Origin of the sequence: Gryllotalpicola ginsengisoli DSM 22003, assembly GCF_000419445.1 — a bacterium.
GTDB lineage: Bacteria > Actinomycetota > Actinomycetes > Actinomycetales > Microbacteriaceae > Gryllotalpicola > Gryllotalpicola ginsengisoli.
In genome coordinates this window covers 1-113,765 of sequence record NZ_AULK01000004.1, presented here as the reverse complement: position 1 = coordinate 113,765, position 113,765 = coordinate 1, and the positions used below count along the sequence as shown (strand labels likewise).

105 protein-coding genes, 4 tRNA genes and 2 rRNA genes (1 of these 111 running past the window's edge) are annotated in these 113,765 nt (G+C 70.5%); 67 read left to right on the top strand and 44 right to left on the bottom strand.

Annotated elements, in window-relative coordinates; genetic code table 11:
* Positions 1–590 carry the 5' portion of a potassium channel family protein gene (locus tag H563_RS0109070; RefSeq protein WP_033210297.1) on the bottom strand. 82 nt of this gene lie to the left of the window's left edge, so only the first 590 of its 672 coding nucleotides appear in the window; its start codon is at positions 588–590; the stop codon falls past the left edge of the window.
* Entirely contained in the window at positions 583–2,028 is a 1,446-nt protein-coding gene (locus H563_RS0109065) for a TrkH family potassium uptake protein (protein WP_022882288.1), read from the bottom strand. Before H563_RS0109065 ends, H563_RS0109070 begins: the two co-directional genes overlap by 8 nt.
* A 100-nt stretch (positions 2,029–2,128) precedes the next feature.
* On the opposite strand from H563_RS0109065, the gene H563_RS0109060 reads away from it, so the two are divergent.
* From H563_RS0109060 to H563_RS0109040, 5 genes are all read left to right on the top strand, one after another.
* Positions 2,129–2,569 carry an ArsR/SmtB family transcription factor gene (locus H563_RS0109060; RefSeq protein WP_027479271.1) on the top strand — a complete coding sequence of 147 codons (441 nt, stop codon included), beginning with the start codon at positions 2,129–2,131 and terminating at the stop codon, positions 2,567–2,569.
* 32 nt (positions 2,570–2,601) lie between these two features.
* On the top strand, positions 2,602–2,964 hold the full coding sequence (locus tag H563_RS0109055) for a hypothetical protein (RefSeq protein ID WP_155865131.1): 363 nt from the start codon (positions 2,602–2,604) through the stop codon (positions 2,962–2,964).
* Between the two features lie 98 nt (positions 2,965–3,062).
* Positions 3,063–3,161: a 30S ribosomal protein bS22 gene (locus H563_RS17680; RefSeq protein WP_003792170.1), complete on the top strand. Its 99-nt coding sequence runs from the start codon at positions 3,063–3,065 to the stop codon at positions 3,159–3,161.
* A gap of 156 nt (positions 3,162–3,317) precedes the next feature.
* Positions 3,318–3,569 carry a glutaredoxin family protein gene (locus H563_RS0109045; protein ID WP_245556836.1) on the top strand — a complete coding sequence of 84 codons (252 nt, stop codon included), beginning with the start codon at positions 3,318–3,320 and terminating at the stop codon, positions 3,567–3,569.
* The gene (locus H563_RS0109040) at positions 3,566–3,868 is read left to right on the top strand and encodes a Dabb family protein (protein ID WP_022882284.1); all 303 of its coding nucleotides are present in this window, start codon (positions 3,566–3,568) and stop codon (positions 3,866–3,868) included. The genes H563_RS0109045 and H563_RS0109040 overlap by 4 nt, the downstream gene beginning before the upstream one ends.
* 4 nt (positions 3,869–3,872) lie before the next feature.
* Here the strand turns inward: H563_RS0109040 and aspS are convergent, their stop codons facing one another.
* Positions 3,873–5,225, bottom strand: a complete 1,353-nt coding sequence (gene aspS, locus H563_RS0109035; RefSeq protein WP_022882283.1) for an aspartate--tRNA(Asn) ligase — start codon at positions 5,223–5,225, stop codon at positions 3,873–3,875.
* A 211-nt stretch (positions 5,226–5,436) separates the two neighbouring features.
* Between aspS and H563_RS0109030 the strand changes: the two genes are divergently transcribed.
* The 5 genes from H563_RS0109030 to ccsB all read left to right on the top strand — a co-directional run bounded on the left by H563_RS0109030 (position 5,437) and on the right by ccsB (position 10,223).
* Positions 5,437–6,087 carry a histidine phosphatase family protein gene (locus H563_RS0109030; protein ID WP_022882282.1) on the top strand — a complete coding sequence of 217 codons (651 nt, stop codon included), beginning with the start codon at positions 5,437–5,439 and terminating at the stop codon, positions 6,085–6,087.
* A 2-nt stretch (positions 6,088–6,089) separates the two neighbouring features.
* Positions 6,090–6,698 (top strand): TlpA family protein disulfide reductase, encoded by a 609-nt coding sequence (locus tag H563_RS0109025; RefSeq protein ID WP_033210291.1) that lies wholly within the window; start codon positions 6,090–6,092, stop codon positions 6,696–6,698.
* On the top strand, positions 6,698–7,459 hold the full coding sequence (locus H563_RS0109020) for a cytochrome c biogenesis CcdA family protein (RefSeq protein ID WP_022882280.1): 762 nt from the start codon (positions 6,698–6,700) through the stop codon (positions 7,457–7,459). The genes H563_RS0109025 and H563_RS0109020 overlap by 1 nt, the downstream gene beginning before the upstream one ends.
* A gap of 184 nt (positions 7,460–7,643) precedes the next feature.
* A complete protein-coding gene (gene resB / locus H563_RS0109015) occupies positions 7,644–9,152 on the top strand; it encodes a cytochrome c biogenesis protein ResB (RefSeq protein ID WP_022882279.1) in 1,509 nt (502 codons plus the stop codon).
* A gap of 9 nt (positions 9,153–9,161) precedes the next feature.
* The gene (gene ccsB / locus H563_RS0109010) at positions 9,162–10,223 is read left to right on the top strand and encodes a c-type cytochrome biogenesis protein CcsB (RefSeq protein ID WP_022882278.1); all 1,062 of its coding nucleotides are present in this window, start codon (positions 9,162–9,164) and stop codon (positions 10,221–10,223) included.
* A 99-nt stretch (positions 10,224–10,322) separates the two neighbouring features.
* Here ccsB and H563_RS0109005 read toward each other — a convergent pair whose 3' ends face one another.
* The 5 genes from H563_RS0109005 to H563_RS0108985 form a co-directional block, all read right to left on the bottom strand.
* On the bottom strand, positions 10,323–11,054 hold the full coding sequence (locus tag H563_RS0109005; protein WP_022882277.1) for a FadR/GntR family transcriptional regulator: 732 nt from the start codon (positions 11,052–11,054) through the stop codon (positions 10,323–10,325).
* A 10-nt stretch (positions 11,055–11,064) separates the two neighbouring features.
* Positions 11,065–11,853 carry a 3-oxoacyl-ACP reductase gene (locus H563_RS0109000; protein ID WP_022882276.1) on the bottom strand — a complete coding sequence of 263 codons (789 nt, stop codon included), beginning with the start codon at positions 11,851–11,853 and terminating at the stop codon, positions 11,065–11,067.
* Positions 11,854–13,221 carry an aldehyde dehydrogenase family protein gene (locus H563_RS0108995; protein WP_022882275.1) on the bottom strand — a complete coding sequence of 456 codons (1,368 nt, stop codon included), beginning with the start codon at positions 13,219–13,221 and terminating at the stop codon, positions 11,854–11,856.
* A complete protein-coding gene (locus H563_RS0108990; protein WP_022882274.1) occupies positions 13,218–13,988 on the bottom strand; it encodes a gamma-glutamyl-gamma-aminobutyrate hydrolase family protein in 771 nt (256 codons plus the stop codon). Before H563_RS0108990 ends, H563_RS0108995 begins: the two co-directional genes overlap by 4 nt.
* Before the next feature lie 67 nt (positions 13,989–14,055).
* Positions 14,056–15,429, bottom strand: a complete 1,374-nt coding sequence (locus H563_RS0108985) for a glutamine synthetase family protein (RefSeq protein ID WP_022882273.1) — start codon at positions 15,427–15,429, stop codon at positions 14,056–14,058.
* Positions 15,430–15,604: 175 nt separating this feature from the next.
* On the opposite strand from H563_RS0108985, the gene H563_RS0108980 reads away from it, so the two are divergent.
* Both H563_RS0108980 and H563_RS0108975 read left to right on the top strand, forming a co-directional pair.
* Complete coding sequence (locus tag H563_RS0108980; protein WP_022882272.1) at positions 15,605–17,146, top strand: amino acid permease; 1,542 nt, start codon at positions 15,605–15,607, stop codon at positions 17,144–17,146.
* A 29-nt stretch (positions 17,147–17,175) separates the two neighbouring features.
* Positions 17,176–17,793, top strand: coding sequence for a class I SAM-dependent methyltransferase (locus tag H563_RS0108975; RefSeq protein WP_022882271.1), 618 nt, complete (start codon positions 17,176–17,178; stop codon positions 17,791–17,793).
* A 13-nt stretch (positions 17,794–17,806) separates the two neighbouring features.
* Here the strand turns inward: H563_RS0108975 and H563_RS0108970 are convergent, their stop codons facing one another.
* On the bottom strand, positions 17,807–18,817 hold the full coding sequence (locus H563_RS0108970) for an o-succinylbenzoate synthase (RefSeq protein WP_022882270.1): 1,011 nt from the start codon (positions 18,815–18,817) through the stop codon (positions 17,807–17,809).
* Position 18,818: 1 nt separating this feature from the next.
* The gene (locus H563_RS17410; RefSeq protein WP_162138941.1) at positions 18,819–20,333 is read right to left on the bottom strand and encodes an LCP family protein; all 1,515 of its coding nucleotides are present in this window, start codon (positions 20,331–20,333) and stop codon (positions 18,819–18,821) included.
* A gap of 83 nt (positions 20,334–20,416) precedes the next feature.
* On the opposite strand from H563_RS17410, the gene H563_RS0108960 reads away from it, so the two are divergent.
* Entirely contained in the window at positions 20,417–21,325 is a 909-nt protein-coding gene (locus tag H563_RS0108960; RefSeq protein ID WP_022882268.1) for a 1,4-dihydroxy-2-naphthoyl-CoA synthase, read from the top strand.
* Positions 21,326–21,364: 39 nt separating this feature from the next.
* Complete coding sequence (locus tag H563_RS0108955; RefSeq protein WP_022882267.1) at positions 21,365–22,684, top strand: AMP-binding protein; 1,320 nt, start codon at positions 21,365–21,367, stop codon at positions 22,682–22,684.
* A gap of 36 nt (positions 22,685–22,720) precedes the next feature.
* Here H563_RS0108955 and H563_RS0108950 read toward each other — a convergent pair whose 3' ends face one another.
* Positions 22,721–23,518: a helix-turn-helix transcriptional regulator gene (locus H563_RS0108950; protein ID WP_022882266.1), complete on the bottom strand. Its 798-nt coding sequence runs from the start codon at positions 23,516–23,518 to the stop codon at positions 22,721–22,723.
* A gap of 203 nt (positions 23,519–23,721) precedes the next feature.
* On the opposite strand from H563_RS0108950, the gene H563_RS0108945 reads away from it, so the two are divergent.
* Entirely contained in the window at positions 23,722–24,660 is a 939-nt protein-coding gene (locus tag H563_RS0108945) for a 1,4-dihydroxy-2-naphthoate polyprenyltransferase (RefSeq protein WP_022882265.1), read from the top strand.
* Here H563_RS0108945 and H563_RS0108940 read toward each other — a convergent pair.
* A complete protein-coding gene (locus tag H563_RS0108940; RefSeq protein ID WP_022882264.1) occupies positions 24,657–24,977 on the bottom strand; it encodes a DUF4229 domain-containing protein in 321 nt (106 codons plus the stop codon). The genes H563_RS0108945 and H563_RS0108940 overlap by 4 nt on opposite strands.
* Before the next feature lie 81 nt (positions 24,978–25,058).
* Between H563_RS0108940 and H563_RS15915 the strand changes: the two genes are divergently transcribed.
* Genes H563_RS15915 through H563_RS0108925 form a run of 3 tightly spaced genes read left to right on the top strand, consistent with a single transcriptional unit; the run spans position 25,059 to position 28,069 of the window.
* The gene (locus H563_RS15915; protein ID WP_022882263.1) at positions 25,059–25,340 is read left to right on the top strand and encodes a PLD nuclease N-terminal domain-containing protein; all 282 of its coding nucleotides are present in this window, start codon (positions 25,059–25,061) and stop codon (positions 25,338–25,340) included.
* The gene (gene menD, locus H563_RS0108930) at positions 25,333–27,255 is read left to right on the top strand and encodes a 2-succinyl-5-enolpyruvyl-6-hydroxy-3-cyclohexene-1-carboxylic-acid synthase (RefSeq protein ID WP_022882262.1); all 1,923 of its coding nucleotides are present in this window, start codon (positions 25,333–25,335) and stop codon (positions 27,253–27,255) included. Before H563_RS15915 ends, menD begins: the two co-directional genes overlap by 8 nt.
* 49 nt (positions 27,256–27,304) lie before the next feature.
* Positions 27,305–28,069, top strand: coding sequence for a DUF899 family protein (locus H563_RS0108925; protein ID WP_022882261.1), 765 nt, complete (start codon positions 27,305–27,307; stop codon positions 28,067–28,069).
* Between the two features lie 46 nt (positions 28,070–28,115).
* Here H563_RS0108925 and H563_RS0108920 read toward each other — a convergent pair whose 3' ends face one another.
* Positions 28,116–29,375 carry an isochorismate synthase gene (locus H563_RS0108920; protein ID WP_022882260.1) on the bottom strand — a complete coding sequence of 420 codons (1,260 nt, stop codon included), beginning with the start codon at positions 29,373–29,375 and terminating at the stop codon, positions 28,116–28,118.
* Positions 29,376–29,438: 63 nt separating this feature from the next.
* Between H563_RS0108920 and H563_RS15910 the strand changes: the two genes are divergently transcribed.
* From H563_RS15910 to H563_RS15905, 4 genes are all read left to right on the top strand, one after another.
* A complete protein-coding gene (locus H563_RS15910) occupies positions 29,439–30,197 on the top strand; it encodes a class I SAM-dependent methyltransferase (RefSeq protein ID WP_022882259.1) in 759 nt (252 codons plus the stop codon).
* The gene (locus H563_RS0108910) at positions 30,194–31,234 is read left to right on the top strand and encodes a polyprenyl synthetase family protein (protein WP_022882258.1); all 1,041 of its coding nucleotides are present in this window, start codon (positions 30,194–30,196) and stop codon (positions 31,232–31,234) included. Before H563_RS15910 ends, H563_RS0108910 begins: the two co-directional genes overlap by 4 nt.
* Positions 31,235–31,314: 80 nt before the next feature.
* A complete protein-coding gene (locus tag H563_RS0108905) occupies positions 31,315–32,688 on the top strand; it encodes an FAD-dependent oxidoreductase (RefSeq protein ID WP_022882257.1) in 1,374 nt (457 codons plus the stop codon).
* A 310-nt stretch (positions 32,689–32,998) separates the two neighbouring features.
* Positions 32,999–34,243, top strand: coding sequence for an excalibur calcium-binding domain-containing protein (locus tag H563_RS15905; protein WP_162138940.1), 1,245 nt, complete (start codon positions 32,999–33,001; stop codon positions 34,241–34,243).
* Positions 34,244–34,297: 54 nt separating this feature from the next.
* Here H563_RS15905 and H563_RS0108895 read toward each other — a convergent pair whose 3' ends face one another.
* Positions 34,298–34,786 (bottom strand): YajQ family cyclic di-GMP-binding protein, encoded by a 489-nt coding sequence (locus H563_RS0108895; protein WP_022882255.1) that lies wholly within the window; start codon positions 34,784–34,786, stop codon positions 34,298–34,300.
* A gap of 53 nt (positions 34,787–34,839) precedes the next feature.
* Here H563_RS0108895 and H563_RS15900 point away from each other — a divergent pair, with 53 nt between their 5' ends.
* Together H563_RS15900 and H563_RS0108885 are read left to right on the top strand one after the other, a co-directional pair.
* Positions 34,840–36,054 (top strand): mechanosensitive ion channel family protein, encoded by a 1,215-nt coding sequence (locus H563_RS15900; RefSeq protein ID WP_022882254.1) that lies wholly within the window; start codon positions 34,840–34,842, stop codon positions 36,052–36,054.
* A gap of 88 nt (positions 36,055–36,142) precedes the next feature.
* A tRNA-Tyr gene (locus tag H563_RS0108885) sits at positions 36,143–36,224 on the top strand.
* 399 nt (positions 36,225–36,623) lie between these two features.
* Here the strand turns inward: H563_RS0108885 and H563_RS0108880 are convergent.
* Positions 36,624–37,100 (bottom strand): DUF805 domain-containing protein, encoded by a 477-nt coding sequence (locus tag H563_RS0108880; protein ID WP_022882253.1) that lies wholly within the window; start codon positions 37,098–37,100, stop codon positions 36,624–36,626.
* A 357-nt stretch (positions 37,101–37,457) separates the two neighbouring features.
* Here H563_RS0108880 and H563_RS0108875 point away from each other — a divergent pair, with 357 nt between their 5' ends.
* The 6 genes from H563_RS0108875 to H563_RS0108850 all read left to right on the top strand — a co-directional run bounded on the left by H563_RS0108875 (position 37,458) and on the right by H563_RS0108850 (position 43,974).
* Complete coding sequence (locus H563_RS0108875) at positions 37,458–38,273, top strand: inositol monophosphatase family protein (RefSeq protein WP_022882252.1); 816 nt, start codon at positions 37,458–37,460, stop codon at positions 38,271–38,273.
* A 124-nt stretch (positions 38,274–38,397) separates the two neighbouring features.
* Positions 38,398–39,333, top strand: coding sequence for a M23 family metallopeptidase (locus H563_RS15895; RefSeq protein WP_155865127.1), 936 nt, complete (start codon positions 38,398–38,400; stop codon positions 39,331–39,333).
* Between the two features lie 165 nt (positions 39,334–39,498).
* Positions 39,499–40,446 carry a carbohydrate ABC transporter permease gene (locus H563_RS15890; RefSeq protein ID WP_022882250.1) on the top strand — a complete coding sequence of 316 codons (948 nt, stop codon included), beginning with the start codon at positions 39,499–39,501 and terminating at the stop codon, positions 40,444–40,446.
* Entirely contained in the window at positions 40,443–41,768 is a 1,326-nt protein-coding gene (locus tag H563_RS0108860; RefSeq protein WP_081416228.1) for an ABC transporter substrate-binding protein, read from the top strand. Before H563_RS15890 ends, H563_RS0108860 begins: the two co-directional genes overlap by 4 nt.
* Entirely contained in the window at positions 41,768–42,595 is an 828-nt protein-coding gene (locus H563_RS0108855; RefSeq protein ID WP_022882248.1) for a carbohydrate ABC transporter permease, read from the top strand. Before H563_RS0108860 ends, H563_RS0108855 begins: the two co-directional genes overlap by 1 nt.
* Positions 42,592–43,974, top strand: a complete 1,383-nt coding sequence (locus tag H563_RS0108850) for an MBL fold metallo-hydrolase (RefSeq protein WP_022882247.1) — start codon at positions 42,592–42,594, stop codon at positions 43,972–43,974. The genes H563_RS0108855 and H563_RS0108850 overlap by 4 nt, the downstream gene beginning before the upstream one ends.
* 79 nt (positions 43,975–44,053) lie before the next feature.
* Here the strand turns inward: H563_RS0108850 and H563_RS0108845 are convergent, their stop codons facing one another.
* Entirely contained in the window at positions 44,054–45,718 is a 1,665-nt protein-coding gene (locus H563_RS0108845; RefSeq protein ID WP_022882246.1) for a glycoside hydrolase family 13 protein, read from the bottom strand.
* A gap of 110 nt (positions 45,719–45,828) precedes the next feature.
* On the opposite strand from H563_RS0108845, the gene H563_RS0108840 reads away from it, so the two are divergent.
* Together H563_RS0108840 and H563_RS0108835 are read left to right on the top strand one after the other, a co-directional pair.
* A tRNA-Thr gene (locus tag H563_RS0108840) sits at positions 45,829–45,900 on the top strand.
* A gap of 37 nt (positions 45,901–45,937) precedes the next feature.
* Positions 45,938–46,011: transfer RNA gene (locus H563_RS0108835), tRNA-Met, on the top strand.
* A 50-nt stretch (positions 46,012–46,061) separates the two neighbouring features.
* On the opposite strand, the gene H563_RS0108830 is transcribed toward H563_RS0108835, so the two are convergent.
* Positions 46,062–47,222, bottom strand: coding sequence for a sugar ABC transporter substrate-binding protein (locus H563_RS0108830; RefSeq protein ID WP_027479262.1), 1,161 nt, complete (start codon positions 47,220–47,222; stop codon positions 46,062–46,064).
* 215 nt (positions 47,223–47,437) lie between these two features.
* Here H563_RS0108830 and H563_RS0108825 point away from each other — a divergent pair, with 215 nt between their 5' ends.
* Positions 47,438–48,580, top strand: a complete 1,143-nt coding sequence (locus H563_RS0108825) for an FAD-dependent oxidoreductase (RefSeq protein WP_022882244.1) — start codon at positions 47,438–47,440, stop codon at positions 48,578–48,580.
* A 27-nt stretch (positions 48,581–48,607) separates the two neighbouring features.
* Complete coding sequence (locus H563_RS15885) at positions 48,608–49,075, top strand: MarR family winged helix-turn-helix transcriptional regulator (protein ID WP_033210369.1); 468 nt, start codon at positions 48,608–48,610, stop codon at positions 49,073–49,075.
* On the opposite strand, the gene H563_RS0108815 is transcribed toward H563_RS15885, so the two are convergent.
* From H563_RS0108815 to H563_RS0108785, 7 genes are read right to left on the bottom strand one after another with little or no spacing between them, the layout of a single operon-like run.
* Positions 49,072–49,482: a RidA family protein gene (locus H563_RS0108815; protein WP_022882242.1), complete on the bottom strand. Its 411-nt coding sequence runs from the start codon at positions 49,480–49,482 to the stop codon at positions 49,072–49,074. The two genes, H563_RS15885 and H563_RS0108815, sit on opposite strands and share 4 nt — an antisense overlap.
* A complete protein-coding gene (locus tag H563_RS0108810) occupies positions 49,479–50,774 on the bottom strand; it encodes a DUF3500 domain-containing protein (RefSeq protein WP_022882241.1) in 1,296 nt (431 codons plus the stop codon). Before H563_RS0108810 ends, H563_RS0108815 begins: the two co-directional genes overlap by 4 nt.
* Positions 50,775–50,798: 24 nt before the next feature.
* Positions 50,799–51,848, bottom strand: a complete 1,050-nt coding sequence (locus H563_RS0108805; RefSeq protein WP_022882240.1) for an amidohydrolase family protein — start codon at positions 51,846–51,848, stop codon at positions 50,799–50,801.
* Positions 51,849–51,860: 12 nt separating this feature from the next.
* On the bottom strand, positions 51,861–52,721 hold the full coding sequence (locus H563_RS0108800; RefSeq protein ID WP_022882239.1) for a fumarylacetoacetate hydrolase family protein: 861 nt from the start codon (positions 52,719–52,721) through the stop codon (positions 51,861–51,863).
* Positions 52,718–53,161, bottom strand: coding sequence for a YybH family protein (locus H563_RS0108795; protein WP_022882238.1), 444 nt, complete (start codon positions 53,159–53,161; stop codon positions 52,718–52,720). The genes H563_RS0108800 and H563_RS0108795 overlap by 4 nt, the downstream gene beginning before the upstream one ends.
* A complete protein-coding gene (locus tag H563_RS15880; protein WP_022882237.1) occupies positions 53,158–54,435 on the bottom strand; it encodes an FAD-dependent monooxygenase in 1,278 nt (425 codons plus the stop codon). The genes H563_RS0108795 and H563_RS15880 overlap by 4 nt, the downstream gene beginning before the upstream one ends.
* 36 nt (positions 54,436–54,471) lie before the next feature.
* A complete protein-coding gene (locus tag H563_RS0108785; RefSeq protein WP_022882236.1) occupies positions 54,472–55,209 on the bottom strand; it encodes a dienelactone hydrolase family protein in 738 nt (245 codons plus the stop codon).
* A gap of 111 nt (positions 55,210–55,320) precedes the next feature.
* Between H563_RS0108785 and H563_RS0108780 the strand changes: the two genes are divergently transcribed.
* The 4 genes from H563_RS0108780 to H563_RS15875 all read left to right on the top strand — a co-directional run bounded on the left by H563_RS0108780 (position 55,321) and on the right by H563_RS15875 (position 60,057).
* Positions 55,321–56,013: a GntR family transcriptional regulator gene (locus H563_RS0108780; RefSeq protein WP_022882235.1), complete on the top strand. Its 693-nt coding sequence runs from the start codon at positions 55,321–55,323 to the stop codon at positions 56,011–56,013.
* 225 nt (positions 56,014–56,238) lie between these two features.
* Positions 56,239–57,252, top strand: a complete 1,014-nt coding sequence (locus H563_RS0108775) for an ABC transporter permease (protein WP_022882234.1) — start codon at positions 56,239–56,241, stop codon at positions 57,250–57,252.
* A gap of 49 nt (positions 57,253–57,301) precedes the next feature.
* Positions 57,302–58,474, top strand: a complete 1,173-nt coding sequence (locus H563_RS0108770; RefSeq protein ID WP_022882233.1) for a sugar ABC transporter substrate-binding protein — start codon at positions 57,302–57,304, stop codon at positions 58,472–58,474.
* Complete coding sequence (locus tag H563_RS15875; RefSeq protein WP_022882232.1) at positions 58,471–60,057, top strand: sugar ABC transporter ATP-binding protein; 1,587 nt, start codon at positions 58,471–58,473, stop codon at positions 60,055–60,057. The genes H563_RS0108770 and H563_RS15875 overlap by 4 nt, the downstream gene beginning before the upstream one ends.
* Here the strand turns inward: H563_RS15875 and H563_RS0108760 are convergent.
* Together H563_RS0108760 and H563_RS15870 are read right to left on the bottom strand one after the other, a co-directional pair.
* Entirely contained in the window at positions 60,054–61,970 is a 1,917-nt protein-coding gene (locus tag H563_RS0108760) for an FAD-dependent monooxygenase (RefSeq protein ID WP_022882231.1), read from the bottom strand. The two genes, H563_RS15875 and H563_RS0108760, sit on opposite strands and share 4 nt — an antisense overlap.
* 49 nt (positions 61,971–62,019) lie before the next feature.
* The gene (locus H563_RS15870) at positions 62,020–63,408 is read right to left on the bottom strand and encodes an MFS transporter (RefSeq protein WP_022882230.1); all 1,389 of its coding nucleotides are present in this window, start codon (positions 63,406–63,408) and stop codon (positions 62,020–62,022) included.
* Positions 63,409–63,519: 111 nt separating this feature from the next.
* Between H563_RS15870 and H563_RS0108750 the strand changes: the two genes are divergently transcribed.
* Entirely contained in the window at positions 63,520–64,185 is a 666-nt protein-coding gene (locus tag H563_RS0108750; RefSeq protein WP_027479261.1) for an IclR family transcriptional regulator, read from the top strand.
* Here the strand turns inward: H563_RS0108750 and H563_RS17405 are convergent.
* Both H563_RS17405 and hpaD read right to left on the bottom strand, forming a co-directional pair.
* Positions 64,174–65,091 (bottom strand): LysR family transcriptional regulator, encoded by a 918-nt coding sequence (locus H563_RS17405; RefSeq protein ID WP_022882228.1) that lies wholly within the window; start codon positions 65,089–65,091, stop codon positions 64,174–64,176. The genes H563_RS0108750 and H563_RS17405 overlap by 12 nt on opposite strands.
* A 28-nt stretch (positions 65,092–65,119) precedes the next feature.
* Positions 65,120–66,121: a 3,4-dihydroxyphenylacetate 2,3-dioxygenase gene (gene hpaD / locus H563_RS0108740; RefSeq protein WP_022882227.1), complete on the bottom strand. Its 1,002-nt coding sequence runs from the start codon at positions 66,119–66,121 to the stop codon at positions 65,120–65,122.
* Between the two features lie 141 nt (positions 66,122–66,262).
* Between hpaD and H563_RS0108735 the strand changes: the two genes are divergently transcribed.
* Positions 66,263–67,756: an NAD-dependent succinate-semialdehyde dehydrogenase gene (locus H563_RS0108735; RefSeq protein ID WP_155865125.1), complete on the top strand. Its 1,494-nt coding sequence runs from the start codon at positions 66,263–66,265 to the stop codon at positions 67,754–67,756.
* Positions 67,757–67,774: 18 nt separating this feature from the next.
* On the opposite strand, the gene H563_RS0108730 is transcribed toward H563_RS0108735, so the two are convergent.
* Positions 67,775–68,491, bottom strand: coding sequence for an SDR family oxidoreductase (locus H563_RS0108730; protein WP_022882225.1), 717 nt, complete (start codon positions 68,489–68,491; stop codon positions 67,775–67,777).
* Positions 68,492–68,584: 93 nt separating this feature from the next.
* On the opposite strand from H563_RS0108730, the gene H563_RS0108725 reads away from it, so the two are divergent.
* Genes H563_RS0108725 through H563_RS15860 form a run of 4 tightly spaced genes read left to right on the top strand, consistent with a single transcriptional unit; the run spans position 68,585 to position 72,502 of the window.
* Complete coding sequence (locus tag H563_RS0108725) at positions 68,585–69,592, top strand: FecCD family ABC transporter permease (protein ID WP_022882224.1); 1,008 nt, start codon at positions 68,585–68,587, stop codon at positions 69,590–69,592.
* The gene (locus H563_RS0108720; RefSeq protein WP_022882223.1) at positions 69,589–70,647 is read left to right on the top strand and encodes a FecCD family ABC transporter permease; all 1,059 of its coding nucleotides are present in this window, start codon (positions 69,589–69,591) and stop codon (positions 70,645–70,647) included. The genes H563_RS0108725 and H563_RS0108720 overlap by 4 nt, the downstream gene beginning before the upstream one ends.
* Positions 70,644–71,489, top strand: a complete 846-nt coding sequence (locus H563_RS0108715; RefSeq protein ID WP_022882222.1) for an ABC transporter ATP-binding protein — start codon at positions 70,644–70,646, stop codon at positions 71,487–71,489. Before H563_RS0108720 ends, H563_RS0108715 begins: the two co-directional genes overlap by 4 nt.
* Positions 71,486–72,502, top strand: a complete 1,017-nt coding sequence (locus H563_RS15860) for an ABC transporter substrate-binding protein (RefSeq protein ID WP_022882221.1) — start codon at positions 71,486–71,488, stop codon at positions 72,500–72,502. Before H563_RS0108715 ends, H563_RS15860 begins: the two co-directional genes overlap by 4 nt.
* 26 nt (positions 72,503–72,528) lie before the next feature.
* On the opposite strand, the gene H563_RS0108705 is transcribed toward H563_RS15860, so the two are convergent.
* Complete coding sequence (locus tag H563_RS0108705; protein WP_022882220.1) at positions 72,529–72,945, bottom strand: VOC family protein; 417 nt, start codon at positions 72,943–72,945, stop codon at positions 72,529–72,531.
* 90 nt (positions 72,946–73,035) lie between these two features.
* Here H563_RS0108705 and H563_RS0108700 point away from each other — a divergent pair, with 90 nt between their 5' ends.
* Positions 73,036–74,022, top strand: a complete 987-nt coding sequence (locus tag H563_RS0108700; protein ID WP_022882219.1) for a helix-turn-helix transcriptional regulator — start codon at positions 73,036–73,038, stop codon at positions 74,020–74,022.
* Here the strand turns inward: H563_RS0108700 and H563_RS17400 are convergent.
* From H563_RS17400 to H563_RS0108685, 3 genes are all read right to left on the bottom strand, one after another.
* Complete coding sequence (locus H563_RS17400; RefSeq protein WP_022882218.1) at positions 74,019–74,762, bottom strand: PRC-barrel domain-containing protein; 744 nt, start codon at positions 74,760–74,762, stop codon at positions 74,019–74,021. The genes H563_RS0108700 and H563_RS17400 overlap by 4 nt on opposite strands.
* 43 nt (positions 74,763–74,805) lie before the next feature.
* Positions 74,806–75,477, bottom strand: a complete 672-nt coding sequence (locus H563_RS0108690; RefSeq protein ID WP_033210285.1) for a hypothetical protein — start codon at positions 75,475–75,477, stop codon at positions 74,806–74,808.
* Positions 75,478–75,546: 69 nt separating this feature from the next.
* On the bottom strand, positions 75,547–76,209 hold the full coding sequence (locus tag H563_RS0108685) for a TetR/AcrR family transcriptional regulator (RefSeq protein WP_022882216.1): 663 nt from the start codon (positions 76,207–76,209) through the stop codon (positions 75,547–75,549).
* A gap of 100 nt (positions 76,210–76,309) precedes the next feature.
* On the opposite strand from H563_RS0108685, the gene H563_RS15850 reads away from it, so the two are divergent.
* Together H563_RS15850 and H563_RS0108675 are read left to right on the top strand one after the other, a co-directional pair.
* The gene (locus H563_RS15850; RefSeq protein ID WP_022882215.1) at positions 76,310–79,072 is read left to right on the top strand and encodes an MMPL family transporter; all 2,763 of its coding nucleotides are present in this window, start codon (positions 76,310–76,312) and stop codon (positions 79,070–79,072) included.
* Positions 79,069–81,252 carry a YhgE/Pip domain-containing protein gene (locus H563_RS0108675; RefSeq protein ID WP_022882214.1) on the top strand — a complete coding sequence of 728 codons (2,184 nt, stop codon included), beginning with the start codon at positions 79,069–79,071 and terminating at the stop codon, positions 81,250–81,252. Before H563_RS15850 ends, H563_RS0108675 begins: the two co-directional genes overlap by 4 nt.
* Before the next feature lie 28 nt (positions 81,253–81,280).
* On the opposite strand, the gene H563_RS0108670 is transcribed toward H563_RS0108675, so the two are convergent.
* On the bottom strand, positions 81,281–82,315 hold the full coding sequence (locus H563_RS0108670) for an LLM class flavin-dependent oxidoreductase (RefSeq protein ID WP_022882213.1): 1,035 nt from the start codon (positions 82,313–82,315) through the stop codon (positions 81,281–81,283).
* Positions 82,316–82,359: 44 nt separating this feature from the next.
* Between H563_RS0108670 and H563_RS0108665 the strand changes: the two genes are divergently transcribed.
* Positions 82,360–82,761, top strand: a complete 402-nt coding sequence (locus H563_RS0108665; RefSeq protein ID WP_022882212.1) for a hypothetical protein — start codon at positions 82,360–82,362, stop codon at positions 82,759–82,761.
* A 27-nt stretch (positions 82,762–82,788) separates the two neighbouring features.
* Positions 82,789–83,241: a Fe-S cluster assembly sulfur transfer protein SufU gene (gene sufU, locus H563_RS0108660; RefSeq protein WP_022882211.1), complete on the top strand. Its 453-nt coding sequence runs from the start codon at positions 82,789–82,791 to the stop codon at positions 83,239–83,241.
* A gap of 133 nt (positions 83,242–83,374) precedes the next feature.
* On the opposite strand, the gene H563_RS0108655 is transcribed toward sufU, so the two are convergent.
* The gene (locus H563_RS0108655) at positions 83,375–83,821 is read right to left on the bottom strand and encodes a molybdenum cofactor biosynthesis protein MoaE (RefSeq protein WP_407635317.1); all 447 of its coding nucleotides are present in this window, start codon (positions 83,819–83,821) and stop codon (positions 83,375–83,377) included.
* Positions 83,822–83,873: 52 nt separating this feature from the next.
* Between H563_RS0108655 and moaA the strand changes: the two genes are divergently transcribed.
* Together moaA and H563_RS0108645 are read left to right on the top strand one after the other, a co-directional pair.
* Positions 83,874–84,941, top strand: a complete 1,068-nt coding sequence (gene moaA, locus H563_RS0108650; RefSeq protein WP_027479256.1) for a GTP 3',8-cyclase MoaA — start codon at positions 83,874–83,876, stop codon at positions 84,939–84,941.
* Positions 84,934–85,182: a MoaD/ThiS family protein gene (locus tag H563_RS0108645; protein ID WP_022882208.1), complete on the top strand. Its 249-nt coding sequence runs from the start codon at positions 84,934–84,936 to the stop codon at positions 85,180–85,182. The genes moaA and H563_RS0108645 overlap by 8 nt, the downstream gene beginning before the upstream one ends.
* Before the next feature lie 18 nt (positions 85,183–85,200).
* Here H563_RS0108645 and H563_RS15845 read toward each other — a convergent pair whose 3' ends face one another.
* On the bottom strand, positions 85,201–86,340 hold the full coding sequence (locus H563_RS15845) for a ThiF family adenylyltransferase (RefSeq protein ID WP_022882207.1): 1,140 nt from the start codon (positions 86,338–86,340) through the stop codon (positions 85,201–85,203).
* Positions 86,341–86,521: 181 nt separating this feature from the next.
* Here H563_RS15845 and H563_RS0108635 point away from each other — a divergent pair, with 181 nt between their 5' ends.
* Positions 86,522–87,649, top strand: coding sequence for an XdhC family protein (locus tag H563_RS0108635; protein ID WP_022882206.1), 1,128 nt, complete (start codon positions 86,522–86,524; stop codon positions 87,647–87,649).
* On the opposite strand, the gene H563_RS0108630 is transcribed toward H563_RS0108635, so the two are convergent.
* Positions 87,646–90,144, bottom strand: a complete 2,499-nt coding sequence (locus H563_RS0108630; RefSeq protein ID WP_027479255.1) for an ATP-dependent DNA ligase — start codon at positions 90,142–90,144, stop codon at positions 87,646–87,648. The two genes, H563_RS0108635 and H563_RS0108630, sit on opposite strands and share 4 nt — an antisense overlap.
* Before the next feature lie 76 nt (positions 90,145–90,220).
* Here H563_RS0108630 and ku point away from each other — a divergent pair, with 76 nt between their 5' ends.
* Positions 90,221–91,099, top strand: a complete 879-nt coding sequence (gene ku, locus H563_RS15840; protein WP_022882204.1) for a non-homologous end joining protein Ku — start codon at positions 90,221–90,223, stop codon at positions 91,097–91,099.
* Between the two features lie 3 nt (positions 91,100–91,102).
* Here ku and H563_RS15835 read toward each other — a convergent pair whose 3' ends face one another.
* The 5 genes from H563_RS15835 to H563_RS15820 form a co-directional block, all read right to left on the bottom strand.
* Positions 91,103–91,981: a DNA topoisomerase IB gene (locus H563_RS15835; RefSeq protein ID WP_162138939.1), complete on the bottom strand. Its 879-nt coding sequence runs from the start codon at positions 91,979–91,981 to the stop codon at positions 91,103–91,105.
* 32 nt (positions 91,982–92,013) lie between these two features.
* On the bottom strand, positions 92,014–92,655 hold the full coding sequence (locus H563_RS0108615) for a hypothetical protein (RefSeq protein ID WP_022882202.1): 642 nt from the start codon (positions 92,653–92,655) through the stop codon (positions 92,014–92,016).
* 132 nt (positions 92,656–92,787) lie between these two features.
* Entirely contained in the window at positions 92,788–97,134 is a 4,347-nt protein-coding gene (locus H563_RS17395) for a beta strand repeat-containing protein (protein ID WP_022882201.1), read from the bottom strand.
* A 216-nt stretch (positions 97,135–97,350) separates the two neighbouring features.
* Complete coding sequence (locus tag H563_RS0108605; protein ID WP_022882200.1) at positions 97,351–98,661, bottom strand: hypothetical protein; 1,311 nt, start codon at positions 98,659–98,661, stop codon at positions 97,351–97,353.
* 517 nt (positions 98,662–99,178) lie between these two features.
* A complete protein-coding gene (locus H563_RS15820; RefSeq protein WP_155865123.1) occupies positions 99,179–100,219 on the bottom strand; it encodes a DNA glycosylase AlkZ-like family protein in 1,041 nt (346 codons plus the stop codon).
* A gap of 24 nt (positions 100,220–100,243) precedes the next feature.
* Here H563_RS15820 and H563_RS0108590 point away from each other — a divergent pair, with 24 nt between their 5' ends.
* The 5 genes from H563_RS0108590 (at position 100,244) to H563_RS0108570 (ending at position 104,031) form a co-directional block, all read left to right on the top strand.
* On the top strand, positions 100,244–100,690 hold the full coding sequence (locus H563_RS0108590; protein WP_022882197.1) for a MaoC family dehydratase N-terminal domain-containing protein: 447 nt from the start codon (positions 100,244–100,246) through the stop codon (positions 100,688–100,690).
* A complete protein-coding gene (locus tag H563_RS0108585) occupies positions 100,690–101,130 on the top strand; it encodes a MaoC/PaaZ C-terminal domain-containing protein (protein WP_022882196.1) in 441 nt (146 codons plus the stop codon). The genes H563_RS0108590 and H563_RS0108585 overlap by 1 nt, the downstream gene beginning before the upstream one ends.
* Entirely contained in the window at positions 101,127–102,200 is a 1,074-nt protein-coding gene (locus tag H563_RS0108580) for a UDP-N-acetylmuramate dehydrogenase (protein ID WP_022882195.1), read from the top strand. Before H563_RS0108585 ends, H563_RS0108580 begins: the two co-directional genes overlap by 4 nt.
* A 79-nt stretch (positions 102,201–102,279) precedes the next feature.
* Entirely contained in the window at positions 102,280–103,248 is a 969-nt protein-coding gene (locus H563_RS0108575) for an ATP-binding cassette domain-containing protein (protein WP_022882194.1), read from the top strand.
* Positions 103,249–103,269: 21 nt separating this feature from the next.
* Positions 103,270–104,031, top strand: coding sequence for an ABC transporter permease (locus H563_RS0108570; protein ID WP_022882193.1), 762 nt, complete (start codon positions 103,270–103,272; stop codon positions 104,029–104,031).
* A 13-nt stretch (positions 104,032–104,044) separates the two neighbouring features.
* Here H563_RS0108570 and H563_RS0108565 read toward each other — a convergent pair whose 3' ends face one another.
* Both H563_RS0108565 and H563_RS15815 read right to left on the bottom strand, forming a co-directional pair.
* A complete protein-coding gene (locus tag H563_RS0108565; RefSeq protein WP_033210279.1) occupies positions 104,045–104,446 on the bottom strand; it encodes a hypothetical protein in 402 nt (133 codons plus the stop codon).
* 2 nt (positions 104,447–104,448) lie between these two features.
* Complete coding sequence (locus tag H563_RS15815; RefSeq protein WP_162138938.1) at positions 104,449–106,026, bottom strand: PspC domain-containing protein; 1,578 nt, start codon at positions 106,024–106,026, stop codon at positions 104,449–104,451.
* 115 nt (positions 106,027–106,141) lie between these two features.
* Between H563_RS15815 and H563_RS0108555 the strand changes: the two genes are divergently transcribed.
* From H563_RS0108555 to H563_RS0108515, 9 genes are all read left to right on the top strand, one after another.
* Entirely contained in the window at positions 106,142–107,152 is a 1,011-nt protein-coding gene (locus tag H563_RS0108555; protein ID WP_022882190.1) for an ATP-binding protein, read from the top strand.
* On the top strand, positions 107,149–107,808 hold the full coding sequence (locus H563_RS0108550; RefSeq protein ID WP_022882189.1) for a LuxR C-terminal-related transcriptional regulator: 660 nt from the start codon (positions 107,149–107,151) through the stop codon (positions 107,806–107,808). Before H563_RS0108555 ends, H563_RS0108550 begins: the two co-directional genes overlap by 4 nt.
* A 171-nt stretch (positions 107,809–107,979) precedes the next feature.
* Positions 107,980–108,052 (top strand) — tRNA-Trp (locus H563_RS0108545).
* Positions 108,053–108,092: 40 nt separating this feature from the next.
* Positions 108,093–108,368, top strand: a complete 276-nt coding sequence (gene secE / locus H563_RS0108540) for a preprotein translocase subunit SecE (protein WP_022882188.1) — start codon at positions 108,093–108,095, stop codon at positions 108,366–108,368.
* Between the two features lie 62 nt (positions 108,369–108,430).
* A complete protein-coding gene (nusG, locus tag H563_RS0108535; protein WP_022882187.1) occupies positions 108,431–109,396 on the top strand; it encodes a transcription termination/antitermination protein NusG in 966 nt (321 codons plus the stop codon).
* Positions 109,397–109,494: 98 nt separating this feature from the next.
* A complete protein-coding gene (gene rplK / locus H563_RS0108530; protein WP_022882186.1) occupies positions 109,495–109,926 on the top strand; it encodes a 50S ribosomal protein L11 in 432 nt (143 codons plus the stop codon).
* A 140-nt stretch (positions 109,927–110,066) separates the two neighbouring features.
* A complete protein-coding gene (gene rplA, locus H563_RS0108525) occupies positions 110,067–110,756 on the top strand; it encodes a 50S ribosomal protein L1 (protein ID WP_022882185.1) in 690 nt (229 codons plus the stop codon).
* A gap of 559 nt (positions 110,757–111,315) precedes the next feature.
* Positions 111,316–112,839: ribosomal RNA gene (locus H563_RS0108520) — 16S ribosomal RNA — on the top strand.
* 408 nt (positions 112,840–113,247) lie between these two features.
* Positions 113,248–113,765, top strand: a 23S ribosomal RNA gene (locus H563_RS0108515); the annotation flags it as partial.

The following is a 113,765-nucleotide window of genomic DNA, read 5'->3' as shown; positions in this document are numbered from 1 at the left end:
TTCTCGGTGGCGTAGGTGAACGGCTGGCCGCGCTTCTTGATGCCGACCACGGTGACGCGGTGCACGCTGCGCACGCCCGACTCGCTCAGGTTCCTGCCGCGGATCGCCTTCGGCGCGAACATCTTCACCAGCACGAAGTCGTCGTCGAACTGGATGAAGTCGAGCATCCGCCCGCTGACCAGCCGGGCGATGCGGGCGCCCGCCTCCGCCTCGGGGTAGATCACGTGGTGCGCGCCGATGCGCTCGAGGATCTTGCCGTGCGACAGCGAGATCGCCTTCGCCCAGATCTGGGGGACGCCGAGCTCCACGAGGTTCGCCGTGATGAGCACGGATGCCTCGATCGAGGAGCCCACCGCGACGACGGCGATCTGGAACTCGTCGGCCCCGATCTGCCGCAGCGCCTCGATCTGGGTCGCGTCGGCCTGCACGGTGTGGGTGACCTGCTCGGCCCACTCCTGCACGAGCTCGTCGTCGTCGTCGACGGCGAGCACCTCGCGGCCGAGCAGGTCGAGCTCGGCGGCGGCCGAGGCGCCGAAGCGCCCGAGGCCGATCAGCAGCACCGGGGCGTCGTGGCGGATGCGGTTATCCAACGATGGGCCTCTCTTCCGGATGGGCGTAGAGCCGGCGGTGCTGACTCTGCGCGAGCGCGGCGGCGAGGGTGATGCTGCCGAGGCGCCCGACGAACATGGTCGCCGCCAGAACATACACGGCGGCGTGCGGCGCACCCTGCGTCAGGCCGGCGGACAGCCCGCAGGTCGCGAAGGCGCTGATCACGTCGAACAGCACGTGGTCGAGCGAGTCGCCCGTGATGGCGAGCACCGACACCGTTGCGGCGGCGACGACCGTCGCACCCCAGAGCACGACGCTGACGGCGACGCGCAGCACGTCGCCGGGGATGCGGCGGCGGAACGCCTCCATGCTCTCCACGCCCTTCGCCTCGGCGACGGCGGCGAGGAAGAGCACGGCCAGAGTGGTCACCTTGATGCCGCCGCCCGTGGAGGCCGAACCGCCGCCGATGAACATCAGCATGTCGGTGACCAGCCGGCTCGAGCCGTGCAGCTGCGCCGGGTCGATCGTCGCGAAGCCGCCCGAGCGGGCCATCGCCGAGAGGAAGAACGCCTGGAACACGGTGTCGCCCGCGCCGTCGTGCCCGAAGGTCTCGGGGTTGTCGTACTCCAGGGGCAGGTACAGCCCGGCGCCGAGCACGAAGAGCAGCAGGTAGGTGACCACGGTGAGCTTGACGTGCAGCGAGATCAGCCGCCGACGCTGGCCGGGGTGGCGGATGACCCGCGCCAGCGCATAGATGACGGGGAATCCGATCGCACCCAGCATCACGGTCACGGCGATCGTGGTGAGGAACAGGTAGTCGTGCGAGAAGGGCAGCAGGCCGTTGCCGTTCGGAGTGAACCCCGTGTTCGTGAAGGCCATCGCCGAGTAGTAGACCGAGTCGCGGGCGGCTTCGGCGACGGTGAATCCGTGCGCCAGCATGGTCGGGAACAGCACGATCGTGGCGAGCGCCTCGATCACCACGAGGCTGATCGCGATCGTCACCAGCAGCTCGCCGACGTCGCCGAGCCGTACCGCCTGCCCTTCGGCGACCGGCCCGCGGTGGGCGCGCAGCGGGTTGGTGTCGCCCGCGGCGATGAGCTTCGCGCGCAGGCCGAGGTGGCGGCTGATGATGAGGCCCAGGGTGCTCGCGAGCGTGAGCACGCCGATGCCGCCGATCTGCACGCCGATGTAGATGACGACCTCTCCGAAGCCGGACCAGTGGCTCGCCATGTCGACGGTGGCGAGCCCGGTCACGCACACGACCGAGACGGCGGTGAACAGCGCGTCGGCCAGCGGCGTGCGGGTGCCGTCGGCGGAGGAGACGGGGAGGGAGAGCAGGGTCGTCCACACCAGCACGAGCAGCGCGAAGACCAGGATCGCGAAGCGGCTCGGGCTAGCTGCGGCGAAGTCCGAGAAGGCTTCACGGATGCCTCGCGCCGCGGTGCGGTGCGGCAGGCCGATGGGGCTCACCGAGCTCATGCGCCGCCCTTCATGCGCTCCATCCTGCCGCGGCATGCAGCCCTGTGCGCAAGGGGGCGCGCGCGTGGTACTCGCGCGGGGCTATGGCTACGCTTGGCGCATGGCCGACATCTTTGACATCGTTGCTGATTCGACCCGGCGCGAGATCCTGCAGGTGCTGCTGGATGCGCAGACGAACGGCAGCGGCGAGGTCAGCGTGTCGCAGATCGTCCTGGCCCTCGAGCTCTCCCAGCCGACGGTGTCGAAGCACCTCAAGGTGCTGCGTGACGCGGGGCTCGTGCGGGTGCGCGAGGAGGGCCAGCACCGCTACTACCACCTCGACGCGGCGCCCCTCGAGGAGATCGACGACTGGCTGCTGCCCTACCTCGGCGCCTCAGAGGCGGTGACCTCGGCGGCCGTCGACGCGGCGACGTCGATCGGATTCGGCGCCACGGGGCTCTCGGAGGGGCAGAAGGACTTCGCCGCCTCGGTCGGCAAGGTCGCCGCCGGCGTCTCGGCCCGCGCCGCCGCGGTGGCGTCCAAGATCAAACCGAAGCAGTAGCGCCGCCACGGCGCATCCGTATGGGGGGATACATGCACAACCGATTCATCGCATCCGTCGTCGCGACCGTGGGGCTCGCTCTCGTGCTCGGCGGGTGCTCGGCGCACGCCTCGCTCACTGACGACCCCGACGACCTGGCTTCGCAGGTGGCCAAGACGCTCGGCGACAAGGTCGGGCAGGACGCGAGCGCCGACTGCGGCGACGAGGACATCCATCTCGTCGACGGCAACGTCGTGCACTGCAAGGTGTGGGCGTCGTCGGTCAAGAATCCGACCACGGTGGCCGACGCGAAGGTGACGCTGTCGGACGTGCACGGCACGAAGTTCCACTTCGACGTCGTCGTGGCGGACAAGGAAGTCGACGCCGACGCGGACCTGCCCAAGCAGACCAAGTAGGGGCTTGGGCGCTCCGATTCGGCGGCCCATCGGGCGGCTGGTAGGATTGCCCATTGTGCCGCGCGAGTCGCGGTATCCCCGATCTTTGTGAGGTTTCCGTGGGTTCTGTCATCAAGAAGCGCCGCAAGCGTATGGCGAAGAAGAAGCATCGCAAGCTGCTTCGCAAGACGCGCCACCAGCGTCGCAACAAGAAGTAGGTCTCGCAGCCTGCTGCACGTGAAGCGTCAGGGCATCCGCCCTGGCGCTTTTCTGCGTGCTTGGTCTCCATTCACGCCTGCGGCGTGAGTCGACCAGCGCAGCCGTCGGTCGACTCGCGCGCAGCGCGAATGGAGACCCGTCATAGGCTGAAGGACGTGCCCCACCGCGTCACGCTCTACTCCAAGCCCGGCTGCCACCTGTGCGACGACGCGAGGACGGCGATCGCCGACGTGATCGGCCGGCTCGGGGCATCCGTCGACGTCGACGAGATCGACATCCTGAGCGACCCGGTCCTGCAGGAGCGCTACGGCGAGGAGATCCCGGTCGTGCTCATCGACGGGAAGATGCACACCTACTGGCGCGTCGACCAGGCGCGCCTCGAGAAGGCACTCAAGGAGCCGAGATGACCCTGCGCCACATCGTCGCCTGGACGTTGAAAGCGGATGACCCGGACCGGCGCCGCGCGGACGCCGAGGGCGTGCGCGAGCGGCTGCTCGGCCTGAAGGGCGTCGTGCCGTCGATCCAGGCGATCGAGGTCATCGTCGACGAGGTCGACGAGCGGTCGACGAACACCGTCGCCGTTGTCGCCGACTTCGCCGACGCCGACGGGCTGCAGGAGTACGTCGTGCACCCGGCGCATCAGGAGGCGGCGGCGTGGATCCGCTCGGTCGTGTCGGACCGCACGGCGGTCGACGGGACCGTGTAGCGCGCTACGGGGCGAGGCGGGTCGGGCCGCGGAACAGCAGGGTGGTCTCGCGGATCGAGGACTCGCCGAGCAGCAGCATCAGCACCCGGGCCAGGCCCATGCCGAAGCCGCCGTGCGGCGGCATGCCGTACTTGAAGAATTCGAGGTACTCGCCGATGCCGGCGGGGTCGAGGCCCTTGTCCTCCGCGTTCGCCAGCAGCTGGTCGATGCGGTGCTCGCGCTGGGCGCCGGTGGTGATCTCGGTGCCGTTGTAGAGCAGGTCGTAGCTGCAGGTGAGCCCGGTCTCCGGGTCGCGCATGTGGTAGTACGGCCGGATGTTCGCCGGGTAGTCCGTCACGAACACGAAGTCGTGCCCGTACTTCTCCTTCACGTACGCGCTGATCTGCCGCTCGCCCTCGGGGTCGAGGTCGCCGTCCTCGCGCGGCACCACGTAGCCGCGCTCCTCGCGCAGGATGCGGTGCACCTCGGCCAGCGGGATGCGCGGGAACGGTGTGGTCGGCAGCTGCACCTCGACGCCGAACAGCTCGCGGATCTCCTCGCCGTGCTTCTCCGCGACGGCGGCGAGGCCGGCGGCCAGCAGCTGCTCCTGCATGTCCATCACGTCGGCGTACGAGTCGATCCAGCTCATCTCGGCGTCTACGGAGATGAACTCGGTCGCGTGCCTGGAGGTGAACGACGGGTCGGCGCGGAAGACGGGCGAGATCTCGAAGACCTTGCCGAAACCGGCCGCCTGCGCCATCTGCTTGAAGTGCTGCGGGCTCTGCGCGAGGTACGCGGTGCCGAGGTCGAAGTAGTCGAGCTGGAACAGCTCGGCGCGCGACTCGGAGGGCGACTCCATCAGCTTCGGGGTGTGGATCTCGACGAATCCGTTCTCGACCCACCAGGTGCGCCAGGCGTGCTCGAGCGTGGTCTGCACCTTGAAGATCAGCGCGTTCTTCGGCTGGCGCAGGTCGATCCAGCGATAGTCGAGGCGCTTGTCGAGGCTCGAGTCGGCGGCGATGGGCGACTCGGGCGCCGAGGTGCCCGCGACGTCGAGCGAGGCGATCTTCACCTCGAGGCCGCCGAGCTTGACCCGCTCGTCGTGCTTGAGTGTGCCGGTCACCGACACGAAGGAGCCGAGCGACAGGGCCGAGATCGACTCGGTGATGCCGAGGGCGACGGATGCCGCGTCGCGGTCCTCCACGTCGTCGCCGATCTCGCGCACCGCGGGGTTCACCAGCTGCACCGCTCCGGACTCGTCGCGCAGCACGACGAACTGCACCTTCTTCTGATCGCGCACCGTCTCGACCCAGCCGGCGACGGTCACGGGGCCGTCGGGAAGCGCGGCCAGGTCTTTGATCAGGGTGCGATGGGTCACGGTCGATCAGTCTACTGGGGGCGTTTGGTCTCCATTCGGCCGCGGTGCGGCCGAGTCGACCAGCGAGCCCGGTGATGTCGGCCGCGGTGGGGCCGAGTCGACCAGCGGGGCCCGGTGATCGACTCACGCGCAGCGTGAATGGAGATCGACCGGCGCGACGGCCGCCGCCTCGCAGGCTTTTCAAGGGATGCGGTTTCGTAGACTGGCCGACGTGGCGAATCGGCAGGTGCATCTCGTGCGCCATGGCGAGGTGTACAACCCCGACCATGTGCTCTACGGGCGACTGCCCGACTTCCACCTCTCGCCGCTGGGCCGCCAGATGGCGCAGGCCGCCGCCGACGACCTCGTCGCCCGCAACCGCCCGGTCGCGGCGCTGATCGCGAGCCCGCTGCTGCGGGCGCAGGAATCCGCGGCGCCGATCGGCGCGGCGTTCGGCCTCGCCGCGGTCACCGAACCGCGCATCATCGAGCCGGCCAACCACTTCGAGGGCAAGGTCATGGCCAAGGCCGTGCGCAACCCGCTCAACTGGCCCTGGCTGATCAACCCGGCCCGCCCGTCCTGGGGCGAGTCGTACCGCTCCATCGCCGACCGCATGCTGGCCGCGATGACGGATGCCTTCGAGCTTCCGCCGCTCGCCGACGACGAACCGGGCGACGTCGTCATGGTCAGCCACCAGCTGCCGATCTGGATCGCGCACCTCGCTGTCGCCGGTGAGCGCTTCATGCACGACCCCCGGCAGCGGCGCTGCGAGCTGTCGAGCATCACCACCTTCGAGCGCCACGGCGACCGCATCGTCGAGGTGGGCTACAGCGACCCGGCCGCTCCTCTGCAGCCCGCCGCCGTCGACGTCGGGGCGGTGTGACCATGGGGCGTGCCAGGCGCGGCCGGCTCGCGGCATCCGCTCTCACCGCCGTGCTCGCGGTCAGCGCGCTGACCGGGTGCACGCTCACCTCGCTGCAGCAGCAGTACCAGGACGGCGACAACAAGGGCTACATCGCCGGCAGCGGCGTGACCGAGATCAAGGCCGCCGACCGCGGCGACCCGGTGCGCTTCACGGGGACGCTCGAGGACGGCTCGAGCTTCGACTCGCGCGACGATCTCGGCGACGTGCTCGTCGTGAACTTCTGGTACGACCCGTGCGGGCCGTGCATCGTGGAGACCAAGGACCTCGAGTCGATCAGCAAGAAGTACGCGGATCAGGGCGTCGACTTCGTGGGTGTGAACACCCGCAACGACGCCGCCACCGTGCAGTCCTTCGACAAGAAGTACGGCGTGACGTATCCGTCGATCCTCGACGCCGACGACGGCAAGGCGCAGCTCGCGTTCAGCGGCCAGTACCGCCCCAACGCGACCCCGACCACGATCGTGCTCGACAAGAAGGGGCGCGTCGCGGCGCGCATCGAGGGGCCGATCAACTCGCAGCCGTCGACCCTCGAGACGCTGATCGAATCGGCGCTGGAAGAGGGTGACTAGTGGACAACCCCTTCGCCCAGCTGGTCTCGAGCGGGCAGTTGCTCGTCGCGGTGCCGATCGCGCTGCTGGCGGGTCTGGTGTCGTTCGCCTCGCCGTGCATCCTGCCGCTCGTGCCCGGCTACCTCGCCTACATCGGCGGGTTCACCGACGGGCGGTCGACGGCGGCCCGCGGCGACCGGCGCGGGCAGGCGCGGCTCGCGCTCGGGGTGCTGCTGTTCATCCTGGGCTTCGCGGCCGTGTTCGTCGTCGGCTCGTTCCTCTTCGGCGCGCTCGGGTTCTGGCTGAACGCGTACCGCGACCTGATCACCCGCATCGCGGGCATCGTCGTGATCCTGCTCGGGCTCGTGTTCATCGGGCAGTTCTCGTTCCTGCAGAACATCGTGAAGCCGAACTGGCGGGCCACCTCCGGCCTCGCCGGCGCCCCCCTGCTCGGCATCGCCTTCGCGATCGGCTGGAGCCCGTGCACCGGCCCGACCCTCGCGGCGATCTCGAGCCTCAGCCTGTCCAGCGGCTCGCCGTGGCAGGGCGCGTTCCTCGCGCTGTGCTACGCGCTCGGGCTCGGCATCCCGTTCCTGCTCATCGCGCTCGGCCTCGGCTGGGCGGCGCGGGCGATGTCCTTCCTCAAGCGCAACATCCGTCTCGTCAACATGATCGGCGGCGCCCTGCTCATCGTGATCGGGCTGCTCATGGTCACCGGCGTGTGGAATGCGTGGATGATCCAGCTGGAAGGGGTGATCCCGGATTTCAACACCTCGATCTGACCAGGCCGAGCGCGCCGCGCGCGGCTCCCGCGCGACCCAGTTCGACCGCACCGAAGGCGGCGACCTGCTGCCGTCCGACCACGTCGAGACGATCGACCGCTCCGAGGGCGAGGGGGCGCCGGTCGGCGGCATCCGTCTCGGGCCGATCGGATGGGCGCGCTGGTTCTGGCGCCAGCTGACCAGCATGCGCACGGCGCTGTTCCTGCTGCTGCTGCTCGCGCTCGCCGCGGTCCCCGGATCCCTCGTGCCGCAGCGCACCAGCGACCCCAACGGGGTCACCCAGTACAAGGTCGACCACCCCACCCTGTATCCGATCCTCGACAAGCTGCAGGTGTTCAGCACCTACTCGTCGGTGTGGTTCTCGGCGATCTACCTGCTGCTGTTCGTCTCGCTGATCGGATGCATCATCCCGCGCGTCAAGCACCACGTCGACGCGATGCTCGCTAAGCCGCCGAAGACGCCGTTCCGGCTCAGCCGCATGGCCGGCTACCGCGAGGCGGAGGCGCCCGCTGGGGTGACCGCCGCGGAGGCGATCGAGGCGGCGCGCGCGCAGCTGAAGTCCGCCCGCTACCGCACCGTGGTCTTCGACGACGGCCGCCAGACGAGCGTGTCGGCCGAGCGCGGCTACCTGCGCGAGACGGGCAACCTGGTCTTCCACATCGCGCTGCTCGGCATCCTCGTCGTGGTCGGCATCGGCGGCGGCTTCGGCTGGACCGCCCAGCGCGTGGTCGTCACCGGCCAGACCTTCGTGAACACGAGCGTCAACTTCGACTCGTTCAACCCCGGCCGGTTCGTCGACTCCGACAACCTGCCCGCGTACTCGGTCAAGGTCGACGACCTGAAGGTGACCTACGACAGCGCGAACGGCGACTCGCGCGGCCAGGCGCTGGACTACGACGCGACCGTCACGGCCACCCGCAAGGACGGCAGCTCGTATCGCACGCACATCAAGGTGAATCATCCGCTGCGCATCGACGGCACCAGCGTGTACCTGCTCGGCAACGGCTACGCGCCCGTGCTCACCTTCCGCGACGCGAACGGGAAGGTGATCAAGAGCGAGGCGACGCCGTTCCTGCCCGAGGACTCGAACCTCACCTCGCAGGGCGTCGTCAAGGTCGCCTCGGGCCTGTCCGAGCAGCTCGGCATCATCGGCATCTTCATGCCGACCGCGCCCACGGACACCGACGCCCAGAACCTCTCGAGCTACCCCGGGCTGAACAACCCGCGCGTCAGCCTCACCGTGTACGCCGGCGACCTCGGTGTCGACTCGGGGCAGCCGCAGTCGGTCTACGCCCTCGACACGAAGGGGCTGACGCAGATCGCAGGGCCGACGGCCAAGACGAAAGGGCTCAACCTCGGCCTCGGCGAGACCGTGAAGCTGCCGAACGGGCTCGGGTCGGTGACCTTCAGCGGGGTCAAGCGGTTCGCCTCCCTCGACATCCACCACGACCCGACGCAGGGCTGGGTGCTGGTGTTCGCGATCCTCGTGCTGGCCGGGCTGCTCACCTCGCTGTTCGTGCCGCGCCGTCGCATGTGGGTGAAGGCCACGACGGATGCCTCGGGCGCCGTGCGCCTCGAGTACGCCGGCCTCGCCCGCGGCGAGGATCCGCGCCTCGACGAGGCGGTGGCGTCCCTCGTGGCCGCGCACCAGAAGCGGCTGGCTCTGGGTGGATTCAAGAATGGAAAGGCGTAGCGTTCTCCCGTGACCGAGACCCTGTCGAGCATCTCCGAGTACGCGATCTTCGCGACCATGTTCCTGTACGTCGTGGCATTCGTCTGCTTCGTGCTCGACCTGGCTCAGCGCAGCGCCCGGGCGACCGCGCCGACGGCGGTGCGCAGCGCCGTGGAGCGCCGGGCCGCCGCCGCGGCATCCGTCTCGTCGGCCGCGTCGCCGGCGTCGCCGTCGAGCGGCGCCGCGACCGCCACCCTCGCGCCCCCGACGGCCGCGACCGGGGGCGGCGTGCCTGCCGATGGAGCTCGAACCGATGGGGCCCCGACCACCTCGCGGGCGCTCAAGCTCGCGATGACCGTCACGGTCGTCGCCTGGGCGATCCACCTGCTCGCCGACATCACCCGCGGCATCGCCGCCGGCCGGGTGCCGTGGGCCAACATGTGGGAGTTCTCGCTGACCGGCACCCTGGTGATCGTCGGCATCTTCCTGCTCGTGAACCTGCGCTTCGACCTGCGCTACGTCGGCACCTTCGTGCTCGGACTCGTGTGCGTGCTGCTGATGTGGGCGCAGGTCTTCTACTACGTGCCCGTCGCGCCGCTGCCGCCGGCACTGCAGTCGTACTGGCTCGTGATCCACATCCTGGTCGCGATCACGGGCACGGCGTTCTTCGCGCTGGGCTTCGCGCTCGCCGTCGCGCATCTGTTGCAGGCGTGGCGCGAGCGGCGGCAGGAGTTGTCGCTGCCGCCGGTGCTGCCGTTCCTGAAGAGCCTGCCCGGTTCGGTCGAGCTCGAGAACCTCACCTACCGGGTGAACATCATCGGCTTCATCTTCTGGACCTTCACGCTCATCGCGGGCGCCATCTGGGCCGAGAAGGCCTGGGGCCGCTACTGGGGCTGGGACACCAAAGAGGTCTGGACCTTCATCATCTGGGTGATCTACGCCGGCTACATCCACGCGCGGGCGACGCGCGGCTGGCGCGGCTCGCGCTCGGCGTGGCTGTCGATCATCGGATTCGCCGCCGTGATGTTCAACTTCGGCGTCGTGAACGTGTTCTTCCACGGCCTGCATTCGTACTCGGGCCTGACGAACTAGCCGGTCGCGTCGCCGCGCCCGCTGACCGGTCAGAAATCACCCTTCAGCCGACGCTTGGAGGGTGATTTCGCACCGCTCGCCGGCACCAGACCGGCGTCTTCAGGTCAGGAAGCCGGTGAGCAGGGCGGCCGTGCCGTCGAGATGCTCCTGCATCGCGGCGACCGCCTCATCGGCGCGGCCGGCGAGGATCGCCCGCACGATGCGCTCGTGCTGCTGGTCGGAGTGGGCGATGTTGCGCGCTAGCAGTGGGATCTCGTCGAGCAGCAGGTTCACCCGCGTGCGCGCGTCGGCCACGAGCGGCACCAGGCTGGGCGCCCCCGCGAGCTCGGCGATGGTCAGGTGCAGGCGCGAGTCGAGGCGACGGTAGTCGACGGATGCCGCACCGGCGCTCTCCTCGAGGGCGGAGTGCAGCCGCTGCCGGTCCTCCGCGGGCAGCGCTCGGGCGGCGGCGAGGCGCACCGCGCCGAGCTCGAGCACCGCCCGCACGGCGAGCGCGTCCGCGATCTCGTCGGGGCTGAGGCGGGACGGGGCGGCTGCGGCCGAGGCATCCGTCACCTCGTACAGGCCGGGCGCGTGCTCGGGCAGGTCGTCCGTGACGAAGGTGCCGCCGTACCGGCCCCGCCGCGAGACGAGGAAGCCGGCGTCGGCGAGCGCGCTGATCGCCTCGCGCAGGGTGTCGCGGCTCACACCGAGGCGCACGGCCAGCTCCCGCTCGCTGGGCAGCCGGTCGCCCGGGCCGACCGCGCCGAGGCGGATGGTCTGCAGCAGCCGCTGCACCGTCTCCTCGAACGCGTTGCCGCCCTTGATCGGCCGCAGCAGCGAGTCGCTCACAGCGGGTCGCTCACAGCGGAGTGACGTAGGCGGAGGAGATGCCGCCGTCGACGAGGAAGGTCGACGCCGTGATGAACGACGCGTCGTCGCTGGCGAGGAACGCGACGGCGGCGGCGAGCTCTTCCGGCTCGGCGAAGCGGCCGACCGGCACGTGCACGAGCCGCCGCTGGGCCCGCTCGGGGTCTTTGGCGAACAGCTCCTGCAGCAGCGGCGTGTTGACCGGGCCGGGGCAGAGCGCGTTGACGCGGATGCCCTGCCGGGCGAACTGCACGCCGAGCTCGCGGGTCATGGCGAGCACGCCGCCCTTGGAGGCGGTGTAGGAGATCTGCGAGGTGGCCGACCCGAGCACGGCGACGAACGACGCCGTGTTGATGATCGACCCGCGGCCCTGGGCGGTCATGTGCCGCAGCGCCGCGCGCGAGCACAGGTACACCGACTTCAAGTTGACGTCCTGCACCTTCTGCCAGGCGGACAGCTCGGTGGTCTCGATCGAGTCGTCGTCGGGCGGCGAGATGCCCGCGTTGTTGAACGCGATGTCGACCGAGCCGTACGTGGCCGCCGCGGTGTCGAAGAGCGCGTTCACCTGCTCCTCGTCGGTGACGTCGGTGGGCACGAACAGCCCGTCGACGAGCTCGGCGGCGGCCTGCCCGGCGCCCGGGTCGATGTCGGCGATGACGACCTTCGCCCCCTCGGCAGCCAGGCGCTTGGCGGTCGCGAGGCCGATGCCGCTGCCGCCGCCGGTGATCACGGCGACGCGGCCGGCGAGCCGCTGGGTCAGGTCGAGCGGTGCGACGGGCACTTAGTTCTCCTCTACTGCGATGAACACGTTCTTGGTCTCGGTGAAGGCGAGCGGTGCGTCGGGCCCGAGTTCGCGGCCGATCCCCGACTGCTTGTAACCCCCGAACGGCGTCGTGTACCGCACCGACGAGTGCGAGTTGACGCTCAGGTTGCCGCTCTCGATCGCGCGCGAGACACGGATGCCGCGGGCGAGGTCCCTCGTCCACACGGAGCCGCTCAGGCCGTACCTCGACGCATTGGCCAGGCGGATCGCGTCGGCCTCGTCGTCGAAGGGCAGCACCACGACCACGGGCCCGAAGATCTCGTCGACGACGGTGCGATCGTTCGGGTCGGACGGGGTGAGCACGGTCGGGGGGAACCAGAACCCGGGCCCGTCGGGGGCGGTGCCGCGGAACGCCACCGGGGCGTCGTCGGGAACGTACGAGGCGACCTTCTCGAAGTGCTGCCGGCTCACCAGCGGACCCATCTCGGTCCCGGCGTCGGCCGGGTCGCCCACGCGCACGCCGGCGACGGCGGGCTCCAGCAGCTCCATGAAGCGCTCGTAGACGGACCGCTCGACGAGGATGCGGCTGCGCGCGCAGCAATCCTGCCCCGCGTTGTCGAACACCCCGTAGGGGGCGGTCGCCGCGGCCTTCTCGAGGTCGGAGTCGGCGAAGACGATGTTGGCGCTCTTGCCGCCGAGCTCGAGCGTGACCTGCTTCACCTGCGCGGCGGCCTTCGCCATGATCGCCGTGCCGGTCGCGGTCGACCCGGTGAAGGCGATCTTGCGCACGTCCGGATGCTCGACCAGCCGGTCGCCGACGACGCGCCCCTCGCCGGGCAGCACCTGGAACAGGCCCTCGGGCAGTCCGGCCTCGAGGGCGAGCTCGGCCAGGCGCAGGCTGGTCAGCGGGGTCCACTCGGCGGGCTTCAGCAGCACGGCGTTGCCCGCGGCGAGGGCCGGGGCGAAGCCCCACGACGCGATCGTCATGGGGAAGTTCCAGGGCGTGATCACCCCGACCACGCCGATCGGCTCGTGGAAGGTCACGTCGAGCCCTCCGGCGACCGGGATCTGCCGTCCGAACAGCCGCTCCGGCGCCCCCGCGTAGTACTCGAGCACGTCGCGCACGTGCCCCGCCTCCCACCGGGCCGAGGCGATCGGATGCCCCGAGTTGCGCACCTCGAGCTGCGCCAGCTCCTCCACCGCCCCGTCGACGGCGTCGGCGAAGCGGCGCAGCGCGGCCGCGCGGTCGGCGGGGGAGAGCCGGGCCCAGGAGCGCTGCGCCTGCTTGGCGCGGGCGATCGCGGCATCCGTCTGCGGGGCGTCGAAGGCCGGGACCGTGGCGATCACGGTCTCGTCGGCGGGGTTGATCAGGGTCAGCTCGGTCATGCGTCCTGTCTCATGCGGTTTTCGGCATATACGGCGGCGGCGTCGACCAGGCCGGTGAACAGGGCGCGGTCGTCGCGGTCCTCCTCCGGGTGCCACTGCACGGCGACCCCGAAGTCGTGCTCCGGCAGCTCGACGGCCTCGATGACGCCGTCGCCGCTGCGCGCCGTGACGGTGAGGCCGTCGCCGACGCGGTCGATCGCCTGGTGGTGGTAGACGTGGCCGAGGGTGCGCTCGCCGACGAGCGACGCGAGCCGGCTGCCCGGCTCGACCTCCACCTCGACCCGGTTGAACTGCCCGCCGCCCGGCTGGTACGTGGTCGATCCGACCACGTCGGGCAGGTGCTGCACGAGGGTGCCTCCGCGCAGCACGTTGAGCACCTGCGCGCCCCGGCACACGGCGAGGAACGGGAGGCCGGCGGCGATCGCCGCGTCGAGCAGGGCGAGATCCCAGTCGTCGCGCAGCGGCTGCGGCGCATCCGTCTGCTCATGCGGGCGCTGCCCGTACCGGGCGGGGTCGACGTCGACCCCGCCGGAGATGAGGAGTCCGTCGAGGCGGGAGAGCACCCTCTCGGCCCCGACGGAGGTCACGGGTTGCGGCGGCAGCAGCACGGCGATGCCGCCGGCGGCGGTCACACCGTCGAGGTACTGGGCGGGCAGGAACGCCGCCTCGGTGTCCCACACCCCGGTCTGCGCCCGCTGCCGGTAGGTGGTGACACCGATCACCGGCGCCGGGTCTCCATTCGGCCGCGTCGCGCCCGAGTCGACCACCGTCCCGCGCCCGCCCCCGCCGCCGGTCGACTCACCGCGCAGCGGTGAGTGGAGACCAAGGGGCCCCTCAGAGCCTTTCGAAACCACGCACCCGCTCCCAATCCGTGACGGCCGCATCGAACGCAGCGAGTTCGACACGCGCATTGTTGAGGTAGTGGTCGACGACGTCGTCGCCGAACGCCTCCCGGGCGATGCGCGACTCGCCGAACAGCTGCGCGGCCTCGCGCAGCGTGCTGGGCACCTGCGGAACCTCGGCGTCGTAGGCGTTGCCGGCGAAGGCGGGCTCGAGTTCGAGCTCGTTGTCGATGCCGTGCAGTCCGGCGGCGATGAGCGCCGCGACCGCGAGGTACTGGTTCACGTCGCCGCCGGGCGTGCGGTTCTCCACCCGCAGCGAGGCGCCGCGGCCGACGACCCGCAGCGCGCAGGTGCGGTTGTCGAGCCCCCACGCGACGGCGGTCGGGGCGAAGGAGCCGGGCTGGTAGCGCTTGTACGAGTTGATGTTCGGCGCGTAGCAGAGCGTGAGCTCGCGCAGCGCCGCGAGCTGCCCGGCCAGGAAGTGGCGGAACAGCCCCGACATGCCGAGGCCCTCAGGGTCGGCGTCGTCGGCGAACACGGCGGCGCCGTCGGCGTCCCTCAGCGAGAGGTGGATGTGGCAGCTGTTGCCCTCGCGCTCGTTGAACTTCGCCATGAAGGTCAGCGACTGGCCGTGCGCGGCGGCGATCTCCTTGGCGCCGTTCTTGTAGATCGAGTGGTTGTCGCAGGTCTCGAGCGCCGTCTTGTACCGGAACGCGATCTCCTGCTGGCCGAGGTTGCACTCGCCCTTCACGCCCTCGCAGTACATGCCGGCGCCGTCCATCGCGACGCGGATGTCGTGCAGCAGCGGCTCCATCTGCGTCGAGGCGGCCAGGGCGTAGTCGACGTTGTAGTCGGTGGCGGGCGTCAGCTCGCGGTAGCCCTTGCGCCACGCGTCGCGGTACGAGTCCTCGAACACCATGAACTCGAGCTCGGTGCCCACGAACGCCTCGAGGCCGCGCTCGCGCAGCCGGTCGAGCTGGTGCTGCAGGATCGCGCGCGGGCTCTGCACCACCGGCGCCCCGTCGAGCCACTGCAGGTCGGCGGTCACGATCGCGGTCTTCACCAGCCACGGCGCGGCGCGCAGGGTGCCGAGGTCAGGCTTCATCACCATGTCGCCGTAGCCGCGCTGCCAGCTGGAGATCTCGTAGCCGCCGACGGTGTTCATCTCGACGTCGACGGCCAGCAGGTAGTTGCAGCATTCGGCGCCGTGCGCCGCGTACTCCTCGAGGAAGAGCCGCGCGCTCGTGCGCTTGCCCACGAGCCGGCCCTGCATGTCGGTGAAGGCGATGATCACCGTGTCGATCGCCCCGTCGGCGGCGAAACCGGCGAGCTGCTCCACCGTGAGGTATCCGCTCGGCTCTGCCATCTCTCGCTCCTCGCGGTTCAAAGGTTGGTTGCCGACCATTACAGCACGACGGATGCCCCCGCGAAGCCGCTTCTTTTTACATGCCCGTTACAGCCAAAGGTATGGTGACCGGCCTTTCGGAACCCTATGCTCGCTCGCAACCCGCACCATCCCGCCTCGGAAAGGACGCGCGCGCATGTCGGCACCTGAGAAGGTCAGCACCTCGGGCGTGAGCTACACGACCGTCGACCAGAGCTACTTCGAGAAGCGCACCCTGCGCCGCTCGGCGGGGTTCTGGGGGATCTGGGGCATCGGGGTCGCCGCCGTCATCTCCGGCGACTTCTCGGGCTGGAACGGGGGCATCGCGTCGGCAGGCTGGGGCGGGCTGCTGATCGCCACGGTGTTCGTGGCGCTGATGTTCTTCGGCCTGTTCTTCTCGATCGGCGAGATGTCGGCCGCGATGCCGCACACGGGCGGCGCCTACTCCTTCGCGCGCGCCGCGATGGGCCCGTGGGGAGGCTTCGTCACGGGGCTCGCCGAGTCGATCGAGTACGTCATGACCACGGCCGTCGTCGTCTACTACTCCGGCCAGTACGCGGATGCCGCGCTGCAGGCCCTCACCGGGGCGAGCCTGTCGCCCGTGGTGTGGTGGGCGATCCTCTACGTCGTCTTCGTCGCCCTCAACACCGCCGGGGCATCCGTCGGGTTCAAGTTCGCGATCGTCGTCTCGATCGTGTCGATCGCGATCCTGGTGCTGTTCGCGATCCTCGCCGCCGCGAACGGCGCCCTCGACTTCGGCTCGCTGTTCGATGTGAAGCCGGACGCCGGCGCCTCGGCCTTCCTGCCGCACGGCGTGCACACGATCTTCTTCGCGCTGCCCTTCGCGATCTGGTTCTTCCTCGGCATCGAGGAGCTGCCGCTGGCCGCGGAGGAGACGCACAACCCGGCGCGGGACATCCCGCGCGGAGGGGTGTGGGGCCTCGTCTCGCTGATGGTGTGCGCAGCGATCGTGCTGTTCCTGAACCCGGCCGTGCTCGGCGCCGACACGACCGGCGCCTCGGGTCAGCCGCTGCTCGACGGCTTCGCATCCTTCCTGCCGAAGGAGGCGGCGGCGATCCTCTCGATCTTCGCGCTGCTCGGGCTGCTCGCCTCGCTGCAGGGCATCATGTACGCCTACGGGCGCAACATGTACTCGCTGTCCCGCGCCGGCTACTACCCGAAGTTCCTGTCGCTGACGGGGGCGACGCAGACGCCCTGGGTCGCGCTGATCGTCGGCGGCGTGATCGGCTTCGCCGCGCTGTTCATCGTGCAGTACTCCGGCAGCGAGTCGGCCGGCGCCGTCGTGCTCAACATCTCGGTGTGGGGCGCCGTGATCGCCTATGTGCTGCAGATGACCTCGTTCCTGCTGCTGCGCCGCAAGTTCCCGAACGCGAAGCGGCCGTGGAAGAGCCCGTGGGGCGTACCCGGCGCCGTCTATGCCGGGGTGATCGCCCTGATCTCCTTCGTGGCGCTGCTGTTCAACCCGTCGTTCCAGCTGGCGATCGTCATCATCGCCATCGTGTTCGTGCTCGGGGTGGTGCTCTTCGCCCTGTTCGGCCGCACCCGGCTGATCCTGTCGCCGGAGGAGGAGTACGCGCTCTCCGGCGGCCTGCACGGCGACCCCGCGACCGAGGACATCGCCGCCCTGCAGCACGAAGTGGTGCTCGAGGCCGAGGAGTCCGCCGCGCGCCCCGACTGACCGCGACCCGGCCGCGTAGGGTCGGGGGCATGAGCGACGAGCGGATGGCGGGCATCATCGCGCGCTTCGACGAGCGGGCCGCCGACTACGACGACAGCGCGATGCACCGGGCCCTGGCCGAGGCGGTGGCCGGGTTCGCCGACTTCGACCAGGTCGGCACGGTGCTCGACGTCGGGACGGGAACCGGGCTCGTGCTGCGGGCGATCGCGGCGAGGCATCCGTCGCTGCGGCTCGTCGGCGTCGACGTGACGCCGGGCATGCTCGCGGTCGCCCGGCGCGAGCTGCCCGCGGCCGAGTTCATCGAGGGCCGCGCTGAAGAGCTGCCGGTGGCGGATGCCGCGGCCGATCTCGTCACGTGCGTGACCGTGCTGCATCTCGTCGCCGACCCCGCCGCCGTCTTCGACGAGTTCGCTCGCATGCTCGCCCCCGAGGGCACCCTCGTGACGGCCACCTTCGCGGTCCGGCCCGAGCACGGGCACGGCGCCGGGGCGGCCACTCCCGGGTACACGCCGAACCACGCGCCGTTCCAGACCCCGGAGGCGCTCGCCGAGGTCGCGGCGCCCGCGGGCTTCGTGCTGGCCCGCCACGAGACGGTCGACGTCGGCGACGACCGGGTGCTCATCGCGGAGCTCGCCCCGGTCGACTGAGCGACGCCGCAGATCAGCCGGCGGCGGCCAGCAGCCGGTGGCAGCGCTCGAGGCGCTCGAGCCACCACCGGCGCCGCTCCTCGGGAGCCGCGTGCGCGGCCAGCAGCGCGGGGTCTGCGGCGACCCGGCGCACCGGGATCGCGCCGTGCTGCGGCAGCAGGGGCTCCGCCGTCACGTCGGCGGCGAACAGCGCGGCGGTGCCCAGCCCGCAGTCGAACTCGAGCTCGGGCAGCACCGCGGCCAGGTGCGCCCCCATCGCCAGCCCGATCGAGGTGTCGAGGGCGCTCGAGACCACCACGGGCAGCCCCGCCTCGGCGGCGAGCTCGGCCGCCCGGGCGACCCCGCCGAGCGGCTGCGCCTTGACGATGAGCACGTCGGCGGCTCCGGCCCGGGCGACGGCGAGCGGGTCGCTCGCCTTGCGCACGCTCTCGTCTGCGGCGATGAGGATGCCGAGCCGTCCCACGCGCCGGCGCACCTCGGCCAGCTCCTCCACGGTCGCCACCGGCTGCTCGACGTACTCGAGGTCGTACGGCTCGAGCGCCCGGATCGCGTGCTCCGCCTCGTCCACGTTCCACAGCCCGTTGGCGTCCACGCGCACCCGCCCCTCGGGGCCGAGCACCTCGCGCACCGCGGCGACCCGCGCCACGTCGTCGGCGAGCGTCTGGCCGGGGTCGGCGACCTTGACCTTGGCGGTGCGACAGCCCGGGTAGCGGGCGAGCACGGATGCGACGTCGCCGGCGCCCACCGCAGGAACGGTGGCGTTCACGCGGATCGAGGAACGCTGCGGGGAGGAATCCGTGCCCCACCCGAAGTCGTACGCGGCGGCCAGCCACGTCGCCGCCTCCTCGTCGTCGTACTCCACGAACGGGCTGAACTCGGTCCAGCCGAGGGGGCCCTCGACGACGAGCGCCTCGCGCACCGTCACCCCGCGGAACCGCCTCACCATCGGCAGCGCGACCACGTGCGCTCCGGCGAGCACCTCGGGAAGGTCGGGAAGGTCGGGAAGCGGCGGCGGCTCTCTCACGTCAGTTCACGCAGACGTCGGCGTTGTAGTTCTTGGTCGGCGTCGACGCGGTGGCGCTCGGCGTGCTCGACGAGCTCGGTGTCGAGGTCTTCGACGCCTTCGGCGTCGACGTCTTCGCCGGTGGCGTGTACGGCGTCGTCTGCGGCATCTTGCCGTCGGTGCCGAGGATCACGGTGACCTTCTGGTACGCCGGCGAGACCGACACGTCCGCGTCGGGGAAGTACTGCGCCACCGTCTTCGCCTGCGCTTCCATGCCCACCGGGTAGTAGATGGTGGTGGCCTGCTGCTGCTGCGGGGCGTCCTGCGGGGTGCCGGTCTGGAAGCCGACCTGCGCGAGCGTCGCCAGGGCCGTCGAGGACCCGTTGGCGGTGCCTGCGCCGTTCAGCACGTCGACCGACACGGTCGACGGGTCGACCGTCTTCGCCTTCTTGTACGCGTCGGGGGCGCCGGTGTCGCCGATCACCTGGGCGATGAAGCCCGGGATCGCGGCGTAGTCGAGGAAGTCGACGCTGAGCTCCTGCCCGTCGATCAGCGCGGATCCGGTGCTCGGCGTCGCCAGCGGAATCGTCGCCGACTGGATGTTCCCGCCCTTGAGCCCCTTCATCTGCAGCGCGAGCGACGCGAGGTTGAGGCCCGAATCGGTCTCCAGCGCACTCGAGACCGCGCTGACCACGTTGTTGAGCTTGACGGGGTTCAACAGGGTTCCGGCCGACAGCACCTGCTGCGCCTCGACCGACAGGAAGTACTGCTGCCGCACCGCCCGGTCGAAGTCCCCGTTGGGCAGGCCGTGGCGCTGCCGCACGAACTGCAGCGCCTGGGTGGCGTTCAGCTGCTGCTTGCCCGCCTTGAAGTTCGCGCCCGAGTACGGGTCGTCGACCGCCTCGTTGAGACAGACCGTGACGGGCCCGAGCGCCTTGGCGATGGTGTAGAAGCTCAGCAGCGTGACCTTGACGTAGTGGTCGATGCTGAGGCCCGTCACCCCCTCGACGGTCTTGATGAGCAGCTTCATGCCGGCGGCATCCTGCTGCTGCGTCGTGCCCGAGACGGAGTTGCGGCCGAGCACGTAGGCGGCGTTGATCTTGTTCTGGCCGAAGCCCGGGATCGTCACGAGCGAGTCGCGCGGGAAGGAGATGAGGGTCGCCGACGAGCCGTCCGCCGGCACGTGCAGCAGGATGATCGTGTCGGTGTTGAGGCCGCCGCCGTCGGGCGTGGTGCTGAGCTCCTTGTACTGCTCGGCCGTCATGTTGGCCGGCCGCTCGTCCACGCCGACGAGCAGGATGTTCTGCGCCTTGCCGTCGACGTCCTTGTCGCCCTTGGCCTTGTCGATCACCCCGGAGATCTTCGTCACGCCGTTCTGGAAGTTGAAGTAGTTGTAGCCGACGTATCCGGCCACGACCACGAGCAGCGCAGCAAGACCGAACGCGGTCCAGCCGATCGTTCGGCGGGCGACGGTCTTCTTTCTGGTCTCGCGGCGGTGCGCCAGGGCGGCGCGGCGCGTCGGTTCTTCAGGGGTCACCACCTGAACCATATTGCGTCCCGCCTGGACGCCCCATGCACCCGCGCCAGAAATGGCCTGTACGCGAACGTAGGCTTTCGTCTATGCCGCACCACGTCTCCGAGATCTTCGACCCCGCCGAGTGGGTGGCCGCGCCCGGCTTCGACGGGCTGACCGACATCACCTACCACCACTCGCGCGACGGCCGCATCGCCCGCGTCGCCTTCGACCGGCCGGAGGTGCGCAACGCGTTCCGGCCGCACACGGTCGACGAGCTGTACGCGGCGCTCGACGATGCGCGCACGAACCCGAAGATCGGCGTCGTGCTGCTCACCGGCAACGGCCCGAGCCCCAAAGACGGCGGCTGGGCGTTCTGCTCCGGCGGCGACCAGCGGATCAGGGGCCGTGACGGCTACAAGTACTCCGAGGACGAGGCATCCGTCACCGACAGCGCGCGCGCCGGGCGACTGCACATCCTCGAGGTGCAGCGGCTGATCCGCTTCATGCCCAAGGTCGTCATCGCCGTCGTGCCGGGCTGGGCGGCCGGCGGCGGGCACTCGCTGCACGCGGTCTGCGACCTCACGATCGCGAGCGCCGAGCACGGGCGATTCAAGCAGACGGATGCCGACGTCGGCAGTTTCGACGCCGGCTACGGCTCCGCCTACTACGCCCGCCAGATCGGTCAGAAGTTCGCCCGCGAGGTGTTCTTCCTCGCCCAGGAGTACTCGGCGCAGCGCGGCTACGAGATGGGCGCGGTGAACGCGGTCGTGCCGCACGCCGAGCTCGAGCAGAAGGCGATCGAGTGGGCGCGCATCGTGCTCGGCAAGTCGCCGACCGCGATCCGCATGCTCAAGTACGCGTTCAACGCGGTCGACGACGGGCTCGTCGGCCAGCAGCTGTTCGCGGGCGAGGCGACGCGGCTCGCCTACGGCACCGACGAAGCCGTCGAGGGGCGTGACGCGTTCCTCGAGAAGCGCGCGCCCGACTGGTCGCCCTTCCCGTACCACTTCTGAGTCGTCCGGCGGTTTCGCGGCGGCGTAGCGTGGGAGGCGATGACCCGAGAACTGCGACGGATGCCGGCCGACGACGTTCCCGCGCTGCTGGATGCGCTGCGCGCCGCGCTCGACGGCACCGGTCCCGCCGTGCTGCCGTACGCCCCGCCGGGGGGTGCCGGGGTCTCCATTCAGGCTGCGCCTGAGTCGACCGCCGGCACTGCGCCTGAGTCGACCGCCGGCACTGCGCCTGAGCCGGCCGCCGGCGCCGCCGCCCCGCCGGTCGACTCGCCGGCGCAGCCGGCGAATGGAGACCGAGCGGCCGGCGACACGGTCCCCCCGAGCGTCGCGCTCGTCATCGAGACCTCCGGCTCGACCGGAACCCCGAAGCGCGTCGCGCTCTCCGCCGATGCGCTGCTCGCCAGCGCCGCCGCCTCCGACGCGGCCATCGCCCCGAGCCTGCGCCCGGGCGCCGGCGCCGGCGCCGGCGGGCCATCGAAGCAGTGGCTGCTGTGCCTGCCGGCGCACTACGTCGCCGGCGCCAACGTGCTCGTGCGCTCGATCGCGGCGGGCACCGAGCCCGTGCTGATGCCCGAGGGGCACTTCGACCCGGCCGCCTTCCGCGACGCGGCACGGGCGATGACCGGCCAGGAGCGGTATGTCTCCCTGGTGCCCGTGCAGCTCGCGCGGCTCCTCTCAGCCGCAGCGGCAGACCCGGCGCTCCTCGAGGAGCTGCGGCGCTTCGACGCGATCCTCGTGGGCGGGCAGGCGCTGCGGCAGGAGCTGCGGCAGGAGGCATCCGATCTCGGCCTGCGCGTCGTGCGCACCTACGGCTCGAGCGAGACGAGCGGCGGCTGCGTGTACGACGGCGTGCCCATCGGTCCGACCCGGGCGCGCGTCGCGGGCGGCGTGCTCGAGCTCAGCGGCCCGACGCTCGCCGAGGGGTACCTCGGCGACCCGGAGCGCACCGACGCCGCGTTCGTCGTCGCCGAAGGCCGGCGCTGGTACCGCACCGGCGACCTGGGCGAGGTGCGCGAGGACGGCACCGTCGTGGTGCACGGCCGCGCCGACAACGTGATCATCTCGGGGGGCGAGAAGGTGCTGCTCGACGCGGTCGAGCGGCACGTGCGCTCCCTGCCGGGCCTCGCCGACGCGGTCGTCGTCGCGGCCGACAGCGCCGAGTGGGGGCAGGTGCCCGTGGTGGTGACGACGGCGACGGATGCCTCGCTCGCGGCCATCCGCTCGTCGTCGGCCCGCGCGATCGGCCGTGCGGCCCAGCCGGCCCGCCTCATCACGGTGCCGGAGATCCCGCACCTGGCCTCGGGCAAGCCCGACCGCGTCGCGCTCGCCGCGCTCGTGGCCGGGCCCGGGGTGGAGTAGCGGCGTGCCGGCGTCACGCCGGCCTGCACCGGCTGTCTACCCGGCCGTCGAAGCCCCCTCGTCTTCGCTCTCGATCTCGTTCAAGTAGTTGTAGATGGTGAAGCGGGTGACCCCGAGCGCCGCGGCGATCGTCTCGACGGCGTCTCGCAGCAGGAACATGCCGCGCGCCTTCAGCGACCGCACCACTGCGATCTTGTGGCGCTTCTGCATCAGCTCGGGGGGAACGCCCGCCTCGTCCAGCGCCTGCTTGAGCAGCAGAGCGGCCAGCTCGTCGACGTCGCGGACGAACACCTCCGAGGGCCCCGACGTGGTGGACGCGGCGGCGGAGGGCGCGGAGTCGTCGGACCGAGACCGGTCGACGGGTCGCAGCACCGGAGCGGCGCGGCCCGCGGCGGACGCGGCGGAGGTGCCGTGCCCGAGCATGATCTCGGCGATGCGGCTCACCGACTCCCACACCGAGATGTCGCTGTTGATGCACAGCGCCGCCACGGGCGTGCCGGCGACGTCACGGATGAGCATCGTCGAGCTGCGCAGCGTGCGGCCGTCCTCGAGCTGTGTCTCGTATCCGACCACGTCGTCCATCTGCTGCGACACCGTCGTCTTGAGCAGGAGATCGGTGGCGGGGTCGCCCACCGTGCGGCCCGTGACATCGCCGTAGATCGCGACGATCGAGTTCGGCAGCCGGCTGAGGTCGTGCAGGACCACCTCGGAGCACGCCGGCAGTGAACGGCCGATCGGCTCAACCAATTGTGTAAATACGGCGAGCAGCCGCTCTCCGTCCACCGTCTGGCGGTCAAGACGCGTGATGCCGGCCGCCGCCGCCGCGGTGCTCATTTGCCCCCCTGCTGACTTCGCGGCCTTGACCACAGCGCCCTCACCTCCATGTCTCGAGAACTGCGCAGATCAAGATAACGGCACTTGGACAAAAGCTGTCGAACGCTTCAACATGTTGTCATGCTTCGGCGGAGCCGGAGCGTCCTCGGCCCGGCCCGCAGGCCGGTGCTCAGGCATAGCCGGCACCACTAGGATTTGCGGCGATGTCCACCCGCGCCAAGACCAACAGCCGTCGCCCGGGCGGCAACCCCGCCAAGGTTCCCCCCGCCACGCTCGCCGACTGGATCGGCGGCGCACGCCTGCGCACGCTGCCTCTCGCCGTCGCCCCCGTGATCATCGGCACGGGCGCGGCCCGCGCGGTCAGCGACCCGGGGGAGTGGCACTGGGTGCGCGCGCTCGCGGCGCTCGCGGTCGCCCTGCTGCTGCAGATCGGGGTGAACTACGCCAACGACTACTCCGACGGGGTGCGCGGCACCGACCAGTACCGCCTGGGCCCCAGCCGGCTGACCGGGTCGGGCCGGGCCAAGCCGAAGACCGTGCTGACGGTGGCGCTCTCGTTCTTCGCCGCCGCCGCGGTGGTGGGCATCGTCACCGTGATCGACACGCAGCTGTGGTGGCTGCTCGCGGTCGGGGCGGCGAGCGTGGCAGCCGGCTGGTTCTACACCGGCGGCAAGCATCCGTACGGGTATTACGGTCTCGGCGAGGTGTTCGTCTTCGCCTTCTTCGGCGTCGCCGCGACGGCCGGCACGCAGTACGTGCAGATCAAGACCGTGTCGCAGGAGGGCTGGATCGGTTCCGCCGCCGCGGGACTGCTCGCCTGTGCGGTGCTGATGGTCAACAACATCCGCGACATCGACCAGGACCGTCTCGCCCGCAAGCGCACCCTCGCGGTGCTCGTCGGCCCCACCTGGTCCAAGGTGCTGTACACGGTCTTCGTGCTGCTGCCGTTCGCGATCTCGTCGCTGCTGGCGTTCGTCTACCCGATCGCGTGGCTCACGCTGTTCGTCCTGCTCATGGCATTGCCCGCGGTGCTCATCACCTGCACGGCGCGCACCGCACGCGAGCTCATCCTCGCGCTGCAGCTGACCAGCCTCACCGCGCTCGCCTATGCGATCTTCGTGGGCTGGGCTTTGGCCTTTTAGGCCTTGTCCTCGTCCGCGCGATCGGATGCCTCGACCTCGGGCGACTCGACCTCGGATGCCTCGATCTCGGCGTCCTCGTCGGCGTCGTCGCCCTTCGCCACCTTGGCCCGGGAGCGTGCGGCGACGAGCTCTTCGGCCATCGCGTGCCGGAACCGGGCCAGGAAGATGTAGGACAGCGTGAAGCCGATGGCCACCGAGGCGATCACCCAGACCGGCCAGTACTCCTTGCCGAACAGGAGCAGGAAGATCGCCAGCGGCACGACGATCAGCAGCAGTCGCAGCACGGTGTAGACGAGCCAGGCGGGGAGCTTCTTCACGGCCTCAAGCGTACGGTCACGGTTCTGTGCGGCCGCCGCACGCGCGGCTCCGGCGGGCGCGCGCGGGATTACCATGAGGGCATGTTCCGCCTGTGGCTCGTCATCGGGTTCATCGCCGCGGTCTTCTACATCTACTCGATCGCCCACGTGGCGCTCGCGGACCGCCTCTCGGCCCGCGGCCTGCCCAAGGCGGCCTGGATCGCCGTCGTGGTCGTCTTCCCCCTGATCGGCGCCGCCCTCTGGTTCTCGATCGGCCACGACCGGGCCCGGCGCTCCGGGCCCATCGCCCCCGACGACGACGCCGAGTTCCTCGCGAGCCTGGGCAACCGGCCGAAGAACCCCGGCGACGGGCCGGATGCCTGATCCGTCGTCGGCCGAGCAGGCGCGCAGCGCCGACCAGGCCCCGCCCGCCCCTGCCCGCATCCTCCCCACCGGCAACGACGCCACCGACTTCTCCCTCGCCCTGCTCACCGCGCTCGTGCGCCACGGCGTGCGGCATCTCGTGGTCTCGCCCGGCTCCCGGTCGCAGGCGCCGGCGCTGGTCGCCGCCGAGCTCGAGCGGGTGGGAGCCGCCCGGCTGCACGTGCGCATCGACGAGCGCGTCGCCGGATTCCTCGCCCTCGGCCTCGCGCGCGAGTCCGGCACCCCGGCCGTCGTCATCACTACGAGCGGCACCGCGACGGCGAACCTGCACCCGGCCGTGCTCGAAGCGCGCGCGGCGCGCGTGCCGATGATCGTCGTGACCGCCGACCGGCCGGGCGAACTGCGCGGCATCCGTGCCAACCAGACCGCGAACCAGCTCGCCCTGTACGGCGCGGCGGCGACGTGGTTCCGCGACGTGCACGCCGAGGGTGAGACGGATGCCGCATCCCTCGCCTCCGAGCTGTGGGGTGCCGCCCGGCAGGGCCCCGCGCACCTGAACCTCGCCCTGCGCGATCCGCTCTCCGCCCCCGTGCCGGACCTGTCGCCGCTCTTCGCGCCCCCCGCTCCCGCCGATTCGTCAGTTCTTGTCGGTGCGACCGGGGCTGATGAGCACAAAGTGACGAATGCCGCTGCCGGCCAGGCGGTCGCCTCCGCCGATTCGTCGCTTTCTGCTGACGGCACCCCGCCCGGCGAGCACAAAGTGACGAATCGAGACCAGGCCGAGCTCGGGCCGGAGGTGCGCACCGTCGTCATCGCCGGCGACTCGGCCGGCCCGGAGGCGGAGGAGCTCGCCCGCGCCGGCGGCTGGCCGCTGATCGCCGAGGCGTCGAGCCTCAGCCGCTTCGGCCCGAACCTCGTCGTCGCCTACCGCGAACTGCTCACAGACCCGGACTTCGGCGGCGAGGTGCGCCGCGCGATCGTCTTCGGGCACCCGACGCTGAGCCGCGAAGTGCCGGCCCTGCTCAGCCGCCCAGGCGTCGAGGCGATCGTCGTCGACCCGTCCGACGACGACGAGTTCTACGACCCGGGGCACTCCGCCCGCAGGGTGGGCGCAGTTCGGCTCGCGGCATTCGTCGACCCCGGCTCGCCCGAGGCGCGCGAGTGGACCGGCCGATGGGTCTTCGCCGGCCGCCGCCTGGTCGAGGAGGCGGCGCGGCGCGAGGCCGGCGCCGACCAAGTCGCCCCCGACCCCGAGGCCGCGCGCTCGCGCGACCCCGCGACGCGCGCCGCCTACGTACGCGGCGAGCTCGCGGCGGTGCGCGAACCCGTGACGAGACGGATGCTCGCCGACGCGGTCTGGCGTTACACCTGGCCGCACGACCGGCTCGTGCTCGGGGCGTCGCGGCTGATCCGGGAGCTCGACCGCTCGGTTCCGGGCAAGAAGATCACGGTGTACGCGAACCGCGGCCTCGGCGGCATCGACGGGACGATCGCGACCGGCCTGGGCGTGGCTGCGGCGCTGCACGACGGGGCCGCCCTTCGAGAGCCTCAGGACGCCGCCCTTCGAGGGCCTCAGAGAACGGGAGCAGGGGTCACCCGCGTGCTGCTCGGCGACCTGACGCTGCTGCACGACGCGGGCGCCCTGCTGCAGACCCCGGGCGAGCGGACCCCGCCGATCCAGGTGATCGTCGGCGACGACCGCGGCGGCAGCATCTTCGCCGGGCTCGAGGTCGCGCAGGTCGCCGACGCGGCTGCCTTCGAGAGGGTGCAGCTGACCCCGCGCGACGTGGACCTCGAGGCGCTCGCCCGCGCCTACGGCTGGCGGTACGTGCGGGCCGCGACGCGCGGCGAGCTCGACCAGGCGCTGTCGGCGGTCACCGCGGAGCCGACGCTGATCCACGTGCCGCTCGCGTAGGCATCCGTCTGTCTTCACAGCGCACTGCGAGGCGAGTACCTTGTGCGCCATGACCGAGCCGGCGAGCGAGACCGCGGCGCCGCCCGTCGTCGATCGGGCGACCTGGCAGCGGGCGCGGGACGAGCTGCTGCAGCTCGAGAAGGAGCACACGCGGGCGAGCGACGCGCTTGCCGCCGCGCGGCGTCGACTGCCGATGACCGAGGTCGCGGTGCGCGACGTGATCGGGCCGGAGGGCCCGGTGTCTCTGCTCGACGTGTTCGACGGGCGCGACCAGCTGCTGGTCTACAAGCACATGTTCTACGACGGGCAGCCGATGGAGGCTCAGTGCGAGGGCTGCACGATCACGGTCTGGAACTTCCAGGACGCGAGCTATCTGAAGGCGCGCGGGGTGAGCTTCGCGATCTTCTCGTCGGGCCCGTGGGAGGAGATCTCGGCGCTGCGCGACTTCATGGGCTACTCGCTGCCCTGGTACTCGACGCACCACCTCGACGACCCCGTGTATCGGCAGACGAAGAGGTTGGCCGCCTTCCTGCGCCGGGGCGACCGGGTCTTCCTCAGCTACGAGACCACAGACCGGGGGCTCGAGGTGCTCAATCCCACCTTCGGCCTGCTCGACCGCACGGTGTACGGCCGGCAGGAGGTGTGGGAGGACTCGCCGCCCGGCTGGCCGCAGGGGCCGACGTACGCCTACTGGCGCACCGACGAGCACGGCGCGCTCATCACCGAGCACCGCCGCGGCCGCCCCACCGCGCAGTGGACCCGGCCCGGCGCGACGCCGGTGGGCGAGCACGCCGCGCACCACCACGAGCACTGACGCCGCGCGTCACCGCGGGCGGCGACGACGACCAGCGACGGATGCCTCAGCCGAACGCCTCGACGATGGGGCGGAACTTCATCGTGGTCTCGGCCACCTCGAGCACGGGGTCGCTCCCGGCGACGATGCCGCCGCCGGCGTAGGCCGTGATGTCGCCGGAGGCGTCGATCTGCGCGCTGCGCAGCGCCACCGCCCACTCTCCCGAGCCGTCGGCGCCGATCCAGCCGACCGGCCCCGCGTAGCGGCCCCGGTCGAAGGGCTCGAGCTCGGCGATCGCCTCGAGGGCGGCCGCCCGCGGCGTGCCCGCGACCGCGGCCGTCGGGTGCAGCGCCGCGACGAGGTCGAGCGACGACGAGCCGTCGCGCAGGGTGCCTGCCACGTCGGTGGCCAGGTGCCACAGGTTGGGCAGCTTGAGGGTGAACGGCTCGCCCGACGAGAGGGTCGCCGTGTGCGGGCCGAGGGCCGTCAGCACGCTCTCAACCGCGTAGGCGTGCTCGACCAGGTCTTTGCGGCTGGCCGCCAACGCCGTCGCGGCGCCGGTGTCGGCCTCGGCGGTGCCGCCGCGGGCCGCCGTGCCGGCGAGCACCTGCGCCGACAGCGCGCCGCCGGCGACCCGCACCAGCGTCTCGGGCGAGGCGCCCACGAAGCCGTCGACCGCGAAGGTCCAGCAGCCCGGGTAGCCGAGCGCGAGCTCGACCAGCGCGCGTCGCACGTCGGCCCCGGCCGGAAGATGCGCGTGCAGGTCGCGGGCGAGCACGGCCTTGCGCAGCTCGCCTGACTCGATGCGCTCGACGACGGATGCGACGGCCTCGCCGTACCCCGCCGCGGTCAGCTCCCCGGGCAGGAAGCCGAGCCGGAACTCCGGGCCGAAGGGGGTGGGCGCCGGGCCGGCGGGAGCCGGGCCGGCCGGGGCGGCACCGGCGGAGGCATCCGTCACCCGGGTCAGCCATGCCCGGCCGTCGCGCCGGCCCACGACGAAGCGCGGCACGATCAGCACGCTCGAGGCGGTCGAGTCGTCGGCGAACGCGAAGGTGCCGAAGGCGACGAGGCCCGTTCCGGGCACGCCGACCCGGTCGACGACGGTCGCCGCGCCGGCGAGCTCCCGCCACGCGGCGGCCGCGTCGGCGATGCGGCTGGGGCCCGAGAACTCGAGCCGCACCGCCTCCCCGACGCCGGCGATCCCCTCGCCGCGCCGCAACCACAGCAGAGGGTTGCGCGGGTCGAGGAAGGGGACGAGCTGGCGCACGTCGTCGAGCGGGGAGGTCTCGACGGTCAGCGCCTGCACGCGGGTCGCGGTCGCAGTCACGCACACAGACTTTACGCCGCCCCTCCATGCCGGACCTGATGGTGCGCCGGTTAGGCTGGACGGGTGAACAAGGCCGACCTCTCCAAGCGACCGGACGCGGTCGCGGCGATGTTCGACGAGGTCTCTCGCCACTACGACCGCATGAACACCGTGCTCTCGGCGGGCAACGACCACCTGTGGCGCATCGCCACCACGCGTGCGATCGCCCCGCAGTCCGGCCAGCTGATCCTCGACGTCGCCGCCGGCACCGGAACCTCGAGCGCCGCGATCGCGAAGCACGGCGCCTACGTGGTGGCCGCCGACTTCAGCGCCGGCATGATCGAGGTCGGCCGTTCCCGCCAGGCCGGCAACCGGCTCGTCGAATTCGTGCAGGCCGACGCCACCGACCTCCCCTTCGGCGACGACGAGTTCGACGCCGTCACCATCTCCTTCGGGCTGCGCAACGTGGTGGAGCCGCGCACGGCGCTCGCCGAGTTCCTGCGCGTGACCAAGCCCGGCGGCCGGCTCGTGATCTGCGAGTTCTCGACCCCGCCGAACGCTCTGCTGCGCCGTGCCTACTTCGCCTACCTCGAGCGCGGCATGCCGGTGCTCGCCCGCCTCGCCTCCTCCAACCCCGAGGCGTACGAGTACCTGATGGACTCGATCGCCGCCTGGCCCGACCAGCGCGCCCTCGCCGGCTGGCTGCGCGAAACCGGGTACGAGCGGGTCGGCTACCGCAATCTCACGGCCGGCATCGTCGCCCTGCACCGCGGGTTCAAGCCCGGCGGTCCGCCGGCTCCCCGCGCGCCGGGGGCTCGGCCAGGGGAAGGGCGATCCGCGTGACCTCGTCGGTGCTCACGAGCCAGTTCGGCCTGGCCGAGAAGCTGACCGCCTCGGCATCCGAGCGTGCGCTCGCCCGCACCCTCGACGAGGCGCTCGAGAAGGTCGAGGCCGGCCTCAAGCACGAGATGCGCTTCGCCGACAAGGTCGCCGACGTCACCGCCACCTACCTGCTGGACGCCGGCGGCAAGCGGGTGCGGCCCGTGCTCACCCTGCTCACCGCGCAGCTCGGCGACGGGGTCAACGAGCAGGTGATCACCGCCGCGCAGGTCGTCGAGATCACCCACCTCGCCTCGCTCTACCACGACGATGTGATGGACGACGCGGCGCTGCGACGCGGGGTCCCGAGCGCCCAGCTGGTCTGGGGCAACTCGGTGGCCGTGCTCACCGGCGACCTGCTGTTCGCCCGCGCCAGCCAGCTCATCGCCCGGCTCGGGGAGCGGGCGATCAAGCTGCAGGCCGACACCTTCGAGCGGCTGTGCATGGGCCAGCTGCACGAGACCATCGGGCCGGAGGACGGCGACGACCCGATCGAGCACTACCTGAAGGTGCTCGCCGACAAGACCGGATCGCTGATCGCGGCCGCCGCGCAGTTCGGCGTCGTCTTCGGCGGCGCGCCGGCCGAGTACGAGGCATCCGTTCTCGAATTCGGCGAGAAGGTCGGCATCGCCTTCCAGCTCATCGACGACGTCATCGACCTGTCCGACTCCGAGGCGAACACGGGCAAGAACGCGGGCACCGACCTGCGCGCCGGCGTCGTCACGCTGCCGCTGCTCAAACTGCGCGCGGCAGCGGCGACGGATGCCTCGGCCCGCGAGCTCCTCGACTACCTCGAGCAGCACGTCATCGGCGCCGACGAGTCGGTCGACGTCGCCGAGGGCGTGCGGCGCCTGCGCGAGCACCGGGTGACGGCCGAGACCCTCGCCGAAGCCCGGGAGTGGGCCCAGCAGGCGATCGCCGCGCTCGCCCCGCTGCCCGCAGGGCCCGTGAAGAAGGCGCTGATCCGCTTCGCCGACACCATCGTCGACCGTTCCAACTGACGCAACGCCCGCCGCCCCGCCGGTCGACTCGCCGGTTCATCCGGCGAATGGAGACCACAACAAAAGGAGAACGCACGAGTATGACCAAGCTTCGGCTTGCCATCGTGGGCGCCGGCCCCGCCGGCATCTACGCCGCCGACATCCTGCTGCGCGCCGAGCGCAGCTTCGACGTCTCCATCGACCTCTTCGACCACCTGCCCGCTCCGTACGGGCTGGTGCGCTACGGCGTCGCCCCCGACCACCCGCGCATCAAGGGCATCATCACCGCGCTGCGCGACGTGCTCGACCGCGGCGACATCCGCGTCTTCGGCAATGTGCGCTTCGGCACCGACCTGACCCTCGACGACCTCAAGAAGCACTACAACGCGGTGATCTTCGCCACCGGCGCCGTGCGCGACGCCGACCTGAATATCCCCGGCATTGACGCCGAGGGAAGCTACGGTGCCGCAGACTTCGTCAGCTGGTACGACGGCCACCCCGACTACCCGCGCGAGTGGCCGCTCGAGGCGAAGGAGGTCGCCGTCATCGGCAACGGCAACGTCGCCCTCGACGTGGCCCGCATCCTCGCCAAGCACGCCGACGACCTGCTGCCCACCGAGATCCCCGCGAACGTCTACGCCGGGCTCAAGGCCTCGCCCGTGACCGACGTGCACGTGTTCGGCCGCCGCGGGCCGACGAGCGTGAAGTTCACCCCGCTCGAGCTGCGCGAGCTGGGCGAGCTGCGCGACGTCGACATGATCCTCTACGACGAGGACTTCGACTACGACGAGCACGCCCGCGCCTCCATCGCCGGCAACAAGCAGATCATGGTCATCGACCGCGTGCTGCAGTCCTGGCGGCAGCGCGAGACGGGCGAGGCGAGCCGTCGCCTGCACCTGCACTTCTACGCCAAGCCGGCCGAAGTTGTGACGGATGCCTCGGGCCGGGTCTGCGCCCTGCGCTACGAGCGCACCCGCCCGGACGGCCAGGGCGGAGTCGTGGGCACGGGGAAGTTCCGCGAGACCCCGGTCGAGGCGGTCTACCGCGCCGTCGGCTACTTCGGCTCGCCGCTGCCCGGGGTGCCGTTCGACGAGAAGCACGGCGTGATCCCGAACCACGAGGGACAGGTCATCAACCCCGACAACAACGAGCAGGTCTACGGCGTGTACGCGACCGGCTGGATCAAGCGCGGCCCGGTCGGCTTGATCGGCCACACCAAGTCGGACGCGATGGAGACCATCTCGCACCTCATCAACGACGTCGGCAACTGGTGGACTCCGGAGGCCCCGCAGGAGGACGCCATCGTCGAGCTGCTCGAGGCCCGGGGCATCCGCTACACCGATCTCGACGGCTGGCACGCGCTCGACGCGCACGAGATCGCCCTCGGCGAGCCCGAGGGCCGCGCCCGCATCAAGGTCGTCGACCGCGACGAGATGGTCGACATCTCCCGCGGCGACACCGTCGCGACCAACTGACGAGCCCGGCGGCTGAGGAGCCGCGCAACTCTCCCGCTCCGGTGGCTGAGGAGCCGCGCAGCGGCGTCTCGAAGCCCCGTACCCCGTTCGGGGAGCAACCCGATTTGGGGGCGGCTGCGAGTTTCCCTCACGGGCGCTGCGCTCCGTACCGTGGAGCAGGCGGCATCGTGCCGCATTCGCACCCAGGGGAACTCTCGTGCTTCAGCATCGATCCATTTCGCTTTCGCTTGCCGCGGTACTGACCGCCGGCCTCGCCCTCTCGTCCGTGCCCGCCTTCGCGGACACGCCGCCCACCTCCTCCGCCGCAACCGTGACAGACGAACAGCCCGCCCTCTCCGGCAGCGTCTCGATCAGCGGCACGGCCCGCGTCGGGGCCACCCTCACCGCGGCGACCGACGGCTGGCCGAGCGACGCGACACTCGCCTACCAGTGGTTCGCGGACGGCACCGCGCTCCCGGCCACAGGGCCGACGCTGACCCTCGCACCCGAGCAGCTCGGCGCGTCGATCACCGTCACGGTGACCGGCACCGAGTCCGGATACGCCGACGCCACCGCGACGAGCGACGCCGTCGGCCCCGTCGCCGCCGGAGTGCTCACGAAGGCGACGCCGACGATCTCCGGCACCGTGAAGGTGGGCTCCACCGTCACCGCGCATCCCGGCACCTGGACGTCGGGGACGGCGTTCGCCTATCAGTGGTACGCCTCGTCGGTGAAGATCAGCGGCGCCACGCACCAGAGCTACACGATTCCGGCCGCCTACCGCGGCAAGACGCTGACCGTGCACGTGACCGGCACGCTGGCCGGGTACACCTCGTCGACGCTCGGGTCGAAGCGCACGGCCGCGATCGCCTCCGGCACCCTGCGCTCGATCGCTCCCAAGATCTCTGGCACCGCCAAGGTCGGCTCGACGCTCACCGCGATCCGCGGCTCGTGGGGCAGCGGCGTCAGGTACTCCTACCAGTGGCTCGCCTCCGGCCGAGCCATCCCGAAGGCTACGCACTCCACCTTCACCCCGACGGCCGCTCAGCTCGGCAAGTCGATCATCGTCAAGGTGACGGGCAGCAAGCCCGGCTACACGACGGCCGCCCGCATCTCCGCCCGTACCCACACGGTGGTCGCCGGCACGCTGAAGTGGACCACCCCGAAGATCTCCGGAACGGCCAGGGTCGGCAGCACGCTCACGGCCATCCGGGGCACGTGGAGCAGCGGCACGAGCTTCAGCTTCCAGTGGTACGCCTCGGGCAAGGCCATCTCGAAGGCCACGCGGTCGACGCTCGTGCTGACCTCCGCCCAGAAGGGCGCGCGGATCACGGTGCGCGTGACCGGCAGGAAGGCGGGCTACACCACCGTGAGCAAGCTCTCGGCAGCCACGGCCGCCGTCACCGCACCCGCAACGACGAGCTCGAAGCCCGCGCGTCCCGGCGACGTGGACTGCAGCGACTTCGCGACGCACGCGCAGGCGCAGGCGTGGTTCGCGAAGTACTACCCGTACTACGGCGACGTGGCCGGGCTGGACTCGGATAATGACGGCTCCGCGTGCGAGTCGCTGCCGTGAGTTGACACCGACGGATGCCGCGGGCTTCGGCCTGCGGCATCCGTGTGTCTGCGCTTAGCGGAAGTTCACGAACTGCAGGTCGACGTCGAGGTCTTTGCCCTTGAGCAGAGCGATGGTGGCCTGCAGGTCGTCGCGGCTCTTGGATGAGACGCGCACCTCGTCGCCCTGGATCTGGCTCTTCACCGACTTCGGCGCCTCGTCGCGGATCAGCTTGTTGATCTTCTTCGCGTTCTCCTGGTCGATGCCGTTCTTGAGCTTCGCCTCGATGCGGTACTCCTTGCCGCTGGCGAACGGCTCGCCCGCGTCGAGCGACTTGAGTGAGATGCCGCGCTTGATCAGCTTCGACTCGAGCACGTCGAGCACCGCCTTCACGCGCTCCTCCGAATTCGCCTTGAGCAGCAGCTGGTCGCCGGACCATTCGACCGAGGCGCCCACGCCCTTGAAGTCGTAGCGCGAGTCGAGCTCTTTCCGCGCCTGGTTGACCGCGTTGTCGGCCTCCATCTTGTCGACCTTGCTGACGATGTCGAACGAGGAATCTGCCATGGCGCCAAGTCTAGGAGCAGCCTCGTCACACCCGCCGGGTACCGTGTGACCGCATGAGCGACCTTCCCTCCCACCACAACTGGATCGCGTTCGGCATCGCGGTCGCGGCGGCGATCGTGTTCGGGATCGTCGTCACCGCGGTCGGCGCGTTCGTCTCGCGGCTCGCGGTGCGCACCCACGCCCACTTCACGACGCTGCCGGCCCGGCTGCGCCGGCCGTTCCGGGTGCTGCTGCTCGTCGTTTTCGACTGGATCGCCGTGCACGTCACGCTTCCGGCCCCCGCTGCCGTGCGGCACGCGGTCGACCACGGGTTCCTGATCCTGACCATCGTCGCGGCCGCATGGTTCGCGTCGCGGATGCTGCTCTTCTTCGAAGACATCGGCGTCTCCCGCTACCGGCTCGACGTGCCCGACAACCGGGTGGCTCGCCGCGTCCACACGCAGATGACGATCCTGCGGCGGCTGACCGTCGTCGCCATCGTCATCGTGGCGGTCGCGGCGATCCTGCTCTCGTATCCCGAGGTGCGCGTCGTCGGGGCATCCGTGCTCGCCTCGGCGGGTGTCGTGTCGGTCATCGCCGGTCTCGCCGCGCAGTCGACGCTCGGCAACCTGTTCGCCGGGCTCCAGCTCGCCTTCAACGGGGCGATCCGCGTCGACGACGTCGTCGTGGTGCAGGGGGAGTGGGGCCGCATCGAAGAGATCACCCTGACCTACATCGTCGTGCACATCTGGGACGACCGGCGGCTCGTGCTCCCGTCGACGTACTTCACGACGCAGCCGTTCGAGAACTGGACGCGGCACTCGGCGGAACTGCTCGGCTCGGTCGACTTCGACCTCGACTGGCGGGTCGAGCCGGCGCGCATGCGCGAGCAGCTCGACCTGATCCTCGCGCACACGGACCTGTGGGACGGCCGCGTCAAGGTGTTGCAGGTGACGGATGCCGTCGGCGGGTTCGTGCACGTGCGCATTCTGCTCACCGCACGGGACTCGCCCACACTCTTCGACCTGCGCTGCCACGTGCGCGAGTCAATGATCGCGTGGATCCAGCGCGAGAGCGACATCTCGCTGCCCCGGCAGCGGGTGATCGTCGGCGAAGCGCCCAAGCGCGCCGCCGCGCGCACCGCAGCGGCCCCGCCCCAGGCGCCGGCCGAGGGCCTGTTCACGGGCTCGTTCGAGGCGATCCGGCGGGCTGACCACTTCACGCAGGGTGAGGCGCTGGCCGAGGCGGCCGACGCCCAGGCCGACGAGGGGCCGACGGAGGAGAGCTAGCCCTCCTCGATTTCGTCGCGGGGCGCGCCGCCGGGTATCCTTGACAAGCGCGTTCGATCGGGTGAATACACGCGGTCGGAGGCGTTAAGGCGAGTTACCCAAGCGGCCAAAGGGATCTGACTGTAAATCAGCCGGCATAGCCTTCGGGGGTTCGAATCCCTCACTCGCCACCGTCGTGGAGAACCTCGGCAGGACTCGGATTCCTGCCGGGGTTCTTTTCGTCTTCCGCATCGTGACGGGCGGCTCGTGCGGTAGGTGCTACCACTACTTGCCTTCCGTAATGGGGGCAGACTGAGGGATGCTCACGTGTTTGACTGAGCTTGTCGCGGTTCCCCCCTTTCCGCGGCACCCACCTCGGACCCGAATCCGAGACTCAACCCCCCGAGCACGACGCCCCGCAGTCACCGAGACTCGCGGGGCGCCGCTGCGTGTGCGCCGCGGGTCGGTCGAGAGGATAAGTTGGGTAGACGCGCCGGTCGTCCCCCTTTGTGGCCGTGCGCGTAGAGAGCCCCTCGCGCGTCCCCCCAATCGCGAGGGGCTCTCGCCTGCTCGCGGCGCTGCCGCGGGGTTCAGACGTTGTACTTGTCGCCCTGCTGGTTGGGCGGCAGGATCGCCAGCACGAGGGCGATGATGCCGCCGACGAACGGGATCAGGGAGAGCAGGATGAACCAGCCGCTCTTGCCCGTGTCGTGCATCCGCCGCCAGTAGATGGCCAGGTTGGGAACGATGGCGGCCAGGCCGAAGATCCAGATGAGGATCGCGCCGATCAGGAAGCCCGGGCCGGAGTGCCAGGTCCCCGTCGAGTCGACGGCCGAGCCGGGAAGACCCAGGAGCGCGCTGATGATGCCGAGCACGATGCCGACGATGACGTTGCCGAGGTAGGCCCACCAGAACTCCGCGCGACCCGCTCGGCCGGTGAACACGGCGTACTTCTTCCAGAACCGCTTGTACGCACCGAGGAACGGGGCGTCGTACCAGGGCTGAGGAAGCGGCGGCTCGGCGCCGGCCGCGGGAGTGCTGCCGTATGCCGGCATGGACTGGGTCATTGGTCTACCTCCATCTGCTGATTCCCCCATACCGCGGGGAGGTGTCGGGCCCGATGCTAGGGCCACGGATGCTTCGGGGGGAAGACCCCGCCGAGTCATCCGTAGTAAATCGCGGTCGGGCGGCGAGAACGATGGGGAGCACTGCCCACCGACCTCCGCCCGCGCCGCGCGTGGCTTCGCGCCGGAGGGTTAAAGAATGGCGGGCCCGTCGAGTCGCACATCTCGCCGGGCCCGCCTGCTATGGAGGAATATCGGTCACGCACACCGACATCGATGTTTAATCTGCCGTCCGCCGCTGGCAGTGACGTTGTCGCTCGTTATGAATCCGGTGGGCGCCTGCGGACGTAGGCTCGAGGCGTGACCGCCGCGCTCGATGAACTGCTCGACCTCGCCCGTTCCACCGCCGTCGCTGCAGCCGAGCTGATCGCCGCCCGTCGGGCCGAGGGCGTCGAGGTCGCCGCGCTGAAGAGCTCGCCGGTCGACGTCGTCACGGTCGCCGACCGCGAATCCGAGACGCTGATCCGCGGCCTGCTCGCCGACGCCAGGCCGGGCGACGGATTCCTCGGCGAGGAGACCGGGCTCGGCGACGCCTCCACGACCGGCGTCACCTGGGTCGTCGACCCGATCGACGGCACCGTGAACTACCTGTACGGGATCCCGGCCTACAACGTGTCGATCGCGGCCGTCGAAGGCGGAGCGGACCCGGCCGAGTGGACCGCGCTCGCCGGAGCCGTCGTGAACCCCGTGCTCAGCGAGGTCTACACGGCGACCCGCGGCGGCGGCGCCTTCCTCGGCTCCCGGCGCCTCGCCGTGAACGCCGACGTGGACCTCGGCGTCGCCCTCGTCGGCACCGGCTTCGGGTACACCGAGGAGCGCCGGCGCGCCCAGGCGGCGGTCATCGGACGGCTGCTGCCGCGGGTGCGCGACATCCGCCGCATGGGTTCGGCCGCGCTGGACCTCTGCTCGGTCGCCGCCGGCCGGCTCGACGCGTACTACGAGCAGGGCATCCACCCCTGGGATCACGCGGCCGGCGCCCTGATCGCGACCGAGGCCGGGGCGAAGGTCGGCGGCCTCGGCGACGACGCGCCGAGCGAGCGGCTGGCGCTCGCGGCGCATCCGTCGCTCTACGCGCAGCTGGAGACCGCACTCGTCGAATCCGGCTTCGGGTACTGATCCACACCCCCGGACCGGGGCTCGTCTTTCCCAGCGCCCCCGCGGTAGGGTTACTGAATCGTTATCCGCCCCGAATCGGGTGACCGCGACCGACCTCGACCGAAGCCGAACAGAGCCCCACACCGTGCACGACCTCGACACTCCGCTGCCGACGCGGCGCTCCCTGCGCGAGCAGGAGCGCGCCCACGCGCCTCGCCGCAGGCGCGTCCGCGGGCACGTCGCCCCGAGTGTTCCGCTCGCCCCCGCCGCGACGCATCACCCCTCCGCGTGGGCCGTCGCCGCCCAGTCCGCGCCCGTTCCCGCTCTACGCCCCGCCCGGCCGGTGACCGTCGAGACCATGCCGACGCCCAAGCCGCGCCGCACGAAGGCGCGCAGCGTGCTGGCGGCGGCCTTCGTCGTGGGCCTGGCCGCCACGAGCGCGGTGCCGATGCTCGCCTTCGGCCAGACCGCAGGCGCCGCAGCGATCACCGCGGCGAGCGTGCGGGGCGAGGGCGCCGTGCAGTCGCTGCAACTGTCGACCTCGACCAAGCTGCCGGCGGCGACGCGCGACACCTACACCAGCATCCTCGCCCGCTCCGACGCGGCGATCCACGCCGGCAACTCCGCCGGCGACGGCGACGGCAAGATCCAGTGGCCGTTCCCGGGCGGGTCGCCGATCAGCTCGGGCTTCGGGCCGCGCATCGCCCCGACCGCAGGCGCCTCCAGCTTCCACCTGGGCGTCGACTTCACGCCGGGGGCCGGCACGCCCATCCAGAACATCGCTGCAGGCACCGTCACCAGCGTGGTCACGAATCCGAGCGACTCGCTCGGCGTGCACGTCATCGTCGACCACGGCATGATCGGCGGCCAGCACGTCGAGTCGGTGTACGCCGAGATGGCGCCCGGCTCGACCCGGGTCGCGGTGGGGCAGAAGCTCAAGCCGGGCGACATCATCGGCCTCGTCGGCATCTCCGGCATCTCCACCGGCGCGCACCTGCACTACGAGGTGCACCTCGACGGCACGCCCGTCGACCCCGTGGCGTGGCTGACCGCGCACGCCGGCGCGGAGGCGACGCAGTAGCGCCGGCGGATGCTTGCGAAGCATCCGTCGCGGTATTTCACCTGGTGGCCACAGGGCCGTCTCATGCCTGTAACGCGTGCCGCGGTACGGTCGAATCTTGGCCGCGGGCCAGGCGGCGTCTCTAGCACCAGAAGCTGACGTCGGCCGTCCAGCTCGAGGAGCATCGTGCGCGCAACCAGACGGGGCACTCTGCGTTCGCCGGTTGCCTACCTCTTCGTGCTTCCCGCGCTGCTGATCTTCCTGCTGTTCTCGATCGGGCCGACGGTCTACACCTTCGCGCTGTCGTTCTTCAAGTGGAACAAGCTCAACCCGGCGCTCTCGACGTACATCGGGCTGCAGAACTACGAGACGGTGTTCACAGGGCAGGGCGACCCGAGCTTCTGGTCGACGGTCGGCATCTCGCTGTACTTCGTCGTCGGAATGGTCGTGGTCGGCACGGCAGCGGGGCTCGTCATCGCGCTGCTGCTGCAACGCGGCAGCCGGCTGCTGTCCGCGGTGCGCACCATGGTCTTCCTGCCGCACGTCACGCCGCTCGTCGCGACCTCGCTCGTGTGGGTGTGGATCTTCAACCCGCAGTTCGGGCTCGCGAACCTCGTCGTGCACGCCACCGGCCACGCCAACATCGACTGGCTCGGCGACTCCGACTGGGCGATGCCCGCGGTGCTGGTCTACTCGCTGTGGCATGAGCTCGGATTCGTGTCGATCGTGTTCCTCGGCGGGCTCACCACCGTCAGCGGGGAGCTCAGCGAGGCGGCCAAGCTCGACGGGGCGAATGCGTGGCAGGAGTTCTGGTACGTCACCTTCCCCCAGTTGCGGCCTGTGCTGGCGCTCGTGCTGCTCGTCGAGTCGGTGACGAGCCTGCAGGCCTTCACGCAGTTCTTCGTGATGACCGGCGGCGGGCCCGGCTACGCCACTGCGACGCTGGGCTTCCAGCTCTACCAACAGGCGTTCGTGTTCTCGAACACGGGCTACGCGGCCGCGCTCGCGGTCGTGCTCTTCCTCGTCACCGCCGCCCTGAGCATCCTGCAGCTGCGGCTGCAGGGCGGTGGCTTCCCGTCCTTCCGATCCCTCCTGCTGAGACCACGGCAACTACGAAAGGCACGCACGACATGAATCGCACCAGATGGATGGCCACCGCGGCAGCGGCGGCCGTCGCCGCCCTCGCCCTCGCGGGCTGCTCCGGCGGCTCCGGCTCCGACAGCGACTCGAAGTCCACGTCGGCCCCGACGCTCGACCCCGACAAGAAGGTCACCATCACCTTCCTCGAGGCGATGGCCTCGGGTTCGCTCAAGACCGAGCTCGAGAAGATCACCAAGGAGTTCGAGGAGGACAACCCGAACATCACCGTCGAGCTGCAGGCGCAGCCCGACTACAACACGCTGAAGACGAAGATCGACGCCGCCGTCTCGGCCGGCAACGCGCCGACCATCGCGCAGGTGTACGGCGAGTGGGCGGCCGCATACGCGGACGCGCAGGTGCTCGAGCCGCTGACCGCCTACGCCGCCGACAACCCGTCGGCCACCGACGGCCTCTACAAGGGCATCAAGAACAGCCTCTACATCGACAAGACGCTGTACATGTGGCCGTTCAACGCCAGCGCCGTCGCCATGTTCTACAACCCGGAGATGCTGAAGGCGGCCGGACAGGACGTGCCCACGACCTGGAGCGAATTCGCGAAGGTCGCCAAGGCCGTCAGCAAGGACGGCGTCGTCGCCCTGCCGATGGACCCGGGCTCCTCGTCCGGCCCCGCAGGCGGCACGACCGTCTTCGAGCTGATCGCGGAGGCGTACGGCACCCCGGTGTTCGCCGACGACGGCACCCCGCAGCTCGACTCCAAGGCGGCGGTGAAGGCGCTGAACTACCTCGTCGACCTGAAGAAGGCCGGCGCCCTGCAGACCGGCACCAACTACCCGGGCGAGACCGCGCTCGGCGCCGAGAAGGGCGCCTTCGACATCTCGACGACCACGAGCGTCTACTACGACCAGGAGGCCGTGGGCGACAAGTTCGAGATGGGCATCGCGCCGGTCCCCGGCGCCGACGACGGCACGCGCATCAACCAGATCAACGGCACCAACGTCGCCATGTTCTCCGGCGCGACCGACGACCAGAAGGCCGCCGCCTGGAAGTACATGCAGTTCCTCACCGAGGCCGAGACGCAGAGCGAGTGGGCGCAGGCCACCGGCTACCTGCCGGTGAACCCCGCCACGCTCAAGCTCGACGACATGAAGGACTACATCGAGAAGAACCCCTACGTGACCTTCGCCAGCGAGGACCTCGCCGACTCGTCGGCCCTGCCGCCCTACGCCTGGGTGCAGGACGGCCTCGGCGACCTCGGCGCCGCCCTGCAGTCCGCGCTCGCCGGCAACGCCACCCCCGAGGAGGCGCTGAAGTCCGCGCAGGAGAAGGCCGAGAAGGCGATGGCGGCCGACCAGTAATGGCACGGCGGAACCGGCCGGGGCGCATCGTCCTCGGCATCGTGGCCCTGATCGTCGGGCTGGCGTTCCTCGCGCCCCTGCTGTGGGTGCTGGTCACCAGCCTGTCGAGCCGGGGCGAGGTGTACCGCTTCCCGCCGAGCTTCTGGCCCGACTGGCACTGGAGCAACTACAGCCAGGCCTGGGCCGCAGCCCCGTGGATCCGGTACTTCCTCAACACGGTCTTCATCGGCGCGTGCACCGTCGCCCTGGTGCTCGGCACGTCCGTCCTGGCCGGTTTCGCCTTCGCCCGCATGCGCTTCGCGGGCCGCAACGTGCTCTTCGTCATCGTGCTGGCGGTGATGATGGTGCCGCAGACGGTGCTGATCATCCCGAACTACGTCATCGCGAGCAGACTGCACCTGCTCGACACCTACCTCATCCAGATCCTGCCGTTCGGGGCATCCGTCTTCGGAATCTTCTTGCTGCGGCAGTTCTTCCTCTCCATCCCGACCGAGATCTTCGACGCCGCCCAGCTCGACGGGGCGGGCCCTGTGCGCATGGCGTTCCAGATCGCGGGGCCGCTCGCCCGGCCGTCGCTGATCCTGGTCGGGCTCAACACCTTCATGGGCGCATGGAACTCGTTCGTGTGGCCCTACATCATGACCACCAAGGACTCGATCCGCCCGATCGAGGTGGGCCTGAACTCGTTCTACGGCGTCAACGGCACCGACTGGACGACCCTCTCGGCCGCGGTGGTCTTCACCACCATCCCGATCGTCGTGCTCTTCCTGTTCCTGCAGAAGTACTTCGTGACGGGCCTCTACTCGACCCAAGGAGCAGTGCGATGACCGACGCCGAACAGACCACCATCGAGTTCTTCGGCGGTCTCGGCGTCATCGGCTCCTCCAAGATCGTCATCGAGCACGCGGGGGCGTGGGTGCAGCTCGACATGGGCCTCGACATCCCCTCCGGCCAGGACCTGATGGCCGCGCCGGTCGGCCTCGGCACCCGGCCGGGGCGCGAGCTGGCCGACCTGCTGCGCATCGGCGCGGCGCCGCGCATCCCCGGCCTGTACGATCCGCGCCTGCTTCCGCCCGACGTCGCCGATGACGCACTGTTATCGGATGCTTCGACGGAGCTCAGCACAAGTGCCTCGCCCTCGGCGCTCTTCATCTCGCATGCGCACCTCGACCACATGGGCCTGGCCGGCTTCGTGCGCCCGAGCGTGCCCGTGTACGCGACACCGCAGACGGTGCGCCTGCTCGAGGCGCTCGCCGCGTCGGGCGACCCGGTGCTCGGGCGCGAGCCGGAGTGGCGCGAGATCGCGCCGGGGGAGCCGCTCGCGGTCGGGCCGATCACGGTCGAGGCGGTGCCGGTCGACCACGACGTGCCCGGCGCCGCCGGATTCCTCGTCACCACGCCCGACGGCACCATTGCATTCACCGGCGACCTGCGCTTCCACGGCGAGCACCCCGAGCTCTCGCACGGCTTCGCCGACCGGGTGCACGGCGTCGACGCGCTGATCACCGAGGGCACGACGCTGTCGTGGGAGCCGATGACGGATGCGCCGACCACGGAGGACGACGTCCTCGCACAGTTCGCCGCCGGGCTGCACGACAATCCCGCCCTCGTGCTCGTCGCGCTCTACCCGCGCAACGTGGAGCGGGCGCAGCGCTTCATCGAGACCGCCGCCGCGCACCGCCGCACCCTGGTGTGGCCCGGCCGCGTCGCGGCGCTGTTCGCGCGCCTCGGGGTGAAGGGCGTCGCGGGGTGGGGGGAGTCCCGGAACGAGCCATCCGTGCACACCAATGCGCTCGCTCGGGCCGAGGCCGACGGCTTCGCCGTGCAGCGCGTCGATCTCGGCGCCGTGCACGCGCAGCCCGACGCGTTCGTCGTGATGCCCGACCCGCACGACCTGCCCAGTCTGCTCGACCTGCCGGTCGGGCCGGGCACGGTGCTGCTGCACGCCAACGGGCAGCCGCTCGGCGACTTCGACGTGTGGTGGGCGCCGTTCACCGCGTGGCTCGCGAAGCTCGGCATCGAGCTGCGGATGGCGGGCGCCGGCGGCCACGCCTCGAGCGACGCGCTGCACGCCATGGTCGAGACGATCGCCCCGCGGGTGGTGTTCCCGATCCACACCTTCAGCCCGCGGCGGCTGCAGGTGCCGCGCGGCACGCGCCGCATCGTCGCCGAATACGGCGTGAAGTACGTGCTCGCGGAGCTGTAGCGCGACCGAACTCAGGAGGAGCGCGGACTCGAGGGCCTGACGGGCTCGACCGGGCGCTCCTCCTGAGTTCGGCCGCCCATCACTCCGCCGCGCGGAGCCAGACCGTCGTGTCGACCGGCAGCCGGCCCTCGAAGGGCGAGCTCGCCGCCAGGATGTCGCCGGCGGGCAGGGTCACGGGCGCGGTGCCGAGGTTGGCGATGACCGTGACGTCGCGGTTGCGCAGCGCCACGACCTGCTCGTGATAGCCGCCCAGCCACTCGACCTCGCCGAGCCCGAGGCCGTGCTGCCGCCGCAGCTCGAGCAGCGTGCGGTACAGCGACAGCGTCGATTCGGGGTCCGACTTCTGCACGTCACGGGCGTATTCGGCCCACAGCTTCGGCTGCGGCAGCCAGGAACGGCCCGTCTCGTTGAAGCCGTAGGCGGGGGCGCCGGCTTCCCAGGGGATCGGGACGCGGCATCCGTCTCGGCCGTATCGCTCGCCGCCGGTGCGGAACCAGGTCGGGTCCTGCCGGGCGTCGTCGGGCAGGTCGACGACCTCGGGCAGCCCGAGCTCCTCGCCCTGGTAGAGATAGGACGAGCCGGGCAGCGCCAGCATCAGAGCGGTCGCCGCGCGGCCGCGGCGCAGGGCGAAGAAGCGATCGGGCAGTCGCTTCAGGTCGCGCGGGCCGATGCCGGCACCCTGCGGGTTCTCGAAGGCGAGGGCCAGCCGGGTGGCGTGGCGCACGACGTCGTGGTTCGAGAGCACCCAGGTCGACGGGGCGCCGACCGCGCCGAAGGCCTCGAGCGAGTCCTGGATCACCTCGCGCAGGGCGCCGCCCTCCCACGGCGTCTCGAGGTAGGCGAAGTTGAAGGTCTGTTGCATCTCGTCAGGGCGCACCCACTTCGCCAGCCGCGACAGCGGCTCGACCCATGCCTCGCCGCACAGGGCGCGGTCGCCGTCGTAGCCGGCGAGCACCTCGTGCCACTCGCGGTAGATCTCGTGCACGCCCTCCTGCCCCCAGTAGGGCGCGAGCGGCGGCTCGTCCTCCACGTCGTCGGCGCCGGGCCGGCCGCCCATCGAGCCGCCGGCCTGCGGCGGCGTGTAGTCGGGCAGGCCCTCGGCCTTGATCAGGCCGTGCGCGACGTCGACGCGGAAGCCGTCGACGCCCCAGTCGAGCCAGAACTTCAGGATGTCGACGAACGCGGCGCGCACGAACGGCGACCGCCAGTTCAGGTCGGGCTGCGACGAGTCGAACAGGTGCAGGTACCACTGGCCGGGCGTGCCGTCGGCTTCGGTCACGCGCGTCCAAGCGGGGCCGCCGAAGACCGACTGCCAGTTGTTGGGCGGCTCGTCGCCGCCGGCGCCCTTGCCATCGCGGAAGATGTACCAGTCGCGCTCGGGCGACCCGGGGCCGGCCGCGAGAGCCGCCTGGAACCATACGTGGTCGCTCGAGGTGTGATTCGGCACGAGGTCGATGATGATTCTGAGGCCGAGCGCGTGCGCATCCGTCAACACGTCGGTGAAGTCGGCGAGCGACCCGAACAGCGGGTCGATGTCGGTGTAGTCGGCGACGTCGTAGCCCGCGTCGCGCTGCGGCGAGGTCATGAACGGCGAGAACCAGACCGCGTCGACACCCAGTTCGGCGAGCTCAGGCAGGCGAGAGCGGATGCCTCGCAGGTCGCCCACCCCGTCGCCGTCACCGTCCGCGAACGACCGCGGATAGACCTGGTAGATCACGGCGCTGCGCCACCACTCTGAAGCCATGAGGCCACGTTATCGGGCGGATGCGACGGGCTTCAGCCGGGCAGCGCCTGATTTCTTGACGGCGCAGGCGCTCTGTTATGCTCTTCGGGTTGCCGGAGATCTCTGGCGCTGCCCCGATAGCTCAGTGGTAGAGCACTTCCATGGTAAGGAAGGGGTCGTCAGTTCAATCCTGACTCGGGGCTCTGCTCAATAGGAGCAATGCTCAGACAGTGAGCGCTTGGCGGGATAGCTCAGTCGGTTAGAGCACACGGCTCATAATCGTGGTGTCGCGGGTTCAAGTCCCGCTCCCGCTACACAGGACAGAAGGCCCCGGCTTCCCGGGGCCTTCGTCGTGTGGTGGTCGTTACTGCGCGTTCCACAGCTTCGCGAAGTCGTCGCGGAAGCTGGTCGGGCCGAACCACTCGCCGGAAGCCTCGGCGGCGGCATCCGTCTTCACATCGGCGACGTTGTCGCGCGTGAAGAGGCGGATCGGGATCTCGTAGCTCGGCAGCTTCGTCTTCGTCATCAGCCGCAGCGCCGCGTCGGCATCGACCCAACCCTGGTAGGCCGAGGCCTGGCCGGCGTCGACCGAGAGGAAGTTCTTCGCCGCGAGCATCTGCAGGCCCGCGATCTGAGCCGCCGTCGAGGCGCCCTTGATGGACGCGGTGCGGCCCGTCTGCTGCACGCCGCCGACGGTCGGCTGCAGGAACTGGTCGAACTCGGAGATCACGTAGCCCGTATTCGGCGCCTTCAACAGCGCCGAGCTCGTCGACGAGGCGATCAGCGAGAAATTGGCCGACGACACCGAGTTGAGCTTCACGACGCACTTCGGGCACTGGGCGGAGAACTCCTTCTTCGCCGCCTCGACGTACGCCTCCGTCGAGGGCGAGTCGGTGCTCGCGTTGATCAGCACGTTCGCGGTGCCGTTCGAGTCGACGATGATCCAGTCGGCGACGGCCTGCATCATTTTCGATCCGGGGGTCGGGATGTAGGCCAGGGTGTCCGACGCCGGGTGCGCGGAATCGGTGATCTGGTCGCTGATCAGGATCGGGATCGACGCCTTCTGCGCCTCGTCGAAGGCGTTGGCCGCGATCACGTACGGGATCGAGTCGGTCACGATCGCGCCCGCCTTTGCCAGCCTGGCGTGGTCGACGCACGCGGCGACCTGCGACGGGGTCGCGCCGCCGTCGCAGGTCTGCACCGTGATTCCGACCGTCGCGAGGGCCTGCTTGAGCGCGGTGCCGGTGACGGAGAACTGGGGCGCCTGCTGCGTCCAGGGAATGAAGTAGACCGTCTTCCCCTTGAGCGCCGAGACGGCGGGGATCGGGGTATCGGGCACGGGGTACGCGTCCCGCGGCTTCTCGAGCTGTGCCACCGTGTCGGCGAGCTTCGACGTCGAGGAGCCGCTGTCGGCGCCGGACGGCGTGCTGGCCGGCCCGGTGCTGCAGGCGGAGAGTGAGACGAGCGCCGCGACGGCCGCGGCGAGGGAGGCTGCGCGCACGAGGCGGCGAGACGGTTTCGACATGTTGGGGTGACCTCTCTGGCGTCATTGACAGATCTGGCGGATGCGGGCCGGTTTCGGGTCTTCCCTTGCCGGAGCCGCTTTCGTTATGGTGACATACATATCGCTCGATATGTGATAAATCGAGCATCAGCCGAAGACATCGCGAACACCGTAAGTTCGAGGGGCGGCGACCCTCACCGCGCAAAGACGCGCGAGGAGAAGGCGGAAGGATGCGTATGGGACGCACTGACGACAAGAACGTGATCGTGGTCGGCGGAGGCATCGGGGGTCTGTCGGCCGCCGTGGCGCTGCGCCAGCAGGGGTTCGACGTGACGGTGATCGAACGCTACCCAGACCTGCACTCCTCGGTGTTCGGTGTCGGCATCATCCAGCCGGGTAACGCGCTGCGCGCGCTCGATGCGATCGGATGCGCCGAGGCCTGCGTCGCCGTCGGCTACCCGGCGAAGCAGTGGGGCCGCATGCTCGACGTGAACGGCGACCACCTGCGCGACATGCCGGGCGTCGCGATCGAAGGATCGAAGTTCCCGCCGCTGAACGGGGTGACCCGGCCGCAGCTGCATGAGATCCTCACCGGCCGCGCGCTCGCCGTCGGAGTGCAGATCCACTACGGCACCTCGTTCGCCGCGCTGGAAGAGGGCCCGGAATCGGTGACCGTCGTCACGGAGAGCGGCGAGCGGCTCACCGCCGACGTCGTGGTCGGTGCCGACGGCGTGCGCTCGAAGGTGCGCCAGTACGTGCTCGGCAAGGAGATCGAACCGAAGTACATCGGCCAGTCGGCGTTCCGCGTCAACATTCCGCGCCTGCCCGAGATCGACTGCATCGTGTTGCAGGTGTGCGACGCCGGCATGGCCGGCTTCGTGCCGATCGGGCCCGACCTCGCCTACATGTTCTACAACGCGCACTTCGGGGTGCATGAGCGCATCCCTGAGGACCAGCTCGCGCCTCGCCTGCGCGAGTATCTGGCGCCCTTCGGCGGCCTCACCGGCCGGGTGCGTGACGAGTTCATCACCGACGACGTCGACATCGTGCTGCGGCCAGAGGAGACGATGGGTGTGCCCACGCCGTGGCACAAGGGTCGCGTCGTGCTGATGGGCGACGCCGTGCACACCATCACCCCCCACCTCGGTCAGGGCGCCGCCCAGGCGATCGAGGACGGCGTGGTTCTCGCCGAGGAGCTCGCCCAGAACGACCGGCTCGACGAGGCGTTCGCGCGGTACACCGAGCGCCGCTACGAGCGCTGCAAGCTCATCGTCGACACGTCGCTCAACATCGGGGAGTGGGAGATGGGCCGACTGCCCGGCTTCGACAACATCGGCGCGACCAACCACGTGCTCGAGGTGATGGCACAGCCGCTGTGACCGCGGGGCGTTGCTAGCATGACCCGCATGGTCGACTCCCGCCGCTCCGAGCTGCGGGAGCTGACCATCGCATTGCGGGAGCTGGCCTGGGCCGTGCACCGCCGCGCGCCGGACCGCGCGGGCGTGGGGCCGCTGCCGACCACGGAGCTCGCGCTGCTGCGCCAGGTGCAGGAGACGCCCGGCGCCACCGTCGGTGAGCTCGCGCAGCAGCTCGGGCTGCAGCAGTCGAACACGAGCGCCGCCCTGCGGGTCCTCGAGCGGCGCGGATACATCGTGCGCCGGCCGCACCCCTCGGATCGCCGCGCCGTGCAGATCGAGGCCACCGAAGCAGGCATCCGCGAGCACGAGGCGATCGCCGCCGCGTGGGCGTCCGCGCTCGACGGCGCGCTGGCCTCGCTCTCGGAAGACCAACTGGACGCCCTGCTCGCCGCGGTCGACGCGCTCGACGCGCTCGACAACGCGGTACGCACCCAGCCCCGGGCGACGACGCGCTAGCCGTCGCCCCCCGACGGCTTGTCGCCGATCACGGCGACGAACTCGCACTCGATGAGCTTGCCCGCTTCGAGCGACCCGGCCAGGGCGTGCCGGGTCGGCCGGTCCTGCGGGTCGGGGAACATGGCCGTCCACTCTCGGTTGAGTGCCGCACGGTCGCCGAGATCCGCCAGCCACACGGTCACCTTGACGATGTCGTCGACGGTGCCACCGCCCGCCTCGGCCACCGAGCGGATCGCCTGGAACATCAGCGCGCACTGCTCGTCGAGCGTCGGCGGCAGCGACCGGTCGCGCTGGTCGCGGCCCGTAATCACGCCTGAGAAGAGGAACGGGCCGATGCGGCACGCGGCCGGCACGGGGTTCGCGTGCGCGAAGCCCTCGGTGTAGACGCTGATGCGGCGACCGCTCATGAATCCTGCCTGCCCTGCCACTGCGCCAGATACGCCTTTCCGTAGTCGTTGCCGTTCGGCACCCGCAACGTCGTGTGCACGTGGAAGCGAGCCGGAAGACGGTTGGCGAGCCACACTCCGGCGTGGTCGTCGAGCTCGGCGACGATGACCGGGCTCTGGATGCGGAAATAGTACGGCTGCGAGCCATCCGTCGCCCCGTACCACGCGAACCAGGTCTCATCGAGGTGCGCGTCGAACAGGTCGAGCTGCGCGGCGCGCTGCTCGACGCGCAGCAGCAGCCAGCAGTCGGCGACCAGCTCGCGCAGCAGCTCGCGCTGACGCGCGTCGAGTGCGGCGGCGTTGATGCCCTCGTACGGGATCACGCGGTTGTCGCGGAAAGCGCCGGCCAGGTGGCGCTCGTCGGCGGGGTGGATGCGCCCCTCCGGCATGCGCGGGTCGAGCACCGAGTCGTATACGACCGCCTCGGCCCGCTGCGCCTCGGTCAGGGAGCCGGCCAGCTCGAGGGCGGCGCGCTCGCGCGCGGCGAAGAGCGGGGGATGCTCGTCGTCGGAGAGCGCCGGCTCGGCGCCGATGAAGACCGGGGCGGCCAGCTCGCGACCGCCGATCGTGACGAAGTTGACGTCGACATGGTGGCCCGACAGCTGCCACCCCCACGGCTCGTCCTGCGACGGCGTGCCGAAGATCGCGAACCAGTAGCTGCGCGCGTTCAGGATCTCGGGCAGCTCGACCAGCCGGCCGAGGAAGCCGTTCAGCTCCATCGCCTGCCGTACGCGCTGGTAGCCCTCGGGGCTCAACGACCGCCGCACGACCTCGAGGATCGCCTCGACCTTCTCGTCGGCCAGGCACTCGAGGCGCAGCCCGATCCGGTAGACCATGAACTCGGGATTGCTCCACGCCCGCCACTGCGGGGCGTCGATCGGATGCCCGAGCTGATCCCGCTCGCCCGGGGTGAGCAGCCCCATGAGACGCTCGGCGGCCGCAACGAGCTCAGGGTCGTTGCGGCCGCCCTCCGGCAGTGCGTAGAGCCCCTCGCGCACCACGCCGTCGGAGGTCACGCCGACGAACGGCTCGCGGTACAGGCCGTCCCAGTACTCGAGCAGCTCGCGCAGAAAGGGCGCTCGGTAGCGGTCCTGCGCGAACTGCTCGAAGTTCATTCCGCGTACCTGCGTGAACTGGGGCGAGTCCACCGGGTAGAGATTGGCGCGGAAATCGTCGGGCGGCAGCTCGATCGCCTCCTCGCGCGCGCTCACGCGCGCCGTGGAGAAGTAGCCGTCGATGTCGTCGTCGCTCATGCTTCGCCTTGCTTCGGCCGCGGCTCAGACCGGCAGGTTGAACAGGCGCTTGGCGTTGCCGTACATCACCAGCTCGCGGTCTTCGGCGCTCAGGTCGAGTTTCTTCGTCATGAAGTCGACGCCCTGGCTCATCCAGCCGTAGAAGACCGGGAACGAGGAGCCGAACAGGTAGTGGTCGGCGCCGTTCACCTTGAGCGCGGCCTCGACCTGCTCCTTGCCCCAGGAGTGCGGGTGGGTGAGGTCGAAGAAGATGTTGTTCTCCAGGTAGCTCGCGATGCGCTCGGCGCCGCTGGAGTCCAGGCGCTGCATCGACTCCTTCTTGTTCGAGGCGTGCGGCGTCAGCAGCGCCGTGTTCGCGAACCAGTTGCCGCCCAGCATGGTGTGGATGAACTTGAGGTTGGGGAACTTGTCGAACATGCCGCTGAACAGCTCGCGGCCGACGGCGGTGGCCTGGTCGACGATGCGGCCGAACTCGCGGCGCAGGTTGGTGTAGTCGATGATCGACTCCCACTGCACCGGCAGCGGGGTGTGGTGCACGATGACCGGGACCTCGAGGTCGTTGAGCACCTTGAGGTACGGCTCGAAGGCCTCATCGTCGAGGTAGAGCTGGCCGTAGTGGCAGGCGAGCTGCACGCCGACGACGCCGAGCTCCTTGATGCACCGCTCCAGCTCGTAGATGTTCTCCTTGCCGCCCCACGGCGGAACGCAGGCGGTGGCGAACAGGCGGCCGTTGGACTTCTTCACGATCTCGGCCGCGTTGTCGTTGACGGCCTTGCAGATCTCGAGCGGCAGCCACTCCTGCCAGACCGGAACGCGCATGATGCCGTAGTCGACGCCGGCGTCGTCCATCGCGGCGAGCTTCGCCTCGGCGGAGTAGTCGCCCTCGACGTAGTTCAGGTTCTGGTGGCCCTTCGGCTTCTCGAGGATGAGCTGCTTCTTGCCGCTCTCCATGGTGATGACGCGGGCGATCTCCCCGAAGCCGCGGGGCGCCGAGTCGAGGAATCCGTTCAGGATCTTGTCATTGCTGAACAGGTCTTCCGGCAGGTGGTGGATGTTGATGTCGATGACGGGCACTGGATCCTCTTTCTATCGCTCGTTCTCGCTGCGAACGGTGTTCTCGATGGCGCCGAGGCCGTCGATCTCGGCCCGCACCACGTCGCCGGGGCGCAGGAAGCGGCCGGTCGGCGCGCCGATGCCGGACGGGGTCCCGGTGGCGATGATGTCACCCGGCATGAGCGTCATGACCGTGCTCAACTCGGCGATTTGCTGGTAGATGTCGTAGATCATGTCGTCGGTGGCGGCGCTCTGCCGCAGTTCGCCGTTCACCGTCAGGCGCATTCCGAGCGCGTGCGGGTCGGCGACCTCGTCGTCGGTCGTCAGCCACGGGCCGAGGGGCCCGTGCGTGTCGAAGGACTTGCCGAGCGTGAAGGTGGGGGAGCGCGCCATCAACCAGTCACGCACCGACACGTCGTTCGCGACGAGGTAGCCGGCGATGACCGCGCGGGCGTCGGCGGCGGCGACGTGGCGGCAGCGGGTGCCGATGACGACGCCGAGTTCGATCTCGTAGTCGAGCTGGTCGGAGACGGCGGGCTTCACGATGTCGTCGAACGGCCCCACGATGCAGGAGACCTGCTTGTTGAACCAGAGCTGGTTCTTCGGCGTCGGGATCCCGGCCTGCAACGCCTCCTCGGCGTGCTTCGCGTAGTTCATGCCGATCGCGAGATACTTCTGCGGCTCGTCGACGGGCGCGGCGAGCACGACCTCCGTGATCGGATGCCTCGGGCCGTCGGCGCTCTCGAGGCGCGGACGCAGCTCGTCGAGCGCCGGCAGCAGCGCCTTCAGCGACGTGCCCACTCCGGCCCCCTCGGTGAGGTCGACGATTTCGTCGCCGTCGACGCGGCCGACGTGGATGTCGCCCCCGGCGACGGAGAAGCGTGCGAGTTTCACGACCGGCCTCCCTGTTCGGAGGGGAGCGGTGTCCAGGCCTGTTCGCCGTAGGGCGTGAGCTGGAAGCTGACGAAGCGCCACTCTCCGTCGTCGCCGCGGTGCAGCACCTGTGTCGCGACACCGGCGAGCGTGCGCTCGCCGCCCTCCTGCGTGCGCAGGCGGTTGGTCAGCGGACCCGTGATGACGGCGACGTCGTCGCCGATCAGTCGCAGGTTCAGGTCTCCGCGGGTGATCTCGAGATAGGCGCGGCGCGTCTCGGTGTGCTGGAGCAGCTGCGCCTTGTCGTGGGTCAGGCCCGGCGCGTGGATGTGCACGAGGCTGTCCTCCATCAGCTCGTCGAGCGCGTCGAGGTCGACGTCGATGAGCGCGCGCTGCCGGCGCTCCTCGACGGCGAGCAGCTCCGCCGCGGTCTGGGGGTCCGGCGTGGTCACGGCGGTCATCGGCTCACCCCCGTCTCGGCCCAGGTGCGGAAGCCGGTGGCCTGCCCGGCCTCCCAGCCCGGCCGGGGCTGGCCGACCAGGGCGTGGTACTTGCTGAAGATCGCGTCGGCCTCGGCGAGCGGCAGTACCTGCTCGATGTCGTCGAAGGGCTTGCCGTCGGTACGCTCGGCGACCATGCGGCGGATCACCTCGTAGCCCTCTCCGCGCATGTTCATCACGATGCGGTTGACCGGCTCCCGGCGCTCGGCGTCGAACGCGACGAACGCCTCATGCGGGTCGGCGTACTCGACGAGCTTCTCGGTGATCACGCGGGCGTCGACCAGGGCCTGCGAGATGCCGTTGCCGCCGCGCGGGTACATGGCGTGGGCGGCGTCCCCGAGCAGCACGACCCGGCCTTCGACCCAGTTGTCCAGCGGGTCGTGGCGGATCAGCGGGAAGAGGTAGACCTCGCGGGCGTCGCGCATCAGCTGCTGCACGTCGAGGAACGGGATCTTCACCTGGTCGTAGTAGGGCAGCACCTCGTCGACGGTGCCGCGCTGGTTCCAGTCCTCGATCGTCTCGTCGCGTTCGGCCTCGACGACCCAGTTGATGAGCTGGCTGCCCTCGCCGTCGACGTTGTCTGCGATCGGGTAGATGATCATCGACGACACCCGGGGGTCCCCGATGTGCAGGATGGTGTGGCCGCCGCGGAACGGCTTGCGCACGGTCACCCCGCGCCACATCGTGATGCCCGAGTAGTGCGGCGTAGCGCTCTCGGGATGCATCTGCTTGCGCACCGCCGAGTTGATGCCGTCGGCGGCGATGACGGCGTCGTGCCGCACCTCCTCGGTGCGGCCGTCGCGGTGCTGCAGCTCGAGGGTCACGCTGTCCGCGTCCTGGCGGTAGCCGGTGATGCGGGCGCCGAGCACGATCGAATCCGCCCCGAGCCGCTCGAGCACGGTGCGGTAGAAGAGCATCTGCAGCGTGCCGCGGTGCACGAAGCGCTGCTCGTACAGGTAGCCCATGTGCACGCCGCACTTCTCGGCGTAGATCTCCTGCCCGTAGCCGTTGAAGAAGATCGAGTCCTCGGCGTCGACGGAGATGGCGCGGAACTCGTCGAGGAGGCCGATCTCGTCGATCTCCTGCGTGCCGTACACCTTGATGTCGACGCCGACGCCCAGGGGCTTGAGCTCCTGCACCGACTCGTAGATGCGCGGGCGGAAGCCCTGTTGGTGCAGGCGGAGAGCCGTCAGCAGACCGGCGGGGCCGGCGCCGACGATGGCGATGTCAAGCATGTCTGTCCTCGTTCTTCGGTGAATGGGGTCGATCGGTCACCCGGCGGCGAACACGTCGCGCAGGAAGCTCTCCGTCGCCGCCCAGGCACGCTCCGAGGCGCGCTCGTCGTAGGCGACGCCGGGAGGCATGCCGGGAAGGTCGGAGAGCGGGTTGGTGAATCCGTGCTGCGCGCCGCTGTATAGGTCGAGCTCCCACGTGATCCCGGCGTCGGTCATGGCGGTCGTCAGGGCGTCGCGCAGCGCGGCCGTCGCCATCGGGTCCGCCGAGCCCGTGCACACGAGCACCTGCGCCGAGCGCGTCGCCTCGTGCCAGTCGGGGGCGAGCAGGTCGAGTCCGCCGTGCACGCTGACGGCCGCGCGCACCGGGCCGCCGACGCGAACGTATTCGAGAGCGGATGCCCCGCCGAAGCAGTAACCCGCGATCGCGGTCTCGGGGCCGGCGACCTCGGGCTGGGCCACGAGGGCGGCGTGGGCCGAGTCGATGCGACCGAGCCATTCCTCTCGGTCGGCGACCATGCCTCCGATCAGCGGTCCGATCTCCTCGCCCGAGCCGGGGACTTTGCGCTCGCCCCACACATCGGCGGCGAGAACGGCGAAGCCGAGGTGGGCGTATCGATGGGCGAGCCGGATCATCGGTTCACCGAGGCCGAAGGCATCGTGCACGAGCACGAGCCCGGGAAGCCCGGTCTGTCCGCCCTTCGGCGCACAGAAGTAGCCGGTCATTCGGGTGCCGCGATGCTCGTAGGGGATGTCGCGGGCGGTCAGTTCGGTCATACTGGCGTCCTTCTTCGCTGCTCCGTTGCGGCGGCTGAGCCGAGTCAGATCGTATAAGACTTCTTATCGGGTGACAAGCAACAGGCGCGGACTCCCGTGGCGCCACGTACCATGTCGAGCACCGCCAGTCAGGGAGGACGCGTTCGCATGAGCAAGACCGAGGAGTGCTATGTGACCCTCAAGGGCCGCATCATGGACGGCACCTACGGGCCTGGTCACCGCATCGTGGTGGATCAGTTGAAGCGCGAGTCCAACGCCAGCGTCATTCCCTGGCGGGAAGCGGTGCGCCGGCTCGAGGCCGAGGGCTGGGTCGAGGTCGTCCCTCACGTCGGTGCCATCGTGAAGACCTTCGACACGGGCGCGTTCGCCTCCAGCATGCGCATCGTGGCCCGGCTCGAGGGCCTCGCGACCGCCCTCTCGGTCGAGCACCTGACGGCCGAGAACATCGACGCCGCGCGCGCGATGAACCGCGACATGGAGAAGGCGCTGGGCGAATTCGACCCGGTGCGGTTCGGTCGTCTCAATCGGGCGTTTCATGCGGAGATCTACACCCGGTGCGGCGATGAGCACCTCACCCAGTTGCTCGACGCCGAATGGGCGAGGGTCGACCTCGTCCGGCGCTCCGCCTACTGGTACGCGCCGGGCCGCGCGCTCGCCTCGGTCGCCGAGCACGACGCTCTGCTCGACCTGCTTGAGATTCGCGCAGACACCGAGGTGATCGAGACCACGGCGCGGCGCCACGAGCTGAACACACTCGAGGCGATCACTTCGTATCAAGAGCGGTTGGACTCCGAAGCGGTCTGAAGCGCCACATCCGTTCTCGTTCTTTTCGTAACAAATCGCATAAGAAAACAGATTGACCGGTCGTGTACGACGTGGTTACTCTTCACGGGTGACGCCCTCGACGAAGTGGGCAGTGAGGCCGGTCGCGCACGTCGCGGAAGGGCTTCTCGGGAGCGGCACGCCTGGCCCGCAGTTCGCTGCCCTCAGGGGCAACGGCATCAGATCGACAGCACGCCGAGGTACCCAATGACGAGCACCACCAACGCACACAGTCCGGCGACGGTTCCCCTCGAGGCCCCCGATCGGGGCGCCCCTCGCGGTTTCGGTTGGTTCAGCTCCCGCTTCGCCGTGGTCGGCGTGTGGGTGCTGCTCATCATCCTGTATGGCGTGCTCGAGCCGTCGACGTTCCTCACCTCCGGAACGTTCAAGACGATCTTCAGCAGCCAGCAGGCGCTCATGTTCCTTACGGCGGCCCTGCTGTGCACGATCATCGTCGGCGAGTTCGTCGACATGTCGATCGCATCGAACTTCGGCCTCGCCGCCATCTTCGTCTCCGTGCTCAATGTCAACGCCCACTGGAACGTGTGGGTGGCCGCTCTCGCGGCGATCGCCATCTCGACCGCGGCGGGTGCGTTGAACGGATGGCTCGTGGTGCGGCTCGGCGTCAACACCATCGTCGTCACGCTGGGGATGGGCACGTTCCTGCTCGGCATCGCGCTCTGGGTCAGCAACCTCACCCCGGTCAGCGGCTTGCCGGGCTCCTTCGCCCAGATCTCCCTCTTCCAGCTGTTCGGGCTGCCGGTCAACTTCTACGAGGGCGTCGTGCTGCTTCTGTTCTTCGCCTACGTGATGCGCTTCACGCCGCTCGGGCGCAACATGCGCTTCGTGGGGGCGAACCGCGAGGTGAGCCGGCTCGCGGGCATCCGTGTCACGCGTATCCGCTTCGGCGCTTTCGTGTTCGCGGGTCTCATCGCCGGCATCGGTGGCGTTCTGTCCGCTGCCGCGACGGGAGGCTTCGACCCCAGCGTGTCCCAGAGCTACCTGCTGCCGATGTTCGCCGCGACCTTCCTCGGCACCGCCATTTTCGAGCCGGGAAAGTTCAACCCGCTCGGCACGCTGGTCGCCGTCTTCTTCCTCGCCACCGGCGTGATCGGGCTGCAGCTGCTCGGCCTCGCGGCCTGGGTCTCGTCGGTCTTCTACGGCGGCGTGCTCGTCGTGGCCGTGACCATCTCGACGCTGCTGCACGCACGATCGCGCTGACGGCGCACACGCTTTCCCCCTTGCCAGAGTTGTCAAGAAAGGTCTCCCCATGAACCGCCTCCCCACCCTCCGCCGGGCGCGCACCCGCATCGCGCTCGCCGTCGCCGCCGCAGGCCTCGTCGGCCTCACGCTCTCCGGCTGCGGCGCGACGGGCCCGGCCAGCACCTCCGGATCGTCGGCGGGCACTACGAACGACGCCCTGGCCAAGACCGTCGCCCACCTCGAGAAGGCCGGCGACAGCTACCCGGTGCCGACCGACCCCGTCGGCGACATCTCCGGGCTCGCGGGTAAGACGGTCTACTACATCCCGATCACGCAGCAGGCGCCGCAGTTCTCCGTCACGCAGGCGGCCCTCAAGCAGGCGCTGACCAAGGCGGGCCTCAAGCTGCAGGTGTGCAACGGCGAGGGCACGCCCACCGCGATCGGTGCCTGCGTCGACCAGGCCACCCAGGGCAAAGCCGCGGCGATCATCACCGACGGTATTCCGTACACGATCGCCGCCAACGCCTTCGACGCCGCGCAGAAGGCGGGAATCGCCGTGCTGAACACCGACCAGGTCGTCGACGACGCGCACCCGGCCTCGAAGACCCTCGGCTACATCGAGGCACCCGGTTCGGCGCAGATGGTCGCCCTGGCCGACTGGATCACCCTCGACTCGGGCGGCAAGGCGTCGCTTGTGTTCAGCCTCAACCAGGACGGCCCCGCGCCCGAGGTCTACTACAAGGCCGGAGAGGCGGAGCTGAAGAAGCAGTGCCCCGACTGCAAGGTGACGCTCAACAAGATCTCGTCGGCGAACTTCTCCCTGGTGCCCTCGTCGACCAGCTCGGCACTGCTGAAGACCCCCGACGCGGGCTACATCGTCTCCGAGTTCGAGCAGTTCGTGCAGCCCACCCTGGGCGGCGTGCAGCAGGCAGGCAAGTCGGGCTCGATCAAGGGCGCGACCGGCGCCGCGCAGCTCAGCAGCCTGCAGATGCTGCAGTCGAAGAACTTCCTCTACGCGGCAGTCGGGCAGGCCTCGGCCTACCAGGGCTGGGCCGACACCGACGCGGTGCTGCGCATGCTGACGGGTGCGCAGTTGCCGAAGTACACGATCCCCGTGCGGCTGTTCACACGCGACTCGATCAAAGACGTGAAGATCACCGCGGCCGCCCAGGCCTCGGGCGAGTGGTTCGGGCCAACCGACTTCACCGAGAAGTTCGCCAAGCTGTGGGGCGTCTCATGAGCCAGGCGCAGGCGGTGGACCGGGCTCCCGCGCCGGAGAACCGGCTCGACGTCGAGAGCATCTCGGTCACCTTCGGTCGCAACCGCGTGCTGCGTGACGTCTCCTTGGACGTGCGGCCGGGCGAGATCCACGGCCTGATCGGGCAGAACGGATCGGGCAAATCGACGCTCGCGAAGGTGCTCACCGGCCTGTACCGCCCCGACCCGGGCGGCCGGGTCGCCGTCGATGGCGTCCCCCTCAAGCTGCCGGTCAGCCCCAACGAGTCCATGGCCCGCGGTGTGGCCGTCGTGCACCAGAGCCTCGGCCTCGTGGACGACATGACGGTGCTTGAGAACCTGAGGGTGGGCCGGTTCAGCGCAACGCGGCTCGGGCGGCGCATCCGTTGGCGGCATGAGCGGGAGCAGGCGCGCGCGGTGTTCGACCGTCTCGGCCGGCGCGTCCCGCTCGAGGCCCCCGTCGGCTCGCTGAGCGAGGAGGAGCGCGCGACGGTCGCCATCGCCCGCGCGCTGCAGGACGCGCAGGCCGGCGGCGGGCTCATCATCTTCGATGAGTCGACGCGCGCGCTGACCCGGCGCTCACTGGAGCACTTCTTCCAGATGCTCGACGAGATCGTGAAGACCGGCACCTCGGTGCTGATGATCACGCACCGTCTGGAAGAGGTCGTCGACGCGGCCGACCGCGTGACTGTGCTGCGCGACGGTCAGTCGATTGAGTCGGGGCGCGAGGTGGCGGGCCTCAGCGAGGCCGACCTCACGCGGCTCATGCTCGGCCGCAACCTCGTCGACCTCGGCGGCGCCTCACGCGATGAGCGGGCCGGCGGCGACCCGGTGCACGTCTCCGGCCTGACCGGAGGGCCGCTCAGCGGCCTCGGCTTCGCGATCGAGGCCGGCGAGATCCTCGGCGTCACGGGCACGCCCGACTCGGGATACGCGGAGATCCCGTATCTCATCACCGGGGCGCAGCAGGCCGTCGCCGGAACGCTGACCATCGGCGACACGCAGCTGGCGCTGCCGAAGCTGAACCCGCAGAAGGCGATCGCGCACCGCATCGCCCTCGTCCCCGAGGGGCGCGAGCGCGCCGGCCTCGCCCTGGACCTCACCGTCGCCGAGAACGCTCTCGTGCTGCGCAGCGCCGCCTCGAACACGCCACTGCTGCCGCTGCCGGCGCGGGAAGGCCGCGCGACCGTGGAGGAGTGGCTCGAGCGACTCGACGTGCGGCCGCGCACCCCGCAGGCGCCGGTCGGAACCTTCAGCGGCGGCAACCAGCAGAAGGTGGTGCTGGCCAAGTGGCTCTCCAGCTCGCCGCGCCTGCTGGTGCTGCACGAGCCGACCCAGGCCGTCGACGTCGGCGCTCGCCACATCATCATCACCGCCATCCGGCAGGCGGCAGCAGCGGGCTGCACCGTGCTCGTCGCCGGGTCGGACGAGAACGAGCTGTCCCTGCTCTGCGACCGGGTGCTGGTCGTCGGCGAAGGCGGCATCAGCGCCGAGCTGACCGGTGAGATCTCCGCGGACGACATCGTCAACGCGACGTTCGCCTCCGGCTCGCGGATGAAGCTGCGGCACGGTTCCGAGCACGCTTAGCGCGCGGCGAGCATCGCGCCGGCCTGCGCCCGCATGTTCCCGTCGAAGAAGTCGGCCAGTTCGCTGCGCGCCGCGAGCGGCAGCACGGCCGCGACGTACTGGTCGGGCCGCACGACCACGATGGCGCCATCACGGCTGATGCCGCGTTCGCGGAAGATGTCCCGGCCATGCCCGGAGGCGAAGATCTGGTTGATGTCGACGAGGCCGAACGGCGCTTTGACCGGCTTGAACGCGTCGGGAACGTCGCCGGGCTCGACCAGCGTGTAGTTCTGCTGGTAGACGACCTTGGTGTCGAAGACGGCGTCGTCGTCACCGCCCGCCGGCGTGTAGCGCACCCGCGGCGACGACGGCTCGTGCGCCCACCACTGGGCGAAGTCGGCCGTGGGCGTGCCGCTCAGGGCGGGCGGCGCGGAGTCCGCGAACACGTACACGCGCCAACGCCCGTCGGCTTCGTGCAGGTGACCGAGGTGGCGCCAGCGGTTGTCCGCGCGGCGGATCACCTCGGCCGACTTGAAGCGCTTGCCGACGGGGAACCCCGTCGCGAGCTCCTGGTGCTCGGTGCCGAGCACGATCATCGACGGCGCATACTGCGTCATGAAGCCCGCGGGGAACTCCATCGTGGCGAGGTAGTAGCGCTCCAGCTCCGCCGGATCCTCCCAGGCGTCGACGGGGCGGGCCAGCATCTCGGCCCACTCCTTGTCGAAGTCGATGAGATTCTGCGCCACCACCTTGCGCTCGCTGGCGTAGGTGGACAGCAGCGGCTCGGGCGCGCGACCCTCGAGCACCGCGGCGAGCTTCCACCCGAGGTTGAACCCGTCTTGGATCGACACGTTCATTCCCTGCCCGGCCTTCGCAGAGTGCGTGTGGCACGCGTCGCCCATGATGAACGCGTGCGGCGCGCGGATGCCGGCGAGCTCGGGAGGGACGTCGTCGAAACCGTCGGTGATGCGGTGGGCCACCTCGTACACCGACCACCAGGTCACGACTTTCACGTCGAGCGTGTACGGATGCAGCACCCGATTCGCCTTCTCGATCATCGCCTCGATGGGGGTGGCACGCACCGCTCCGGCATCCGACTCGTCGACCTCGCCGAGATCGACGTACATCCGCACCAGGTATCCGCCCTCGCGGGGAATGAGCAGGATGTTGCCCGCGTCGTGCGACTGGATCGAGCACTTGACCTGGATGTCGGGGAAGTCGGTGTTGGACAGGATGTCCATCACGCCCCAGGCGTGCATCGACGACTCGCCGTGCAGGCGGTGCCCGAGCGACGCGCGCACGCGGCTGCGAGCGCCGTCACCGCCCACCAGGTACTTCGCGCGCACCGTGCGCTCCTCACCGGCCCGAGGACCGGTGACATAGCGGATGCGCGCAGCCACCGCGTACTCGGCATCGGGGTCGATCGTGCAGTCGAGGAACTCGACGCCGTAGTCGGGCACGATCCGGCCCGGGGCGCGCACGGCGTCGCGCAGGAAGTAGTCGAGGATCCGAGACTGGTTGACGTAGATGTGCGGGAACTCGCTGATGCCGGTCGCGTCGTCCGGCGCGCGCGAGGCCCGCACGATCCGGCTCGGATCGAGCGGATCCGGCTTCCAGAAGCACATCTCGACGTTGCGGTAGGCCTCGTCGATCACCTCGCCGGCGAATCCGAACGCCTGGAAGGTCTCCACCGAGCGTGCCTGGATGCCGTCGGCCTGTCCGACGGCCAGGCGACCGGGGCGCTTCTCGATCGCGCGGGCGTTGATCGAGGGGAAGCGCGAGAGCTGGGCCGTCACCACCGCGGCGGCCGGTCCGGTGCCGACGATGAGCACGTCCATCTCGTCGGGGATCTCGGTGGGGCGGTCGATGCCGAATCCGGCAGCCGGTTTGACCCGAGGGTCGCCGGACTCATAGCCGCGGTGGTGGATCTGCAATCTTGTCGCTCGCTTTCTCGAAGCCGTCGATTCTCGTAAGACGGTGGGGTCAGACGACCGGGTCGGAGCCGGCGGGGATCGCCGGCGCCTTCGACCGTGCGAACATCCACGGCGTCTCGTCCTGCGTGGCGTGCCCGTCGAGCGCGACGCCGGTGCGGTCGTGCAGCACGAGGGTGGCGGCCAGGCCGACGAGGGTCAGGACCACGAGATAGACCGTGACCGCGGCGGTTCCGCCGGTCGTCTTGACGAGGGTGCTCGCGATGACCGGCCCGAATGCACCGCCGAGGACCGCGCCGATCGCGTAGGTGATCGCGACGCCGGAGTAGCGGATGGGGGCGGGGAACAGCTCGGCGTACACGACCGACAGCGGTCCGTAGGTGATCCCGATGCCCACGCTCAGGATCACGAGACCCAGCAGCGTGGACCACACGGTGCCGAGGTTGACGAGCGGGAAGAGGGCGACCACGCCGACGAGCTGCGCGAGCCAGCCGAACACATAGACCCGCTTGCGTCCGAACCGGTCGGAGACCACTCCCGAGACCCAGGTCGACAGCAGCCAGCACAGCGAGCCCAGGGCGACCGCCCACAGAATCGGCTCGCGGTCGAGGTGGATCGGGCCGGTCGGGTCCGTCGTGTAGTTCTGCACGAAGCCGCCGGTCGTCATGGTCCCCACCCCGGTGCTGCCGGCGAAGATGAGTGAAGCCACCAGCACGAGCCATCCGTGCCGGCGGAACAGCTGCACGACGGGGACCCGCACCCGCTCGCCCTCCTGTTCGAGGCGCGTGAAGACGGGGCTCTCCTCGAGGCGCAACCGGGCGTAGTAGCCGACGCCGACGAGCACGATGCTGAGCAGGAACGGCACCCGCCAGCCCCACTCGACGAAGGCCTCGCCCGGCGCGATCATCGTCATGATCGCCATCACGCCCGAGGAGGTCAGCAGGCCGAGCGGCACTCCGATCTGCGGCGCGACCCCGAGGGCCCCGCGGCGTGCGGCCGGCGCGTGTTCGACCGACATCAGCACGGCGCCGCCCCACTCGCCGCCCGCGGAAAGCCCCTGGAGGATGCGCAGCAGGATGAGGATGATCGGCGCCGAGATGCCGATCGTGCCGTAGGTCGGGACGAAACCGATCAGCGTGGTCGCGATGCCCATGGTGAGCAGCGTCCACACCAGCATCTTGCGACGGCCGATCTTGTCTCCGAGATGGCCGGCGATGAATGCGCCGAGGGGCCGGAACAGGTAGCTCAGGCCGAGGGTCAGGAACGCGACGATCGTCGCGAACCCGGGACCGGCCGGGGCGAAGAACTCGGTGGCGAAGATGAGGGCGCTCGCCGACGCGTAGGTGAAGAAGTCGTACCACTCGGTCATGGTTCCAATGGCGGTGGCGACGAACACGCGACGTTGCTCGCGGGTGCGGGAGAGCTCGGGTGCGGGGATCACGGGGGACAATCTGACTCCTTTGTCTGTCTCTATAGTTGAGACGCGATTGCAATAATAGAAACGATGCTAAACCCGTCGCTCCGGAAGGGGCAAGCACGGCAAGATCGAGGTGTGACGCTGTCCAACGGCCGCGGCGAGCCGGGCTCCCAAACGCTCGCGCGTGGGCTGGCTGCGCTGACGGAGATCGGCGACGCCCACGCGCCCCTCACCGTCCCCGAACTCGCGGAACGCCTCGGAGTGCACCGGTCGATGGCGTACCGCCTGGTGCGCACCCTCGAGCAGCACGGCTTCGTTACCCGCACGGCGGGCGGCGGGCTGGAGCTAGGGGCGCGGGTCGCGGCGCTGGCCCGCAACGTGGCACGCGACCTGCAGACCGCCGCGGCCCCGGAACTCACCGCGCTCGCCAACGAACTCGGCATGACGGCGTTCGTCGTCGTGCACGACGGCGAGGAGGCCGTGACCCTCAGCACCGCCGAGCCGCGCCGCGTCGACGCACCCGTGGCGCAGCGGCCGGGAAGCAGGCACTCCATCGATCGCGGAGCCCCCGGCCGGGTCATCCGCTCTCAGCTCGACCCGACCGCCCACCCGCCCCGGCGCTACGAGACCAGCCACGACGAGATCTTCCCCGGCCTGTCGTCGGTCGCCGTGCCCCTGCACACCCGGGACGGTCGGCCGGCATCGCTCGCCGTCGTCTACGCGAGCCGCGACGTGGATCTCGACGAGGTCGCGGCGACGCTCAGCGCCGCGGCGCGACGCATCGAGCAGTCACTCGGCTGAGCGGGACGACGCGATCCGCTCCAGCAGCCGCGACACCGCAGGAGCCGGCGCGGGTCCCCGGCGGCTCAGTGCGAGCACGTCGAGGGGGCGCGGGGCGGGCTCGAGCGGGCGCAGGGTGAGACCGGCCGACGCCATGCTCGCGCCGTCCGGGTCGGGCAGGATGGACCGCGCCATGCCCGCCTGGATCAGCGGGATGCAGGTCTGGATGGTCTCGAGCACCCGCAACTCGCGCGGAACGATCCCGTGCCGGTCGAACGCCTCCTCCACGGCCTCGGGAAGGCTCGGCACCGCGAGGGTGCGCTTGGGCAGGGCGACGATCTCGCCGTGGAAGGCCGAGAGCGGCGCACGTGCGCCGAACTCCCCGTCGAGATCGGGCGGGAACGCCCCCACGAGCGGCGCGGTGCCCCAGGGCAGCGCGTGCAGCTCGGCGCGGTGCCGCTCCGCGAACCGGGCGCCGTCCGCGACCATCACGACGGCGAGGTCGGCCTTCCGCTCGAGCAGCAGGTCGATCGCGGTCCACGGGGGAGGGTCGACCAGGCGCACGTCCACCTCGGGGAACTCGGCCGCGTGGGAGGCGAGAAGCCGCGGAATCCGATATCTCATCAGGGTGGGCACCGCCGCGATCGTGACCACCCCGGCGACCCCGGCGCCATAGTTCGCGAGCCGGGCACGGATGTCGTCGAGCTCGCCGAGAACGCGGGACGCCTCTTCGAGGAGATAGCGCCCCGCGCTCGTCGGCTCGACGCCCCGAGGCGAACGGGTGAGCAGCTGCACGCCGAGCTCGGCCTCGAACTTCGAGATCGCAAGGCTCAGGGGCGGCTGCGAGATGTGCAGCTCGGCCGCAGCGGCAGTCAGCGAGCCGGCCTCGACCACGGCCTTGAAGTACCTGAGCTGGCGCAACTCCACGCTCAGAGCCTAGAGCGGCGCCGCACCGTCAGTGCAGCTGCAGATAGTCCTCGAGGGTCGACGGCGCGGCCGTCAGCAGCGGCTCCAGCACCGGTTCGTCCGGGAACTCGCTCGCCTCGAAGAACCAGCGCCGCGAGGCGGGCATGCCCCAGAGCTGAGCACGGCGGGCGTCGCTGATATCCCACCGGATGGGCTCGTCCTCGAGGTCGATGAACTGGTAGTGCGTGGTGAACAGCTCGACCCGATGCTGGTCGGGGTCGCGCAGGTAGAGGAACAGCGCGTTGCTGATGCCGTGCCGGCCGGGGCCGCGGTCGATCTCCTCCCCGAAGCCGCGGGCACCCGCGACGTCGGCGGCGTGAAGCAGGGAGATGCCGTCGGGCACTGTGTAGGCGAAGTGGTGCAGGCGCGGGCCTCGACCATTGGTGAAGACGAGGTCGTGCGTGTTCCCCTTGACCTCCATCCACGAACCCCACAGCTCGTCGGTTCCGTCCTTCGCGGTGTATTCCGCGAGGCGCATGCCGAGCCCCGCCCAGAAGTCGGTCGCCGCCTGCACGTCGTAGCTCACCACCTGGAAGTGGTCGATGCGCTGCGGGGCGCCCGCGACGAACTCGTCGAAGTCCTGCATCTTGCGCTCGACCGTCGTCATCGAGCTCGTGAGCTCGATGTGCGTGCCCACCGGGTCGCGGAATTCGATCGTCGGCCCCTGGTGCGGCTTCTCGACCCGCCGGTAGTCGATACCGTTGGCCTTGAAGAAGTTCTCGGCGCTCACGATGTCCTCGTCGCGCTGGACGCGCAGGCCGATGTACAGCGCCTTGGCCTCCTCGCCCTTCTCCTGGTACAGCGTGAGGCTGTGGTGGGCGGCCTCCTCCAGACCGCGCAGGTACACCGCGTCATCCGTCTCCTCGGTCACGACCAGGCCGATGACGTCGCGGTAGAAGTCTCGGCTGGCGGCGAGGTCCTTGGCGGTGATCGCGACGTGGCTGGCCCGCGTGATCCGGAACGGCGGTTGGAAATTGGTGATCGGAAGCATCGTTGACTCCAGGCTGTGACGAAACGATTCGGATGCTCAGCCTGCCCCGCCCGGCGACGGTGCCGGTACTACCTGATCGCTCTGGCGGCCAGATCGAACAGGTATGCGTAGCAACGCGCGCGCGTCCGTAGGGTGCTGAGCATGAGCCTTGAGACCCTGGCCGTGTTGTCGACCGCCGAGCGGTCACTGCTCGGCGCCGTCCCGCACCAGCTGCTCATCGACGGTCAGTGGGTGGACGCCGAGGGCGGCAACACCTTCGCTGTGCGCGACCCGGCGACCGGCCAGGAGCTCACCGCGGTCGCCGACGCGTCCGTCACCGACGGCGTCCGCGCGCTCGATGCGGCGGTCGCCGCCCAGGAGGCGTGGGCGGCTACATCGCCGCGCATCCGCGGTGAGATCCTGCACGGGGCGTGGGAGCTGCTGCAGGAGCGCAAGGAGGACGCCGCACTGCTGATGACTCTCGAGATGGGCAAGCCGCTGGCCGAGGCGCTGGACGAGGTGGCTTATGGCGGCGAATTCCTGCGCTGGTTCTCGGAGGAGGCGGTGCGCATCCACGGGCGGTACGGCGTGAATCCCGAGGGCACGGGCCGCATGATCGTCACTCAGCGCGCGGTCGGCCCGTGCTACCTCATCACGCCGTGGAACTTCCCGCTGGCTATGGGCACCCGCAAAATCGCGCCGGCCCTCGCCGCCGGGTGCACCGCGGTGATCAAACCGGCCGGGCTGACGCCGCTGACCACCCTGTTCCTCGCAGGGCTTCTGCAAGAGGCGGGCCTGCCGGACGGCGTGCTCAACGTGGTGACCACCCGCGCCACCGGCGCCGTCTCCGACGCGATCATCGCCGACCCGCGGCTGCGCAAGCTCTCCTTCACCGGATCGACGTCCGTCGGCGTGCAGCTGTTGAAAAAAGCCGCGAACAACGTGCTTCGTACCTCGATGGAGCTGGGCGGAAACGCTCCATTCCTCGTCTTCGACGACGCCGACCTCGACGCCGCCGTCGAGGGCGCGCTTGCGGCGAAGTTCCGCAACATCGGCCAGGCCTGCACAGCCGCGAACCGCTTCCTGGTGCACGAGTCGGTCGCCGACGAGTTCGGCCGGCGCCTCACCGAGCGCGTGCGCACATTCCGAGTCGGTCGGGGCACCGAGGAGGGCGTGACGATCGGCCCGCTGATCGACGACAAGGCGGTCGCCAAGGTCGGCGAGTTGGTGGCGGACGCGGTGAGCCGGGGCGCTTCACTGCTCGCCGGCGGCCGCCCGATCGACGGCCCCGGCAGCTTCTTCGAACCGACCGTCCTCGGTGAGGTCGGCACCGATGCCGACATCTTCCGAGAGGAGATCTTCGGCCCCGTGGTCGCGATCACCCCGTTCCGTGACGAGTCCGATGCGGTGGCCAAGGCGAACGCCACCGAGTACGGGCTGGTGAGCTACGCCTACACGCGCGACCTGGCGCGGGCGCAGCGGCTCATCGACGCGCTCGACACCGGCATGATGGGCCTCAACGTGGGCGTGGTCTCGAACGCGGCGGCGCCGTTCGGCGGCGTGAAGCAGTCGGGCGTCGGCCGCGAGGGCGGCTTCGAGGGGATCCACGAGTACCTCGAGACCAAGTACGTGCTCATCCCCGACCCGTTCGCCTGATCGGACCGTCGGCCGCCTTCACCGCTTCTTCGTCGGCCGCACCGTGATCGTCTCGATCGTGCCGCGCGGCGGCAGGTCCACGACGGCGCGCACCGCCGCGGCGACGTCCTCGGGCGCCAGGTAGTAGCTCGTGTCGTACTCCTCGCCGAGCTTGGCGGTGAGGCCGCGCTGCATGTCGGAGTCGGCGCGCCCCGGGTGCACGCTGGCGACGCGCACCCCGTTGCCGCGTTCCTCCTCGCGCAAGGCATCCGTCAGCGCGCGCAGCGCGAACTTCGACGCGGCGTACACGCCGCCGCGCGGCCCGCTGACGAAGCCCGACCCGCTGTTGATCGCGACGACGACGCCGCGGGCGGCGCGCAGGGCGGGCAGCGCGAGGCGCGTGAGCTCGGCCACGGCGAAGACGTTGGTGGCGAACACGTCCTCCCACACCGCGCGCTCGGTCTCGGCGATCCAGTCGCCCCGCTCGACCCCGGCCGAGTGCACGAGCACATCGAGGCGCTTCGGCAGCGGCGGCAGCGGGTCGTGCGCGAGGTCGGCGAGGTACGGCTCGGCCGAGGGCAGCAGATCGACGACGGATGCCGCGGCGGCGGCGCTTCGCCCGCCGACGAGCACGTGGTGGGTGCGCCCGAGCTCGAGCGCGATCGCACGGCCGAGGCCGCGGGTGGCGCCGGTCACCAGCGCGATCGGGCGGTCGTTCTGTTCGACGGGGGCGTCGGTCGCGTCGGTTCCGGTCATGCGCGCAAGCCTACGGAAGACGATGCCGCAAGGCAGGCGATGGAGGGCGGCGGGCTGGATCAGGAGGAGAAGTGAGGTGAGCCTCTCCTAACTGTGACTCCCCACTCGTCCGGTCGGCGCCTCGCGCTGTTCGCCGCTCTGCTCGCCGCGGTGGCGGCGGCCGCGCTGCTCAGCCTGATGGTCGGCCGCCAGCCGTTGTCTCCGGCGACCGTGCTGCACGCGCTCGCGCCGCACTCGACGGGCGCCGCGGCCGACATCGTGCGGGGCCTGCGCCTCGAGCGCACCGTCGTGGCCGTCGCGGTGGGGCTCGCGCTCGGCGGGGCGGGCGCGCTGATGCAGGCGCTCACCCGCAACCCGCTCGCCGACCCCGGGCTGCTCGGCGTCAACGCCGGCGCCGCGGCGGCCGTCGTCACCGGCTTCGCACTGTTCGGCATCTCGGGCCGGTACCCGCAGATGTGGCTCGCGCTCGGGGGCGCCGCTGCGGCATCCGTCGTCGTCTACCTCATCGGGTCGGGTGGCCGCTCCGGCGCCACGCCCGCCCGGCTCGCGCTCGCCGGCGCCGCACTCAGCGCCGTGCTGCTCGCGTACATCAACGCCCTCGCGCTGCGCGACCAGCGCAGCTACGACACCATGCGGTTCTGGGTGGCCGGCTCGGTGGTGAACCGCGGACTCGACACCCTGGTTGCGGCGCTGCCGTTCCTCGTGGTCGGAACCGTGCTCGCGCTGCTGCTCACCCCGGGCCTCAACGCGCTCGCGCTGGGCGACGACCGGGGTCGGGCGCTCGGCGTGCGCGTCGGCCTGGTGCGCGTGCTGACCGCGGCCGCCGTCACGCTGCTGTGCGGGGCGGCCACCGCGGTGGCGGGCCCGATCGGATTCCTCGGCCTGACCGTCCCTCACATCGTGCGGTTCCTCGTCGGGCCTGACCAGCGGGCGGTCGTGCCGATGTCGATGTTGCTGTCGGCGGCGCTGCTCGTGCTGGCCGACACCGCAGGCCGGGTGATCGGCACCGGGCGCGAGATCGAGGCGGGCATCATGACCGCCATCCTCGGCGCCCCGGTCTTCATCGCCCTCGTGCGGCGGCGGAAGCTGGTGGCGCTGTGACCGTGCTCTCTCACGGGCCCGCCCGCTCGCGGGTGATCCGGCTCGCACAGTGGTCGCTCGTCGTGCGGCCGCGGGCCGCGGCGGTCTGCTCCGCGCTGTTCCTCGCCCTGCTCGCCGCGATCGTTGCCGCACTGTCGGTCAGCGTCAACTTCGTGCCGGTCGGCGGCGTGCTCGCCGCACTCACCGGCCACGGCACGCCGGCCGAGCAGCTGATCGTCGTGCAACTGCGGCTGCCCCGTGCGGCGGTCGGCGCGCTGGTCGGGCTCGCCCTCGGACTCGCGGGAGCGCTCTTCCAGTCGGTGACGCGCAACCCGCTCGGCAGCCCCGATGTGATCGGCTTCGACACCGGTGCCGCGACGGGCGCCCTCATCGCCATGCTCTTCACCGCCGGCGGCGCCGCCGCGACCTCGCTCGGCGCGGTCCTCGGCGGGGCGGGCACCGCAGCGGTCGTGTTCCTGCTCTCGCTGCGGCACCGCGGGCTCGCCCCCTTGCGGCTGGTGCTCGTCGGCATCGGCGCCGGCGCGCTGCTGGCGGCCCTGAACTCGCTGCTGATCGTGAATGCGCAGGTGTACGACGCGCAGAGCGCCGCCGTGTGGCTCGTCGGCAATCTGGCCGGCTCCGACTGGACGAAACTGGCGATGCTCGCGCCCGTGGTCGTCGTCGGCGCCGTGCTCGCGCTGCTGCTCGAGCGCTCGCTCGCCGTCGGCGAGTTCGCCGACGAGCGCGCCCTGAGCCTCGGCCTGTCGACCGAGCGGCTGCGCCTGGCCGCGATGGCAGTGGGCGTGCTGCTCGCCTCGGCGGCCGTCGCCGCGGCCGGGCCGATCTCGTTCGTCGCGCTCGCGGCGCCGCAACTGGCCCGGCGGCTGACCCGGGCGAGCGGGCCGAACCTGCTCGCATCCGCTCTCACCGGCGCCGTGCTGCTCGTGCTCACCGACCTGGCCGCGCGCGAGGCCTTCCAGCCCCGCCAGCTGCCCGTCGGCGTGCTCACCGGGGTCGTCGGCGGGCTCTACCTCGTCTGGCTGCTGGGCCGGGAATGGAAGAAGGGACGCGCATGACCGCGACCACGACGGATGCCTCGCGCCTGCGCGCCGAATCGGTCTCGCTCGGCTACGACGGCCGCACCGTCGTCGACCGGCTCGACCTCGACGTTCCCGACGGCTCGTTCACCGTCATCGTCGGCGCGAACGGCAGCGGCAAGTCGACGCTGCTGCGCGGTCTCGCCCGGCTGCTGAAGCCCGAGTCCGGCCGCGTGCTGCTCGACGGGCAGGCCATCCACAGCTACGCCCCCAAGGAAGCCGCCCGCCGGCTCGGCCTGCTGCCGCAATCGCAGTCGGCGCCAGACGGCATCGCCGTCATCGACCTGGTCGCTCGCGGGCGGTACCCGCACCAGTCGTTGCTGCGGCAGTGGTCGCCGGCCGACGAGCAGGCCGTGCGCGCCGCGCTCGAGCTGACCGGCACCGCCGAGCTCGCCGGCCAGGCCTTCGACGAGCTGTCGGGCGGGCAGCGCCAGCGGGTCTGGCTCGCGATGGCGCTCGCCCAGCAGACCGACATCCTGCTGCTGGACGAGCCCACGACCTACCTCGACATCGCCCACCAGGTCGAGGTGCTCGACCTGTGCTCCCGGCTGCGCGCCCAGCGCGGCCACACCCTCGTCGCCGTGCTGCACGACCTGAACCTCGCCGCCCGCTACGCCACCCACCTCGTGGCCATGAAGGACGGCGCGATCGTCGCGGCCGGCACGCCCGCCGACATCGTCACGCCCGAGCTCGTCGAGCACGTCTTCGGCCTGCCCTGCCGCATCATCACCGATCCCGAGTCGGGCACCCCGCTCGTCATCCCGCGGCATCGCCCCCTCGATGCCGACCCCGTCCCCGCAGAAGGAGAGACCCGATCATGAAGCGACGAACCCTGAAGCTCACCGCCGCTGCCCTGGCTGCGGCCGCCGCCCTCGCGCTGTCGGCGTGCAGCAGCGTCGGAACGACCGCGAAGTCAAGCGGCGACGCCTCAGCGTCGGCCGCCTCGGGCCCGTTCGATTACACGGATGCGCGCGGCGAGAAGGTGCATCTCGACGAGGTGCCCACGACCGTCGTCGCGCAGAGCAGCGTCGCCGCGTCGCTGTGGGATGCGGGGTACCACGTGGCAGGCGTGTACGGCGAGCTGACCCCGGTGGACGGGAAGCTCAGCTACCAGGCCGGCAGCATCGACCTCGACAAGGTCACCGTGCTCGGCAAGACCTACGGCGAGTTCGACACCGAGAAATACGGGCTGATGAACCCGCAGCTGCTCGTCGACTACAGCTTCGACGGCAAGAGCCTCTGGTACGTGCCCGCCGAGCAGTCGAAGCAGATCCTCGCCCTCGCTCCGTCCGTCGCTGTGCCCGGCACCTACAAGGACACGACGACGGCGATCGAGACCTTCGTCGACCTCGCCGGCAAGCTCGGCGCGAACACCAAGAGCGCCGCGCTCGAAGCCGAGAAAGCCGACTACGACAAGGCGCTCGAGCAGATCAGCGCGATCGCAGCCGACTCAGGACTCAAGGTCGTCATCATGTCCGGCGACAAGGACAGCCTGTACGTGGTCGACCCGCAGAACCTCTCCGAGGCGACCACGTTGAAGGACAAGGGGCTGGACATCATCGCGCCGGCCAAGCACACCACCGACACCTTCCAGCAGTACAGCTGGGAGCAGGCCTCCGAGTTCGCCGACGCCGACGTGATCCTCTTCGACGCTCGCATCTACGACTCGTTCAAGTCGGATCTGGCGAAGATCCCGACCTGGACGAGCCTGCCCGCCGTCAAGGCCGGCCAGGTGTACGGCTGGTACGCAGCGGCGCCGTACTCGTACAAGTCGTACGCGAAGATCTTCCAGGATCTCGCCGATGAGCTGAAGTCGGCCAAGAAGCTCGGCTGAGCCGGCGGCGCACGGGCGCCGGGGTCTCACCCGGCCGCGTAGGGCCGGTCGGCGAACCGCTCGATCGCCGCGGGGGTGGAAGGAGTGAACAGCCCGATCAGATTGCCGTCCGGGTCGCGCAGGAAGAACGCGCGGTTGCCCCACGGCATCAGCGCGGGCTCGGTGACGAAGTCGAGCCCGAGCGCGTCGAGCCGGCGGAACTCGGCGTCGACGTCGTCGACGAGGAATTCGATGATGGCGGAGCGGTTGGCCGCCGGCTCGGCGGCGCCCGGCGCGAAGACCGGCACGGTGCTGGTGCTGCCGATCGCGAGCGTGGCGGTCGGTGTGATCAGCTCGGCGAAGACGGGCGCGGGCCTGCTCGCGGCGATCCCGGTGAGCTGCTCGTAGAAGGCGGCCATGCCGTCGACGTCGTCGGTGACGAATCGTGTGGAGACGAAATTCATGAGGGGGTCCTTCCCGATGTGGTTCGGCTTTTGCCCGACGGTATGCGCGATACCGGGCGGCATCCGCCCGGTTATGGCACCATCTCGGGAATGACCCGTCCCACGGTCCGCGTGCTCACGCTGCTCGAGATCCTGCAGCGCGGGGGCCGGCGCACGGTTGCCGAGCTCGCCGCCGCGCTCGAGGTGGACGAGCGCACGGTGCGCCGCTACATCGCGCACCTGCTCGAACTCGAGGTGCCGGTCGTCAGCATCCGTGGCCGCCACGGCGGCTACGAGCTCGCGGCCGGTGATCGGATGCCTCCTCTGATGCTCACCGAGGACGAAGCTCTCGCCGTGACGCTGGGCCTCGTCGCCGGTCGGCGTTCCGGGCTCGTCGCCGCGGCCTCGCCCGCGGCGGACGCGGCGTCGGCGAAGGTGCGGCGGTCGCTGCCCGAGCGCAGCGCGCGCCGGCTGGAGGCCCTGATCGAGAGCGCCGGCTTCAGCGGGCCCGCCGTCTCCGCCGCAGGCGCCGAGACGCGGGTGCTGCTGCTGGTGGCGTCCGCAGCGCGCGACCATCGGCCGCTGTGGTTCGAGTACACCTCGCGCATCGGGCACGGCAGCGCCAGAACCCTGTTGCCGTACGGCATCGTCGCGCACGCCGGCCGCTGGTACGCCACCGGTCACGACACGGGGCGCGACGAGGTGCGCACCTTCCGCCTCGACCGCATGGCCAGCCCCTCCCTGCTGCCGGGACGGTTCGAGGTGCCGCCCGGTTTCGACCCGGTCGACGCCGTGCTCGGCAGTCTGGCGTCGGCCCCGTGGGCGCACGACGTGTCGGTGAAGGTGCGCGCCGCGCCGGACGAGGTGCGCCGCCGGCTGCCCGCGGCGGTCGCGGTCGTCGAGGGCGGGGCGGATCTGGCGGATGGGTGGAGCCGGGTCCGCATCCGCGCGCAAGAACTGGACTGGGTGGCCGCCCTGCTCGCCGGGCTCGATCGCGACCTCGTCGTCGAGCGACCCGACGAGCTTCGCGCGCGACTGCGCGCGCTCGCCGACCGGCTGCTGCGGTCGGTCGATGCGAGCGGCGGCCGTTCGGTTTAGTCGGTACCGCCCTGCCCGGACTGGTCGGCCGGGGCGTCGGCCACGTGCCGGCCCGTGCGGCTGCGCTCGACCGTGACCGTCTCGCGGCTCTCGGCCACCGTCTCGCCGTTCGGGTCGAACTCGGTCTGCGCATCCGTCACCACGTGCCGACGCAGGCGGGTGCGGCCGGTGGTCGGCGCCGGTTCGTCCGTGCCGCCGTCGGCGGTCCACGCGGTCGCCGCCGGCTGCCCGGCGTCGGCCTGTTGCTCGGCCGCGCCCTGCTGTTCGGCCGCGGCCCGATCCGCTGCGTCCTGATCCGACACGGCCGGGGGCTCCGCCGTCGGCACGGGAGTCACGACGCCGGTGCTCGTCGGGCCGCCGGCCGCGACATCCGTGTCGCCGCCCTCGCCGTTGCCGCCCCCGGCGTTGTCGTTGTCGTCCTCGGCGAGGCCGGCCGACCGGTAGTAGTCGAAGAGGCGGTCCTGCTCGTCGTCGGTCAGCTCGCCGTCGTTGTCGACGCGCGGCGCGCCCTTGATCGTCTCCTTGTCGTAGCCGACCCGCAGCTCCTCGCCGACGAGTTCGGCGTCGCGCAGTGGCACGAACGACTGCGAGGTGCCGAAGAAGCCGGTCGGTACGGTGGCGAAGAGCGGGTCGCCGGTGTCCTTGTCGAGGTAGACCTGCTTGACGGTGCCGACCTTCTCGCCGTCGCGGTCGACGACCTTGGCGCCGAACAGGCTGTTGACGTAGATGCGCTCGATCATGGGTTCCTCCTTCAGAGCCGGATCAGTGCCGGATCGCTTCCGATCAGCGGCCGAGACCCACGCGGTCGACACGGCGGTGGTAGCGCATGCCCGCGATGCCGCCGAGGATCGCGCCGACGAGGCTGAGGATCGCGACGACGATCGCGGTGACGATGCCCGTGACGGTGAGGGTGCCCTCGTCCACGGGGATGCGCGGGAAGCTGTTGATGTTGCCGAGGACGTTGAACTGCGCGCCGGCGACGGCGGCCACGATGGCCACGACGATCGCGATCACGACGGCCCAGATCCACACCGCGAGGCCCTGCTTCGCGCCCGCGAAGCGCGCCATCCGGCCGGCGACGTAGCCGCCGCAGAAGTACGCCAGGAACAGGACTACGGCCAGTGCGATCGCGCCGACGACGCCCACGGTCGTCGCGTTCTGGGTCGCGTTGCGGGCGGCGTCGTTCGCGTTCCCGTTGCTGGAGCCGAGGCCCACGCCGGCGCCGATCGCGCTCAGGATGGCGGTCAGCAGCACCGCGGTGCCCGTCGCCGTGAGCCAGCCGAAGAACGCCGAGCCCCACTTGATGCCGCCGAACTCCGCCTGCTCGCGTGCCACGACCTCTTCGCGGTGGGTCGCGCCGGGCTCGGCGGCGACGGCGGTGGTGGGCGCGTCCGCCGGCGTGTCGTCGGGCTCGGGGGCGCGCACGGCTCTGGTGCGGTCAGATGTGTCGCTCATGGTCTCCTCCTCCAGGTCGAGACTGCTGCCCAGGTACCCGGGCGGGCCGCGCGGCACACGCGCCGCGCGTCAGTGCTGGGATGCGCGCTCGGTGAGCAGATAGGCGAGCGCCGTGACGTCTTCGAGGTCGGAGGGGGACAGGGGAGCGGAGCGGCCCGACGCGATATGCCGCCGGGCGGCCGCCGAATAGGCCGACACGAGCAGCCGGGTGGCTTGCTCGGGCGGCAGCGTGAACCGCAGCCCGCCGCGCTCGAGCGCGGCCGCCAGCAGCCGGGCGAGCCCCTCGATGACGAGCTGCTGATGGCCGGCGTAGCGCGCCGCGATCTCGGGATCGCGCAGCGCGAGGGCCTCGAACTCGAGTTCGAAGAGCTCCCACTTCGGTTCGGTGTGCGCGAGCGCCAGCACCCGGGCGACGACGCCCTCGACCGCTTTGGCGGTGATCGGCGCGCCCTCGGGCAGCGCGTCGGCGAAGATGTCGTCGACCCCGGCGGCCAGCCCCTCGGCCGAGGCGGCGTAGCGCTCGTCGGCGATGGCGAAGAAGAGCTCGACCTTGCTCTCGAAGTTGGAATAGAAGGCGCCGCGGGTGAAGCCCGCGCGCTCCACGATCGCCTCGACGCTCGCCGCGCTGACGCCCTGCTCGGCGAACACCTCGAACGCGGCCTCGATCAGCCGCTCACGCGTGTTCTCGCGTCGGCGCGCCGGTGCCGCAGGGGCCTGGTCGTCGTCGGCCACAGTCCCACCGTCCTCTCAGCCTGCGTCTCGATACAGCAGTGTATCGATGACATAGACTCCCTTCGATACAGGCGTGTATCGAATCTCGGAAGGCGGCCGGATGGCGTCAGTGCTCTACGCGATGGGCCAGTGGATCACCCGCGCCCGCGTGCTCGTCGTGATCGGATGGCTCGTGCTGATCGCCCTCGTCGGCGCCGGCGCCGCGCTGCTGAACAAGGGCACCGACAACTCGGTGACGATCCCCGGCACCGAGGCGCAGCAGGCCCTCGACCGGCTGTCGACCACGTTCCCCCAGGCCAGCGGCGCATCCGCCCAGCTCGTTGTGGTCGCGGCGCCCGGCGACCAGGTGACGGATGCCCCGTACCGATCGCTCGTCGACGCCGAGGCGAAGACCATCGCCGACCTTCCCGGGGTCGCCGGTGCCACCTCGCCGTTCAGCACCAACGGCGGCATCGTCTCCGACGACAAATCGGCCGGCATCGTCTCGGTGCAGATGGCCAAGGGCCAGACCGAGGTCACCGAGCATCAGAAGGACCTGCTGCAAGACGCGGCCCACGACCTCGAGCAGCAGCTGCCGCACGGCGCGCGGGCAGTGATGGGCGGCTCGCTGTTCAGCGGCACCTTCCCCGCAATCTCGGCCACGGAGGGCATCGGCCTGATCGTCGCGATCGTGGTGCTGCTGATCACCTTCGGCTCGTTCCTCGCCGCCGGCATGCCGCTCATCTCGGCGCTGCTCGGCGTCGCCCTGTCGACGGCGGGCATCTACCTGTCCACGGTCTTCGGGCCCATCGCCTCGACCACGCCCATGCTCGCCCTGATGCTGGGCCTCGCCGTCGGCATCGACTACGCGCTGTTCATCATCAGCCGCCACATCGACCAGCGCCGGCACGGCATGGAGCCCCGGGAATCGATCGCCCGGGCCGTCGCGACGGCAGGCTCGGCCGTCGTGTTCGCGGGCATTACCGTGATCATCGCCCTGCTCGGGCTCGCGGTCGCGAACATCCCGTTCCTCACCACGATGGGCGCCGCCGCGGCGATGGGCATCGCCGTCGCCGTGCTGATGTCGCTCACCCTGGTGCCGGCGCTGCTCGCGCTCGCCGGCGACCGCCTCGGCCGCCCCCGCAAGCGCCGCCCCCGCACGCCCCGGCCGGTCGACGCGCCCGCGCAGCGGGTGAATGGAGGCCAAGCGCCCCCCACGACCACTCGCCCCAACCGCTTCTTCCTCGGCTGGGTGCGGGCGGCCACCAAGTGGCCGGTGGTGACGATCGTCGTCATCGCGGGGGTGCTCTCGCTCGCGGCGATCCCGGCGAGCAAGATCCGCCTCGACCTGACCGACGCGGGCCAGCTGCCGAAGTCCGAACCTGCGCGTCAGGCCTATGACCTGATTAGCGACCACTTCGGGCCGGGCTACAACGGCGCCCTCATCGTCACCGGAACGATCGTCACGAGTGACGACCCGGTCGGGCTGATGAAGGATCTCGCCGCCGAGATCCGCAAGCTTCCCGATGTGGCCGACGTGCCGCTCGCGACGCCGAACGCCGCCGCCGACACCGGCATCATCCAGGTCGTTCCGAAGAGCGCGCCGACCAGCCAGGCGACGGCCGACCTGGTGAACCGCATCCGCGAGCTGCGCCCGCACTTCCAGGACAAGTACGGCGTCACCCTCGACGTCACAGGCTTCACCGCGCTCGGCATCGACGTGTCGGCCCGGCTCGGCGCCGCGCTGTTCCCGTTCGGCGCCCTCGTCGTCGGATTCTCGCTGATCCTGCTCGCCATGGTGTTCCGGTCGATCGCCGTGCCGATCAAGGCCACCCTCGGCTACCTGTTCAGCGTTGTCGCCGCGCTCGGCGCGGTGTGGGGCGTGTTCGGCGAGGGCTGGTTCAACGGCATCCTCGGCGTCGAGCAGAACGGCCCGGTGATCAGCTTCCTGCCGATCATCCTGATGGGGGTGCTGTTCGGGCTCGCGATGGACTACGAGGTGTTCCTCGTCAGCCGCATCCGTGAGGAATACGTGCACCGCGGCGGCGCCCGGCGCTCCATCGAGGCGGGCTTCCTCGGGTCGGCGAAGGTCGTGACCGCCGCGGCCGTCATCATGTTCGGCGTCTTCGCCGCGTTCTTCCCCGAGGGCGACACGACCATCAAGCCGATGGCGCTCGGCCTCGCCGTCGGCGTGTTCGTCGACGCGTTCCTCGTGCGCATGACCCTGGTGCCCGCCGTGCTCGCCCTGCTCGGCGACGCCGCGTGGCGGCTGCCGAAGTGGCTCGACCGCGCCCTGCCGCGTTTCGACATCGAGGGGGAGGGCCTCGAGCGGCAACTCGCGCTCGCCGACTGGCCCGAGCCCGATGCGCGCGACGCGGTCATCGCCTCGGGGATGGCTACCGAGACCCCGGGCGGCGTCACTGTGTTCTCGGGCGTCGACCTGCGCGTTCCCCGGGGCGAGGCGTCCCTCGTGGCGGCGTCCACGCCGGCGGGGGTGCGCGCCCTGATGCTCACCCTCAGCGGCCGGGCCCGGCCCGACCGCGGCCGGCTCAAGGTTCTCGGCCGGGTGCTGCCCGAGCAGGGCGGCTGGGTGCGCCGCCACTCCGCCTATCTCGAGCTCGCCGACGGCGTCGACGTGACCGGCCGGTTCCTCTCCGTGCTGCGCCCCGGCGTCGAGCTCGTCGCGGTCGACGGCGTCGACCGGCTCACCGACCCCGCCGGCCTCGAGTCCCTGCGCCGCGTGCTGGCGGAGCTCGCGGGCGCCGGCGCGAAGCATCCGATCACCGTTCTCATCGGCACCGCCGAACCGCAGCGCGCCCGCGCGCAGCTGCCGCAGACCCGCCCGGCCGAAACGACCCCGATCCCCGTGGAGTCCCTCGCATGACCCTGTTCACCGCCCTCGCCGAACGCGCCGGCTCCCGTCGCCGCCTCACCGTGCTCTCGATCGTCGGCATCGTGCTCGTGCCGTTCGTCATCGCCGGCGTCCTCGTCTGGGCCCTGTGGAACCCGCAGGACCGCCTCGACACCCTGAAGGCCGCCATCGTCAACGACGACCAGCCGGTCACGGTCAGCGGCCAGACGGTGCCGCTCGGCCGACAGCTCGCCGCCGGCCTGGTCGGCGACGCGAAGCCGGGGTCGAAGAAGGCGCAGCAGAACTTCGACTGGGTCATCACCGATGCATCGGATGCCTCGGCCGGGCTCGCGAGCGGCGAATACACCGCCGTCATCACCATTCCGAAGGGCTTCTCGGCCGCAGCCACCTCGAGCGCCGAGAAGCCGAGCGATGCGCGGCAGGCGACGATCCAGGTGCGGACCTCGAAGGCCTCCAAGGTGCTCGACAGCACCATCAGCCAGACCATCGCGCAGACCGCCGCCGACACGATGGGAACCGCCCTGACCGGCCAGTACCTCGACAACGTGTACGTGGGTTTCAACACGCTCGGCGACAAGCTCGATCAGGCGGCGAGCGGCGCGAAGAAGCTGGCGTCTCAGGGCGGCTCACTCGTCTCCGGCGCGCAGCAGCTTGCGACCGGCGCCGACGGACTGACCTCCGGCACCGCTCAGCTGGCGTCGGGCGCATCGAGTCTCGCCGGCGGGTCGCAGCAGCTCGCCACCGGTGCGTCCAGTCTCGCCGCCGGCTCGTCGCAGCTCGCCTCGGCGGCGCAGAGCGTCTCGGGCGCGGCCTCGCAGGTGTCGACGGGCGCCGCAGGCGTGGCGACCGGCACCGCGGGCGTGGCGCAGGGGCTCAGCACGCTGAACGACAGCGTGCAGTCCGCCCGGCAGCAGCTTGACGCGATCGCAGGCGGCCTCACGCAACTCGGCGCGGTGTCGTCGCAGCTCTCCGGCCTCGGTGCGCGACTGAGCGCGCTGCAGCCGGCCATTACCGCGTGCTCCGCGGGCGACCAGACCCAGTGCGCCGCCGTCGGCCAGTCGATCGCGTCCCTGTCGGGCGACCAGTCCATCGCGTCGCTCGCCGGGGCCGCACAGGCGGCGGCGGGGGGATCCGGGTCGGGTTCTGCGCAGACCGTCGACCCGTCGTCGATCGTCGCGCAGGTCGACGCCGCAGCCGACGGCGTGCAGCAGCTCAGCGACAGCGCGGCGAGCGTCGCCGGCGCGGCGGCCCAGGTCTCGACCGGCGCCGCCGGGGTCGCGACGGGGACCGCGCAGCTCGCGTCGGGTGCGCAACAGTCGGCCTCCGGTGCCGCGCAGCTCGCCTCGGGTGCGCAGCAGTCGGCGTCGGGCGGCGCGCAGCTCGCCTCGGCCGCGCAGCAGGTGGCCTCCGGCGCCGCCCAGCTCGCGCCGGGCGCACAGCAGCTCGCCGACGGCGTCTCGAAGTACGTCGACGGAGTGGGCACGCTCGCGAGCGGGCTGAAGCAGGCGGCCGGGTCGATTCCCAGTTACACGGATGCCGAGCGCAAGACCCTCTCGTCGGTCGTCGCCGACCCGGTTGCGGCCAGGTCAGGGGCCGCGGCCGGATTCGGGGAGCTCGCGGCCCCGCTGTTCGCCGTGCTCGCCCTCTGGCTCGGCGCGCTCGCGACCTTCCTGCTGATCCGGCCGTTCTCGGCACGTGCGCTCGGCTCGCCCCGCTCGGCGCTGCAGCTCGCACTGCAGGGACTCGCCCTGCCGGCCGGCATCGGGGTCGTGCAGGGGCTGGCCGTCGCCGCGGCGCTGCAGCCGCTGCTGCAGCTCGGCGTGGGTCCGTGGTTCGCCCTCGCCGGGGCCGGAGCGCTCGCCGGGGTGGCGTTCGCGGCGGTGAATCAGGCGCTCGCCGCCGTGCTCGGCGGAGCGTGGCGCTTCGTGTCGATGCTGGTGATCCTGCTCGGCCTCGCCACGGCCCTCGTCGGCACGGCCCCGCAGTTCATGGTGACTCTGAGCTCGGCCACTCCGATCGCCCCGGGGCAGCAGCTCGTGTCGGCCGTCGTGCAGGGGCTCGCGGTTCCGGGCGGCGCGATCGCGGCGCTCGCCCTGTGGCTCGTCGGCTCGGTCGCGGTGACGGTGCTGGCGATCGCGCGGCAGCGCATGGTGCCCGCCGCGCGGCTGGCGGCCGTGGCATCCCCCGCCTGACCGCCCCGCCCCGCCCCGGTACCCCCGCCTAGCTGTTCAGCAGGTCGCGCACCATCGGGATGACCTTCGTGCCGTACAGCTCGACCGCGTGCGCGGCCGCCGACGCCGGGATGGATCCCGAGGTGTAGAGCAGGTCGAAGCGCTGGATGCCGAGCGCCCGGATCGTCGTCGCGATGCGCCGGGCGACGGTCTCGGGCGAGCCGACGTACACCGACCCCGATTCCGCCTCCGCCTCGAAGTCCTCCCGGCTGACCTCGTGGTTCCAGCCCCGCTCGGCGCCGATGCGATCGCGCACCTTCTTGAAGCGGGGGAAGAGCAGCTCCTTCGCCTCCTCGTCGGTGTCGGCGATGAAGCCGGGGGAGTGCACGCCAATGGGCAGGTCGGGCGTGCCCAGCTGCGCCGTGGCGCGGTGGTACAGGTCGATGTACGGACGGAACCGGGTCGGCGACCCGCCGATGATCGCGAGCATCAGCCGGAACCCGTAGCGGGCCGTGCGCACCACGGACTCGGGCGATCCGCCCACCCCGACATAGGTGGTCAGCCCGTGCTCGGTCTTGGGGAACACGTCGGCGTCGGTGAGCGGGGCCCGGGTGCGGCCCCTCCAGGTCACCGGCTTCTCCTCCAGCAGCTTCGCCCACAGGCCGAGCTTCTCCTCGAACAGCTGCTCGTAGTCGGCCAGGTCGAAGCCGAACAGCGGGAACGACTCGGTGAACGAGCCGCGGCCCATGATCACCTCTGCACGGCCGTTCGACACGGCGTCGAGGGTCGCGAACCGCTCGAACACGCGCACCGGATCGTCGGAGGACAGCACGGTCACCCCCGATCCCAGCTTGATCCGCCGGGTGCGCGAGGCGATCGCCGCGAGCACCATCTCTGGCGAGCTGATCGCGAACTCGGGCCGGTGGTGCTCGCCGAGCGTGATCGCGTCGACGCCGACCTCATCCGCGAGCGCGGCCTGGTCGACGATGTCACGGATGCTCGCCGCATACGTCTTCAGATTGCCGTCGTCGTCCTCCAGCACGTCGCCGAAAGTGTCGAGCCCCAGCACGAGTTCATCGCTCATGCCCCCGATCCTCTCCTAGCCGCGTCGGATAACCTTGCCGGGCCATGAAGAAACCCCTCGCCGCCGCGGCCGTCCTCGCGGCCGGACTCGCGCTCGCCGGGTGCACCTCCTCACCGTCGCACGATGCGTCCTCCGCCACGCCGTCCGCGAGCACGAGCGTGCACATCACCTCCTACACGCAGGTGCACGACCTCAATACGGCGATCATCTGGGGCATGACGATCACGCCCGACACCCCGAACGCGCTGAGCGAGATCGACCACACGGGCAAGCTGCTGAAGAAGTACGCGGATGCCTCCACCAAGCTCACCTCTGCGCAGAAGTCGCAGATCGACTCCCGCGTCGCCCAGTCGCAGTCGGCCGTGGCAGACAGCAACACCACCAACGCCGGCGGATACCTCTTCACCGCGGCCTCGACGGCGCTGTCGTACCTCACCGGCAAGTGACGCCTCCGGCGTAGCCTGGATTCCGAGATGAGCGACGAGCTGCAAGACCTCTACCGCGAGACGATCATGGATCACGCCCGCGCCCCGCATCACTTCGGGCTGCGCGAGCCGGCCGCCGCCGAGTCGCACCAGCTGAACCCGACCTGCGGCGACGAGGTGACCGTGCGCCTGCACCTGTCGCCCTCCGGCGACAGGGTCGAGTCGCTCAGCTGGGAGGGCCACGGCTGCGCCATCTCCCAGGCCTCCGCCTCGCTGCTGTCCGACCTCGTGCACGACCTCGAGCCCGCCGAGCTGACCGAGCGGATCGGCCTGTTCCGCGACATGATGCGGTCGCGCGGTGAGATCGCCGGCGACGACGAGCTGCTCGGCGACGCCGTCGTGCTCTCCGGCGCCTCCCGCTATCTCGCACGGGTCAAGTGCGCGATGCTCTCCTGGGTCGCCGTCGAAGACGCGCTCGCCAAGCTCCCCCAGGCCGCGTAGCGCTGCGCCGCCGCGCCCCTGCGCTGGTCGACTCACGCCGCACGCGTGACCGCCGCGCTGGCCGACTCACGCCGCACGCGTGACCAACGCGCTGGTCGACCCACGCCGTAGGCGTGAATGGAGACCAAGCACCCTACAGTCCCACCCACTCCGAGTCGCCGCCGGCGAAGCGCTGCCGCTTCCAGATCGGCACCTCCGCCTTGATCCGGTCGACGAGCTCGGCGCACGCCGCGAACGCCTCGGCCCGGTGCGGCGCCGCCACGGCCGCAGCCAGCGCGACCTCGCCGATCGCGAGCCGCCCGACCCGGTGCGTCGCCGCCACGCGCAGGCCGCTTTCGGCCGCGAGCCGGGCGCAGATCTCGGTGAGGAACTGCTCGGCGTCCGGATGCGCCTGGTACTCGAGCGCCGTGACCGGGCGGCCGCCGTCGTGGTTGCGCACCACCCCGGCGAAGGTCACCACGGCGCCGTCGGCGGGCGAGCCGACGAAGGCGGCGACCTCCTCCACGGTGATCGGGGTGCTGCGGATCGCGGCGAGCACGGCCGGCCGGGCATCCGCTCTCACCGTGTCGTCACGCCTCACGCCAGCGACGATACGCCGCCGGCCGACGTGGCCGCGGGTTATCGTGACCTGCATGACGACGATCGCGCTGGGCCTGCCGCAGCGGCGGCGCGACCCGGCGCAGGCGCCGCCCATCGACGGCCGGCCCGACCTGGCGGGGCTGATCGACCGCTTCGGCCGCGTCGCGCGCGATCTGCGCGTGTCGGTGACGGAGACCTGCTCGCTGCGCTGCACCTACTGCATGCCGGAGCAGGGGCTGCCCGCGATCGCCCGTGACGAGCTGCTGACGGCGCCCGAGATCGCCCGCCTCGTCGGCCTGGCGGTGCGGGAGCTCGGGATCCGCGAGGTGCGGTTCACCGGCGGCGAGCCGCTCATGCGCGCCGACCTCGGTGAGATCGTCGGCCTGTCCCGCCAGGCGGCGCCGGACGCCGAGCTGGCGCTGACGACCAACGGCATCGGCCTCGACAAGCGGCTGCCCGCGCTGCTGGCCGCGGGACTCGACCGGGTGAACATCTCGCTCGACACCGTGAACCCGCAGCACTTCGCGCGGCTTACCCGCCGCGACCGCCTCGACGCGGTGATCGCCGGCATTGAGGCGGCGCACGAGGCGGGCATCGCCCCGCTCAAGCTCAACGCCGTGATGATGCGCGAGACCCTCGCCGATGCGCCCGAGCTGCTCGCCTGGGCGGTCGCGCGCGACGCGCGGCTGCGGTTCATCGAGCAGATGCCGCTCGACGCCGACCGCGCGTGGGCGCGCGAGCACATGGTGACCGCCGCCGAGCTGCTCGCGGTGCTGGGGGAGAGGTTCGGGCTCGTCGAGGCGGGCCGCCACGACCCGTCGGCCCCCGCCGAGGAGTGGCTCGTCGACGGCGGGCCCGCCACCGTCGGCATCATCGCCTCGGTCACCCGCAGCTTCTGCCAGGCGTGCGACCGCACCCGCATCACCGCCGAGGGCACGGTGCGCTCGTGCCTGTTCGGCGACGACGAGACCGACCTGCGCGTGCTGCTGCGCGGCGGCGCGAGCGACGCCGAACTCGCCGAGCGGTGGCGGGCCGCGATGTGGAACAAGCAGGCCGGGCACGGCATCTCGCTGCCCGACTTCGCACCGCCGTCCCGGTCGATGGGAGCGATCGGTGGCTGAGCTGACCGTGCGGTACTTCGCGGCGGCGGCCGAGGCGACCGGAACCGAGCAGGAGACCGTCGAACTGCCCGAGCCCGCCCTGCTCGGCGCCCTCCAGGATCTGCTCGTCGAGCGCTACGGGGACCCGATGCGGCGCATCCTGCGCTCCGGGTCGTTCCTCGTCGGCGGCGTCGTGCGCCGCGACCGCGACCACCCCGTCTCCGGCACGGTCGACGTGCTGCCGCCGTTCGCCGGCGGCTGACCGCCCGGCCCGCCGACGCTAGTACCGGGGCACGGATGCGTCGACCCGCCGCGACCACGCGTCGATTCCGCCGGCGAGCGAGGTGACCAACTCGAAGTCGAGCGAGCGCAGGATGTCCCGGCCCTGCGCCGAGCGCACTCCGCCGTGGCACATCACGACGGTCGGGGCGGAGGGGTCGAGCTCCTGCCAGCGCTGCGGCAGCTGCCCGAGCGGGATCAGCACCGCCCCGTCGAGCGAGGCGATCTCGGCCTCCCACGGCTCGCGCACGTCGACGAGCTGCACCTGCTCGCCGTCGGCGCGGGCGGCGGCCAGGGCCTCCGGGGTGATCTCGTCGGGGGTCTCGTCTGCGGAAGGGGTCATGGTCGAAGCATCCGTCTCTCTCGGTGCGGGCGCCGGCCCGCAGAATTCGTCGTAGTCGATCAGCGCCGTGACGGGCGCCGCGTCGGGGTCGCGCCCGTACGCGAGTTCCCGGACGCTGCCCGCGCGGGCGTCGTAGGCGACCACCCTGCCGAGCAGCGGCTCGCCGATGCCCGTGACGAGCTTCACCGTCTCCGAGACGAGCAGCCCGCCGATCACGGCGCACACCGACGGCAGCACCCCGGCCTCGGCGCACGACGGCACGGTGCCCGGCTCGGGCGGCTGCGGGAACAGGTCACGGTAGCTCGGGCCGCGCGAGGCCCATGACACGCCCGCCTGCCCGCCGTAGCGGTGCACCGCACCCCACACCGACGGGATGCCCGAGAGCGCGGCCGAGTCGTCGACGAGGTATCGGGTGGGGAAGTTGTCGCTGCCGTCGATGACGAGGTCGTACCCGTCGAACAGCTCGAGCGCGTTCGCCGCCGACAGCCGGTCCAGGTGCACGTGCACGGATGCCTCGGGGTTCAGCTCCCGCACCCGCGCGGCGGCGCGCGCCGCCTTCGGCGCCCCCACGTCGGCCGGCGTGTAGAGGGTCTGCCGGTGCAGATTGCTCGCCTCCACCAGGTCGTCGTCGACGACGCCGATCGTGCCGACGCCCATCGCCGCGAGCTGAGGCAGCACGTGACAACCGAGCCCGCCGGCGCCGATCACGAGCACGCGCGAGCGCTCGAGCGCCGCCTGCCCGCCCTCGCCGAACCCCGGCAGGATCAGCTGCCGCGAGTAGCGCGAGGGGTCGGCCATGCGCCGATTCTGCCACCCCCTGCGATTCGTCGATTTCTGCTCGCCGCCCCGCCCGCGCCGGCGAATCGTGACGAGTCGTCGATGCCGCCCTACGCGATTCGTCGATGTGTGCGCCCGCTGGCCGACGAACGAGCCGATCGTGACGAGTCGCCCCGGCGCCCCGGCGGTTAGGCTCCCCTCCATGCGCGACGTGCTCGGCCGACTGCTCGAGGCCTGGCGGGCGGGGGAGACCGCCGGTCTCGTCACCGTGGTGCGCACCTTCCGCTCCGCCCCGCGCGAACCCGGCGCGGCGATGCTGGTCACCGCCGACGGCGCCGCGACCGGCTCCGTGTCGGGCGGATGCGTCGAGGCCGCCGCCTACGAGCTGGCCACCCAGGCGATCGGCGGCGCCCCGCCGCTGCTCCAGCGCTTCGGCATCGCCGACGACGACGCCTTCGCGGTGGGACTCAGCTGCGGCGGCATCCTCGACGTGTTCGTCGAAGCGGTCTCGCGCGCGACCTTCCCCGAGCTCGAGCAGCTCGCCGCCGACATCCGGGCCGGCCGCCCGGTCGCCGTCGCGACCGTCGTCGACCACCCCGAGCCCGCCCGCGTCGGCCGTCACCTCGTCGTGAGCCCCGAGTCGACCGCCGGAAGCCTCGGCTCGCCCACGGCCGACCTGCGCGTCGGCGACGACGCGCGCGGACTGCTCGCCCAGGCCCGCACCGAGACCCTCGGCTTCGGCCCCGAGGGCGAACGGCTCGGCTCCGGCATGCGCGTCTTCGTGCACAGCTTCGCCCCGGCACCGCGCCTGCTCGTCTTCGGCGCCAACGACTTCGCCGCGGCTCTCGCCCGCCAGGCCGGCCTCCTCGGCTACCGCGCCACGGTCTGCGACGCGCGGCCCGTGTTCGCCACCACGGCCCGCTTCCCCGACGTCGACGAGGTGGTGGTCGCCTGGCCCGCCGAGTACCTCGCCGCCCAGATCGCCGACGGACTGGTCGACGAACGCACCGTCATCTGCGTGCTCACCCACGATCCGAAGTTCGACGTGCCCCTACTCACCACCGCCCTGCGCGGCCCCCAGGTGGCGTACGTGGGTGCGATGGGCTCGCGTCGCACGCACGACGACCGGATGCGCCGGCTGCGCGAGGCGGGCCTCATCGACGACGAGCTGCAACGGATGCATTCGCCGATCGGCCTCGACCTCGGCGCCCGCACCCCAGAGGAGACCGCCGTGTCGATCGCCGCGGAGATCATCGCCGCGCGCGAGGCCGCCTCGGGCGCCCCGCTCGCCGCGCGCACCGGCCCGATCCACGCCACGCACCCGGGCTAGGACTCGCGCACGACCTCCTCCGGAGACTTGTCCGGCCGCAGCCCCCGCCACGACGGCTGCCGCAGCCGCCCGTCGCGCGTCCACTCGGCGAACTCCACCTCGCCGACCAGCGTCGGTGACATCCACTTCGCGTCGCGGGCGTCCGCGCGCGGCACGTCCACGAGCGGACTCGTCTTGCGCTCCTGCCGCCGGGCGAGGCGCGAGAGCTCGTCGAGCGCCCGGTCGTCGAACCCGGTGCCGACCCGGCCGACGTAGTGCAGCCCGTCCCGGTCCGGGATCCCGAGCAGCAGCGAGCCCACCGTCCCGGCGCGCCGCCCGTTGCCGGGCCGCCACCCGGCGACGACGACCTCCTGCGTGCGGTGCAGCTTGATCTTCAGCCACGCCTCCGACCGCCGCCCCACCCGGTACGGCGCCCGCCGGTCCTTCACCATGATGCCCTCGAGTCGCAGCTCGCGTGCCCGCTCGAGCGCCTCGGCCAGGGTGCCGTCCCACACCGGCGGCACGAGCACGTCACCTTGCGAGCGCACCGTGGCCTCCAGCATCCGTCGCCGCTCGTCGTAGTCGCGGCCGGTCACGTCCTCCCCGTCGAGCTCGAGCACGTCGAACAGCATGTACTTGACCGGCACGTTCTTCGCGGCCTTCGCGACGTCCGACGGCTTGGTCAGCCGCATGCGCTGCTGCAGCATCCCGAAGTCGGGCAGCCCTCGCTTGTCGACGCCGATCACCTCTCCGTCGAGCACCGCGTCGTGGCCGCCGAGCCGGCCTGCGAGGTCGGCGAACTCGGGGTACGTCGTCGTGATGTCGATGCCGTTGCGGCTGACGAGCTTCGTCTCACCGCCGCGCACGTAGGCGAGCACGCGCACCCCGTCCCACTTCATCTCGACGGCCACGTCGCTCTCGTCGCGCACGTCGCGCTCGGTGGCGAGCGTCGCGAGCATCGGCTTGTATTCGCTGCGCGACGAGCGAGACGGATGCTTCGCGCCACCGCTGGCCGCCGGCTTCCCCTTCCCGGCTTCCCCCTTCGCCCCGCTCGCCCCGCTCGAGTGCGCAAATTTCGCATTTTTCGTATTTTTCGCCCGGGGCGCGTCGAGCTCCATGCGGTGGATGAGCCAGTTCTTCTCGTCCCCGCCCTGCGCGGTGCGGATCAGCGCCACCTTCACGGGCTCCCCGCCGAGGCCGCCGTCGGGCTGCCCGTGCAGCGTGGCGATCACCTCCGAGTCGCGCCACTTCTCCGCCTCGTACTCGCCGTGGTCCCAGATGTCGACGTGGCCGGCGCCGTACTCGCCCTTCGGGATGTCGCCCGAGAAGCTGCCGTACTCGACCGGGTGGTCTTCGACGTGCACGGCGAGGTGGTTCTTCTCGCCGGGCGCGGGCACGCCCTTGGGCAGCGCCCAGCTGACCAGCACGCCGTCGCGTTCGAGGCGGAAGTCATAGTGCAGCCGGCGCGCCTGGTGCTTCTGGATCACGAAGGTGCGGCCCGAGCCGGGCCTGGGCGCCTCCTCGGGCACCGGTTCGGGCGTGCGGTCCGCCGAGCGCATGCTGCGATAGGTCGCGAGCCGGTCGGCGGCCGCGGCGCCGACCGCGGCGCCCGAACCGCCGGCGCCCTTCGGAAGCAGCGGTTCGGCGGCGTCGCCGCGCCGCTTGATGATGCCCATGACCTCGTGGAACTCGATCTGCCGCAGGCGGCCCGAGGTGATCTCGCGCCAGGTGCGCGGCATCGCGACGAACGGGCGCGAGCGGCCGCGCAGCGAGTACGGCGTGACCGTCGTCTTCGCCGCGTTGTTCTGGCTCCAGTCGACCATGACCTTGCCGCGCCGGTCGGCCTTGCGCATCGTGCTGATCACGAGGTTCGGGTGGTCGGCCTCCAGCGACCGGGCAAGTTCGTGGGCCACCTCGGAGACCTGCTCCGAAGTGCTGGTGCCGTCGAGCGGCGCATACAGGTGGATGCCCTTGCTGCCGCTCGTCACGGGCACGGCCTCGAGCCCCATGTCGGACAGCACGCCGCGCACGAGCTTCGCGACCTCGACGCACTCGGGCAGGCCCACGCCCTCGCCCGGGTCGAGGTCGAGCACCATGCGGTCGGGGTTGCCGCGCTCGCCGTCGGGGGTGAACCGCCACTGCGGCACGTGCAGCTCGAGCGAGGCGATCTGCGCGAGCCAGGTCAGTGTGGCCAGGTCGTTCAGCAGCGGGTAGGAGTTGTCGTGGTCCTTGTGGTGGATCGTCTGCCTGGCGACCCACTCCGGCGTCGAGTCGTCGAGGTCCTTCTGGAAGAACACCATGCCGGGCTTCTCGGCGGTGCCGACGCCGTTCACCCAGCGCTTCCGGGTCACGGGCCGGTCGGCCGCGTACGGCAGCAGATACGACGCGACCTCGGTGTAGTACCTGATCACGTCGCCTTTCGTGGTCCCGGTCTCCGGGTACATGACCTTGTCGAGGTTGCTCAGCGTGAGCGTGTGACCCTCGACGCGTACGACCTGCTCGTTCTTCTTGGCCATGGCCGCACGGTAGGAGCTCGCCGCCCCGTTCGCCAGGGGGTTGACGCTGAGCGGATGCTCCGGCCAGATGTCATACATGCGAGCAATCGGCAAGCGGTCGATCTCCTTCGGGCTGGTCAGCGTGCCCGTGAAGATCTACACCGCCACGGAGGACCACGACATCGCCCTGCATCAGGTACATGACAAGGACGGCGGACGGATCCACTACGAGCGCCGCTGCGACGTGTGCGGAAAGGTGATCCCGTTCGAGCACATCGACCGCGCGTACGACGCGGGCGACCGCACCGTCGTGCTCGACGACGAAGACCTCGAGGCGCTGCCCGAGGCGAGCCGCGACGACATCGAGGTGGTCGAGTTCGTGCCATCCGATCAAGTCGACCCGATCACCTTCGAGCGCAGCTACTACCTCGAGCCCGAGAAGGGCGGGGTGAAGGCGTATGTGCTGCTGCGGCGCACCCTCGAGCGCACCGAGCGCACCGCGATCGTGCGCTTCGCGCTGCGCAACAAGACGCACCTCGGCGCATTGCGCGTGCACGAGGACGGCGTCATGGTGCTGCAATCGCTGCTGTGGGGCGACGAGGTGCGCGAGGCCGACTTCTCGGTGCTCGAGAATCCGCCGCGCATCACGCCGAAGGAGCAGCAGCTGGCGGATGCGCTGGTGCAGAGCCTCGAGAGCGACTTCCGCCCCGCCGACTACAAGGACGAGTACCAGGAGGAGCTGCAGCAGCTCATCGATGCGAAGCTCGCGCAGGGCGACGCGGTCGACACGGCGGCGACCTTCGGCCAGGAGGGCGACGAGGGCGAGGGGCAGGAGCAGCAGGGCGCGGAGGTCGTCGACCTGATGGAGGCGCTGCGGCGCAGCGTCGACCGCAAGCGTTCGGCGTCGAAGTCCGGCTCGACGGGGAAGTCGGGCAAGCCCGCCGCCAAGACCTCGCGGCGCAAGAAGGCCGGCTGACCGTCAGCCCCGCGGGTCGCGCCCGTGCCGGTACCGGTCGAGCACCCGCGGGTCGATGTAGCTGTTGCGCGCGACGGTGGGGGAGTTTCCGAGCAGCGCGGCCACATCGCGGCACACGGCCGCGACCGTGCGCGTCGCCTCGGTCTTGGTGCGCGGCGGGCCGGCCTTCGCGAGCAGTTCGGAGGCGAGCTCGGTGCCGGCGAGGGTGCGGAAGTCCTTCGCGGTGAAGTCGTCTCCCGTCTGCTCCCGGATGTACTGGTTCACGTCCGCCGCGGTCACGACGTGCCACCCGCGGGGCGCGCCGCCCCGCCAGGCGAGGAACCGCGACCGGGCGCTGCGGGCGGAGCGCAGTTCGGCGGCGAGCTTCGCGAGGTCGGCATCCGTCACCGCGGTGTCCCACCGTTTCCCGCCCTTTCCCGGGAAGCGGAAGGCGACCGTATCGTCGTCCACGCGCACGTTGCGGCACAGCAGGGTGGTGAGCCCGAGGGTGCCGTTGGCCTGCATGTACTCCTCGCTGCCGACCCGCAGGAACGCCCGGTCGATGATGCGGAACGCCCCGGCGAGCACGCGGTCCCGGGTCAGCCCGTCCGAGCGCAGGTCGCGGGTGACCCGCGCACGGGCGGCCGGCAGCGCTTCCGCGAGCTGCGCGGCCCGCTCGAACTTGATCCGGTCGCGCCGCTCCACCCAGCGCGGGTGGTACAGGTACTGCGTGCGCCCGGCGTCGTCGACGCCGGTGACCTGGATGTGGCCGTTCGGGTCGGCGCAGACCCACACGTCGGTCCACGCGGGCGGCACGGCGAAGCCGCGCTCCGCGGCGACCTTCAGGGCCTCAGGTTCCGGCACGCCGTCCACTCCGGGCGTGCTCCTGCGCAGTCTGACCATCGGCGACCCTCCCACCAGGGGCGGTACCCGCCTCAGCGCAGCCGGGCGCCGGTGCGGCGGCCTGCGAGCAGCAGCAGGCCCGCCGCGGCACCGAACAGCACGGCGCATCCGTGCCCATCGCCGGCGGCGAGCTGCGCCGCCCCCACGAGCACGACGATGCCGCCGCAGACGCGCGCGACGGGGTTGGCGGCGCGCAGGGCCGCCGCCGCTCCGACGGACGCCAACAGCCCGTCGCAGGCGAAGGAACTGCCGCCGCCGGGCGCATCCCACGCCAGGGCGAGCAGGTTCACGAACACGGATGCGGCGAGCATCACCGCGCCCGCGCGCCACCAGCCCCACACCCGCTGCCCCACGAAGGCCGCGAACGCGACGACGAGCAGCGAGAACAGGGCCGTGCCGAGGCCGCCGTCCTGCGCGAGCACCGCCGTCAGCACGCGCCACCACTGCCCGTGCTCCAGGGTCAGCTCCGGCCTGCGGGCCAGCGCGTCGCCGAGCGAAGGCCAGGCGTGTTGCGCGATCGAGGGTGCGCCGATGACGACGACCGCCGCCGCGGCGAACCAGGGGAAGGGGCGCACGCGCCGCACCGCAGGCAGGCGCAGCGCGACATTGACGGATGCCGCCAGCAGCACGAGCTCGAGCACCACGCTCGCAGCGCTGGTGCCGGAGGTGTCCACTCGACTCTTATATGTCCAGAGGTGGGTTCCGCGCGAGTCCGGCCCGATCTGTGGTGGTGATCGGGCCGGTGCGGCCAGGCGGGCTGGACCTGGCCGCACCAGCCCAGTCAAGGGCTAGTCGCGCTCTCCTGCTCAGTGTTCCGAGCCGGCGCGCCGCTCCCTGCGGCGCAGCAGCAGTGCCACCGCGCCGATCAGCAGCAGTGCGAGGGCAGCTCCGAGGCTGTCCAGCACATTGCTGCCCGTCATGGCCAGGGCGCCGAGAGCGGTACCCGCCGCTCCGAGTGCGCTCCAGGCCGTTGCTCCCAGGCTGAGGCCGGCCGCAGCCGCCTCGGTCGAGACCGCTGCCGCAGCGGCGGCGGTCGTCGCCGTGCCACCGGTCGTGCCGGTGCCGGTCTCGGTTCCCGTTCCGGTCCCGGTGCCCGTGCCGGTGCCCGTTCCGGTTCCCGTGCCGGTGCCGGTCCCCGTCCCGGTGCCGTTCCCCGTCCCGGTGCCGTTCCCCGTCCCGGTTCCGGTGCCCGTTCCCGTGCCGGTGCCGGTGCCCGTTCCCGTTCCCGTGCCGGTTCCGGTGCCCGTCCCCGTGCCCGTGTCGGCCGGGTCGGTGTCACCCAGCACGTCGGTCAGCACGGGGTCGAGCACGCCCGAGTCCTGAACGACGTCGTCGTTCACGAGCTCGGTCACGGCGTCCGTGGCGTCCTCCACCGTCCCGGTGAGGTCGTCCGGCACATCGGCCAGGTCGCCGGAGGCGACGTCGGACACCGTGTCCTCGACGCCCTGGACGACCGTGTCGACGAGCCCGTCCGGGGCCGTGGCGTCGGCGACCGTGTCCTCCACGCCGGCGACGGTGTCATCCACCGTGCCGACCAGGTCGGTGATCGCGTCGTCGACGAGGCCGCCGTCGCCGGTCACATCGCCGAGCACGTCGCCGCCGTCGGCGGCATCCGTGAGCACGTCGTCGACGTCGGTGGCGACGTCTCCGACGAGGCCGCCCTCGACGAGCGTGCCGTCGCCGGCCACGTCGTTCAGGGCGCTGTCGTCACCGGTGACGTCGGCGATCGGGGAGTCGTCCCCGGTCACCGCGTCCAGCGGGCTGTCCGATCCAAGGATCGGGTCGAGCACCGTGTCACCCACGGTGCTGTCCACGGGGCCATCCGCACCGACGAGGTCCTCGACGATGCCGGCGGCGGTGTCGCCGCTGTCGCCGGTTCCGGTGCCGCTCTCGTCACCCGTGCCGGATGCGGCCGGGTCGGTGTCGCCGAGCACGTCGGCGGCGACCGGGTCGAGCACGCCGGTGTCGCCGGTGACGTCGTCGGTGACGACCTCACCGGTCTCGGCGAGGGTGTCCTCGGCTCCGGACGTGAGGTCCTCGGCCGCGGCCGCGACGTGGCCGGATGCGACGTCCTGCACGGTCTCGGAGACGGTGTCGGCGAGGGTGCTCACCGGGCCGTCCGCCACGTCGGTCAGCGTCGTGTCCACGCCGTCGCCGGCGTCGGACACGGTGTCGCCGAGGTCGGCCGCAGCGTCCGTGACGGTGTCCTCGAGCGCGTCGGTCGGGTCGGTGCCGTTCGCGACATCCGTCAGCACGTCGTCGACATCCGAGGCGGCGTCGCCGACGAGCCCGCCCTCCACGAGCGTGCCGTCGCCGGCCACGTCGTTGAGAGCGCTGTCATCTCCGGTGACGTCAGCGATCGGGGAGTCGTCCTCGGTCGCAGCGTCGAGCGGGCTGTCCGATCCGAGGATCGGGTCGAGCACGGCATCGCCCACAGTGGAGTCGACCGGACCGTCCGCGCCGAGCAGGTCGGAGACGACGTTCGTGTCACCCGTGTCGGTGCCGGTTCCCGTGCCGCCGCCCGTTCCGGTGCCGGCCGGGTCGGTGTCGCCGAGCACGTCGGCGGCCACCGGGTCGAGCAGACCCGAGTCGCCGGTCACGTCGTCGGTCAGCACGTCGCCCGCGTCGGCGGGGTCGGTGACCAGGTCGGACACCGTGTCGCTCACGCCGTCCAGGGCATCGGTGGTGGTGTCGGTCGCGTCGCTGGTGGCGTCGTCGAGCACCCCGCCGTCATCGACGAGGTCGCCGACCACGTCGCCGCCGCTCTCGGCGTCGGCGAGCGTGCTGTCGACATCGGATGCCTCGTCCCCGACGAGCCCGCCTTCGACGAGCGTGCCGTCGCCGGCCACGTCGTCCAGAGCGCTGTCGTCGCCGGTGACGTCGGCGATCGGGGAGCCGTCCCCGGTCGCCGCGTCGAGTGCGCTGTCGGAGCCGAGCACGCCGTCGAGCACCTCGTCGTCGACCGTGGAGTCGACCGGGCCGTCCGCCTCGAGCACGGGCTCGAGCACGTCACCGTCGTTCGTGATCGCGTCGACGACGTTGTCGTCGCCGAGCACGCTGTCGACGATGCCGGAGTCGGCGGCGTCGGCCACGGCGTTGTCGTCTCCGAGCAGCGGGTCGGTGACGTCCGCGAGGTCGTCGTCCGCGTCGGTCGTTCCGCCGGCGGTGGTGTCACCGAGCGTGTCGGTGAGCACGTCGCCGAGCAGCGGGCCGTCCGAGAACGTGTCCGTGCCCGCGTCGGACACGGTGTCGGAGACGTTGTCGACCGCGTCCGAGACGGTGGTCTCCAGCGCCTCGGTCGGGTCGCTGCCCGACTCGACGGCGGCGAGCACGTCGTCGCCGTCCGCGGCGGCGTCGCCCACGGTGCCGCCCTCGACGAGGGCGCCGTCACCGACCACCTGGTCCAGCGCGCCGGCGTCGCCCGTGGCCGCCTCGAGGGTGTCGCCGACCGGGGTGCCCTCGGTGGCGTCGACGAGCGGCGCGGCCGCCCCGTCGTCGCCGAGCACCGGGTCGAGCACGTCGTCGCCGACGGCGTCGTCCACCGGGCCGTTGTCGCCGGTCAGGCTCTCCAGCACGCCGGTGTCGTCCGTGGTGCCGGATCCGGAATCCGAACCGTCGCCCGAGCCGGTGCCGGTGCCGGTTCCGTCGCCGGACGGGTCGGTGTCGCCCAGCACGTCGGTCGCGGCGTCATCGACCACCCCGGAGGCGTCGGTGGCGTCGGCCGTGTTGTCCGCGGCATCCGTCACCAGGTCGGTCACATCCGAGCCGACGTCCTCGCCCGCGAGCAGGTCGCCCACGGTCGTCGCGGTGTCGTCGGCCGCGCCGGAGACGACGCCGTTGACGACCTGGTCGCTCGTGTCGGTGACGGTGTCGTCGACGGTGGTCGTGGTGTCGTCGACCAGTCCGTCGACCGTGTCACCGAGATCGGACGAGACCGGATCGCCGTTCACGACGTCGGACAGCACCGCGTCGGTGTTCTCCGCGGCGTCGCCGACCAGGCCGCCCTCGACGAGGGTGCCGTCGCCGGCCACGTCGTCGAGGCCCGAGCCGCTGTCCGTGGCGCCGTCGACGATGGTCGAGGTGGCGTCGGTCCCGGTCAGGTCGTCGACCGCCCCGGTGACCGGGTCGGTCACGGTGTCGACCGCTCCGCTGTCACCGAGCAGGGGGTCAACGACGGCGTCGCCGGCCGTGGAGTCGACGACGCTGTCCGCGTCGACGAGGTCCTCCACGGGAGTGTCGGAGATGCCGCTGTCCCCGAGCAGCGATGACGTGGCGTCGGTCAGTCCGGTGTCGGTCACAGGTGCGGCGACCGCAGCGACGTCGTCGCCCAGCACCGTGTCGGTGCCCGTGGCGTCGCTGTCGGTCTGCGTCTCTCCCAGCGTGTCGGCGAGTGCGTCGTCGACGAGCCCGGTGCTGTCGGCCGTGTCGGCCGTCTGCGTCAGAGCGTCGTCGACCGTCGTGCCGACGCCGTCCACGGCGCCCGCGAGGTCGCCGGACAGCGTCGAATCGACGGTGTCGCCGACGTTGTCGAGTGCCGTCTCGGTGAGCCCGTCCGAGCCGAGCAGCTGCGACGAGTCGGTCTGCGCGTCGGCGAGCGTCGTGTCGACGTCGGAGACGGCGCCATCGACGGTGTCCGTGAGCGCGTCGGTGGGGTCGGATGCGGAGGTGACGGCGTCCACGACCCCGTCGAGGTTGTCCGCCGCGTCGCCGACGGTGCCGCCGTCGACCAGGCTGCCGTCGCCGACGACATCCGCGGTGGACGAGTCGTCACCGGTCACCGCGTCGACGACGTCGGGCACCGCGGTGCCCGTGGTTGCGGTGTCGACGGTGTCCGTGACGGGCGCGAGCGCGCTGTCCGAACCGACGGCATTGTCCACGACGGAGTCGCCCGCGAGCGCGTCGACCGGCCCGTTGTTCTCGACCAAGGACGAGACCGGGGCGCTGGCATCCGCGTCACTCGCGTCGGCGGTGGTGGAAGTGGAGGTGTCCGCCGTCGCGTCCGACGCTGCCGTGTCGGTGGTCTGGGCGGAAGAGGACGAGGTGGTGACCGAGACCACGTCGGCGACGGTGTCGCCGAGGGTCGTGTCATCGCTCGTGGTCGGCTGCGTGTCGACGCTCACCGACGGCGTGCCCGTGAGGGACACGTTGACCAAAGATTGACTGGAGTCGTCGGTGGCCGCATTCGCGGCAGCGACTCCCGCCAGTGAGAGGCCTCCGAGGCACACTGCGAACCACAGTGCCCTCGCGGCATTTGCATTCATAGTCGAACTCCTTGACTGGGTAGGAGAGAGCTCGCGCAGACAGCGCGGCTCGGGTCGTCCCTCCGCGTCGGACCCCGTCGGGTGACGAGGGAGCGGAGATCGACCTACCTAGTCAGGAGTCGAGTCGTGGTCGTAGACGACGGATGCCGGCAGCGCATCCGTCTCCGCGACGATGGTGCTCTCCGCGAGGTCCGCGGAGACGTTCGCTGCGTCGCCGAAAGCGGCGGGCGTGAGGTTCGTGGAGCCGCCCCCGGCAGAGCCGCCGGAGGTCACAGCCAGGTCGGCGCCGCCGTTGCCGCTGAGCGGCGAGAACGGTGCCGGAAGACCCGCGCCGCCGAGCAGCGCGGCGGCGGCCGTGCCGGGCGCGGCCGCCGACGCGGTGTCGACCGTGCCGACGACGGCGACCGCCGGCGGGAGCACGGGGCCGAACACCGATGCCGCGGGCGACGGGGCCACATCCGCGCGGAGAGTCGTTGCGCTCGCCGACGCGTCAGCCGCGGCGGATGCGCTCGGCGCGGTAGGCGTCATCGGACCCGTGACGGTCACCGAGGAAGAAGCCGTGGGCGCCTGCAGCACCCCGTCGAGGCTCGGCAGCAGCGCGGTCACGACGGGGTCGGGCGAGATCGAGCCCGCGGCATCCGTCGTCTCGCCGCGCACGATTCCGGTCGTCGCCGAGGTGGCGGCACCGACGGTGTCGTCGAGGTTCGCGGCGCTCGGGGAGAGCACCGACGTGAGGGGCTGCGGGCCGATCAGGGTGCGAGCAAGGTCTCCCGCCACGGGGGTCTTCTCGACGTCGTCAACCAGGGTGTCCGCCGTCGTCGCGACGGCGTTCACGAGCTTCGTCGCGGGCTTCGCGGCGGGGACGCTGTCGACGGCGTCGGTGACACTCGCTGTCGCGTCACGAACCGCCGCGCGAGTGTCTTCGGGGACCGCCGCAGTGGCCTGCGCGGCCGTGTTCTGCACGGTGCCCATAGTCTTCTGGGCGACGTGCGAGACGGTGCTCGTGGCCGCACCCGCCGTCTGGCCGACGTCGGTCAGAGTGCCGCCGAGCACCGAGCCGTCCTGGGCCGCCGGAGGGGTCGCAGATGCGGGCTGGGTGGCGGTGGACGCGGGTTGGGCGGCGGAGGTCGATGCGGACTGCGAGCTGGGGGCGACGGTGTCGAGCGTCTTCGAGGCCGTCGCATCGGCCGCGTGGAGCACGCGGGTCGCGGCGGCGGTCATGCCGTCCGCGAGGCCGCCGAGCGGGTTCGAGACGGATGCCTCGGTGGTCGCAGTGGGGGATTCCGATTCGGCCGCATGGGCCCGGTCGGGAGTGAGGACTTGGGAGAGGGCGAAGATGCCGACGCCGAGCGCTCCTGCGATCAGGGCAGCGCGAAGCACGGCGGCGAGCCGGCCGTTCCCCTCGTGCTCCGAGCGCATACGTCCCCCAAAAGAGTCACAGCCAAGCTACGAGGTGCCCGGCTGTTGAGCAACACAACTCCGACGAATGACCCCCGAAAGGGGGGTAGCCCGCAGGCGCCGGACACGCCGCGACGTTCGCACCTCGCGCAGTCCGTCTTCGGCAGAATCCGCCCTCCGCTCCGCCCGATGTCGGTGGTGCCCGATCTACTGGGTGTGGAAGGAATTGTGCGGAACCCTGTTGAAACAGCTGTGGAGAAAAAAATCCGCGAAACACCACATCTAGTGGGATGACACGAGTGTAATTCCCGATATATAGTGGCTCTACCGCCGCACGCGGAAGGGGCTGCAGCCCCGCCCAAGCTTCCAGTTCCTGAAGGGGGATCCCATGGACTACGAGAACAACGACACCGTCGGCGGCTACGCGGTTCCCGTCGACCCGATGGACCTTCTGCAGTGTGACAGCTGCCAGTAAGGCGATCAGTCTTAGTGAAGGGCCCCGGCACATGCCGGGGCCCTTCCTATGTCCGGGCGCGCCTCACCCGTGCGGCCAGGCGGCGACCGCCTTCTCGATCGCGCGCCTCACACCGGCCGGGACTCGCTCGATCAGCTCGACGGCCGGCGGCCCACTGCGTGCCGAGCGTGAGGCCCGCCACGTGCCGACCGCCACGCCGTCGACCAGCACAGCAGGTCGGAACACGCCGTTGCCACCGGGAACGATCGCGTCGAGCATCGCGGGGCTTGCGACGAGTGAGCGGTCGGCGTAGCCGAGGATCCACTCGTCGAATCCCGGGACGAGGATGACCCCGCTCGGCTCAGGGGCGTGCGGTTCGCCGACCACCCAGGCGGGCGAACCTTCGACGCGCACCTCGACGAGATCCTCGATCGCTTCCGCGGCGCGGCGCAGGGCGGCCCTCGGCAGCTTCGTCCACCACGCGAGGTCGGTCTCGCTCACGGGTCCGCGGGCCGCGATGTACCCGCGGACCACCGCGGCGAGAGCTGCGTCGGGATCGGCGGGGGCTGCCGTGGTCGAACGCACCAGCAGCTGCTCCGTGCCGGTGTCGTCGAACGGCCCCCAATGGGCGAGTCCGTCGACGCACAGGTGCATGAGCAGGTGATAGCCGCGGCCGCCGACCGCGTCGATCCCCGCCTCTATTAAGAGGTCGAGGGCCTCCGCGCGCCGCAACGGATGCGCGGCCAGAGCCTCGGCGAGCACGTCGCGTGCGCGGGCGACGACCTCGTCGGTCAGACCGAGCTGCTCCCGCCGCCGTGCCGCGGCCCGGTGCGTGCGCTCGGAGGTGAAGTGCAGCAGCGCCGCCAGGTGCTCGGGGGTCGTCGCGAACAGAGTGCCGCGCATCGGCCAGGAGCGAACCAGGGCGCCGGTGTCGAACGCCGCCCGCACCTCGGCCACCGTGGTGCCGGGGCGGGAGCGGATGGCGATCGCTCGCAGCACGGCGGGCAGATCCTGCCCCTGCAGGGCGATCGCGCGCTGCACCACGGCGGCCGGCTCGAGGTCGGAGCCGTCCAGTACGTGCGATCGCACGCGCATCCGTCGCGCCCGCTCCGCGGTGAGCTCCACGCCGCCCACAATAGACTGGGCTCCGTGCCGATCAACCCCGAACTCCAGGGCCGCACGATGCCGCCCACCGAGCCGTATCTGGTGGGCCGCGAGAAGGTGCGTGAGTTCGCCCGCGCGGTGTTCGCGACCAATCCCGTGAACCTCGACCCGGATGCCGCGCGTGCCGCCGGCTACTCCGACGTGGTCGCGCCGACGACGTTCCCCATCGTCATCCAGCAGCTCACTCTCGACCGGCTGCTGGCAGAGCCCGACACCGGCATCGATTTCAGCCGCGTGGTGCACGGCGATCAGCGCTTCAGCTACTCCCGCCCGATCGTGGCAGGCGATCTGCTCACCGCGCAGCTCACCGTCACGAGCGTGAAGACCCTGGGCGGCAACGCGATGGTGACGGCCGAGTCCGTGATCACCGACGAACACGGCGAGCACGTCGTCACAGCCACGTCGACGCTCGTCGTGCGAGGGGAGGACTGATGACGACCGCAGAGGAACTCACCGTCGGGGACGTGGTCGCGGAGGCATCCGTCGAACTGAGCCGCGACGCCCTCGTGCGCTACGCCGGCGCCTCGGGCGACTTCAACCCGATCCACTACCGCGACGACGTCGCGGCGTCGGTCGGCCTGCCCGGCGTGCTCGCGCACGGCATGCTCACCATGGGCGTGGCCGTGCAGCCGGTCGTCGACTGGATCGGCGATCCGGGCCGCATCGTCGACTACCAGGTGCGCTTCACGCGTCCCGTCGTCGTCGACCCCGAGTCGGGCGCGCGCCTCGAGATCACGGCAAAGGTCGGCAAGCTCGACGCCGACGCCGACGCCGACGCCGACGCCGACCCCGGCACCGCGCGCATCGACCTCACCGTCGCCTACGACGGACAGACCGTGCTCGGCAAGGCCCAGGTCGTCGTCCGCCTGTGACCGACACGATCCCCGCCCTTGCCGGGCTGACGACCTTGCGGGTCGGCGGCCGTCCCGCCGAGTTCGTGGCGCCGGCCGACGAACAGTCCCTCGTCGAAGAAGCCCGTCGGCTGTGGTCGAGCAGCGAGCCATGGGCGATCCTCGCCGGCGGCTCGAACACCGTCGCCCCCGACGAAGGCTTCGACGGCGCCGTGCTGCATGTCGCCACCCGCGGAGTCGAGCGGCTCGACGCACCCGACGGCGAGGTGCGGCTGCGCGTGCAGGCCGGCGAGCCGTGGGACGACGTCGTGCGACTCGCCGTCGAGAACGGCTGGGCGGGCATCGAGGCGCTCAGCGGCATCCCCGGATCGACCGGTGCGGTGCCGGTGCAGAACGTCGGCGCGTACGGGCAAGAGGTCGCCGGCGCCCTCCTCGCGGTCGACGTGCTCGACGCCGACACGCTCGAGGTGCGCCGGCTCGCCGCATCCGATCTCGGTCTCGGCTACCGCACGTCGATCTTCAAACGCGGCTACGAAGCGCTCATCACGGCCGTCGAGCTGCGACTTGCCGCAAGCGGCACGGATTCCTCGGCACTCGGCTCCCCAGTCGCCTATGCCCAGCTCGCCGCCGCCCTCGACGTTCCGCTCGGCACGCGCGTGCCGCTCGCCGATGCCCGTGCGTGCGTCCTCGCCCTGCGCCGGTCCAAGGGCATGGTGCTCGACCCCGCCGATCCGGACTCGACGAGCGCGGGCTCCTTCTTCACCAACCCGATCGTGACCGAGAGCTTCGCCCGCGGTCTGCCAGATGACGCCCCGCGCTGGCCGCTCGGAGACGAGCAGCCCGACGACGGCCCGATCCTGGTCAAGCTGAGCGCCGCGTGGCTGATCGAGCATGCCGGCATCCGCCGCGGCTTCGCTCTGCCCGGATCCCGGGCCGCGGTGTCCGGCAAGCACACGCTCGCGATCACGAACCGCGGCGGGGCGAGCGCGGAAGAGGTGCTGCAGCTCGCCTCGTTCATCCAGGCCCGGGTCTCGGCCGACTTCGCCATCAACCTGCAACCCGAGCCCGTCATCCTGAGCAACGCCCGCTGACGCGGATCGGCTCTTGCGCCCTCCGGGTCGCCCCGCTATCTTGAACGCGATATATCGCGATATAGCGAGAGGACTCGAGATGATCCGTGCACGCGGGCTCGCCCGCACCTTCCAGACGCGCCGGGGCGGCGAGCAGGTCACGGTCGAGGCGGTCAAGGGCGTCGACCTCGACGTCGAGGCAGGCGAAATCGTCGGCTTCCTCGGCCCCAACGGCGCCGGCAAGACCACGACCCTGCGCATGCTCACCACGCTGCTGGCTCCGACCGGCGGCACGGCGACGGTCGCCGGCCATGACCTCGCCTCCGACCCGGTGGGCGTTCGCCGCTCCATCGGCTACGTCAGCCAGAGCGGATCCACGGCCTCCGCCGGCGTCAAGGCAGGCGAAGAAATCGTCGATCACGGACTGCTGTACGGCATCGACCGAGCCCGCGCCGAGGCGCGTGGCCGCGAGCTGTTCGAGCAGCTCGACTTGGCGGGCATGTGGGGCCGCGAGCCGAAGACGCTCTCCGGCGGCCAGCGCCGCAGGCTCGACATCGCGATGGGCCTCGTGCACGATCCCGGCCTCGTCTTCCTGGACGAGCCGACGACGGGTCTCGACCCGCAAGCGCGGGCGAATCTCTGGGTGCACATCGCAGGTCTTCGCCAGCGTCTGGGCACCACCGTCTTCCTCACCACCCACTATCTCGACGAGGCGGACGCGCTGTGTGACCGCGTGCTGGTCATCGACCACGGGGAGATCGTTGCGGCTGACACTCCCGATGCGCTGAAGCGACAGGTCGCGGGCGATCTCATCGAGCTCGTGCTCGGCGACCCGAGCCACGTGTCGCTCGCCGCGGAGCATCTGGCCCGCATCGCTTCCGACTCCGCCACCGACGTGAACGGCGCCGTGGTCAGCGGCCGCGTGCCGAGCGCCGGCCTTGAACTGCCCGGGCTGCTGCGCTCGCTCGACGCCGCGGGGGTGGCTCTGGCCTCGATCGAGGTGCGGCGCCCGACCCTCGACGACGTCTTCCTCACCATGACCGGCCGCTCGCTGCGCGACGGCCGCTAGCTCGACCGCAAAGGCCTCACGATGAACTTCTTCTCCGCCACCGGCATCGTCTTTCGTCGCCAGCTGCGACAGAACCTGCGCAACCCGGTCTGGATCATCATCGGGCTCGCGCAGCCCGTGCTGTACCTCTGCCTCTTCGGCCCGCTGCTCAAGCCGCTCGCCTCCCAGATCGGAACGAGCAACGCGTACACCTTCTTCGTGCCCGGCCTGCTGCTGCAACTGGGTCTCTTCGGCGCGCTGTTCGCCGGCTTCGGGCTCGTGTCGGAGTGGCGCGAAGGCGTCATCGAGGCCGAACGGGTCACGCCCGCGCCGCGCACGGCTCTGCTGCTCGGGCGGGTGCTGCGCGACTGCGCGCTCGTCGCCGTTCAGGGCGTCGTCCTCATCGCGCTCGGATTCGCATTCGGCCTGCGGGGTGACGTCGGCGGAATGCTGCTCGGGCTGATCATCACGGTCCTGCTCGGGGGCGCCTGCTCGTCCGCCTCCTACGCGCTCGGCCTGGCGACAAAGAGCGAGGACGTCCTGGCACCGATCCTCAACAGCATCGCTCTTCCCGTCATGCTCCTGTCGGGCATCATGCTGCCGATCAGCGTGGCGACCGGCGCGCCGAAGTGGCTGGTCTGGCTCTCCGACGTCATCCCGACGAAGTACGTCGTGAACGGCATCCGCACCGCGTTCACGGGCGACCTGCTCGCCGGGCCGACGGTCTGGGCGTTCGCCTGGGCGGCGATCTTCGTCGCCGCCGGGCTGTGGATCGGCACTCGCACGTTCCGCAAGGACGCCTGACCGACGGCGGGCGTCAGGGGCGACGAGTGCTTCGTCCGCCGTCGCCCGTCGCCGCCCGCAAACCGGCGATCAGCCCGGTCACCAGCAGCAGCCCGCCGAGCGCGACGGCCGCCGCGATGATCCACCCGCCGTCACTCAGCCCCACCACCCACTCGCTGAATGACGAACGTCGCTCGGGGTCGAGCAGTGTCCAGATCGTCGCCCAACCGGCGGCGACGAAGACCAGCCCCCACACGATCCCGGCCCAGCGGATGCGCGGTGAGGGGGTGCGCCCGGTGAGTTCGGTGCTTCCCTCCCGCGCACCCGTCAGCCAGCCGCCGAGCGTGTCGGTGTCGCCGCCGCTCTGATCGAGCCGCGCCGTCTCAGCCGTCTCGACCGTGCGCACCTGGTCGGTGTTCTCACGTGCGTCGCTCATCATCACTCCTCATCGATCCGATTGCCGCTGTTCGGCGCGTCGCCGCCGCCGTAGTAGACGTACACGGCGCCGTGCCCCTGGCTCACCTCGACCACAAGCCGGGCAGCTCCGCCGGCCGGAGTCTCGTACGACGCCGTCGCGGTCCGCCCGTCGCTCGCCGCCGCCGCGTGGGTCTGCTTTTCGATCTGACCGAAGCCGGCGGCGTAGACGTACGGGCGGATGCGCGAATCGGTGCTGTGCACGACTACCCGGGCCTCGACGCCGGTGGCGACGTAGACGGCAACCGAGCCGAACGACTGCTGGATCTCGATGTGTCGCACGCCGTCGTCCGGCACGTCGGCGGCGGCGGCATCGACCTCCACCTGCCCGGCGAATTGACTGACTGCTCGGTCCTGGCCGGCGTCGTAGCGCGAGTACCCGACGGGTGCGCCGTTGCGCGGCCATCCGAAGCTCGCGACGCCGAGGACGATCGTGACGATGGCGAAGAACGCGAGCACGCCGCTGCGGCGGCGCACCGCGCCTGCCACCATCATGGCGACGCCGAGAGCGAGGAGGGCTGAGGCGAACCCGATGGGTCCGGCGTACGGCAGCAACGCATCCTCCTGCGCCGCGGTCGCGCCCGCGATGCCGCCGGCCAGCAGCGCGACGCCGAGCGCGAGGGCGACGAACCAGCCGGAGACGCGCGGGTTCGCCGCGCGACGCAGCCGGCGCTGCTCCTCCGCGTTCGCGGCGATCGCCTGCGACTGCGCCCGCATCTCGGCCGAGCGCAGGTCGCGCAGGCGGCGCTGCTCGGCGCGCTGCTGCTCCTGCCACGCGGCATGCTGCTCGCGCCACGCGGCATACTGCTCGCGCCACGCAGTCATGTCGTCTTTCGACGCTCCGGCCGAAGGAGCGGCCGGCACCTCGGGCGGGACCTCGGCGGCCGCTGTGGTCCCCGGGGCGGCGGCGGCACCAGCATCGGAAGCCGTGCGATCCTGGGCAGCAGTCCCGCCGCCCCGAGAGTCTGCGACAGGGGCGTCGGTGCCCCCGTATGGACTGGAATTCTGCGCCTTCCACGACGGCTGATGCTGCTGCGACGCGCCGCGGACGCGCTGGACGACCCACACCACGAACCAGACGATGAGCGCGATGATCGCGAGATTCCACAGCACCCGGAACAACGCGGCCGGGGCAGCCGCCCACCAGGGGCTCCCGACCAGCCCGTCGCCGGCCCACCACACGCCCTGCGCGACGGGCAGGAACGACAGCAGCACGAGGATGCCGATTCCGATCAGCGGCGCGTCGAAGACCCCGCGCAGCATGCGCTCGAGGTGGATGTCGCCGTGCGTGTCGGGCAGCAGCAACCAGGCCGCCGCATAGAAGAGGAACGCGGGGCCGCCGAGCACGGCGACCACGACGACGATGCCGCGCACGATGAGCGGGTCGAGGCCGGTGCGGATCGCGATCCCGCCGCACACCCCGCCGAGCCATCCGTCGGCGCGCACCACGCCGAGGCTGCGCAGCCAGGTGAAGAATCGGTTCGACGGCGGCGGCGTCGGGGCGCCCTCCGGCGCCTGAGGGGAAGAAGTCTGGTTCGTCACGTTCCGATGGTGCCGCCGCATCCGTCTCCGCTGCCATGAGGGGGTGCCCTGATCCGACCCTGAAAAGCGACGCCGGGGCGACTCAGGGTGGGACGACGGATGCTTGGATGCTGGCATGACCTCCATGCCGGCCCGCCCCCTGCCGCCGCAGCGGCTGCCGCTCGTGCGGCCGCGCGACTGCGTGCTGGGCGGCGTCAGCGTGGCGGTGGCCCGCCATCTCGGCTGGAGCGTGTCGGCGACGCGGTGGGTGTTCGCCGGACTCGGCTTCGTCGGCGGCGCCGGCGTGCTCATGTACCTCTGGCTGTGGGCGACCGTTCCGGTCGAAGAGGCGACGGATGCCGCATCCGATGCGCCCGTCCGCCATCGCATCCCCCTGCGTTGGCTCGTCGTCGGCCTCTCGCTGCTCGCCGCGATCTGGCTCCTGCTCGCCTGGGGCGGCTCGGGCGGCGTCGTCGCAGGGCTGCTCTTCACCCTGGCGGTGCTCGTGGCGGCCGCAGCCGTCTTCGCGCCGGTCGGCGTGCGGCTGTGGCACGAGCTCATCACCGAGCGCACCAAGCGCGTGCGGGAGGAGGAGCGCGCGGAGATGGCGGCGCACCTGCACGATTCCGTGCTGCAGACCCTGGCGCTCATCCAGAACCGCGCCGGCCCCTCCAGCGAGGTGGCCCGGATCGCGCGGGCACAGGAGCGTGAACTGCGGGAGTGGCTGTATGCCGGCACCGGCTCGGCCGACGCCGACCTCGCGACGGATCTGAAGGACTACGCGACGGCGCTCGAGCTCGACTACCCGGTGCGCGTCGAGCTCGTCGCCGTCGGCACCACTGCAGAGCGCTCCAGCGGAGAGCTCGCCGCGGCGTGCCGGGAAGCGATGCTGAACGCCGCCCGTCACGCCGGGGGCGAGGTCTCGGTCTACATCGAGGGGTCCGTTTCCGCCGTCGACGTGTTCATCCGCGATCGCGGGCCGGGCTTCGATCCCGCGCGCGTGCCCGAGGACCGCCTCGGTGTGCGAGAGTCGATCATCGGTCGGATGCGCCGTGCCGGCGGATCGGCGACCGTGCGTCGTGGCGCAGGTGGGGTCGGCACCGAGGTCCACTTGCACTTCGAGCCGGGGCGGAAGGAGGAATCGTGACCGGGAAACCGATCAGCGTGGTCGTGGTCGATGACCACTCCATCTTCCGTTCCGGCCTGAAAGCCGACCTCGACGCATCGGTGTCCGTCGTCGCCGAGGCTGGCGATGTCGACTCGGCCGTCGCGGCCGTCGTCGAGAACCGGCCGGATGTCGTCCTGCTCGACGTGCATCTCCCAGGCGGGTCGGGCGGCGGCGGTGCAGAGGTGATCCGCCGCTCCTCCGGTCAGGCGCCGCGAACCCGGTTCCTCGCACTGAGTGTGAGCGACTCCGCGGAGGACGTCGTCGGCGTCATCCGTGCCGGAGCCCGAGGCTACATCACGAAGGGCAGCTCGGGCGCCGAGGTCAGTCGCGCGGTCGCGACGGTCGCCGGCGGCGACGCGGTGTTCTCCCCGCGCCTGGCGGGGTTCGTGCTCGACGCCTTCGGCGCGGCGGCCGGCGAGCAGGCGAGCACCGATGAGGAGCTCGACCGTCTTTCTGCGCGCGAGCGCGAGGTGATGCGGCTGATCGCCCGCGGCTACTCGTATAAAGAGGTAGCCGCCGAGCTGTACATCTCCATCAAGACCGTAGAGACGCACGTCTCCGCCGTGCTGCGCAAGCTCCAGCTGTCCTCGCGCCACGAGCTGACCGCGTGGGCGCTCGAGCGTCGCCTGCTGTGACCCCCGTGCGATCGGATGCCTCGTCGCCACCCCGCCTCGGCGCGTTTTGCCCCCCGCGGAGCCGTCGCCTAGACTGTCGCGAGGTAGTTGAAATCTGCCAAACTTTCCCGTGCCCGAAACTCCTCGTCTTCGAGGTCCTCCGGCGCAGAGTGAGCCGGATTTCATCCCCCTAGGGCGGTGGCTCAATTGGTAGAGCAGCGGTCTCCAAAACCGCAGGTTGCAGGTTCGAGTCCTGTCCGCCCTGCAAGTCGGCACGTCGTGCCGGCCCGTGAAAGGTGAACTGAGTGGCCCGTAAAGTCATCGACGAACCCAGCGAGGACCTCGTCGCGATTGCGAAGAAGGAACGTGCGCAGCGTCGCAACCCCTTCGCCCGGGTCGCCCTGTTCATCCGTCAGGTCTTCGGCGAGCTGAGGAAGGTCGTCACGCCGACCCGCAACGAGCTGCTGAGCTACACCGCCGTCGTGCTGGTCTTCGTGATCATCATGATGGCCCTCGTGTTCGGCCTCGACCAGCTGTTCGGCTGGCTCGTCCTCCTCGCCTTCGGCACGTCCGGCTCCTGACGTCCGGGCCACGCACGCTGTGCCGGGCGAATACCGCAGTGACAGGAATGGATTGATAACCAGTGGCAAAGAGTGAGCGCGAAGACGTCGACTGGTCGACGGCCGCCGAGCAGTCCGCCGACGACGACGAGGCCCAGTCGGGCAACAGCCTCGCCGCGGACGAGGCCAGCGTCGACAATGCCGAGCACCGTGCACTGCACGTAGACGACACCGACACAGAGTCGGCCGACCTCGATTCCGTGCTCGACGCGATCGCCGCGACGAGCGACCCCGAGGCCGACGAGGTCGTGGACGAGGCGCTCGAGGTGCCGACGATCGAAGACGCCGAGGCCGCGGTCGAGGCGCTCGAGGATGCCGAAGAGGCGGAGGCCGAGAGCGAGGCCGCCGAGACGGCCACCGAGCCTGAGGACGTGGATCCGTACGAAGCGTTCAAGGCTGAGCTGCGCGCCAAGCCGGGCAAGTGGTACGTCGTGCACTCCTATGCCGGCTTCGAGCGTCGCGTGAAATCGAACCTCGAGAACCGCATCCAGTCGATGGACATGCAGGACTACATCTTCCAGATCGAGGTCCCGATGGAAGACGTGGTCGAGATCAAGAACGGTCAGCGCAAGATGGTCACCCGCGTGCGCATCCCCGGCTACGTGTTGGTGCGCATGGATCTCAACGAAGACAGCTGGTCGGTCGTGCGTCACACGCCGGGGGTCACCGGCTTCGTCGGCAACGCGCACAACCCGACGCCGCTGCGCTTCAACGAGGCGTTCGAGATGCTGAAGAGCCTCGTGCAGGTCGAGGCTGCTCCGACCGGCCGCGGGGCGGCCAAGGGCGCCAAGGCGGCGGCACGCGCCATCCCCGCCGAGGTCGACTTCGAGATCGGCGAGACCATCACGATCAAGGAGGGGTCGTTCGCGGGTCTGCCCGGGACGATCAGCGAGATCAACACGCAGAGCGGCAAGCTCACGGTCCTCGTGTCGCTCTTCGAGCGTGAGACGCCCGTCGAGCTCAGCTTCGACCAGGTCACCAAGCTGTAAGAGGCATCCAGCCTCTTCGACTACGATTCTCCAGTCCACCGCCGGCGACCGCCGCGCGGGAGAGCGCCCTGACGGGCACTCGAACAGAAAGGAAACCAATGGCTCCCAAGAAGAAGGTCACTGGTCTGATCAAGCTTCAGATCAAGGCCGGCGCCGCGAACCCCGCTCCGCCCATCGGCCCCGCACTGGGTCAGCACGGCGTCAACATCATGGAGTTCTGCAAGGCGTACAACGCTGCGACGGAATCGCAGCGCGGCAACGTCATCCCGGTCGAGATCACCGTCTACGAGGACCGCTCGTTCACGTTCGTTCTCAAGACCCCGCCCGCTGCGGAGCTGATCAAGAAGGCTGCCGGCGTAGCCAAGGGCTCGGGTGTGCCGCACACCAACAAGGTGGGCAAGATCACCCGCGAGCAGGTGCGCGACATCGCGCAGCAGAAGCTCGTCGACCTCAACGCCAACGACCTCGACGCCGCCGAGAAGATCATCGCCGGCACCGCCCGCTCCATGGGCATCACGGTCGACGCGTAAGTCCCTCGCGGACCGGTCACGCCCAGCGTGACCGCCCCGCTGGTCGACCAACGCGAAGCGTGAGTGCGGACCAGCACCACAAGCAACTGTGGCAGCGCCGGCCAGGCGCGATGACCACCATCTCGCAAGGAGAAATCAACATGGCACAGAAGTCCAAGGCCTACCGGGCTGCGGCCGAGAAGATCGAGCCCGGCAAGTTCTACACCCCGTCCGAGGCTGTCGCCCTCGCCAAGGAGACCGGGTCGGCGAAGTTCAACTCGACCGTCGAGGTCGCGCTCAAGCTGGGCGTCGACCCGCGAAAGGCCGACCAGATGGTGCGCGGCACCGTCATCCTCCCGCACGGCACCGGCAAGACGGCCCGCGTTGTCGTCTTCGCGACCGGTCCCGCGGCTGAGGCCGCGCTCGCTGCCGGCGCCGACGAGGTCGGCGGCGATGAGCTGATCGAGAAGGTCGCCGGCGGTTACACCGCCTTCGACGCCGCCGTCGCCACCCCGGAAATGATGGGCAAGGTCGGCCGGCTTGGAAAGGTGCTGGGCCCGCGCGGTCTGATGCCGAACCCGAAGACCGGCACCGTGACTCCGAACCCGGCGAAGGCCGTCGAGGAGATCAAGGGCGGCAAGATCGAGTTCCGCGTCGACAAGCACGCGAACGTGCACCTGGTCGTCGGCAAGGCCGGCTTCACCGCTGAGCAGCTCGACGAGAACTTCCGCGCCGCGCTCGACGAGGTGCAGCGTCTCAAGCCCTCGTCGGCGAAGGGCCGCTACATCCAGAAGGGCGCCGTGTCGACCACGTTCGGGCCCGGCATCCCGCTCGACGTCAACGCGCTGTAAGCATCGCAGCACTTCTATGAGGAGCCCGTCACGAGACGGGCTCCTCATTGTCGTTCCTAGCCCGAAAATTAGACGGAACACCGTCCCGACCAGGAACGTGAACGGCCCCTTTGGACGGATGCGAGGGGCTTGAGCGCTCGCGATCACGTCCGTCTCCGCGATGAAGACCGCCGTAACGCGCGCGACACGCCCGGGAAACGGCGGCAATTTGTGACGTCCCGGAAGCCTGCGTAAACTAGCTACTTGTCACCCCAAAGGTGCGGCTGAGCGGAACCGCTCGCCGGCCTCAAGCGGAGACGATCTTCAGCCTCAGGCAGGCTCCTTCGACTTGGAGTGAGATGCCGCGAGTGCTAAGCTAGACAAGTTGCCTCGGAGCGAAACCGGCGAGTTGATCGTCGGAAGAATCCGGGTGCGTACGGTCCTTGAGAACTCAACAGCGTGCACATTGTCAATGCCAATTGTCCCTGGCATCTGGCCTTTTTGGTTGGGTGTTTGGGTTCCTTTGGTTTGAGAGATGTCAGTTTTGATGTCTGCTAGGTCGAACTAGTGCAAATTTTTTTTTGTGGAGAGTTTGATCCTGGCTCAGGACGAACGCTGGCGGCGTGCTTAACACATGCAAGTCGAACGATGAAGCCCTGTGCTTGCACGGGGTGGATTAGTGGCGAACGGGTGAGTAACACGTGAGTAACCTGCCCTGGACTCTGGGATAAGCGCTGGAAACGGCGTCTAATACTGGATAGGACCTCGCATCGCATGGTGTGGGGTGGAAAGATTTTTTGGTCTGGGATGGACTCGCGGCCTATCAGCTTGTTGGTGGGGTGATGGCCTACCAAGGCGACGACGGGTAGCCGGCCTGAGAGGGTGACCGGCCACACTGGGACTGAGACACGGCCCAGACTCCTACGGGAGGCAGCAGTGGGGAATATTGCACAATGGGCGAAAGCCTGATGCAGCAACGCCGCGTGGGGGATGACGGCCTTCGGGTTGTAAACCTCTTTTGGCAGGGAAGAAGCGAGAGTGACGGTACCTGCAGAAGAAGCACCGGCTAACTACGTGCCAGCAGCCGCGGTAATACGTAGGGTGCGAGCGTTGTCCGGAATTATTGGGCGTAAAGAGCTTGTAGGCGGTCTGTCGCGTCTGCTGTGAAATCCCGGGGCTCAACTCCGGGCGTGCAGTGGGTACGGGCAGGCTAGAGTGCGGTAGGGGAGAATGGAACTCCTGGTGTAGCGGTGGAATGCGCAGATATCAGGAAGAACACCGATGGCGAAGGCAGTTCTCTGGGCCGTAACTGACGCTGAGAAGCGAAAGCGTGGGGAGCGAACAGGATTAGATACCCTGGTAGTCCACGCCGTAAACGTTGGGCGCTAGATGTGGGGACCTTTCCACGGTTTCCGTGTCGTAGCTAACGCATTAAGCGCCCCGCCTGGGGAGTACGGCCGCAAGGCTAAAACTCAAAGGAATTGACGGGGGCCCGCACAAGCGGCGGAGCATGCGGATTAATTCGATGCAACGCGAAGAACCTTACCAAGGCTTGACATACACCGGAAACGGCCAGAGATGGTCGCCCCCTTGTGGTCGGTGTACAGGTGGTGCATGGTTGTCGTCAGCTCGTGTCGTGAGATGTTGGGTTAAGTCCCGCAACGAGCGCAACCCTCGTTCTATGTTGCCAGCGGTTCGGCCGGGGACTCATAGGAGACTGCCGGGGTCAACTCGGAGGAAGGTGGGGATGACGTCAAATCATCATGCCCCTTATGTCTTGGGCTTCACGCATGCTACAATGGCCGGTACAAAGGGCTGCGATGTCGTAAGGCGGAGCGAATCCCAAAAAGCCGGTCTCAGTTCGGATTGAGGTCTGCAACTCGACCTCATGAAGTCGGAGTCGCTAGTAATCGCAGATCAGCAACGCTGCGGTGAATACGTTCCCGGGCCTTGTACACACCGCCCGTCAAGTCATGAAAGTCGGTAACACCCGAAGCCAGTGGCCTAACCCTTGTGGAGGGAGCTGTCGAAGGTGGGATCGGTGATTAGGACTAAGTCGTAACAAGGTAGCCGTACCGGAAGGTGCGGCTGGATCACCTCCTTTCTAAGGAGCATCTGGCGCTTTTGGCGTCCAGGCGCCGGTTCCGAGGCGGATGTTCTCGGCCGGTTTGCTCATGGGTGGAACGTTGACAATGCCTGCTGGCGAGGTCGGCTGGGGTTAGTACGGCTCTTTCGGGGGTTTGGAACGCCGTGGTTGGCGGTTGTTGGTGGGGTGCGCGCTGTTGGGTCCTGAGGGACCGTGCCGGCTGGCTGCTTTCGGGTGGCTGGTGGACTGGTTTCTCGGGCCTGCCTGATGCCCTGTGTGGGTGGAGGGTGGGTGCCGGTCGTATTTTGAGAACTACACAGTGGACGCGAGCATCTTAGATCCGTGCATTCCTTCGGGGTGTGCGGGTCACCAATTTGGTCTGGTCCGGGCTTTGGCTCGGGCCGGTTCTTTTGACTCATGTTGTGGTGGCAAGTTTCTAAGAGCGAACGGTGGATGCCTTGGCATCTGGAGCCGATGAAGGACGTAGCAATCTGCGATAAGCCTCGGGGAGTTGATAAGCGAGCCGTGATCCGAGGATGTCCGAATGGGGAAACCTGGCCAGGCCCTTTGGGTGACCTGGTTACTCCCGCCTGAATGTATAGGGCGGGTAGAGGGAACGTGGGGAAGTGAAACATCTCAGTACCCACAGGAAGAGAAAACAACAGTGATTCCGTTAGTAGTGGCGAGCGAACGCGGAGGTGGCTAAACCTTCCACGTGTGATACCCGGCAGGGGTTGCGTGGTGGGGGTTGTGGGACCTTCTGGACAGATCTGCCGGTCTGTCGCGGTGACGTGTGCGTGGTATAGACGAACAGCTTGGAAAGGTTGGCCGTAGACGGTGAGAGCCCGGTAGTCGAAATGCTGCGCCGGCCGAGAGGGGATCCCAAGTAGCACGGGGCCCGAGAAATCCCGTGTGAATCTGCCAGGACCACCTGGTAAGCCTGA

Bases quoted from the DNA above. Each gene is read 5' to 3' on its own strand.
- H563_RS0109065 (WP_022882288.1), bottom strand. From the start codon at position 2,028: ATGAGCTCGGTGAGCCCCATCGGCCTGCCGCACCGCACCGCGGCGCGA.
- H563_RS0109060 (WP_027479271.1), top strand. From the start codon at position 2,129: ATGGCCGACATCTTTGACATCGTTGCTGATTCGACCCGGCGCGAGATC.
- H563_RS0109055 (WP_155865131.1), top strand. From the start codon at position 2,602: ATGCACAACCGATTCATCGCATCCGTCGTCGCGACCGTGGGGCTCGCT.
- H563_RS0109040 (WP_022882284.1), top strand. From the start codon at position 3,566: ATGACCCTGCGCCACATCGTCGCCTGGACGTTGAAAGCGGATGACCCG.
- H563_RS0109025 (WP_033210291.1), top strand. From the start codon at position 6,090: ATGGGGCGTGCCAGGCGCGGCCGGCTCGCGGCATCCGCTCTCACCGCC.
- resB (WP_022882279.1), top strand. From the start codon at position 7,644: ATGCGCACGGCGCTGTTCCTGCTGCTGCTGCTCGCGCTCGCCGCGGTC.
- H563_RS0108995 (WP_022882275.1), bottom strand. From the start codon at position 13,221: ATGACCGAGCTGACCCTGATCAACCCCGCCGACGAGACCGTGATCGCC.
- H563_RS0108985 (WP_022882273.1), bottom strand. From the start codon at position 15,429: ATGGCAGAGCCGAGCGGATACCTCACGGTGGAGCAGCTCGCCGGTTTC.
- H563_RS0108980 (WP_022882272.1), top strand. From the start codon at position 15,605: ATGTCGGCACCTGAGAAGGTCAGCACCTCGGGCGTGAGCTACACGACC.
- H563_RS0108975 (WP_022882271.1), top strand. From the start codon at position 17,176: ATGAGCGACGAGCGGATGGCGGGCATCATCGCGCGCTTCGACGAGCGG.
- H563_RS0108960 (WP_022882268.1), top strand. From the start codon at position 20,417: ATGCCGCACCACGTCTCCGAGATCTTCGACCCCGCCGAGTGGGTGGCC.
- H563_RS0108955 (WP_022882267.1), top strand. From the start codon at position 21,365: ATGACCCGAGAACTGCGACGGATGCCGGCCGACGACGTTCCCGCGCTG.
- H563_RS0108950 (WP_022882266.1), bottom strand. From the start codon at position 23,518: ATGAGCACCGCGGCGGCGGCGGCCGGCATCACGCGTCTTGACCGCCAG.
- H563_RS0108945 (WP_022882265.1), top strand. From the start codon at position 23,722: ATGTCCACCCGCGCCAAGACCAACAGCCGTCGCCCGGGCGGCAACCCC.
- H563_RS15915 (WP_022882263.1), top strand. From the start codon at position 25,059: ATGTTCCGCCTGTGGCTCGTCATCGGGTTCATCGCCGCGGTCTTCTAC.
- menD (WP_022882262.1), top strand. From the start codon at position 25,333: ATGCCTGATCCGTCGTCGGCCGAGCAGGCGCGCAGCGCCGACCAGGCC.
- H563_RS0108925 (WP_022882261.1), top strand. From the start codon at position 27,305: ATGACCGAGCCGGCGAGCGAGACCGCGGCGCCGCCCGTCGTCGATCGG.
- H563_RS0108905 (WP_022882257.1), top strand. From the start codon at position 31,315: ATGACCAAGCTTCGGCTTGCCATCGTGGGCGCCGGCCCCGCCGGCATC.
- H563_RS0108895 (WP_022882255.1), bottom strand. From the start codon at position 34,786: ATGGCAGATTCCTCGTTCGACATCGTCAGCAAGGTCGACAAGATGGAG.
- H563_RS15900 (WP_022882254.1), top strand. From the start codon at position 34,840: ATGAGCGACCTTCCCTCCCACCACAACTGGATCGCGTTCGGCATCGCG.
- H563_RS0108880 (WP_022882253.1), bottom strand. From the start codon at position 37,100: ATGACCCAGTCCATGCCGGCATACGGCAGCACTCCCGCGGCCGGCGCC.
- H563_RS0108860 (WP_081416228.1), top strand. From the start codon at position 40,443: ATGAATCGCACCAGATGGATGGCCACCGCGGCAGCGGCGGCCGTCGCC.
- H563_RS0108855 (WP_022882248.1), top strand. From the start codon at position 41,768: ATGGCACGGCGGAACCGGCCGGGGCGCATCGTCCTCGGCATCGTGGCC.
- H563_RS0108850 (WP_022882247.1), top strand. From the start codon at position 42,592: ATGACCGACGCCGAACAGACCACCATCGAGTTCTTCGGCGGTCTCGGC.
- H563_RS0108845 (WP_022882246.1), bottom strand. From the start codon at position 45,718: ATGGCTTCAGAGTGGTGGCGCAGCGCCGTGATCTACCAGGTCTATCCG.
- H563_RS0108830 (WP_027479262.1), bottom strand. From the start codon at position 47,222: ATGTCGAAACCGTCTCGCCGCCTCGTGCGCGCAGCCTCCCTCGCCGCG.
- H563_RS0108825 (WP_022882244.1), top strand. From the start codon at position 47,438: ATGGGACGCACTGACGACAAGAACGTGATCGTGGTCGGCGGAGGCATC.
- H563_RS15885 (WP_033210369.1), top strand. From the start codon at position 48,608: ATGGTCGACTCCCGCCGCTCCGAGCTGCGGGAGCTGACCATCGCATTG.
- H563_RS0108815 (WP_022882242.1), bottom strand. From the start codon at position 49,482: ATGAGCGGTCGCCGCATCAGCGTCTACACCGAGGGCTTCGCGCACGCG.
- H563_RS0108810 (WP_022882241.1), bottom strand. From the start codon at position 50,774: ATGAGCGACGACGACATCGACGGCTACTTCTCCACGGCGCGCGTGAGC.
- H563_RS0108795 (WP_022882238.1), bottom strand. From the start codon at position 53,161: ATGACCGCCGTGACCACGCCGGACCCCCAGACCGCGGCGGAGCTGCTC.
- H563_RS15880 (WP_022882237.1), bottom strand. From the start codon at position 54,435: ATGCTTGACATCGCCATCGTCGGCGCCGGCCCCGCCGGTCTGCTGACG.
- H563_RS0108785 (WP_022882236.1), bottom strand. From the start codon at position 55,209: ATGACCGAACTGACCGCCCGCGACATCCCCTACGAGCATCGCGGCACC.
- H563_RS0108780 (WP_022882235.1), top strand. From the start codon at position 55,321: ATGTCGAGCACCGCCAGTCAGGGAGGACGCGTTCGCATGAGCAAGACC.
- H563_RS0108775 (WP_022882234.1), top strand. From the start codon at position 56,239: ATGACGAGCACCACCAACGCACACAGTCCGGCGACGGTTCCCCTCGAG.
- H563_RS0108770 (WP_022882233.1), top strand. From the start codon at position 57,302: ATGAACCGCCTCCCCACCCTCCGCCGGGCGCGCACCCGCATCGCGCTC.
- H563_RS15875 (WP_022882232.1), top strand. From the start codon at position 58,471: ATGAGCCAGGCGCAGGCGGTGGACCGGGCTCCCGCGCCGGAGAACCGG.
- hpaD (WP_022882227.1), bottom strand. From the start codon at position 66,121: ATGCTTCCGATCACCAATTTCCAACCGCCGTTCCGGATCACGCGGGCC.
- H563_RS0108735 (WP_155865125.1), top strand. From the start codon at position 66,263: ATGAGCCTTGAGACCCTGGCCGTGTTGTCGACCGCCGAGCGGTCACTG.
- H563_RS0108730 (WP_022882225.1), bottom strand. From the start codon at position 68,491: ATGACCGGAACCGACGCGACCGACGCCCCCGTCGAACAGAACGACCGC.
- H563_RS0108715 (WP_022882222.1), top strand. From the start codon at position 70,644: ATGACCGCGACCACGACGGATGCCTCGCGCCTGCGCGCCGAATCGGTC.
- H563_RS15860 (WP_022882221.1), top strand. From the start codon at position 71,486: ATGAAGCGACGAACCCTGAAGCTCACCGCCGCTGCCCTGGCTGCGGCC.
- H563_RS0108705 (WP_022882220.1), bottom strand. From the start codon at position 72,945: ATGAATTTCGTCTCCACACGATTCGTCACCGACGACGTCGACGGCATG.
- H563_RS0108700 (WP_022882219.1), top strand. From the start codon at position 73,036: ATGACCCGTCCCACGGTCCGCGTGCTCACGCTGCTCGAGATCCTGCAG.
- H563_RS17400 (WP_022882218.1), bottom strand. From the start codon at position 74,762: ATGATCGAGCGCATCTACGTCAACAGCCTGTTCGGCGCCAAGGTCGTC.
- H563_RS0108690 (WP_033210285.1), bottom strand. From the start codon at position 75,477: ATGAGCGACACATCTGACCGCACCAGAGCCGTGCGCGCCCCCGAGCCC.
- H563_RS15850 (WP_022882215.1), top strand. From the start codon at position 76,310: ATGGCGTCAGTGCTCTACGCGATGGGCCAGTGGATCACCCGCGCCCGC.
- H563_RS0108675 (WP_022882214.1), top strand. From the start codon at position 79,069: ATGACCCTGTTCACCGCCCTCGCCGAACGCGCCGGCTCCCGTCGCCGC.
- H563_RS0108670 (WP_022882213.1), bottom strand. From the start codon at position 82,315: ATGAGCGATGAACTCGTGCTGGGGCTCGACACTTTCGGCGACGTGCTG.
- H563_RS0108665 (WP_022882212.1), top strand. From the start codon at position 82,360: ATGAAGAAACCCCTCGCCGCCGCGGCCGTCCTCGCGGCCGGACTCGCG.
- sufU (WP_022882211.1), top strand. From the start codon at position 82,789: ATGAGCGACGAGCTGCAAGACCTCTACCGCGAGACGATCATGGATCAC.
- moaA (WP_027479256.1), top strand. From the start codon at position 83,874: ATGACGACGATCGCGCTGGGCCTGCCGCAGCGGCGGCGCGACCCGGCG.
- H563_RS15845 (WP_022882207.1), bottom strand. From the start codon at position 86,340: ATGGCCGACCCCTCGCGCTACTCGCGGCAGCTGATCCTGCCGGGGTTC.
- H563_RS0108635 (WP_022882206.1), top strand. From the start codon at position 86,522: ATGCGCGACGTGCTCGGCCGACTGCTCGAGGCCTGGCGGGCGGGGGAG.
- H563_RS0108630 (WP_027479255.1), bottom strand. From the start codon at position 90,144: ATGGCCAAGAAGAACGAGCAGGTCGTACGCGTCGAGGGTCACACGCTC.
- ku (WP_022882204.1), top strand. From the start codon at position 90,221: ATGCGAGCAATCGGCAAGCGGTCGATCTCCTTCGGGCTGGTCAGCGTG.
- H563_RS15835 (WP_162138939.1), bottom strand. From the start codon at position 91,981: ATGGTCAGACTGCGCAGGAGCACGCCCGGAGTGGACGGCGTGCCGGAA.
- H563_RS0108605 (WP_022882200.1), bottom strand. From the start codon at position 98,661: ATGCGCTCGGAGCACGAGGGGAACGGCCGGCTCGCCGCCGTGCTTCGC.
- H563_RS0108585 (WP_022882196.1), top strand. From the start codon at position 100,690: ATGACGACCGCAGAGGAACTCACCGTCGGGGACGTGGTCGCGGAGGCA.
- H563_RS0108575 (WP_022882194.1), top strand. From the start codon at position 102,280: ATGATCCGTGCACGCGGGCTCGCCCGCACCTTCCAGACGCGCCGGGGC.
- H563_RS0108570 (WP_022882193.1), top strand. From the start codon at position 103,270: ATGAACTTCTTCTCCGCCACCGGCATCGTCTTTCGTCGCCAGCTGCGA.
- H563_RS0108565 (WP_033210279.1), bottom strand. From the start codon at position 104,446: ATGAGCGACGCACGTGAGAACACCGACCAGGTGCGCACGGTCGAGACG.
- H563_RS0108555 (WP_022882190.1), top strand. From the start codon at position 106,142: ATGACCTCCATGCCGGCCCGCCCCCTGCCGCCGCAGCGGCTGCCGCTC.
- rplK (WP_022882186.1), top strand. From the start codon at position 109,495: ATGGCTCCCAAGAAGAAGGTCACTGGTCTGATCAAGCTTCAGATCAAG.
- rplA (WP_022882185.1), top strand. From the start codon at position 110,067: ATGGCACAGAAGTCCAAGGCCTACCGGGCTGCGGCCGAGAAGATCGAG.